The sequence below is a fragment of the Congregibacter sp. genome, from assembly GCF_045107095.1.
Classification (GTDB): domain Bacteria; phylum Pseudomonadota; class Gammaproteobacteria; order Pseudomonadales; family Halieaceae; genus Congregibacter.
This window is the reverse complement of record NZ_JBGCFU010000005.1, coordinates 1-89458: the sequence shown is the minus strand read 5'-3', so window position 1 is coordinate 89458 and position 89458 is coordinate 1. Positions and strand designations below refer to the sequence as shown.

The following is an 89458-nucleotide window of genomic DNA, read 5'->3' as shown; positions in this document are numbered from 1 at the left end:
GTATCGGCCATTCTCCTACCTGACACCCTAGCTTCCACGGCCTCCGCCGGTGTTTCGAGTCTTTCCTGGTGGGTGATTCTCGGTACGCTGTTCTTCTTACCCATGGGTTTAATCAGCGCGGAGTTAGGCTGCAGCTACCCGGAACAGGGGGGTATCTATACCTGGATTCGCAAAGCCTTTGGAGGGCGATGGGCATCTCGGGTTACCTACTGCTACTGGGTGAATATGGCCCTCTGGCTACCCGCGATGTTCATCCTGTTTGCTGGGGTATCTAACCGAATCTTTCAACTCGAAGCTTCCCTGACGACACAAATTGGTATCGCCATTGCCATCACATGGCTCACGGTAAGCGCCAATGTGGTCGCTCTCAAATTTGGCAAATGGATTCCCAACATCGGTGCAATCGCAAAGTTTCTGCTATTCGCAGCTTTGATCGCAGGCACATGGCGGTTTTTGTCTACTCACGATTTGGCAAACCCCATAACGATCACCACGCTGACTCCACGCTGGGGCGAAGGGCTGCAATTCTTACCGGTAATCATCTACGGCATGCTCGGTTTTGAGCTGGCAAGCTCTGGAGCTGCAGAAATGCGAAATCCCGAACGCGATGTTCCCAGAGCAGTTCTGTGGTCGGGACTTATCGTGCTAAGCCTTTCAGTGCTTGGCACCTTCGCGGTACTCGCTACGACGCCTACCGCCGACATTGATATCGTAGTGGGCGTGATTGATGTGCTGGAGGTCTCGCTCTATGGGATTTCGGGCGCCGGCACCCTGATAACCGCACTGGGCCTGTGCTTTTTACTGGGCATCTACTCAAGCTGTGCCGCATGGTCGATGGGGGCTAACAGAGCTGCCGCGGAGGCATCCTTGGAGAAGGAACTCCCCGCGTGGTTTGGCATAGAACTGCCCAGTAATGGTTCACCGGTTGGCGCAGCCCTGCTGACGGGGGCTGTCAGCACCCTTGCCCTAGCGAGCTATGGCTTTGTGTCGGGCAGCAACGAAGACCTGTTCTGGTCACTCTTCGCTTTCAGCTCGGTGCTCTTTATGCTGCCTTATCTCGGCATGGTCCTGGCGTTTCTGCGCCTGCGCGGCGTAGACGGTGAGCACTCCAGGCCCTTTCGAGTGCCCGGAGGGGCATGGGGCGCTCGGATCAGCGCCCTGTTATGTGGCGTGATTCTCCTAACCGCTGTCACACTGTTTATGGCGACTCCTGAGGATGGCCCTCAATGGTTGGTCATCATTGGTGTCGTTGTCGCTCTCATCTTTGGCGAGATACTGGTCAGAGCCGCGGAGCGCTCCGCTGGAAGTCACACCGACTAGTCAGATTCATCTGATCCTTTACACCCACCGTAATTAGAGTTCATGTTGTTGGTGAGGCGCACCGTGTTGAACTCCATTCTCCAAGAGAAACAAAAATTCCGTCGCAGCCGTACGGGGGTTTTTGCGTTGATGTTGCTAACCTCCTTAGCGGTGGCCGACGAGATATTGGTAAAAAAGGCCGCGGCCAGCACTCTTGAGAAAACGACAGAACAGTTCGAGCTGCAAAAAGTGGGTGAAGCGCGTCTCAAATTCCTGTTCTGGTCTGTTTATGACTCCGCTCTCTACACCCCCACTGGCCAATACAATGACGGTGTTCGCCCTCTAAAACTTGAGATTCAGTATCTTCTGGATGTAAAGGCTGACGCCCTTTTGGAGCGCACTCTCATGGAGTGGAGTGATATGGGCCGCGATCATCCTCGCAAGGATTCCTGGCGCACAGAACTCGCCACAATCTGGAAAGACATTAAATCCGGAGACGTGTTAAGCCTTGAGCTCGATGACGAGAATCGCAGTACCTTTCGTCACAATGGAGAGCTGCTGGGCCACATCGAAGACCCCGAATTTGGCCAGGAGTTTGTTGATATCTGGTTATCGGAAGACTGCACCCGCCCGAAGATCAGGCAGGCACTGCTGGGGCAAAGCGCTAGCTAGTTCAGCGTTTTCAGGTATTCGTCCAAACGCTCGCTAGAGTCACGTCCAAACAAAATACTGCTGGCTTCGGCGAGTCCCGGAGCACCGCGAATATCCTCTGCGCGGACAACCTGCTCGATTTTTGACCGGCGCCGCATAAAGTCCTCGAGACGGACGACCATCTCCCGCCGCGCCGTTAGCTCGATCTCACAACGGGTGTACTCGGCATGCTCAATGAGCAGCTCTACGCTCTCGGGTCTTTCTCTAATACGATCCAATAACTGAAAAGCTGCTTCTCCGTAGCGCCGCCAAAAACGCTCGCTTAAGGGCTCGGAGGATCCTGGATCCGTCATCTCGTCCAAGCCCAATTGGCTCGCCTGCTGCATAAACAGCGCCTTTATCGAACCGCGAGGCTCTCCATACCAAACCGCCTTTGGTTTGGGCACGGCCACACCGAGGGACTCCACCGCCGCAACAACCTCATCGCCCACATTCAGGCAATCCGTGAGCTTGCCGCCAAAAATACTGATCTGCGAAAGCTCCTGATTGGTCTCAATTTCGTGTTTTCGAGACAGCTGCACCCAATCGGTCGCTCCCTGAGATCCCGTCACCGCCAGGGGACGGACCCCTACTCGCTCTGCAATGACATCCTCCGGGCGGATGGGCTCACGAAGATCGATAAGCTGATTCACATTATCAAGAACGAATTTTCTGTCTTCATCGGTCACGCCGACAGACGGATCGCTTACCGCTGTATCAGTAGTACCGATGCAGGTTTTAGGACCCATGGGAATGAGAAAAAACAGCCGGCCATCACTGGCAAAAAAAGTCAGCACCCGGCGACTGTCCGTTACCCGATCAACGATCAGGTGAATGCCTTTGGAAAACAAATGACGGTACTGTGTTTGCACGCCGAGCATGGTGTTGAGGGAATCCACCCAAGGACCACAAGCGTTAATCACGACCTTGGCGCGCAAAGAGTAGCTCCGCTCACTTTCGCAGTCACGGAGGCGGCAATCCCAACCCCCATCCCGCGGAGTAGCCTCATCGAGGCTTACATAGTTAGCTGCAACGCAGCCTAGATCCAGGGCGCGACGAACAAAGCTGAAAACAAAGCGCGCGTCGTTGTCATAAAGATAGCAATCCGAGTACTCCAACCCACCAGCTGCCTTGCTAGTGTTAATTTCCGGCTCAAGCTTCTTGATGGCCTGAGCTGAAAGGTAACGGGGAGCCCGTGTTTTGCAGCGGCCCATGAGCCAATAGAGCACACTTCCCAAAAACACGAAGAAGGACCAAAAACGAAACCCTCGTTGAATGGTGGTGAAAAAACGAATCTCCTTGACCGTAGCGGGGTAGGCCCGCATGAGTTCGTTGCGAGAGCGGCAAAGCTTGTTGACCAGCAGGAACTCGCGGCTTTCGAGATACTTGATGCCGCCCCACGCAAGGTTGCTCGAGTTAGAGCTCACCCCGCTGGCAAAGTCGCCGCGATCAACAAGCGCTACCCGTACGCCCTTTCCCGCGAGGGCGGCAGCCGATACGGCACCGTTGATCCCGCCTCCGACAATCAGGACGTCGTATTCCTGCCCATCAAGGCTTTCAAGATTTTTATCGCGTAGCGCGGTGGACACCGCGACACCTCCTAAATATGGGACTCAAGCTTCGTCGGACGGTCAACTGGACAGTGACCGCACTAAACACCACTATAACGCACTCTTTCAGCCTCTCTCTTTACCCTCTATGGATCAACAGAATCAGGAAGTTTATCGCGGTCTGCACTACCCCTGGGGACGAGGAGTTAATCCCGAACCCGGAGACCCACAGCGCATTGCCGAAGGGGTTTACTGGGTACGGTTTCCCATGCCCATGTCTCTCGATCACATCAATCTATGGCTCCTGGAAGATGGCGACGGCTGGACGATTGTAGATACCTGTCTGAACCTGCCCGATGCCCGGGACACCTGGGAAGGCATATTTGAAGGATTCATGGGCGGCAAACCCGTCAAGCGTGTTATCTGCACCCATATGCATCCGGATCACGTGGGTCTCGCCGGCTGGATCTGCGAGCGTTTTGGCTGCGACCTATGGATGTCCCGCGCCGAATACCTCATGTGTCGCTCACTGGTAGCAGACACGGGCCGGGAAGCACCACAGGTTGCCGTGGACTTTTACCGCGGTGCGGGATACACCGAGGAACAACTCGAGAAGTACAAAAAGCGCTTTGGATTCTTTGGCAAAGCTGTGTCCAAGCTCCCTGATCACTACCGTCGCATGGTGGATCTGGAAACCATCGATATCGGCGGTCGATACTGGCAGATCATGGAAGGCAGCGGACACTCTCCGGAGCACCTCTGTCTGTACTGTCCGGCCCTTAAAATATTCATATCCGGTGATCAGGTGCTGCCGCGCATCACGCCCAACGTGTCGGTGTTTCCCACAGAGCCCGAGGGCGACCCACTGAAGTACTGGCTGCGATCTAGCGCGCGCCTTCGCGAGCGGCTCCCGGAAGACCTTTTGGTCTTACCCTCCCACGAGGCTCCTTTTAAGGGTCTTCATGTGCGGCTGACGCAAATTCTAGAAGGGCACAAGGAAGATCTGAGCGCGCTGTTCAAGCTACTTGCGGAGCCCCAAAGAGCAGTGGATTGTTTTCCTGCACTCTTCAATCGGGATATCGGTGAAGGCTCTCTTGGTTTAGCAACCGGCGAAACTCTCGCGCACCTGAACTGCCTTTTGGGTCGTCGACGCATCCGTCGGACCAAAGACGAACACGGCGTTTATTGGTACGTACAGGATCCAGACGCCGTATACCTCCACGAAGAAAAAATCCCCATGGCAACCTGAGCCAAGCCCATGCTACAGCGACTAAAGGTCAGTTTTTTCCGCAAATACTATCGGTTCAGTTCCCGACAGGCCTGGCACGCACCCGACGTCCATGCCTCTGCCGGCGCTCTCCAACTACCCACCTCAGCGGGCCCGCTCCGAGGACACCTCTACCGCGGCGCAAAGTCCGAAGAGCGTCCACTGATTGTTTATTTTCACGGCGGTGGCTGGGTAATCGGAGACCTACAGACGCACCACGCCTACTGTCAGGCACTTTGCGATGCTTCAGGTGCCTCGCTTGTCGCCGTGGACTACCGTCTAGCGCCGGAGCACAGATTTCCTGTGGCACAGGATGACTGCCTTGCTGCTACCCAAGCCATCTTCGAAAGCCTGTCAGATTTTGGACCTACTAATGGAGGCATCGTACTCGCGGGAGATAGCGCGGGCGGGCATTTGTCATTGTGCACAGCCTTAGCGGCAGACGATCGGCTAAGGCCATTGATCAAGGGCATGGTGCTTACCTACCCCGTAGTCGATCACTACAGCAGACCATCGCTGTCTTATGTTGAATGCGCCAAGGGACAGGCGCTGACAACGGACATCATGCGCTGGTTCTGGGACAGTTACTTAGGCGACACAGATCCGGAAGCGGCCGAGGCGCAAAAGGCCTTTCCCTTGCGCAGTGGCGCTTTATCAACGCTGCCGCCGGCGATTTTGTGCACCGCGGGACGCGACCCTCTTCGAGACGAAGGCATGGCTATGGCCGACGCGCTCCGAGATGCGGGTGTTGCCGTGGAGCAAGAACACTATCCGGACTCCGAACACGGCTTTGCCTGCTCTATGGGCCCCACAAATGACTACAAAGCCTGGCTAAGCCGCTGCGCTGATTGGATTGCTAAGCGCTAAAGCGGCAGCCGCCAATACTCAGGCGCTGATTTTGCCCAAAATAACCCGGGCGCCAGCGTCGTCCAGCAGCTTCGGTGCGAAGTATCCCGTGCCCTCAGCCACCGCAAGGTCCACCAGGTAGTCAAAGTCTTCTGCCTTGATTTTTTCTGATGTCGCGGGAATACCTACGGCATCTCGAAGCTGAACAACAGCATCAATAAACGCTTGCGCCTGGTCCCTCGTGCTCTGACCCTGTGCGGCGACACCAATGAGCTTGGCAAGCTCGGCTAAAGAACTCTCAGCCTCGGCAACGCAGTAGTCAAGCACATGGGGAAGCACCATGGCGTTCGCGAGACCGTGAGGAATCTGGTATTTGCCACCCAGCTGATGAGCGATGGCGTGCACCGTGCCCACGTTAACCTGGTTAATCGCGATACCTGCGTAGTAAGAAGCAAGCGCCATCGACTCCCGCGCCTCAGCGTCGTCTCCGTGATCATAGGCGCGCTTCAGGTTATCGAAAATAATGCGGATCGCCCGCTCGGCGTTTTCCTTGCGTGTGCCTCGATCCCAACGACAAATATAGGCTTCAACAGCGTGCGTTAAAGCATCCATACCCGTGGCTGCGGTAATCGCCGGGGGCATACCCATCTGCAGGTCCGGATCCAGAGCCGTCGCCCCCATACCCAGGCCAGCGCCGGAAATCACACCCTTTTCGTGAGTAACCGAATCAGAAATCACGGCCCCCATGGTCGCCTCAGAGCCCGTACCCGCTGTCGTGGGAATCGCAAACAAAGGCATTACGTCATGCTTTACCTTGGCGAAACCTACCCAGTCACGAGGGTCTTCATCGCTTGTCGCGCGGGCTGCTACCAGCTTGGCGCAATCAATCGATGACCCTCCGCCTATTGCCAGAACCACGTCACTGTTGTGTTCCTTTAGAACGGCGAGCCCTGCAGCCACTTGATCGAAGGTCGGGTCCGGCTGCACACCATCGTAAAACGCAATGTCGACCTCTGATCCCTTAAAACCTTCGAGGGCCTTATCGACGATGCCCAGGTCTCGCAGGATCGTATCTGTCACCACCAGCACTCTTTTAAAACCTGAGCGCCGAATATGCGCGCACAGTTGCGCAGAGCTGCCAGCACCCGCAAAGGCAAGGTAAGTGGCTCCCGGCGACGACGCGGTGAGGATCTTGGCTAAAATGAGGAGGAACTTGTTTTTGATTTTATTCATGCGTGAACTAGTGTCCGAAGTTTCAAAAAGGCGAGAAGCGAAGAGTAGCAACTCAGCAAGCTGACAGCGAGAGCGCTAAGCTTGCCCTTTTCGACAGCCAGTGCGATGTTGGGGCTCACTCACGCTTCCACTTCTAACAGCAGTAAAAGGAATAGCACCCATGACAGTTCTAACGCGTCGATACGTGCACGTCGATGAGGCCGACCGCGGTCTCTCCGTACAGGAAGACAGGGCTCCTGTCCCTGGCGCAGACGAAATCCTTATCGAGGTCGCGGCAGCGGGTGTGAATCGTGCGGACTTGCTGCAATGGAAAGGCCTGTACCCGCCTCCACCCGATGCATCACCCATTATTGGTCTGGAAGTGTCAGGCACGGTAGTAGCCTGTGGAGAAGCAGTGACTGATTTTGAGCTTGGGGATCGAGTGTGCGCACTGACTCACGGTGGCGGCTATGCCAGCCATGCAATCGCCCCCCAAGGCCAAACACTCGCGGTACCAAAAGCCTTCGATCTAAACGAGGCAGCTGCGTTACCGGAGGCGCTCCTCACCGTCTGGCATAACCTGTTCCAGCGGGCGGGCCTAAAAGCGGGCGAGAACGTACTCATTCATGGCGGAGCCAGTGGTATCGGCACTCTCGGCATCGGCATTTGCAAAGCTATGGGTGCCAATGTCTACACTACGGCGGGCAGTGAAGAGAAGTGCCGGCGGGTAGAGGCTCTCGGCGCGATCAAGGCCTTCAACTACAAAGAGGAAGACTTCGCAGAGGGTCTTGATTCTCTGGGACTCAAGGGCCAAATCTCGGTGATTCTGGATATGGTAGGTGGCGACTATATCGGTCGTAATTTTGAAGTAGCAGCGCCTGAAGGACGCATCGTTAACATCGCGTTTTTGCGAGGGTTTAGCGCGGAAGTGAATTTTCTGCCCATGTTGATCAAACGCCTCACTATGACCGGCTCCACACTCCGCGCGCAGTCCGAAAGCCAAAAAGCCCAAATGGTCCGGGAGATTCGCGAGCAACTGCTCACCCATCTGGATGACGGGTCGATCAAAGCTGTGATCGACAAAGAGTTCCCCCTGGAAGAGGCCCAAGCTGCATTGGAATACATGGAATCCGGCGTTCATATGGGTAAAATTCTGTTGCGCCCCTAAACACAACTCCTATGTATCAAGTCACCCGCAGTTCCAAAACGCTGGCAGCAGCTGCACTAAGCCTGCTCCTTGCTGCCTGCGGCGGTGGGGGGAGTGGAGGCTCAAGCAACACTCCGACGCCTCCCGCACCCGCCAACGCGCCGCCTATCGCAGACGCCGGCGAGATTCAAAGCGTTGATGCCGAGGCGAGCGTTGTACTCAACGGCGGCGAAAGCCGCGATAGCGACGGAGATATAGCCACCTTCGAGTGGTCTCAGAGTGAAGGCCCCACCGTCGAACTTTCGGACGCAGATCAGTCCCAAGCCACATTTACAGCCCCCAGCCTTGGGGAGGACCGGGAGCTGGTTTTCACACTGACGGTCACCGACAACGATGGCGCCTCAGCCAGTGACACGGTCACCATCACAGTGCTTGCCGCTATGGTTGCGGAACAGGTATCTATCAGCGGCAGCATTCTGCCATCGGCCAGCCAAAGCCTGGATGGAGATACCAACGATCCCTTCAACCCCCTGATAACCAATAACGACCCGGGCCAGCCGCAGTCCATCGCCAACCCGACAACCCTTGGCGGCTACGTCAATGAGCCGGGAGCCGGCGCGGAAGGTCGATCACAAATCGCTGGCGATCGCGAAGACTACTTCCTTGTAGAACTCCTGGCCGGGCAAAGCATCAACCTTCTGGTCGCCGAGTATCAGGATGCTGATGCGGACCTGTATCTCTACTCGACTGCGGGCGACCTTCTCGACTTTTCTATTGAAACAGGACCGAGCGAAACCATCGTCATCGATCAAAGTGGCAGCTATCTGGTTAACGTGTCGATCTTCGCAGGCGCCACCAATTACACGCTGGCCATTGGTTCAAGCCTTGTACCCGTGAATCGATCCCCCTACGAAGATGTGATTCCGGGGCAGATGATTGTGTCCTACTCCGAATCTCCGGTAACGCCAGCCACCAGCGTGAGCACCGCCGCGTCTTTTTCGCAAGATTATAGAATGCGTCAGCTAGGCGGCGGACCGCAAAGAGCTCGTCTCATGGCCTTGGAAAACGCAGGTCAGGACAGGCAACTGATCGTTCGCCGACTCGGTGCTCAATCTTTTCGTCGCGCACAGTTTGCCGAGCAGGAGCTAGCGAAACGCTGGAGCACGCTGATCAGCATTAAACGCTTGGCAAGATCTCCCGGTGTGGCCAGCGCCGAGCCTAACTACTGGGTTAGACCGACGGCCACTGTGAACGACGAGGCCTACCCTATCCAGTGGCACTACCCGCTTATCAGCGTTCCCGGAGCCTGGGAAACGACTGTCGGTGATCCCAGCGTTATCGTTGCCGTCATAGACACGGGTGTTCTGTCCGGACATCCGGACCTCGCCGGGCAGCTGGTACCAGGGTATGACTTCATTCGCGATGCGAGTGAAGCCGCGGACGGAGACGGTATCGACTCCAACCCCGAAGAAACCATCGGCGGCGGCGATCCTGCGGCGGTTAATTTTCATGGAACACACGTCACCGGCACCATCGCAGCTAGCGGGAACAACAGCATCGGCGGCGTCGGCGTCGCCTTCGGCGCCCGAGTCATGCCTCTCCGTGCCCTAGCGGCCAGCGGCGGCACCGGTTATGACGTCAACCAGGCGGTTCGTTTTGCCGCAGGGCTCGAGAACGATTCGGGCACCCTCCCCGATCAACCCGCACAGATCATAAACTTGAGTCTGGGCGGCGGTGGGTTCTCAGCGAGTACACAGAATTTATACGATGAACTTCGCGCTCGGGGCATCATCGTGGTTGCCGCTGCCGGCAACGAGAGCAGTACAAGCCTCAGTTATCCAGCGAGCTATGACAATGTCATTTCGGTTAGCGCCGTAGACACGCAGCAACGGATTACCAACTACTCCAATACCGGTAGCGCCATAGATCTTGCCGCGCCGGGAGGAGATGGCAGTCAGGACTTCAATGGCGATGGTTACCCTGACGGTGTTCTGAGTACCGGCGGTTCAGATGGTGAGTTTGCCTATACATTTTTAAGTGGCACATCGATGGCTTCCCCCCACGTCGCTGGTGTCCTGGCGCTAATGAAAAGCGTCAACCCGGACTTAAACGCCGACGACATCGATCGGCTGCTTGAGGAGGGCGCACTCAGCGATGACATCGGGATAGAGGGTCGAGACAATCTTTACGGCTACGGAATCATCAATGCGAGAAAAGCCATCGAAGCTGCTCTCACAGAGGCAGGCAGTAGCTCTGGAAGCGAGCCCCGACTGGGAGCGTCCAGCAGCGCCCTGAATTTCAGTTCCCAGAGAACCCGCCTGGAATTGGTACTGCGTAATAGTGGCGGCGGAGAGCTGACAAATGTGCAACTTGAGACTAGTGACCCGTGGATCCAGGTAAGTGCCATTAGCGTGGATAGCGAGGGCTTGGGGCGCTACGCCATTGAGGTCAGTCGAGAGGGCCTGGCCCCGGGTATCTATGAAGGAAGTCTCAGGGCAAGTTCCAGCGCCAACGAACTCTCCGTCCGCATTCTTCTGTCAGTAACCGACGCCACGGATGCAGAGCTGGGCATTGTGTACTTGCTGCTATTCGATCCCGCAACGGACTCGGTGGTCGCCCAGACGACAATACAAACGGGGAGCGACAATTTTGATTTTGCGTTCCCTGACGACACGCCTGCGGGCATGTATCAACTTTTTGCCGGTACTGATTTGGACAACGATTTGACAATCTGCGATGCCGGAGAGGCCTGCGGGGCCTATCTGACCATTGATCAACCGTTAACTATTAACTTCGATCGCAATCGCGATGACATAGACTTCGCCATTGAATATCTTGTAGCGCTCCCCGGTGTGGCAAGCGCCACCTCACAAAGTGATGGCACAATAGGCGCTTCTACATCCTTATCTGTATCCCTATCTACATCATTACGACGAGAAGCCACTCCACCATGATTGCCTTTGAATACAAAAAGCTAGGTATCCTGTTACTCGCCGTTGGCCTCCTGTGTGCCTGCGGAGACAGCGAATCCGTAGAAGATGCCGCTCCACAAGCTACTCCGGTTCAAGAAGAGTCCACGGCTCCCGCCACCGATACAACGGCGGCCGAGCCGGCAAGTCCCCTTGAAAGCGACCCGGTCACCGCCGTTGAAGCGCCAAAATCCGCTGACGAACCCGATGTTCCAGGAATGCGTCGCTGGACCGGTGACCTCGACGAGCTAAGGGAACGCCGAATAGTTCGTATTCTCACTGTGTACGGCCCCGGTCGATTCCATTTAGAAGACGGTCAAGGGCGCGGCATCATTGCCGAAATGGCAACAAGTTTCGAGAATCACCTCAATCAGGATCTCGAGAAAAAGCACATTCGAGTCTTCACCATTGTCATACCCGTTGCCAGAGACCAACTCATTCCAGCCTTGCTCGATGGACGAGGCGACGTGATATCCGCAGGCCTCACCATCACCCCCGAGCGCGAAGGCATCGTGGATTTCAGTATCCCCGCCAGTAAGCCCCTCAATGAAATCCTCGTCACCGGCCCGAGCGCAGAACAAATAAATACGCTTGAAGACCTGTCAGGAAAAACCGTCTACCTTCGGGAGAGCAGTAGCTACCGCGAAAGCGTTGAAGCACTTAACGAGCGTCTAGCTCAGGCAGGCGCTGCGCCCGTTGAGATCGAAACGATGCCTGGCTCTTTGGAAGACGACGACCTAATCGAAATGGTCAACGCCGGTCTTCTCCCTTGGGCGATTGTTGACGAGTACAAGCTGCAACTGTGGGATGGCGTGTTTAATGATCTGGTTGCCCGCGATGACCTGATTTTTCGCGAGGGCGGCCGCACAGCCTGGGCCATGCGTAAGGACAGTCCGCTCCTGAAAGCTTCAGTAGACGCTTTCCTCAAAAAGAATCGTGCCGGGACGCTACACGGCAACATCCTGATCAATCGCTATATTCGGGATTTTGACTGGGCGGCAAACGCCCTAAGCGATGAAGACTACCGCCGCTTCAACGAGCTACAGCATCTGTTTCAAAAGTACGGGGAACAGTATGGCATCGAGTACCTCTTCGCCGCGGCGCAAGGCTATCAGGAATCACGCCTCGATCAGAGCGTACGCAGTCACGCGGGAGCAGTGGGCGTGATGCAATTGCTGCCCGCGACGGCGTCAGACAAGAGCGTGGGTATTCCTGACATTCACGAGGTTGAGCCAAACATCCATGCAGGCATCAAATACATGGACTATCTGCGAGACCGCTACTTTTCCGATCCCGAAATCACTCCCCAGAATCAAGCGCTTCTTGCTTTAGGCGCCTACAACGCGGGCCCTGCTCGCATGATTCGTATGCGCGCGAAGGCTGCCGATAAGGGCTACGATCCCAATGTCTGGTTCGATAACGTCGAGCTGATCGCGGCCGAGGATATTGGACGGGAAACCGTGCAATACGTATCCAATATCTTCCGCTACTACCTAACCTACCGCATGGTCGCAAAACAGGAGCTCAAGCGCGTTGAGGCGCGACGAGCTGCCGGTATCAGCGATGTGCTCGACCCGTAAACACATAGAAGAGATAACCACCAAAGCAGCCCGCAAGGCATTGCAAGGCTAAACCCAGGGGCTCGCGAACGGCTGCAATGCCGTTGAGCCCTAATACGGCTTTCATGATCAGATGCAGGGCAAGAATCGCTATGGCCCCCGCAAGAACATAAAGAAAAACCCGGGCTTTAGGCAGGTATCGACTTAGACCGGCAGCGACCGGCATCGCCACGAGAAAAGCTAGTAACATCAGGGGTAGATAGCTTGTGGTCAGTCCAAGAAGATCATGCCAACTCGCATGCAGGCGATCGCGCATCGTGACAGGAATCGCCATGGCTTGAAGCTCAGCTAGTATGGTTTGAGTGGCGAAAATACTGCCTAAAATGTAAGCGCCCAGTACCGCAGGGAAAAACACTATGACCGCACGTAACATTCCCGTTCTCGCCTCACTGTCGATGCGCCATGATGCCGTGTCAGCCACCCGGACACCACCACGCAGATGGTGGGTCGCTATGCTACTGACCTGCTTACTTGCCACCATTGGACAGCTTGCGCAAGCAGAAGACTATCGGCTCGTTACGGTCGCCGACGAATTGCACTGGCCATGGTCCGTGGCAAAGCTACCCGAAGGCGGTTTCCTGATCACGGAGCGCGAGGGGCGTCTAGTCCATTTGGAAGACTCCGGAGAGCGTCATGTGCTGGAAGGAACGCCCGAGACTTTATTCGCAGGTCAGGGGGGCTACTTCGATGTTCTCTTGCACCCCGCGTTCACCGAAAACAGCCTGATCTACCTTAGTTATGCTGAAGGCCAGGAGACCGCAAACGGCACCGCGATCTTTCGTGCGGAGTTCAGAGGCGGAAAGCTTCTCAATGGCGAGCGTATTCTCCGCGTAGCTCAGGATAAGACTACACCGCAGCACTACGGCGCGAGGATGATGTTTCTTGAAGATCAAACCCTGTTAGTCACTACGGGCGATGGCTTTGAGCATCGAGAAGAAGCGCAGTCGCGCGACAGTGAACTGGGAAAAGTACTGCGTATCTATGATGACGGCAGTCCGGCTGGGTTGCTTGATGAAGAGGGTGAACCCCAGCGCATCTGGACGTTAGGACACCGCAATCCTCAAGGTTTGGCTTTCGATGCCAGCTCTGGAACTGTTTATCTCCATGAACACGGGCCTCGCGGCGGCGATGAAATTAATCGACTTGAGGGCGGTAACAACTACGGCTGGCCTGCGGTCACCCACGGCGTAGATTACAGCGGAGCCTATGTCTCCCCTTTTAAAGCTGCGCCGGGCTTCGAAGACCCTGTCTGGACCTGGGTTCCAAGTATCGCTCCGTCGGGAATGGCGTGGTACGGGGGCGGTAGCTTTCCTAGTTGGCACAACAGTCTATTCATTGGTGCTTTGGTAGATCAGGAGGTTCGTCGCCTTGAGCTTCAGGACGGCAAAGTCGTCAAAGAGGATGCGCTCTTTTCAGAACTTGAAACCCGAATCCGCGACGTTCGAGTGTTTGGCGATGAGATCTACTTGTTGACAGATTCAGAGCGAGGCGCGCTGATCCGCGTGCAGAGCGTGAGATAAAAGAACAAGAGCCACCGCCGGTAATTCAGCGGCGGTGGCTACTTAGCCTTAGGCCGCCTTTTTGCGGGCTGCTGTTTTCTTTTTGGCAGGCGCTTTCTTTTTAGCGACTGTTTTCTTGTTGGCCGGCGCCTTCTTCTTTGCAGCTGCCTTCTTTTTGGCGGGCGCTTTTTTCTTGGCCGGCGCACGTTTTGCCGCTGTTTTCTTAGCAGCAGCCTTACGTGGAGCCTTGCTCTTAGCTTTCGCTTTCGTTTTAGCCTTTGCCTTGGTCTTTGCTTTCGCCTTGGCTCGACGGGCAGCGGCCTTTTCAACCATCTCTGCGGCTTGGTTCGCGGCCTGCGCTTTGCGAGCTTCAAGAGCGAGATCTGCACGCATAGGAACAAGCTTCTCCGCGTAATCATAAGCCGCTTTGGCAATTTGGCTTACGGTATCGCTCAGCTCCTGCACCTGCTTTAAGAGAGCATCGACACGTGCTTTGTCGGCACTGTTACCCTTTTTACGCAGGGATGCCCGCGCCTTCTTGAGACGCTCGTTCGCCACCTTGTGTTTCTTTTTCACGGATGCGAGTTCTCGCTTTGCAGAGCTATGAGCTCGCTCTGTCTCCTTAAGCAGTCGCTGGCGAAGCCGTTCTACACGCTTACTCGCCTGCTCCGCCATTTTGGTAGCTTGAGCTAATTCTTTCTCTAACATACGCGGTACCTTTAGTTTTATTACGTTACCCCAACTCCAGTGTAGGTAGAAAAATTCGTTTTGTAACGCTCATTTTTCGATCAAAGGATCAGACGACGCATTGCGCAGCACCGTTAATCGCAGTAAAGGCTCACGCCACCGCAGGCAGTGCCTTTATCGCCAAGCCTCGGTTGTACTGCCTGCAAGCCCGGTACTATCCTTTGGAGTATGCTGTTACCAGTCGAGAATGGAGTTAAGCCAATGACAGAGGCTGAAAGCGGATCGAAGTCCCGCATGCCCAAAGCCGTGCGAAAACGACTACGGGAAGCCGCTGTGGCCAAAGTTCGGCAGGATATAATTCACGCCGGCCGTAGCGAAGCTGATTACGAAGACCAGGACCTGGAGTACCTGGTCGCCGAGAAAGAAAAAGAAATATGGTCAGGACTGGGCTGGAAAAGCTTTGGGGTCGTGGCTTTGCTCCTGGGCATTAACATCGGTATTTAAAAACCATGTCCATCTTTCGGATTTTAAAGTACTCGTCACTGCTGTACTTCTTGGGCAAGCATCGCAGCAAACTTGCTCGATCTGCGGCGGTACTGCTCTTCGCCTTTGTCAGCTCACTAATCTATGACGACGTTAGAATCTATCTCGCGCAGCAACATCCAGGCACACTGATCTACGCCTTGATCGCAAAGATTGTCATTGTTTATGGCTCACTGGTTTTCGTACTACTACAGTTTCGAAACAGTGTTCGCTCAAGCGATGACGGAAAAGCACGAGCAGCGCGCATAGCCGAGCGCAACGACAGTAGCCCTCCCTCTAGCGAAGCCGTTGCTAAGGGCCACTTAGATGCGCTAGCAGACCTTGAAGAGCACGACCACCTGCGCTCTCGCTACGACCGCATTTTGGCGGGAAAAAACTCCTCGGAGAAAACCCAAGCGCGGGAGTAGTGTTTCTCGGCCAGTGCTGCCGCTGAGAACCTCGCTTAAGAAGGAGAGATCGCCAGCAAACGGCCCTCTTCGTCCTGCTCTAATCGTCCCACCATCGCGACTTTGCGCCGAAGTCCCGGCTCTGGCGCCAGATAGAAGAGGTCCCCATTTTCGCCGGTTAAGGCCATTTGCGCGCCGTTTTCTCGAGCGATCTGGGCATTCGCTTTCATGTGCCGCTGCTCACCGTGGACCGGCACCGCCAAGCGCGGTCGAGACCATTGATACATTGAGGCTAACTCTTCCTGACAAGGATGCCCCGATGCGTGAACCGGCTGCACAGCGCTTTCCCCGTCAATAATGCTGATCCCCTGGTCGCGGAAACGTTTAAGCAGTCGCTCCACTGACTCTTCATTCCCAGGGATGACACGAGAGCTTAAGATCACCGTGTCACCGGGCTCGAGCTCAAGTTGGTGATGGGTTCCTGCCGCCAAGCGCTGAAGGGCCGCACCATGCTCACCCTGGCTCCCCGTTGCTACGATCAGCACTTCGTCTCGCGGAAGATATCCCAGGTGTCCGGTTTCTATAAGACGTTGAGAACGCTCCAGGAGACCAACACTCACGGCCGCCGAGTGCATCGTTTGCAAGGAGCGCCCCAGGAGCCCGAGGTAGCGCCCGGTGTTTGAAGCCACGTCAATGAGACTATGTATTCGCGCAATGTTGCTGGCAAAGCAGGCCACCACGACGCGCCCCTCGCAAGCAGCTACGGCTTTTAGCAGACCGTCCCGTACGGTGGATTCGCTAATGGAGTGTCCGGGCACGACAGCATTGGTCGAATCGCAAACCACCGCATCAAGCTCACTCGCGCCGGCAGCAGCGAACCAATCACTGTTAAAGCCGGGGCCCACTTGAGGCATCTCGTCGATTTTCCAGTCGGCGGTGTGGAGGAGGCTACCCGCAGCGCAGCGAATATGCAGCGCGCAGGTATCTGGAGTTGAATGAGTGATGGGTAGCCATCGAACATTAAAAGGCCCAATAGTCTGTTCTTCTCCCGGAATGCACTCGATGATCGGACTGGGAATTTTGCCTCCGCGTCCCGCTGCTTTGCGACGAAGAACCTCAGCCGTGAACGGCGTGGTGTACACGGGCACAGGGAACCGCTCCCACAGCAACGGAATAGCACCAATATGGTCTTCATGAGCATGGGTAAGTACGATGCCTGCCAATGCGTCTTTACGCTCAGCAATGAATTGCGGGTCCGGTGTTTGCACCCTGGGCCTGATCCTCGTGGAATCTCGTTCAAAGGTGATGCCGCAATCAACCATCAGCCAGGCGCCGTCGTGACCATAGAGATTCAGATTCATGCCGATCTCTCCACAACCCCCGAGCGGCAAAAACCAGAGATCTTTGGGTCCCGGTGTCATGATTCGGGCTGACAGCTTGGGCACCAGTAAATACGTCGACTACCAATGCTGTCCCGGCGTATTTTGTCGCCGCACTGATAGCAAGCTCGGCCATCCCGTCCAAAAACGAAGAAGCGCCGCCGCTCGAAACCCTTAACCTCCTTTTTCAAGGACGCGGCCAGTCGTGGGGGCAAGGTGATACCAGCGGTTTCGTAACTACGTTTGGGAAGCTTCAAGGTTTCTCGTGCCAACAAACCTCGCTCGCCGCGACTAAGATCTTTGGGGCGGCGCTTGGGATAAAGCCCCGCGCAAAACAGTATCTCCGATCGCAAATAATTACCGCTACCGGCGAGAAAATGCTGGTCCAGATAGAGGGCCGCCAGAGACCTTCCAGCAAAGCGCGGTGACTGAAGGCGCTCGCTTACGTCCTGCCACTCCAATCCGGCGGATAATAAGTCCGGTCCAAGAGTCGCAAGAAAAGGGTGCATGCCCAGCTCATCCCTGGACCACACACTGATATCCGATGCGCTATATAGCAAAGCACTGTGTTGCGAAGTATGCAGTGCCAGACGAAGCGAACGATTTGTAGCAGGCATTTTCCCCCGCTTGGCAATTTTCCAAACACCGTAAAGCTGATTGTGCGAGTAGATGGCGTAGTCGTTATCAAAATGCGTCAGCAATGCTTTACCTCTCGTTTCGATTTCGAGGACCCGTTGCCCGCTCAGCACAGGAGAGAATCGCTGCAGCTCGGGAAACGCGAACAACACCTCCTCAATAGGCTCATCAACCAGTACGTTGGCGATACGGTCCGCAGCGCGGCGTATTTCCGGTCCTTCGGGCATGGGGTACTACATCCTCTTCACGACAGTTCTCATTCATACGCAGACACGCGCCTTGAGGATGGGTGATACTTAAGTTCCAATGCAGCTAGATACTGATCCCGAGCATGACCGCAGCGCAAGTATGCCCCCGCTAAGCATTCGTCTCATCTATGGCGCCGGCGGTGCCGTTTATGCGGTAAAAGAAGCCGCGTACACCATGTTCATTCTGCTTTTCTACACGCAGGTGCTTGGGCTTAATGGCACGATCACCGGTCTGATCATTGCTTTAAGCCTTATTTGGGACGCGATCTCGGATCCGCTGGTAGGTACGCTCTCCGATCGATTGAGAAGTCCCCGAGGGCGACGCCACCCGTTTATGGCGTGGAGCATCATTCCGCTAGGCCTTGGGTTTATTGGTTTGTTTGCTCCCCCAAGCGCGCTGATAGGTTCCGACTCGCTATTGGCGGCTTGGCTATTGTTCTGGTCTTTGTGGGTTCGAACCTTTGTCACGACGTTTTCAATCCCACACCTGGCGCTTTCCGCTGAGATCACCAGCGACTATCACGGCCGCAGTCAGATACTTGGCGCGCGACTCGCCTACATGTTCCTTTTTAGCGTCCTCATGCCTGCGGTGGCACTCACGCTGATTTTCCAGTCCAGTGATGGTCAGGACGGCCGCTTTCTGCAAAGCAATTATCCCGTCTACGGTGCTTTTTCCTGCGCGGTCTGTTGGCTATTCGCCAGCGTCACCACCTTTGGCACCCGTCGTTACGCGCTGCCCTCAGACACCCAGCCCTTACCTCCACCGCGCAAGGTCGGCAATACCCTCACTAAAGACCTGCTTCGTACTCTTGGCAATCGCAGCTTTCGCTACCTTATTGGTTTCGAAGTGACCTTGATGGCGAGCTACGGCGCTATCTCCGCTCTAAATATGCTGGTGTGGACCTACTATTGGGAGTTTGATGCGCGACAGATATCAATAATTCTGTCCGTCCCAAGTTTACTGGCTGTGCTGTTCGTTATGCTGAGCCTCCAACCTTTGGGCCGTCGTCTGGAGAAGTATCAACTGCTTCAGTATGCAACCATCGGCCTCATACTTAACTGCCTGTGGCTTTATCCGCTCCGGATGCTGAACATCTTGCCAGCAGACAATAACCAACTGCTGTTCGGCCTGAACTTCGTGTTTATGCTGATCTTCATGTACTGCTTTTTAATGAGAGGAATTCAAACGCAGTCAATCATTGCGGACATTACCGATGAACATGAGTGGGAGCATGGCCTGAGACAGGAAGCGGGCTTCTTTGCGGCAAGTAATTTTTCACAGAAATTCGCGACGGTCTTCGGGCCACTCTACGGCGGTCTTGCACTGGATATCATCGGACTTGAGGCTGGCATGCTACCCGGGACGCTCGACGACTCCGTACTTGATGGCCTCGTTATAGCCTTCGGCCTGGGATCTCTCCCGGGCCTGTTTATCGCTTTGCTTTTCTCCACCAGAATCACGATCAGCAGAGCACGGGTTGCTGACCTTCAGCGCATGCTTCGAGAACGCGCCGCCACCGCTGACTCTTAAGACGGGGTTGTTAGGCCCGCCCGCGCGGCGCAAAATGCGCGGCTCAAAACACCACGGTCTCCATCATGACAGAACGCATCTACGATACGCGCATCCGCAAGGCCCAACCCCTGATAACACCTTGGGTGCTCGCCGACGAACAGCCTCTGTCCAAAGAGCAAGCTGCTACCGTAAGCGAAGCACGGGGACAAATCGAAGACGTGCTGGCAGGAAAGGACCCGCGTTTACTGGTGATCGTAGGACCGTGCTCAGTTCATGATCCCGCGGCGCTAGTCGAATTCGCGAGTGCACTCAAATCTCACTGCATCGATCTCAATGACGCGATTCTTCCTGTGCTTCGGGTGTATTTTGAAAAACCTCGCACAGTCGTAGGCTGGAAAGGCTTAATCAATGACCCAGATCTTGATGGCAGCTTTCACATTAACAAGGGCCTACGCCTTGCAAGAAACGTTCTGCAGGACATCGCTAACCTCGGTCTACCCGCAGCGAGCGAGTTTTTAGACACGACCTTTGGTCAGTACTACGCCGACTTTGTAAGCTTCGCGGCAATTGGTGCACGCACCGTAGAAAGCCAAATCCATCGGGAACTCGCCTCGGGCCTGTCAATGCCCGTGGGCTTTAAAAACGCCACCAACGGCGATATCGGCGTGGCCATTGATGCTATCCGCAGCGCCAATCACAGTCACTGGTTTCCATCCCTAACGCGCGAAGGTACTCCTGCGATTCTCCAATCCAGCGGGAACCCTCATAGTTACCTTATCCTTCGTGGCGGTAAAAGCAGTGGACCCAACTACGGCGCGGCAGCGGTACGAGAAGCGGCAACGGCCATGACCACCGCGGGTTTGGAGCCAGGAGTTATTGTGGACTGTAGCCACGGAAACAGTGAGAAAGATCACCAGCGTCAAACTATTGTTGCCGCAGATATCTGCGATCAGATTGAGCAGGGGCAGAAAGCTTTGCGGGGTGTGATGCTGGAAAGCCACTTAGTAGGTGGTAATCAGGCGATTGGGGCGAAGGAATCCCTGCGTTACGGACAGAGCGTTACCGACGCCTGTCTGTCCCTTGATGACACATTACCGGTTCTGGATAGCCTTGCCGCGGCAGTGCGCCGGGCAAGGCTTTAAAGAAGACTTACCAAGCGTATCCGATTCGGAGACGGTAGGTCTGATCTACCTCTTCTGTGCCCTCTACTGCACCTGTGTTGACGTCGTAAACAAATTCTGCCGCAGCCTCAATACCTAACAGCAGGGGAAAGGACAGTCCCAAGGTTGTGTTCAGAACGATGTTCGAAACTTCATCCAGGTTCCAGATACCCTTGTGATCGATGTAGAGACGAGAGTCGCCGCCAAGATAGTTACTGCTGACATGGACGTCCCAGGTACTACCAAGGTACTCCCGATCATCGGCACTGACGAAGTCTTCTGAGATGAATGCAAGGCCGGTTTCCGCTTCAAGTTCGAACACTGGCTCAGTAAAGAATCGTCGGCCGACATAAGGACCAATCGATGTTCTAAGGTCTAAGTCTGCGAACAGGTCTTGCTCTGCCGACACGCCGCCACCCCAATACCAGTTGCCGGTTTGGTTGCGATCGTAGCGCCCTCGGGCCGTCCAGTTTTCTGCGTTTTTGATGCCGTTGGCCTCGTTGACCTCACCGTAGGCTTCAACACGAAAACGATCAACGAGGCTTTCCCAGCGTGTCTCAAAGCGATAGTTGAGCTCATCAGTATCTGTGTTACCGCGTTGGCTCTCAAAGCCGAAACTTGCCAGGCCACCAAAGTTATAGCCATCGCCCAGTTCCCAGGGCTCTGGATTGATTCGAGTCAGTTGCTCGAGCGCATAACTTCGATTGGTTTGTTCAGACAGCGCCAATTGCTCATCCGTTACTTCAAGACGCGGCGTTTCCAGCACGCTACCATCGTCCATCTGCAGCACCAGACCTGACTCAACGGTCATTCCGACGATGGCCGATTGATCAATTGACAGCGTTCCGGCAAAAGCGGTGTCTATCGTCACGGTGCCTGCATCGGCATCCGTAACTGTTCCCATGACCACAGAGCCGTCTCGCAGCTCAATGCGGTCGACAGCGTTCGCCGTAACCGAAAGTAAAAGGGCGCATAGCAAAGTGCTGCTGACCGCCAAAAATCGACTAAAAAGACGAGTAAGTATGTACATAGCGATGCCTCGATAGTTTCGCGTGTTTTTGCATTGGTATAAAAAATCGCGCGCAGTGTACCAGCCTCTGCATGGAAATCAGGGCGATCATTCTTCGGCAATTTTTGTGCTTAATCCAGCAGGGTTACCGCATCACCTACGTTGAAACCATCACCCGCGCTAACAATCGCGTTCATACCAAAGTAAATCACGCCATCTCGGCGCCTGTAACTGGCGAGGACGCGGTTGATCACAGAGTCTCTCTCAGCGGTTTGCTGGTTGATCGAGGGGATAGCGCAACGCGAGCAAGGCTTTACCACTTCCAGCATTGTTGTACCGATACGTAGGCTTCGCCAATGATCTTCGGCGTAAGCCGCAGCTCCCTCAATAACCAGGTTAGGACGAAAGCGATCCATAGGGACAGGCTCTGGTAGACGAGAGTTCAGGTCATCCAGCGATGCCTGAGAAACAATCAACAGAGGGAACCCGTCAGAAAAAGCCACATGCTGTTCGCGAATGGTGTCCGGCAAGTAAGCGGCATCAACTTTTCTCTCTGCGCCCTCGGGGCAAAACACCAGCCGCAGGTCTTTACTCAGGCGTTCACTCAGCCAACTGTTAGCCGAGTCCTCGGCACAAAACGCAGGCATAGTGTGCCCCCAGACCGTTGCCTTAACCTCGTGAGAGTTATCGGGGGTACTGACCTCAATGCTGTCGCCGGCGTAGCCGAGACGAAGCCCGTTGTTCAAAGGCGTCACGTCAAGCAATGCCATCGCGGGTGCGCTCCGCTGGCTGTAAAACTGTCCTTCGCCGTCGATGAGCATCCATCTGCGATCACCGGCCAGCCCAAAGCGATCTACCATCGCCGAGTCCACGACATGGCCGCGCGCAGACTTTATCGGGTAACGATAAATTTCAGAGAGCTTCACTCTGAGGCCATCTCCGAAGGCCCCTGATCTGCTAACGCCACCAGAAAATCGTGCATACCCGTGCTAACACCCGACTCTGTAAGTCCGAGTCGCACAACAACCATTTCCCAGTCAGGAATGACGACGACAAACTGCCCTGCGTGGCCACCTGCATAAAAGAGATTGTCGGGCAGTCCTTCGAAGGCGACGCCACCGGTATTCAGCCAAAAACCCCGGCCGTACTGGCCCTGAGAATCTGAAGGCCTGGCCGACACGGAGTCGCGAAGCCAGTCTTGGGAGAGTAGCGTCGATCGTCCGTGCCATGCGTCGAGCCAAAGCTGTCCGGCCCGTAACCAATCCCGAGCGGTGAGGTACGCATAACTCGATCCGACTTGTACACCACTGGCATCGGCTTCTGCTACCAGTGAGTCCACACCGAGAGGCGTAATAAACTCGCGTGCGATCCAATCCTCATACGGCTCATCGAGACTGCGCTGCCAAAGATAGCTGGCAAAAGCGGTGTCGCCGCTGGAGTAAGAGAAATGCTCACCCGGAACATAAGCCTGATCCTTGCCCGCAGGCACCTGCCACATGGCCGGCGCGGTATATAGCATCTTGGTCACGTCACTACCGGGACCGTAGACTTCTACAAAATCCAAACCACTTTCCATCTGTAACAGATGCAGAAGCGTAAGTTCCGGATCCAGCTCTGGAGCCTCCGAATCGTCTGCCAAGAGTACGTTCAGAGTCTGTGCCGGATCCAACTCACCCTTTTGCGTCTGGATACCTACCCAGGTCGACATAAGGCTTTTGTTCATAGACCAGCCCTGCAAGCGCGTCTGCTGCGTAACAGGCGGGGCGTACTGCTCTAAAAGCAGCTCACCCTGGGTCGCCACGAGCAGTGCCAGAGTGTTTCTGGAGCCCGTCGCCGGACTGTGCTCTGCAAAAGCAGCTTCTACCGCTTCACTCAAGTCTGCGGGCACTCCCGGGCTTTGCACGTTCCCCCCAGCCAGCGCGAGCGGCGCAACGCCCGGCCCCGCAGCATTCAAGGCGCACCCTCTTCCCCTTAAGTGCACCGCTTTCGCGCCAACACCCAGAAGTGACGCCGAAACCACACCAGCTGTCCTATCCGTATTTACGCTCAGGGACCCCAGAAGAGGGCCCAGAATCGCCATATTGGGTAGCACGTCGCGATCCAGTACGAACTCTTCAGGGAGGCCGGACACAAACACAGCTGAACAAACCTGTTTAGCGCTGTAACCCACCACGACCTGCATTGCGCTTCTGGCGGCCCAGGCGACGAACAGCAAGGCAACGAACAAAACGACGCCAAGCAACTGTATCGATCTTTTCATGCAACTACTCTCAATTATTAGTGTCCGACAGAATGATTAAAAAACGCGGATAAACCCGTCGGCTAAGGCCTGCTAGAATGCCCGCCCTCAGGAGGAACAGCAATGAGTGATCTAGATTTCGACCTATTTGTCATCGGTGCAGGATCCGGTGGTGTTCGCGCAGCGCGCATGGCAGCTGGCTTCGGAGCGCGCGTCGCGATAGCCGAAGACCGCTATATGGGCGGCACCTGCGTGAACGTCGGTTGCGTGCCGAAAAAACTGTACGTCTATGCGTCCGAATTCGGCAAAGCCTTTGATGATGCCCGGGAGTTTGGTTGGGACAGCGGAGACCGTCACTTCGAGTGGAGCACTCTTCGGGACAACAAAAAGACTGAAATCGCGCGCCTCAACGCCATCTACCGAAACATGCTGGACGGTGCTAATGCCACGCTCATCGATGGTCGAGCGCGAATCATCGATGCCAACACCGTGGCGGTGGGCGACCAGCACTACACGGCCAGCAAAATACTCATCGCCACCGGCGGCTGGCCCTACAAACCGGATTTTCCCGGCAACGACCTCTCGGTCACCAGTAATGAAGTCTTTGATCTTGAAAACTTTCCGGAACGTCTTTTGATCATCGGCGGCGGATATATTGCTGTGGAGTTTGCCGGAATTTTCAACGGTCTTGGTTCGCGCGTGACGCAGCTCTACCGCGGCCCTCTATTCCTTCGCGGCTTTGATAGCGACATCCGTGCTCATGCCGCCCAGGAAATCAGAAAGACCGGTGTCGATCTCCGTTTTGAGACCAATATTGTGAGTGCAAAGCGCACCAGCGACGGTATTGAGGTGGAGCTGACCGACGGCAGTAGCATTGAAGTCGATGCAATTCTCTGTGCAGCGGGTCGCCGTCCGCATCTTGACGGTCTGGGACTCGAGAACACGGGCGTGAAACTGACCAGCCACGGCACCATCGATGTGGATGAACACTTCCAAACAGCAGAATCGAGCATCTACGCCTTAGGCGATGTTATTGGCGGCATGGAACTCACGCCCGTCGCCCTCGCTGAAGGAATGTCTTTTGCACGGCGTCAATACGGTGATCTCCAGAAGGATGTGGATTACGACTTCATACCCACCGCAGTGTTTTGTCAGCCCAACATCGGCACGGTCGGGTTCACTGAAAGCGCGGCCGAGATTGAGTTTGGCGATATCACACTCTACAAATCCACATTCCGCCCCATGAAACACACCATTAGTGGTCGGGATGAGAAAACTTTCATGAAACTCATTGTCGATGACGCGACAGACCGCGTTGTTGGTGTTCATATGATGGGGCCTGATGCCGGCGAGATTATCCAGGGCATCGGTATCGCACTCAAAGCGGGTGCAACCAAAGCGACCTTTGACAGCACCATTGGTATCCACCCCACCGCGGCAGAAGAGTTCGTCACGATGCGAGAGCCCTGGGGCGATGACTGAGACAAGGCGTTGAAGCTTGCGAAGCGGCATAAAGCGTGGGTGTAGAACTGTGGCAATTAGCGCTGTTGATGGCTGCCGGCACCGTCGCCGGAGTTCTCAATGTGATCGCCGGCGGCGGTTCGTTGATGACCGTGCCGATCATGCTGTTCCTGGGCCTTTCGGGACCGGAAGCCAACGGCACCAACCGAATCTCCATCATCGCGCAGAACATCGTAGCCGTACGCACGTTTTTCCGGCGCGGGTTTTCTGAGTTCCGGCTCAGTCTGACGCTCTCTGCAGCCGCCATTCCTGGCGCGATATTGGGTGCCATGGTCGGGGTCAATCTCGACGGTGAGTGGTTTGACCGCGTTCTTGCTGTGGTGATGCTCGCGGTGCTCGTTTTGATGCAGCTTCCCAGCAAGAAGCACGAAGATGACGGCAGCCCCTTAACTCGGAAGAAGTTGGTTCTGGGCCACATTCTCATGTTCGGTGCGGGTTGCTGGGGCGGTTTTATTCAAGTGGGTGTTGGTTTCATTCTTATGCCCATACTCCACCGCGTGATGGGTTTGGATCTTGTGCGAACCAACATGCACAAGGTTTTTATTGCACTGACCTACAATCTTTTTGCCATACTTGTTTTCGCGGCAGCCGTGTCCATTCACTGGCAGTTTGGCCTGGCTCTGGCCGCAGGTAATGCCTTGGGCGGGTACTTCGGCGCACGGTTTTCTGTACAAGGTGGAGAAGTCTGGATACGCCGCATTGTCACTGCGGTTCTATTGGTATTCATCGTTAAACTTTTGCTGCCCTGAGGATTACTCAGAACTATCCCTCTTAACCCTCTTCAAGACGACCAACGACTATGATCGACGTCAAGTCTCTTACCCGATACTTCGGTAAAACAACTGCTGTTGAAGACCTGTCCTTTTCCATTGAAGAACGTCAAATAGTAGGACTGCTCGGCCACAACGGAGCGGGCAAGACGACGGTCATGAAAATGCTCAGTGGATTTTTAGAACCCTCGGCAGGTTCGGTGCACATCGGCGGTAAAGATCTGAACCTCCATGCGCAGGAGCTTCAGCGCAGCCTTGGTTATCTTCCCGAGAACCTGCCGATCTACCCGGAGATGTCCATCGCAGACTATCTGGATTACGCAGCTCATCTCAAAGGGCTTCGGGGAGAGCATAAGCGTCACTCTATTCGCTACAGCGTAGACGCTACCGAGCTGGGTGACAGGTTCTTTGATCCCATTGGGCAACTCTCCCGGGGGTTCAAGCAGCGGGTAGGCGTTGCCCAGGCAATTCTCGGTGAGCCAGATCTGCTCATTCTGGATGAACCCGCGAATGGTCTGGATCCGCAGCAGAACGAACATATGCGGGATCTGGTGCGTGAGCTTTCCGCCCGAGCCACGGTCATCCTGTCAACGCACATCATGCAGGAAGTCGATGCGCTCTGTGAGCGCGTGCTAGTACTCTCTAATGGCACTTTGGCGCTGGACTCACCGCTTGCGGCGCTTCGCGAGAGTCGCGAGCTACTCCTCACCAGTAGCGATGATGCCCCTAACTTGGTAAGCCTGCTAACGCGCCTTCCACAAATAGCCGATGTAACCACGCTTGATGCTGCGGCCAACAAGCTGACCCTGACACTGAGTTTGCACGAGAGTGCGGTAATGGACACCGCTGCCGGGAACATAAGTCGCACGGTCATCGATAGCGGTGCAAAGCTCTACTCCCTGACGCCCCTGAGGCGTAACCTCGAGCAAGTTTTTCGTGAAGCCGTGAACGAACAGGGAGTTAATCATGAGTCCTGATCGCGTGCTAACCCGGGTTGCTCGAAAAGAGCTCCAGCTGTTTTTCTCCTCGCCCGTCGCCTGGCTCTTTCTGGCGAGCTTCTTGGCTATCTGCCTTTTCGTATTTTTTTGGGTTGAGGCGTTCTTTGCACGAAACATTGCTGATGTTCGCCCGCTGTTCGAATGGATGCCGCTACTCCTGATATTTTTGTGCGCAGCGCTGACCATGCGAAGCTGGAGCGAAGAGAGGCGCAGTGGCACCCTCGAACATGTGCTCACTTTGCCCGTGCCGCTTTGGCAGTTCGTCACGGGCAAGTTTATTGCCTGCACCGCCATTCTGGCTCTTGCACTCATCGCAACGTTCCTCCTCCCTCTAACCGTTGACCGTATTGCGACCCTTGATTGGGGTCCGGTCTTTGCCGGCTATCTCGCTACGTTGCTTCTCGGCTGCAGCTACCTGGCTGTGGGTCTCTTTGTGTCCTCAAGAACCGATAACGCGATCGTGAGCCTCATGGGTAGCGTCGCCCTGTGTGGCTTCCTTTACATGGCCGGCAGCGAACTTCTTCTGGGATTTTTTGGCGGAAATCTCGCGGAGTTTTTGCGTCTAATTGGCTCTGGATCCCGTTTCGAGAGTATTACCCGAGGAGTCTTAGACCTTCGCGACCTCTACTACTACGGCGCCGTAACCATCACCTTCCTCAGCCTGAACGTCTACGCATTGGAACGCGGCCGCTGGTCGCAGCAGACCAATGCACGGCACCGCGCCTGGCGCCTTGGCATTTCTCTAGTATTACTCAATCTGATCCTTGCCGCGCTTTGGTTGCACAAAGTTCCTGGACTGCGAACAGACGTCACCGAGGGCAAGCTCTACTCACTGTCAGAGCCCAGCGAAACGCTACTGTCACAGCTTGAGGAGCCGTTGCTGATCCGCGGTTACTTTAGTGAGCGCTCACACCCACTCCTCGCTCCGCTGGTGCCACAGCTTCGTGACCTTCTTCGTGAGTACGCTGTTGCCGGGAACGGCAAAGTCCGGGTCGAGTTTGTTGACCCGGCCCAAGATGCAGCGGCAGAGAAAGAAGCAAATGAAGAATACGGCATTCAAGCCACGCCCTTTCAGGTTGCTGATCGCTACCAGTCAGCGTTAGTTAACGCCTACTTCAATGTCCTGGTGCAGTACGGAGACGAAAAAGAGATCTTGGGCTTCGCCGATTTCATCGAGGTCAAAATGGCCCAAAGCGGGCAGCCCGATGTCCTGCTTCGCAATCCTGAATTCGACGTTACGAGGGCAATACGCGACGTACTTTACAGCTATCGCAGCAGCGGAGAGCTGTTCGACCAGATCAGCAAACCGGTGACGCTCAGGGCGTATGTATCGGCCGACAGCAAACTGCCCGAAATACTCTTGGAGTACCGCAATGCGATTCGTGCCGAAGCCGAAGCGCTGATTCCAAACTCTCAGGGCAAGTTCAATATCGATTTCATCGAGCCTGAGGCTAACAACGGAGAACAGGCCGCGGTCATAGTAGAAAAGTGGGGCTTTCAGCCCATGGTCACCGCTTTGGGTGATGAGAATCAGTTTTACTTTTATCTGACTCTGGAAGACGACCATCAAGTCATTCAGATTCCCACGGGACGTTTTGATAGTTCAAATTTTGGGGATGCGCTAGAGGCAGGTTTGCGACGCTTCGCGAGCGGGTTCACACGTACGATCGCACTGTCGCTGCCGGCGAGCAGTCAGGCACGGCAAGGTATGCCCCCCCAGGGCCATAGTTTTGGCACCTTGCAGCAAACTATCAGTCAGGATCACAGCATTCTCATGGAGAACCTCGACGATGGCAGCGTCGACTCCAGTGCCGATGTACTCATGGTCATGGCTCCAGAGGCACTTAGCGAGCAAGCTGTGTTTGCCATTGACCAGTATCTGATGCGTGGCGGCACAGTGATCGTCGCCAGCTCTCCTCGCTCCATAGAAACCCAGGGCTCGGCTTTACAGCTTCGCCAGGTTGATAGTGGATTGAGCGAGTGGTTGGCACATAACGGTATCGGTATTCAAAGCACCGTGGTACTGGACGATCGCCAGGCGGCGTTTCCTGTACCCGTGCTGCGCCGTGTGGGGGAGTATGAGTTTCGGGAAATGCAGTTTGTCGATTACCCCTATCTTCTGGATATTCGCGACGACGGTTTAAACGCCGACCACCCCATTACTCAAGGCCTACCAAATCTCACCGTAGGCTGGGCTTCACCGCTAAGCATTGAACCTAGATCAGGGCTTAGCAGCCAGGAGCTACTGAGCAGTTCCGACACGGCCTGGACCTCAGACGCAGTCAATGTCATGCCCAGTCTCGACGACAACGGGCCAAACAGCTTTTCAGGTCAGGGCAAGTCTCGAGAGCGCGCCACCATCGGTACTGTACTCAGTGGCGAGTTCACCAGCTTCTTCAATCAGGTACCCGAACCGTCGTCGACCGACGAGATGGACAGTGGGATGGCGGACGCGCCGAGCACCGCTCTTATCAGCAAGTCTCCCGCCTCTTCACGGCTCATCCTTGTGAGCTCCAACGACTTTGCCAGTGACCAGATACTCAGTGGTGTAATCGCGGCTTCCGGCACACAGTATTTTGGGCCCCTGGAATTTCTGATGAACGCCGTAGACTGGGCGCTGCAGGACAGCAGTCTAATGAGTATACGGGCCCGTGCTCACTTCAATCGTACCCTTCCTGCACTTCCTCAGGATACACAGGCCGCGATTGAGTATGCTAATTACGCCGCTGCTCTACTGTTCCTGCTGTTGATCTACGGTGTGTGGCGCCTACAACGCAGGCGCCGGCGATCACAACTCAGGGAGATTCTGACGTGATGCTTCGAATACTCTCCGCGGCGTTTCTCGTACAGCTCGTGCTGGTGACACTGCTCTATTGGCCGGCGTCTCCAAAAGAGCCCAGCCGCGATGCACTCTTTACCAGTGTGGCGGTCGACGCCGTTGAACGTATCCAGCTCTCCAACAACGATGGCGCTACCGTGGTTCTTGTACTGGACGAAGGCGGGTGGCGACTAGATTTGGGATTACCCGCTGACAGCAGTAAGGTGGAGAAACTGTTGAACGGGCTACTGCGCAGCGACCCCGGATTCCCCGTAGCAGAGACCGCCGGCGCTGCAAAACGCTTTGAAGTTGCTGACACTGAATTCAGGCGCCGAGTAACACTGATTGCTAATAGCGATGAGGCGACCGCATACCTCGGCAGCACAGCGGCCTTAGGTAGAGTTCATGCACGCATTAGCGACGAAAACGCGGTCTATGTCCTTCCCCTAAGTAGTCTGGACGCTCCCGTGGACATCGACAGCTGGCTCGACACCCGCCTCCTATCCCGGCAAACACCCACTGTGTTCTCGCTCTATGGTGTGGACTTTTCTAAGGACAATGGCGAGTGGGATCGCAACGACGGTCACTCTATGAAAGCGAGCTTAAGCGCTAACTTCGCGGATGTTCTTGGTAGCTTGCAAGTTAGTGGTTTGGTCGATGTGGCGGACGACGACGCAGCCAACGCTGATGAGGCCCTGCGGGTGTCTATTGGAAAAAACACAGACATCGACCAGCTTGTCGTGCTGCATAACCCCGAATCCGATCGGTACTATTTTCAAAGCGCGCGCTTCAATGGAATTTTCAGCACCAGTGCCTATGACGCCGAGCGCCTTATAGACGCAGCGAAGGCCTTGCTGGAAGATGGCGCCTAGAACAACGAGGAATCAACCATGACGCCCGGCCCCCAGACTCTATCCCCCACCTGGTTTCTGGACTGTGACAGTGAGGCTGTTTCTGCCTTCGCAGACCAGGCTGTCGGTAGCACGGAAGATACGATCAAAGTAGCTGAAGCACTCTTTTATGCTGTGCGGGACGGTTTTCGCTACGACCCTTATCAAGTGTCTCGCGAGCCGGCGTCCTATCGCGCGAGCGCTATCACCGCGTCGGCTAGCAACTGGTGTGTCCCCAAATCAGTTCTCCTCGCGACCAGCGCCCGCGCTCGTGGCATCCCCGCGAGACTTGGCTTTGCCGACGTACTGAATCACCTTACCAGTGCAAAACTCAGTGAAAGCATGGGCACCGATCTCTTTGCCTGGCACGGCTATGCCGAACTTTGGCTCAACGAGAAATGGGTAAAGCTCTCCACTGCGTTCAATATTGAGCTCTGTGAACGCTTTGGCGTCGCGGCTCTGGAATTTGATCCGATTGACGGGGCCCTCATGCATCCCTATGACACCAGCGGCCGGCGGCACATGGAGTATGTGCGGGAGCGCGGCAGTTATGACGACCTTCCCCTAGAAGCGATGTTCGAAACCTTCGATGAGGTGTATCCGAACGTGGAAATATCCGAGGCCGGCAATGACGCCGCGTTTCACGAGTAAGTGCTTGAAGGTTTGGGATGGATAACTTTTAGCAATGTTACTTAGACGCATAACTCAACACGTGAAGGAACAGAACTGGTTTGCGGTGCTCCTTGATTTTGGGATTGTCGTGATCGGCGTGTTCATTGGTATTCAGGTTGCAAACCTAAACGACGAGCGCGTAAACAGCGGCTTGCGTGACGAGTATCTGACGGGGCTAGTTGCCGATCTAGTGGCCGATATCGAAGAAGCCAAACGCGTGGAGAACATTGCTTGGGAACGCTTCGGAGCTATTGAAGATGTCTTTGAAGCGGCAGCTCTTGAAACGCCGCTCCTTGAATTATTTGTACTCGGTGAGGTTGCCAAAGCGCCGCATGTTCCTGACTTTAGCTATGAGTATCCGTTCGCGCATAACCACGTTCTTACCTACGTTGATCTGTTCGGAGCAACCCAAGACACCTTTGAGGCATTGGTAAGCAACGGCCATTTTCAACTCCTCGATGAACCTGAGTTAATCCGCTCGTTCCAGCGATACAATAGACTTGTCAGTGAAGTGCAGGCATTTGACGAGGCGATCACGCATGTATTCCGACGCGTATCTGAATTTCGCTCGCGCCACGGTATTTCGCTGGGAGGCCGAACTACCTTAGAGCGGTTAGCTGCTGCTGTTAAGGCAGACAAACAGCTGGCGGCGGAGTTAGACAGCTACTTCATGAACAGCGGCGTACAAGCAGCTCGAATGCTTGAGATTCAGGCTGCAGCGAAGGACTTGATCGTAAGCGTGGAATTGGCTCAGCAGCGCCGTTAAGCGCAAGCTCATAACGGCATCGCTGTACTGTAACGAATCTCTTCCATAACGAAGCTCGCACTCACATCAAGCAAATCCGCCTGTATCAGCTCTTGATACAAACGATCGTAGTCTCCCATATCAGCGACCACCGCCTTCACTAGGTAGTCGATGTCACCGGCCATACGATAGACCTCTAAAACTCCCGGTATTGATTCCACCACCGATGCAAAACCATCGGCCCAGGCTGCATTGTGTTGGCTCGTGCGAACACTAACAAACACCGTCAGTGGTAACCCCACCACCGGGCCATTGAGCAAGGTAACCCGACCTCTGATGACTTCAGACGCTTCGAGCTTTTGGAGACGTCTTCCACAGGCAGAGCGGGAAAGCTCCACACGCTCAGCGAGATCAGCAAGTGATAAGGAAGCGTCCCCTTGTAAGGCGCTGAGAATACGCCGATCGATCCGGTCTAACTGCACACGCTCTGACACTCACGAATCCTTTTCATCGCTAAGAAAAGCATTTTGTATCAGATTTATTGGATTATTGCTCTATTTGTCGCGTTATTAGCGATATTTACGACTAATTATTCGACAATGTCGCGTCGTAGAGCGACTAAATTAGCATCTCATTCAAGAGAAGCCTTAAACGCCAATGAATTCCGAGCAGCTCATCGCACGCATCCGCGAATCCGTAGTGGGCCAACACATACCGATCGACACGCCATTTGGTTCGAAACCTTTGGTTTACGCGGATTACACCGCCTCCGGTCGTGCACTGAGTTTTGTAGAGGCCCAGCTGCAGCGAACAGTGCTTTCCTACTACGCAAACACCCACAGCGAAAGCTCAATGACCGGAGCTCAGTCCACAGCGCTTAGAGAACAAGCTCGCCATATCATCGCGGGAGCACTCGGTTGTTCAAAAAACGATCGCATCATTTTTTGTGGTGCTGGCGCTACCGCGGCAATTGATCGCGTGATTCAGATACTCAATCTACGGCTTCCGCATAAGTTGGACGAGCGCTACGAATTTGCCAAGCAGATACCGGCAACGGAGCGGCCCGTTGTTTTTATAGGGCCTTATGAGCATCACTCCAATGAGCTGCCCTGGAGGGAGACCATTGCAGATGTGGTCTCTATACAGCTTGATGAGCATGGCGGCATTGATCAAAAGGAACTGGAACGAGCACTTAACCACTATGCCGACCGACCGCTGCTGATCGGCAGCTTCTCTGCAGCATCAAACGTGACTGGCATTCGAAGCGACGTCACGGGTATTACTCGTCTGCTGAAGCAAGCCGGAGCACTGGCATTTTGGGACTATGCGGCGGCGGGACCTTATGTGGACATCACAATGAATTCGCCCGGCAGCGAGATCGATGCAGTATTTCTTTCGCCGCATAAGTTTATCGGTGGCCCCGGCACGCCGGGAGTTCTTGCCATCAAGGCAGCGCTTGCTACTAACGCAATTCCGGCTGTCGTTGGCGGCGGCACGGTGGGCTTTGTATCGCCCCACAGTCACCGCTACCTCGAAGATATTGAACGCCGCGAAGAAGCCGGCACCCCGGCTATCGTGGAGTCTGTGCGCGCAGGTTTAGTGATAGGCCTTCAACAAGCGGTGGGAGCTGCAAAGATCGAAGAGCTAGAACAGCACTACGTCCGCCGTGCCATGCAACGCCTGGGGTCACATGAAAACATTGATGTCCTAGGTTCCCAGACTGCGGAACGACTGGCGATCTTCTCGCTACGATTTACTCATGAAGACCGCGAGCTGCACTACGGGTTTGTTGTTGCGCTGTTGAACGATCTCTTCGGAATACAGGCTCGAGGAGGCTGCTCCTGTGCCGGGCCTTACGGGCATCGACTCTTGGAGTTGAGTGAAGAGCAGTCAGATTCTTTAGACCAGAGAATAGTCGAGGGCCAGGTCGCTCTGCGGCCAGGTTGGGTGCGCCTAAGTTTTAACTACTTTATCAGCGAAGCAGAGTTTGAATATCTTCTAAGCGCCCTGGAACTGGTGGCCAAGTACGGACACAAACTCCTTGCGAGCTACGAATTAGATCCGACGACCGGTCTTTGGCAGCATTGCGAATCCAGTCGCGTACTTCCGGTTTGTCTGGACCCTAGTAGCACTTGTGAAGCGACCGCTTTCGAAAAATATCCGACTCCCAATTTTGGGCGGCTTCTACTAGAGGCTGAAGAGATACTTAAGGAGGGCTCAAGCAAGCGCCAAAGCAACGCTATCGCTCAGGACCTAAAGGTAGACAAGGGTTTCGACACACTAAAGTGGTTCGTCACCGCTCAAGATTTACTAGCGAACCATGAATCAGCAACCACCAAAGAGAGCGGAGTAACTCTGCAGGCTGGAAGGGCGGGAGATCGCGGGACCCTAGGGTGATGCCAGGTTGCTAGCTCCGATACCGCTCCAACACACTGGAAAAATCTCGCGTCCCATTTCCCGCTTCCTGATGCTCGCCATACAAAGCCTGGGCCAACTGCCCCATACGATTATCAACACCCGCAGTCTCGGCAACATCCATAGCAAGGCCGAGATCCTTAGCCATCAAGTCGACCATGAAACCTGGCTGGTAGTTGTTGCTTGCGGGACTCCCCTCCATGACCTCGGGCCAGGGGTTATAGACCTCGAGGGACCAGTTACGACCCGAGCTTGCCAACATAATCTCTGACAGGCGCTCAGGGTCCAGACCATGTTTCTCACCCATTGCCAACGCCTCACAGGTCCCCAGCATATGCACAGCAAGCAACATGTTGTTGCAGGCTTTGGCGACCTGACCGGCGCCGGCGGGACCCGCATGAAAGCTCGCTCGCCCCATCACATCCAATACCGCTTGCGCAGTCTCGAACACCTGCTCCTCACCGCCACACATAAACGCGAGAGTACCAGCCTCCGCCGCTGCCACACCGCCAGATACTGGCGCATCCAGAAAACCAATCCCCCGCTCCGCCGCTGCTTCGCCCACGCCCCGCGCGGTTTGCGCATCGATAGTGGAGCAATCCAGGACGGTTGTGCTTGAGTCCAGCAAAGACAGCAGACCATCGTCACCCAGATACAAGCCTGCAACATGTTTCCCGGCCGGGAGCATGCTGATCAAAAAATCTGCAGACTCTGCCGCCGCCTTTGCTGAGTCCGCAACTGTCGCTCCCTTTTCGGCTAAGGTCTTACAGGCATCTTCGGACAAATCAAAAACCGACACAGCAAAACCTGCGGCGACAAGGTTAGCTGCCATGGGGCCGCCCATATTGCCAAGACCAATGAAACCTACACGTTGTTGCATCTTCGTTGTCCTTTAACTGTTATAAATCGGCAAGGGGATTTTCAGGCCAGGGCGCGGTAAAGAACTGATCCACTAACTCGGCCGGTACAGCCCGGGATTCGGCGTAAGACCATTCGGGTTTACGGTCCTTATCAATCAATAAGGCACGAACTCCTTCTGCGAATTCCGGATGGCGCATGATATTAGTACCCAGCTGCACTTCCTGCTGGAAAACCTCCCTAAGGGAGCTGTGCCGGGTTTCGAACAGCTGTCGATCAATCCACTGCGCAGCCAGCTTCGAGCCATAAACCAAGCCATCCCGGGCCTTCGCCAGCCAGCGATCATCAGTATCGATGCCCGTTATGCGATCAATGACATCATGAATATCATCGCCATCACACAAAGCATTGATAGTCTCCAGATGAGGCTCAACCTGCGCCTTCGGTAGCTCTGCACTGCCCGGTATCTCACTAAAACTCCGTAGGGTATGTCGCGTCAGGGCGTGGTTAGTAGCGCTGTCCGATCCCCAACTCACCGCAAGCAGTGCTGCTATCACCGCGTCTTTTTGATCAGCGGAAACAAAGCGATCTGCGAGGCCGCAAAACAAGGCATCCGCCGCATTAACCGAGGCCGCCGTAAGCGCTAGGAAACGTCCGATCGCCCCTGGCATGTGGTTCAAAAACCAACTCCCACCAACATCCGGAAACAGAGCGATGTTCACTTCAGGCATCGCTATCCGGGTCGCCTCGGTAACAACACGATGAGAGCAGCCCGCCATTACACCCAGTCCACCACCCATGACGATCCCGTGGCCCCAGCAAATGATGGGCTTCGGATAGGTGTGGAGCTGGTAATTCATCCGGTATTCCCGCGCGAAAAAAGTCTCAGCGTATTCGCAGGGGCCACCGGGAGTACCAGACGAAGAGGCGTGCAAAGCATGCACGTCTCCACCAGCACAGAATGCTTTTTCGCCGCTGCCATCGATAACAATTGCAGCAATAGAGGAGTCATCCCGCCACCCATCAAGTGCAGCCTGTATGAGGTCCACCATCTCGAGGGTCAGAGAGTTTAGTGTCTCGGGACTATTGAGAGTGAGTAGACCGAGCTTGCCAGCGGCTGCGGACTCTTCCCGCACCAATACCGAGTCAGGCATTTTTCCACTCCGGCTCACGCTTCTCGAGGAACGCATTCACGCCTTCGCGTTGATCTTGCGTACTGAACAACTCTACGAAGAGGTCGCGTTCTGCCGCCAAGCCATCACCGATCGCCTTGTCTCGGGCACTGTGGATCAAGCGCTTGCAGCGCGCAACGGCACTAGGGCTTTGCTGGGCTGCCTGCGACGCGAGGGCCAGGGCGTGTTCAAGTGCGGTTCCTGTCTCGACGACTTCTTCTGCGAGACCGATACGCTCCGCAGTGGCTGCGTTAATGCGCTCATTGCAGAGAATCATGCGCTTGGCCCAACCTTCACCGACTAGTTGAGCAAGGCGCTGCGTTCCGCCTGCACATGGCAGCAATCCTACACGCGCCTCAGGTAAAGCGAGTTTTGCCTGAGACTCTACAACGCGAATATCGCAGGCAAGAGCTACTTCCAACCCGCCACCCATGGCAAAGCCATTTACCGCCGCGATGGAAACACCGCGAAAGTCCGCCAAAGCCTCAAATGCTTCGCCAAACAAACGCCCCATAGACCCCGCAGTTTCTGGGTCACCATCGGCAAATAATTTTAAGTCTGCCCCTGCGGAGAAAAACTTTTCTCCGGCGCCGGTCAGTACCAGCGCATAAATGTCGGACTGCGCATTAAGATCAGCAATCAGGTCACGCAAAGCCGGAAGGCTCTCGGTGTCCCAGGTGTTTGCCGCTGGATTATTAATGGTGACCAGCGCCGTGTTACCGCGCTGCTCTACCAGAAGCTTGGGTGAGTTACTGCTTATCATCGAATGACCTCCAAAGCGCCGTCCATCATCAGCCGTCTGGCGATGATCACGCGCATGATTTCGTTTGTACCTTCAAGAATTTGGTGGACCCTGGTGTCGCGAACATGACGCTCCATAGGGTATTCGCGAATGTATCCGTAGCCACCGAACAGCTGCAGCGCCTCGTTACACACTCGAAAGCCAAGATCCGTGGCCATACGCTTAGCCATAGCGCAGTAAGTACTGGCCTGTCCGTCTTTACTATCGAGCTTGCTCGCCGCCAGGCGCACCATCTGTCTCGCGGCGACGACCTCTGTGAGCATATCCGCGAGCTTGAACTGGGTTGCCTGAAACTCTGCGATTGCCTGCCCAAACTGCTCTCGCTCCGCGACATACCCAGCCGCTTCCTGCAGAGCCTGCTGGGCGGTGCCAACACTACAGGTCGCGATATTAATGCGCCCACCATCAAGACCTTCCATGGCAATGGCAAAGCCCTGACCCTCAGCACCCAAACGATTGCCTTGAGGCACACGCACGTTTTCGAAGCTCACCATGCGGGTAGGCTGTGCGTTCCAGCCCATTTTTTCTTCTTTCTTGCCGTAGGTAATCCCTTCCGCATCTGCGGGTATCAGCAGTGCAGAAACCCCTTTAGGACCAGCTTCACCGGTACGCAGCATAACTACCAGAACGTCGGTTTCTCCCGCTCCTGAGATAAACACTTTGCTACCGTTTACAACATAGTCATCGCCTTCTTTGTCTGCTCGAGTACGCAGAGACGCCGCATCCGAGCCGGCACCCGGCTCTGTCAGACAGTAGGAAGCCAGCGTCTTACCCATCACCAGGTCAGGGCACCACTGCTCGATGACCTCGGAAGTGCAATAACGACCGATCATGCTCGTGGCCATGTTGTGGATAGTCAGAAAGGCCGCTGTGGTCGTACAGCCCCGCGCAAGTTCCTCAACAATCAAACTGGCATCCAGACGGGATAGCGCGAGTCCTCCTGCGTCCTCCGGTGTGTACATACCCATGAAACCCAGCTCGCCCGCCGCTGCCAGGGCGTCTTTGGGAAAGATCGACTCTGCATCCCAGAGAGCGGCGTTCGGCGCCAGAACACCGTCAGAGAAGGCCCGCGCACTGTCTACGAAGGCTTGTTGCTCGTCACTCAGCGAAAAATCCATGCTCACTACCTAAAACAGTTAACGACTATTTCCAAACACCGTTAAAAAATTTCTTCAACGAAGGTTGATGCTCATATTAGGCTGCTTGCCCGCCTCGGACTCATCGTAGCGCCAGCGTGCTGTAACGGTTTTGGTTTCGGTGTAGAAGCGCACAGCCTGCTTCCCATAGGGGTGAAGATCGCCGCGGAAGGAACCACGCCAGCCCGTGAACGAAAAGAAGGGGAGGGGGACAGGAATGGGAATATTGATTCCCACCTGCCCTACCGCGACTTCGTGCTGATACTTGCGCGCCGCACCGCCAGAAGCAGTAAAAATCGAAGTTCCATTGCCCATGGGATTCGCATTGATCATCGCCAGAGCATCATCGAGAGTCTCCAGTTCCATACAGCACAATACCGGCCCGAAGATTTCTTCTTTGTAAATAGTCATGTCCGGCGTTACACCGGAAAACACCGTCGGTCCTACCCAGTTGCCATCGGGCATGCCCTCAACAACGCAATCGGATCCGTCTAGCAAACAAGTAGCCTCGGCCTTGCCTTTAGAGATCAAGTCCAGCACGCGCGCATGGGCCGGCTTGGATATAACCGGGCCGTAGGCTGCACCGGCATCATCCCAGGCTCCAGGCCGGGCTGTTGCCACACGCTCCGCAAGTTCGGGTATCCAGCTAGCCGCCTCACCCACAAACACCGCAACGGAAATCGCCATACAACGTTGGCCTGCCGCACCGACAGAGGCACCCACCAAGGCGTTAAGCGCCGCATTTTTGTCGGCGTCGGGCATGATCACCATATGGTTCTTCGCACCCATCATGCACTGCACGCGCTTACCCGCGGCAGTAGCCGCTTGATAAACATATTCGCCAACGCGGGAAGAACCTACAAAGGATACGGTCTGCGTGTCGGCATGATTGATGAGTTGATCAACTTGCTCCGCCCCACCATGAACCATATTGAGAACACCCTTGGGGGCACCCGCTTCAATAAACAACTCGATGAGCCGCACCGGCGTCATGGGCACCTGCTCAGAAGGTTTTAATACAAAGGTGTTTCCACAGGCGATTGCCATGGGGAACATCCAAAGAGGCAACATGGCAGGAAAATTGAAAGGTGTGATACCGACGCAAACGCCCATTGGTTGAATATAGCTATAGCTATCAATACCGCCGGCTACGTTCTCAACAGTCTCACCCATCATGGCGGACGCAATGTTTGCAGCTTGCTCCACCACTTCTATGCCACGCCAGACGTCGCCTTTGGCGTCTTCAAAGGTCTTCCCCGTATCCTTGGCAAGGATTTCACCCAGCTCATCATGATGCTCTTTGAGCAAGGCCTGATAGCGCAGCATCAATCGTGCGCGCTCTGAGATCGGCACCTCGCGCCAGGTTTTAAATGCTTCCTTCGCGCTCGCCACTGCAAAGTCCACTTCTTTTGCTGTAGCAAATGGGACCTCTGCAAGAACTTCCTGCGTGGCGGGGCTGATTACTGGCTGAACGTGGTCGCTGCTGCCCAGCATAAACTCGCCATTGATGAACATCGGAATATTGCGGCTCATGATGAAAACTCCTGAACTTTAATTGTATTAGTGCTCATCAATGTAGCAGGGTGCAGCGCTTACGAGTAGCGACGAAAAGAACAAAAACATGGATAATATTAAGATCATTAGTGTTGTGAACCACTGCCATGAGCCGCCCCTCTAACTGGCCCCTATCCCCCGGCGCATCCCGCCTTGTGACGCCAAAGTTCCTCCTCGACGCGCTTCAGCGTCACCCCTTGACCTGCGGCTGTTACCCCACTGCCATGGGTTACTATCCGCGCGCCCATGGACATTTTATGCATCGCGAGCGTCACGATGACAACCTGCTGCTGCTGTGCACCGAGGGCTGTGGAACGGTGACCACGCAAGGGGGACAGTTCTCGGTGAGCAGCGGCGACACAATAGTCCTGCCGCGCACTTTGACGCACAGCTACGCGGCCGACACAGGCACTCCATGGACTTTGTATTGGGTTCACTTTCAAGGCTCAGATGCAGACGAGTTTGTAAAACATCTACTGGTTGAGGGTGACTGCCGCATTCACAGTGGCGTCGAACCCTCTCTCCTGACAGGCTTTGAGCAAATGCTAACGGTGGGCAGTACCGGCTATAGCCTGGATGCGTTTATTGGCGCTGCCAATCGACTGCGCCACCTGCTGGCGGAGTTTGCTTTGTGTCGCGATCGACAGCGAAGCCAAAACATGGGCAGGATGCAGCTAACAGATCTGCAGTCTTTTATGAGGGAACGAGTGAGCAGCTCTTTGTCTCTCAAAGAACTAGCGGCCTTTACCGGACTAACACCGCAGCATTTCGCTACACGCTACAAGGCAGAGACCGGTTATTCCCCTATGCGACACTTCCTCCACATGAAAATGGAAGCCGCATGCCGTCTTCTGGATAGCACCCAGCACAGTGTAAAAGTAATTGCCGCAAAGCTTGGGTACCTTGATCCTCTTTACTTCTCAAGAATGTTCCGTCAAACGGTCGGCCTGTCACCCTCCCAATACCGCGAATCCCAGCGCGGGTAAGACGCCCGTGCATCGCATTCACCGAACACTGTTGCTACCATCGCAACGGTTCTTATCGAACACCAACAGGAATGACATGAACAAAACTATCCGGGGCTCCCTACTCTTACCTCTCTTTACTTTGCTGGCCACTCTCGTAGCCTGCAGTGGCGCCGAGATTATTCCCGGTGACACAGACCTGTTAGTGGCCAGTGGTTACACCCAATATGGCTGGCGCAGCGAACCACTCTCACCAACGGGGTACTCAAAAGACAAGCTGTATCAAGCCGACCCTGCTATACGCTCCGCGATCGAAGAGCGCATGAAAGAACTGGGTTACACACTGGTCGCAACCAGCGATGCGGAATTTCTCATCGACTACATTGCGGCCGCTGGTGTGAATGACGGTTTACTCGAAAGCACATCCTCAAACGTTACCCCTTACCCCAGCGCGACTATCGGTCGTCAAATAGACGGCGCATCGGTGGACAATGCCTACGCCCTTGGCGGCGCAAAACAAACGGGAAATCTCATGATTGTGTTTCTCGACAACAAAACCACCGATCTTCTCTGGCAGGTTCGGGTGAGTTCGTTGATTCAGGATGCCAATAAGGTCGACACAGCGGCGGTGCGCAAAGCTATCCGACAGGGTCTCTCAACGCTGCCAAGCGCACCTTAATAGGCGCACCCACCCTCACTGACGTCTTCGCCAAGTCCGAGGGGCAGCCGGCGAAGCTCATTGAGGGCTTCAAGCACTTCACTATTTGAGGCGTAGATCGACTGCGCAATACGACTGCGCAGCAGCTCCTGTTTGGGTAGGGGCTCTTCTTGGAGAAACAACAGTACATTGCCAAGCTCCGTCATCTGAGCAATGCCCACACCGCTGAAGTGCTGCCGAGCAGCATTCACGATACTGAGCAATACCTCGGGAGACTTCGGTAAGGTGTTAAGCGCTACCGCGGCGCCGGTATTCAATCGCCGCGCAAGCGTTGCGAAGAACAGCTCATCCCCCAAGGCTGCCGGTGAATCTCTATCCTCAAAGAGATCACAGAGCACGAGATCGTAGTGGCTGCGATCACGCCCAAGAAAATCGACAGCATCACCTACGTGAATTAGCTGCTCCGGCGCTAAAGCAAAATGCTCTCTCGCCACATGGAGCATTTCGCCACTGCTCTCCACAGCCGAGACCCGGGGAGCTTTCTCCCAAGATTGAACATGGCGAATAAATCCGCCTCCGCCTGCCCCAAGATCAAGCACCGTTGAAATTTTTGATGGCATAAGAGCCGCCAACATCATTGCCCGATGATTGGGAAGCACCAAAGACGTAGGAGCATCAATGCGCATGGCTGTCTGAATCGCGCGAGGCCCGCTACTTAACCAGCGGTATCCCCGCGCCTCGTACAAACGGCAACCGGCTACCTCGCAAGGATGCTCAAACTCAGGACGACTGAGCGATAAAAGTTCCGAAAAGGTGATCATGCAATCCTGAACTCAGGACTGGTAGACCTCGGGATTGACGCAGTTAGGCATCTTCTCGTTCCCGAGGGCCGCAAGCATGTTCAGCGCAGCCATATCGGCCATTTTCTCGCGGGTCGCCAACGTCGCACTACCAATGTGTGGCGTTGCCACGACGTTGGGCAGACTTAGCAGGGGATGATCGTCGGGAACGGGCTCTCTCTCAAAAACATCAAGCCCTGCGGCAGCCAAACGATCGTGACTGAGGGCCTCGGCCAACGCGACTTCATCAACGATGCCGCCCCTCGCCGTATTTACCAGCACGGCGTCACGCTTCATCAGACCCAGTCGCCTGGCATCAATAAGATTACGTGTCTCCTCACCCAAAGCGACATTGATACTCACGAAGTCGCTGTCTGCCAGCAAGTCGTCCAACTCGACCATCTCGACTCCGGGCACATTGCGGGCACTGCGATTCCAGGCAAGAACTTTCATCCCAAAGCCCGCTGCGCGCCGGGCCACAGCCTGCCCCACCTCACCAAGACCAACAATGCCCAGGGTGGCTCCCGCGACGTCTTTGCCAGTAAAAAATTCTGGAGACCAGGCGTTTTCCACACGCCAATGCCCACCCCGGACAAAGTGGTCCGCCTCTACGAGTCGTCGTGCCGCCGCCAGCAACAGTGCAAAACTTGCATCGGCGGTAGTCTCAACCAACACTCCTGGCGTATTACCTACAGCGATTCCCCGAGCGGTGGCAGCTTTAACATCAATGTGATCGACTCCCACGGACATCGACGCTATGAAGCGCAGCTGCGGATTGGCGTCAAGAAGTGCCTCATCGATTCGATCCGTCAAGAGGCAAAGCAGCCCTTCGCAGTCTGTAAGCTCATCTCGCAGACTTGAAGCCGGAAGCAAGCCAGGCCCCATCCAGACGTTCATGTCGCAGTGGTCGGGCAGCTGGTGAACCTGCTCTCCGGGAAGTTGGTGTGTCACGAGTACTTTTGGCATTTCGACACTTTAGCTCAGCCGCGCAGCAACAAAAAGGGATGCGGCCCTCGAAGGGAACACTTTGACTCATATAGCGTCCAAGTTAGATCAGAAAAAGAAGGTAGAAACATGACAGCGAGTGTTTTAAACGGCGACCTGAGTCGTCGTACCACAGTAGACAGCACTACCCTGGACTGGGAAGCGAGCCCCGGCGGAGAGGTCTTGCGCAAGCGTCTTCACCGTGTCGGTCCCGCGGAGAGCGGACAGGTAACTTCTCTGGTGCGCTATCAGCCGGGCAGCAAATTCCCGGCGCACGCGCATCCCGATGGCGAGGAGATTCTGGTGCTCGACGGTGTGTTTTCTGATGAGCATGGTGACTGGCCAGCAGGTACCTACTTGCTCAACCCCGAAGGTTTTAGCCACGCGCCTTTTTCCAGAGACGGCTGCCTGCTGTTTGTAAAGCTCCGACAGTTCCCGGGAGATACTCGCAAACACATTGCTCTGAATACCGAAGAGACCGAGTGGCGGTCCAGTGTGAGACCCGGTGTTTCATGGAAAAAACTCTACGCTCAGGAGCCGTTCACTGACCACATGCGTCTCGAGCGCTGGGCAACTCCCGGGGATATCGGCACGCTCAACTTCCCTCAAGGTGCTGAATTGTTCGTACTGCGCGGATCATTCTCCGATGAACATGGGAGCTACCCCAGTCAAAGCTGGCTGCGCCTGCCCCCCGGTAGCTCATTGAGCCCCGAGGGTAGTGGCCCCTGCGAGCTATACATCAAAGAAGGCGGATTCCCCTACCTCACGGAGGCTTAGCGCCGACCGCCTAGAGCGTAAGTCCGCCGTCTACAACAATGCATTCGCCATTGGTGTAGCTGCTGGCGTCGGAAACGAGATACAAAACTGTGCCGGCCATTTCTTCCGGTTCAGCGTGCCGTCCCATAGGGATTTTTTCCATGGCGGCCTTGTAAATATCATCGTGCTCAAAGAGAGCTCCGGCAAACTTGGTTTTGGTCAGTCCGGGCAGCAATGCATTACAGCGAATACCTAAAGGAGCGCACTCCTTTGCAAAGGACTTTGTCATGCTGACTACCGCCGCTTTGGTAATACTGTAAATGCCCTGCATGGGTCCGGGCTGCAATGCGTTGATTGAGGCTGTGTTTACTATGGCGCCACCGCCGTTTTCGCGCATAAGTTTCCCGGCTTCAACAGACATAAAAAAGTAGCCGCGAATGTTCACCTCAACAGTTTTGTTGAATGCCCCCAGATCTGTATCCAGGACGTGTCCAAAGTAAGGATTGGTCGCCGCATTGTTAACGCAGATATCCAGACGCCCATGGTTACTGCGGATGTGCTCAAAAATCGCGCTGATGTCTTCCATGCGGCCCACGTGACATGGGAACGCCTCTGCCTTACCGCCCCCATCAACAATCGCCTCTGCAACAGCCAGGCAGTCTTCGTGCTTGCGGCTCGAGACGATGACATGGGCCCCGTGTTGCGCCAGCAAGCGAGCAACAGCCTCGCCGATGCCTCGACTTGCGCCGGATACCAGCGCTATCTTGCCGTTTAAATCAAACATCGAACCAGCCATAGGCTTCTCCTCTATCTAGGGGTTAACGGTTTTATCGAATTCGGGGACGGGCCGTTTTGGCCAGCGACTGAAGGCCCAGAGCCAATAAAAGGCTACCATCGCAAGCGGCAGGGACCAGGCCAGTCGAAAGCCACCGATTGTGAGCAGCACGCCGGCCAATATGGGCCCAAGAACTCGCCCCCAGGCAGCGGCAGCACTCGCTGCCCCCATCATCCTGCCTCGCAATTCCGGTGCGCTTCGCTGACTGGCAAAGGAATTGAGCACGGGCATGCACAAGGTCGCCCCCGTAAGCGCAACGAGCACCGAGCCCACCATACTGAAAGCGCCATCAGCAAAAACGGCCATGAGCAGACCGACAAAGAAACTGCTTACGCAGGTGCGTAGAAGCCTGAGCTCACCCATGAGTTTCACAAGAGGGCCCATAAACAGTCCCTGAGTAAGCGCCATGATCGCTCCCTGGACGCCAAAAACAATGCCTACCTCGCGAGCACTCCAATCCAATAATGCGTAAACCCATAAGGGAAACAGATAGGTCGCAGCGCTGACGCTGGCGGTATGGAATACATACTGCAGCATCAGCAATCGACTCTGCGTTTGGCGCAACACGCTCCAAAGAGACAGCTTGCTTCCTGCATCTCGAGGCTGATCTTCATTTCGATGATGAGACTCAGGCAAGAAAAACCAGGCGGCAACAACGGCAAGCACTGACATGACCGCTGCCAGTAGACAGGGAACCACAAAGCTCCCATCAGGACCCGAGAGAAGACCGCCTAATACGGGCCCCAGCACCAGACCCAAGCCAAAGGATGCGCCGATCATTCCCATACCCCGGGCTCGCTCCGCAGGGGGTGTGATGTCTGCCATCATCGCCGAGGCCACCCCAAAATTTCCCGCCATCAAACCCGCAAATGCGCGAGCCACATAAATCATAGCCAGACTCTCGGCAGAGGCGAGGAGTAAGTACGCGGCGGCCGCACCGGAGGTGCAAATCATCAGTACAGGTTTACGCCCGATGTGATCAGAAAGCTTGCCCCACCAGGGGCCTGCCACGCCCGCGCATATGGCGTAGCTGGCGATAATCATCGCGATGTCAAAATCGCTTGCGCCAAGCTTCGGCGAGAGGAAGGGCAAAATCGGAATGACGATGCCAAAGCCGATCATGTCCAGCAGCACTACGGCAAACAACAAAAGTCCGTGGCGTCGAAAATCCGGCTTAGGTGAGGATGCGCTGATCGCTTAGCCCTGCCAGCGGCTAATAGATGTCTCGCTGATCCCAAAGAGATCCAGACTCCGACCAACACTCTGGGTAACCGACTCTTCGAGACTCTTCACGCCGGTGTAAAAGGCCGGGACGGGTGGCGCTATGACGGCGCCCATTTCTGAGAGAGAGGTCATGGTCCGAAGGTGGCCCGTATGTAAGGGCGTCTCCCTTACCATGAGAACCAGGCGACGACGCTCTTTAAGCACGACATCTGCTGCACGGGTAAGAAGCGTGGATGTTACGCCCGTGGCAATTTCTGACATGGTGCGAACCGAGCACGGCGCGATGAGCATGCCGTCGGTAATGAACGATCCACTGGCAATCGCTGCGCCCACGTTCTTAACCGGATAAACCACATCGGCATGAGACTTTAGCTCCTCAGCACTCATATCCAGCTCGTGGTGGAGAGTAAGCTCCGCTGACTTGCTCATTACCAGATGTGACTCCACACCCGCTTCTTTTAGCATTTGCAGTGCCCGCAAACCCAGCACGATACCCGAGGCTCCGCTGATTCCAACGATAATTCTACGCATGGCAGCTCCTAATCTGTGGGGCTGCACTCTAGCAGGACAGCAGCCCCGGGCACAGTGAGCCTGTTACACCCAGATGTAACTTAGGGGGGATCTACCGTATAGAAGAGGTCTTCGATTGCCGCCACTGAAAGGGGCTCATCCAGCATTGGGGCGTGACCGCGATCAGGAACATGTGCCACTTTTAATTCTGGCGCGATCTCCTGCATCTTCTCCACGCAATCTAATGCCAGCAGATCGCTAATCGCCCCCCTTACCACCAGCATTGGAATGGATGCCATATTGGTAAACAACGGCCAAAGATCCGGAGGCACGGCATTGGATTCTGTCTGAACTACTGCTTGCGCGATAGCGGCATCGTGCGCCAGCTGGGGCACTCCATCCACCTCTTTGTACAGCCCCCTAGTAAATCGCAGCCATTCATCATCAGTGTAAAGAGGAAAGGCTGATTCATTAATCTCGCGGGTCTGGGCGACCGCGTCATCCCAACTATCAATCTGGCGACGCTTGCCCACGTAATTTTTGATTCGATCCAGACCTACTGGATCCAGCTCAGGACCGATGTCATTCAGCACCACGGCAGCGAATCGCTCGGGCTGCATATTGGCCATCAGCATCGCCATAAGCCCGCCCATAGAGGTACCAATAACCAACATCCTCGAAAGGGCAAGCTTATCCAGCAAAGTGAACATATCGTCCACATAGGTCGGGGGCATATAGTTCGCCGGATCGCTGTCGTAATCAGACAAACCACGGCCACGCTGATCTACGCTTATCACCCTTCGTGTCTTGGAAAGATGCGCTGCAATCCAGGCAAAGTCCGCCGAGTTTCGCGTCAATCCGTGCATGCATAAAACGGGCAAGAGCGTGGACGACTCGGGTCCGGGATAGTCTCTCGCATAGAGCCTCAGACCATCGGCGCTGTCATACCAAACATCTTTGTAAGAGACACCAAAGTCATTCCCGATTTCAGGCATAGCGTTTATCTCCATACTGAATGCGCAGCTCCCGCTTGAGTATCTTGCCGTTGGGGTTGCGCGGCAACTCTTCGATTTGGAGGCAAGCAGTTAAGCGTTGCTGCTTACCCAGTCGCTGGTTAGCCCAACCCAACAGCGCTTCCATCCCCACGCTATCATCACGGGGCACTACCAAGGCGATGGGCGTTTCACCCCAGCGTTCGCTCTTTGCACCGATCACCGCTACATCCTCAACATCCGGGTGCGTCACCAGAATCGCTTCGATATCCTGAGGGTAAATGTTCTGTCCGCCCGACAGTATCATGTCCTTTTTGCGGTCTACGATAAACAGGAATCCCTGGTGATCCAGGTGACCAATATCACCGGAGCGCAGCCAAACCTGTCCATCGCCATCGACATAACGGGCGGCGGCGTTAGCATCTTCGCGCTGCCAATAGCCGGGCATCGTTATACGGCCTCTAGACACAATTTCGCCAGCCTGGCCCGGCGGACACGGCCGGTCATCATCGCCCACAATAAGTATGTCGGTCCCCAAAAGCGGCTTTCCGACGGAGGACCAACGCCCCTGCGCATCCTCAGGATCCAGCGTGGTGATGATGCCTTCGGTTAAGCCATAGAGCTCAATAATCCCGCAGGGGAATGTGTCAAAAAGTGATCGCTTTAAACCCTCATGGAGCGGCGATCCGCAGCTCATCATCGCGTGCATGCTCGATAGGTCATGGGGTGAATCGGCTTGGGCTTCGAGCACGCGCTGAAACTGAATAGGCACCATCGCGGTGTGAGTAATTGCCTCTGACTCGACAGCATCCAAAAAGGTCGATGCTTCAAAGCGCGAATGCACCACCAGGGACCCGCCGGCCAACAGAGTGCAAAGCATCGCTACCCACGAGATGTTCGAATAAAGACCGATAGTCAGAAGTGTCCGAGCGGCGCCGTGGTACCGCAGCGCTATCGACAAATCATAGGCCCAGTCTCGACGACCACCATGGGTATGCAAAATCCCTTTTGGAAGCCCCGTCGTACCGGAGCTATAAATGATGTTCAGCGGTGAGTCATGATTCAGGGGGGCACTAGGAAGCGTCTCCGGCTGATCTTTAGACAGACAGTCCATCGAATGCCACTGTGGGGACTCCCCATCGCTAATGCACAGGATTTCCGCTGGCAATCGCGGTAGCAAGGCTTCAAGGCGAGCACGGTGCTCGTCACTAACGATAAGTGCGCGAATACCCGCATCACCCAGCATAGCGACGATAGCGTCATCAGATACTGAGGTATTCAGCGGTACGGATACGGTGCCAGCAGCAAGCGTGCCAAAAAGAGCTGTTAGCATGGAATAGCTGTTGCTCATAAAGACACCGACTCGGTCGCCGGGCTTCAGCTCCACCGAAAGAAGACCGTGGGCAAACCGATGGTTGTCTGCCACAAACTCCTGCCAGGTTTTTCGGCTTTCTCCGGCCAATACGGCAAGGCGCTCAGGCCGCCACTTTGCGTGGAGTGCGAGAATTTCGGGCAACAGTGGGGACTGCGAGGGGAATTCTCTCATCACTTGTCCTCAGGTATTTCTCAGATACGTCCTCCGGAAAAAACCCTGCGCGCCCCTAACGACGCGCAGGCAACTATCTACCGGAAATACGAGAGCTACTGGAAGCGGTACTCGACCGTGACGTAACCCGTAGTTGGCGGACCAAAGAAGACCGTGGTGTTGTTCTCAAGACCTAAGGATGAGGGGCAGCCACTGGTACCAAAGCAATACCCCGCCGTTCGATATTCCTCGTCAGTCAGGTTTTTTCCGTAGAATCCGACAAGCCAGTTTTCGTCGCCGCTAGTCCAGACAATACTGGCGTTCAGCAGGCCGTAGGCGTCCTGATCGAGATCTTCCGCAGCGATCTCAAACTGCTGCACATCACCTTTGTAGGCGTAGTTGGTATTAATCAACAACGTCCCACCAGCCAGGTCTGTGTTGTAGCTCAAGCCCACAAAAGCCATCTCTTCGGGAGTGTTCTGAATGTCACGGTCGTTGGAGACATCGATGCCACCGACGAGATATTCCTTGAATGACGCATCGAGCAAGCTTGCAGAGAACTGCATGCTCCAGTGCTCGGTAAACAACAGATTACCCTCTACTTCGATACCAGAGATTTCTGATTGCCCGGCATTGGTTACCGTTCCGACAAAGCTGTCGTTGATACCGTCGCCATCGCTGTCTACAGCGACTGAACCGGGAATCTGCATATCCTGATAGTCACTGTAGAACAATGCGACGTTAGTGATTGCCCGACCGTCCCACCAGGAGGACTTCAGGCCTACTTCCCAGGAGTCGAGCTCTTCAGGATCAAAGCCTTCTTCTACTGCAGGTGTTGCAAAGTTTGCGCCCCGGGGATCAAAGCTGCCGGCCTTCCAGCCCTGGCTATAACCACCGTAAACCGTCACATCCTCGTTCACTGCATAGCTTAAATTCGCTCGAGGCGAAAAGTCGTAGTAGGTTCGTTGAGCTTCGTAGTCACTGGTTGCCGCTAGCAAGATTGCACGGTCGTTGCCGAAGAATGGAGAGCCCGTACCCAAGTACGTACCGCGGAAGATATCTGCCGTACGCTCATCTTCGGTGTAACGCCCGCCCACTGAAAGAGACCAGCGATCCGTAAGTTCGTAGGTCAAATCACCAAACACCGACCAGGATTCAGTCTCTACCACGCCACCGGTGTATGCCGTGAGGCCACCGGGCGCCAAGAGGCCAAGAACAACGTCGAAGTCGTTGGCGGCTTCAGCATCAAGATAGTAGTAACCCAGAACAAGATTCCAGCGGTCGGTATTCCATAGCAGCTGGAACTCCTGACTGAATTGTTCATTGTCATAGATGACCGGCGCATCAAAATCCGGGGTAGCAAGGCTATCGAAGTCAATCACCGACTCCGTAAGGTCTTCTCGACCTGCAGTGATTGAGCGCAACGTCATGGTGTCGCTCAGATTCCAGTCGATGGAGGCCGACCAGCCTTCAGACTCAACCTGATTGTTGCCGTTAATACCTGCAGTAGAGGGCAGAACACTCGCCCCCGCGTTGGTGTCAAAAACATCGCTCGGTGAGGGAGTGCCGCTGAATGCGCCCGGATAGGGCCGCCAGCCCGCTACGGCCGAGGATTGATCATCGGTATTGTCGTATGACAGACGCACAAGAATATCTTCCGAAGGCTCCCACTCAGCAGACAGTCGGTATCCAAAAATGTCCTTGTCATACTGCTCACCACCGGTAAACAGGTTGTCGCCAAAACCATCGCGATTAAAAGATGCCACCGTTGCGCCGACGCGGAAGCTGTCGCCCACAGGTACGGAAACTGTGCCCACCAGATCAGCCTGGTTGTAGGTGCCGTAGGAAGCGCGAAGACTTGCCTCGACCTCGTCTGACAAGCGGCGAGTAACATATTTAATCGCACCACCCACCGCGTTACGGCCGTAGAGCGTACCTTGAGGGCCCCGAAGTACCTCAATCCGCTCTACGTCGTAGATATCCAACAAAGCGCCTTGGGGCCGCGCGAGATAAACGTCATCCAGATACAGGGCTACTCCCTGCTCAAAGCCAGCGAGGGGGTCCTGCTGCCCTACACCGCGAATAAACGCGGTCAGCGTGGTATTCGTTGCCCGGGAAGGCTCAAGAGTCACACTCGGCACTGACTGCGCCAGCTCAGTAATGTCCTGAGATCCAGCAAGCCGCAGCGCATCTCCACTCAGCGAGGTCACCGCGATGGGAACATCCTGAAGGTTCTCAGCACGACGCCTCGCCGTAACCAAAACTTCTTCCAAGGCCAGAGTCGGCTCCTCGGACTGTGCTGATACCAACGGCGATGCGGCAGCGGACAACACAATGGATGCAAGGGCTGTAGCAGCAATAAGCGGTTTTCGAGTGGGAGATCTATACGACATAGCGGACACCTGTAACGTTATAAGTTATGTGGACGCCGTGTGTCGGGGCGCCTAGGTTGTTTTACGGTTGTTCTGCTTACTCAACTTCGCTTTTCAACATCCGTTGAATATTTGCCAAGCGTATTCAACAGGTGTTGAAGTGTCAAGATGTGAAAATTACGACTTAGCTACTTTGTGCTTTTATCGCCGCGAGTCACGGCAAGACCAAAAAGTCCAAAGATGAGTGAGGCGAAAATACCGTAGGTAGCCGATATAGCGGGGTTCGCAATACCGACCACCAAATTGAAGAACAGATGGAGGCCAAGCCCCAAGGCGGCGGCAATTGCAACGACCCATAGGGGAATATGACGACGCACAAGAACACCAAAAAGCACGGGCACGAGAGATGCAGCCGCGAGACCATAAACACCCTTCTGAGCGAAGAGCCCGATGAGGGGCGGCGGATTCCAGGCCAGCAACACACCTACGAGGCCCACCGCGATCAATACCCAGCGGGAGAGCACCAAGCCGTTACTGGACTCTCCTGCCAAGGGCTTGACGATATCGTTAACCACCATTGCAGAGAGCGCAACGAGAATCCCATCGAGGGTACTCATCCCTGCAGCGAGCAGAGTCAAAAAGATAAAGACCAAAACGTACTCTCCCCAGGGGGAGCTGGAAAACTCGTGCAGGAGGTATTCGCGGACCACTGTGTCCTGAGCATCAATCTCAAGACCTGCGAGCCGCGCATAAAACCCAATCATCAGCATCAATGTGAACAGAGTGCCCACCACGGCCGTAGTCGCGATGAATTTTCCTACATCACGTTCGCTACGCAGATACAGCACCTTGGTAAGAATGTGCGGTTGCAGCATCAGCGCAAAAGTTACAACAAAGCCGCTGACGAAGACTGAAAAGAAGCTGAAGTACAGAGAGCTGCCTTGATTAAACGCTTCCGCGTAATTCTCCCCTACGGCCCGAAGCGCAGCGCCGGGATCACCAGAGAAGTATTTAAAACCTTGCAGGAACAGCACTACCGTGACCGCCAACATCATGATGCCCTGCAGCGTATTGGTATAGGCGTGGGCATAGGTCCCGCCCATAAGGACGTAGGAAAAAACGAATAACAAAACGAGCACCAAGGCGGTCTTTTGCTCGATGGGGAACAGCCCCGTCATCAGCAGACTGCAGCCCACCAGGATCAACACAACAAAGGTGATGGACAGCAAGTTGATCAGTGCAAAGAACAGGCTGAAACCGCGATGGTTGTAACGGTAGTAAATCCACTGCGGAATAGTCAGCGCACCCCCAGCCTCCCCCAAGCGAAGAAAGCCTCGGGCCAGTACTAAAAATGCACTGAGTATTCCCAGGGAACCCGCCACCCCAAAATGCAAATAGGCAGACAAGCCATGCTCGTATACAAAGCCCGGGTTAATCACAAATGTCGCGGTAGACGAAATGGATGCCGCTAGCGTAATGCCCACCAGATAAGGACTCATATCCTTGTTGCCGATGGCAAAGCCTTCCACGTTGCGGGTGCGCTGCATGCCAACGTAAGACAACCAGTACACCAGACCAACGTATCCGAAGGTTAAGGCATACTTAAAAAACTCGGCAGACATTGTTGTTATTTCCCCGCGATTTCTGACAGACTATTCAACAAGCGTTGAATATACAAGCTCATCCCTTTCGGTAGAGATCAGCCAAACGGCAACCGATACAAGGAGCCGCAATGACAGAAAAGAACAGCGTGCCCAAACGAGACCGGATCCTGGATGCCGCCGAGGAGCTTTTCGCAGAGCACGGCTACGACGGTGTAACGCTGCGCCGTATCGCAACCGCCGCGGGTGTGGACGTAGCTCTTGCCAACTATCACTTTGGTAAAAAGCTGGATCTTTTTCAGGCGGTCTTTAACCGTCGTGCCGAACTGCTCAACGGTGCACGGCGTGAAGCGCTCCACGACTGTCAAAAAGCGGCAGGGACGAGAGGACCCAGCGTAGAGCAAATTATCGAAGCATTTTTAAGACCGCTGGAGCTCGCTCAGGAAACCGGAGATGAAGGATGGAGACACTATCTTGCCCTCATCGCCTACATCAACAACTCTCCTTACTGGGGTCCGCGGATGATGTCCTCGCTCTTTGATGAGTTGGTACAGGAGTTCATAAAGGCGCTGAAAAAAGCGCTGCCGAAAGCAAGCGAGGCAGACATTTACTGGTGCTATCACAACCTCTCGGGCGCCTTGACCCTCACTCTGGCCAACACCGGCCGTATCGATAAGCTATCGCAAGGGCAATGCCACAGCGCTGACTTTCAGGCAGCTTACGACCACATGATTCCCTTCACCGCAGCAGGTTTTCGTAAAATTTGCGGCAGCTGACCCACCGGACTGACAGTTATACGCTGGCTGCTTTGAATCATCACTGTCGAGGAGGCACTGAAGGCGCAGAAATGGCCAGCTCGTGCTTAAAGTCCTTCTCTATCTGCTGCTGAAGTTCATAACGGCCCGTGCCGCGCCGCTCGGTAGAATCACGCATGCGATCGCGATAGCGCTGCTTACGATTGGAAGCCACCGCCGCTGTAAAACGTTCCGGCTCCAACTCCCCCGCAATGAGCGCCTCCACCACCGCAATGTCGACTCCCAGACGGTAAGCGATACGGTTGGGGCGGATCTGATGCGCGTGGAATTTTGCCACAGCAACCAGTTGCTGATCCGCATCCAGAGTGCACTCCCGAGAGTACCCAAAGGGCGGGGATGGAGTTCGAGTGTCGTGTTCGCTACTTTGAGACATCGGCGCTTTCTAGCACCGCTTTTCCGCCTTGGCAAGGCGAAGTCCAATTCCTGGCATTTGCTAACCGTCAAAACCCGGGGAATGAGCATGATCTGACCGGAAAACGTGACTCTCTTGGTGCGCTATAAATTGGTCAAAAAATGCGCATTCCGACTATACTTACGGGCTACATCAAATAACGATTAATGGAGAGTAACCATGAACGCACCGCAAACCGCGACGAATGTTGCCGACGCCGAAATGCTCATGCAGAGCGTCCTTGAAGCGCAACGCAGTGACTACACTGCCGAAGGTGGCGTCAGCGCCGCAACCCGTCGAGATCGTCTCCAACGCGGCATTGATGTGTGTGTGAAGTATCAGGACAAAATGGTTGACGCTCTGAACACGGATTTTAGCTGTCGGTCCAGAGAAGTCAGCCTGCTAACGGATGTAGCTGCGTCAATCACGCCAATGAAGCACTGCATGAAGCATCTCGAAAAGTGGATGCGCCCAGAAAAACGTCCAACCATGTTTCCACTGAATCTTCTTGGTGGACGCTCCTCCATTGAGTATCAACCTCTGGGCGTTGTGGGCGTTATCTCGCCCTGGAATTTCCCCGTAAATCTTACTTTTGGGCCATTGGCGGGGATTTTGGCTGCGGGTAACCGCGCGATGATCAAGCCATCGGAGTTCACTCCAGCCACTTCAGAAGTTATGGCCGAAATGGTCGCTGAAGCATGGGACGAGAAAGAAGTTGCGATCTTCACCGGTGGACCAGAAGTCGGTCAGGCGTTCTCAGGCCTGCCCTTTGACCACATGATCTTTACCGGAGCGACAAGTATCGCCCGTCATATTATGGCTGCGGCGGCGCGCAACCTTGTGCCCGTCACTTTGGAGCTGGGCGGAAAGTCGCCGGTAATCATCTCCCGGGATGTAGACCTGCAGATGGCAGCGCAGCGCATCATGCTTGGTAAAACTCTTAATGCCGGCCAGATCTGTCTGGCTCCGGATTATCTGATGGTGCCAGAGGAGAGTCTTAGCGACGTTGTGGAGGCGCTCAAGTCTGTAACTGAAGAGATGTATCCCAAGCTTTTGGATAATCCTGAGTACACCTCGATTGTGAACGAGCGTCATTTTCAGCGCTTGAACAGCTATCTGGCAGATGCGGCGGAACGCGGCATCACTGCAACGCCTATCAATCCTGCCAACGAGGACTTCTCTTCGCAGGAGGGTACGCACAAGATTCCACCCACACTGCTCGTTAATCCTTCCGAGGACAGCAAAGTGATGGAAGAGGAAATCTTCGGGCCTCTACTGCCAATCCGCACCTACAAGGATTTCTCAGAGACTATCGACTACGTCAACGCTCACCCCCGTCCTCTGGGCGCTTATTACTTCGGTAAGGACAAAGCCGAAGAAGAGGCCGTGCTCAAGCGCACAACCTCAGGTGGTGTCACGGTCAATGACGTGATCATGCACATCATGCAGGAAGAGCTTCCCTTCGGGGGCGTTGGCCCCAGCGGCATGGGTTCATACCACGGCCATGATGGGTTCAAGACCTTTAGTCACGCGAAATCAATCTACCGTCAGTCGCGCTTCAATATCGGCAAATTGGGCGGCATGCTGCCTCCCTATAACTCGGCGACCGAGAAGACCATCAAAATGCAGGTCAAAAACTAGGTAGCAGGAGAAATCCAAAGGCGGATTTCCGAGGCAAGCCGTGCAACGGTCCCAAAATACCCGCGCACGGTTTAGCCGTCACCTCAAGCGTGCTTGTCTGCTCTTCGTGTTAACTCAGGGAGTCAGCGCTTTGGCCATCGAAAGACCCATCATCATCGCTCACCGCGGGGCTAGCGGTTACCTTCCGGAGCATACCTTGCCCGCGAAGGCCATGGCTCATGCGCTGAAGGCAGATTTTATCGAACAAGATGTGGTGCTGACTTCCGACGGCGTCCCCATCGTGTTGCACGACATTAACCTGGAATCGACTACCGACGTAGCCAGCGTGTTCCCGGGCAGAGCGCGGGACGACGGTCGCTTCTATGCCATCGACTTTAGCTTGGCAGAAATACGCCAGCTGCGAGCCCATGAACGACGTAAGCCCGACGGAACAGCGGTGTTCCCGGAGCGCTTCCCTGCCATTGACGGACTTTCGGGCGTTCCCACTCTCGCCGAAGAAATTGCACTCATTGAGGGACTCAACCACAGTCGTGCACACCAGGCCGGACTGTATGTTGAAATGAAAGCCAGCGCCTTTCATCGTAGCGAGGGACAGGACCTCCCCGGCGCGGTCATGACAGTGTTAAAGGACAGCGGCTGGGCGGACCGTACGGATCTCGTTTTTCTGCAGAGCTTCGAACCCGAGGCACTACGCGAACTCAAGTACGAACACAAAACGGTCTTGCCGCTAATCCAACTCATTGCCGAGAACGCCTGGGACGAAAGCGGCAGTGTCGACTTCGATGCCATGCGCAGTGATGCAGGTCTGGATGCGGTGGCCGAGTATGCCGACGGTATTGGCCCTTGGTTGATGCAGCTCTACAGCGGCCAAGACGATGAAGGCAAAGCTCAACTCACTGATCTGGCTCGCCGCGCCAAAGAAAGAGGACTTCTGATTCATCCCTACACCTTTAGGGCAGACCAGCTACCTCCCGGCATAGACAGTTTCGAAGAGCTGCATCGTCTGTTCTTTGAAGAGTTAGAGGTAGACGGCGTGTTTAGCGATTTTCCGGACCGAAGTCGGACCCTGAGCGAGCGTTTTTCAGCGCGCCCATTGCAATAGCCTTGTGGTCGCGTCGACTATCGCAGTTTCTACAGCGGCCCACGCCCGTCAGAAAACTAAAGTTTTGAACTGTTGGCGGCCTCTACCTTGAACTACGATGAAGCGCGCGCTTACCTTTTGCAACGCCCGGAGTCCTGGGAAGATTATCCTTTTGGTCCAGGTGTTGCGGTGATGAAGGTGCTGGGAAAAATGTTTGCCACGCTGGGTACAGAAGATGGCGTAGCGAGAATGAACCTCAAATGTGACCCGGACGAGGCTGTCATGCTTCGGGACATTTTCGAGGCGGTGCTGCCGGGCTATCACATGAATAAGCGACACTGGAACACGGTGGTCCTCGACGGCAGCATTCCGCGGGGAGAAATTGAGCGCATGATCGACAACTCCTACGCGCTGGTCCTTCGGGGACTACCAAGCAAGCAACGCAAAGCCTTACAAATGAGAACAGGGCAGACCATCACGTGAGTACCAAGGTAAACAGACGAACCAAAATCGTTGCGACCATTGGCCCCGCCAGCGAGAGTGCCGATGCCATAGGGCGCTTGCTAGAAGCCGGTGTCGATGTTTTTCGACTCAACTTCAGTCACGGCACTGTAGATCAGCACGCCGCTGTCGCTGAACGTATTCGCAAGCAATCAGCAGTGCATGGTCGTTATGTCGGCATCCTTGCTGACCTTCAAGGGCCTAAAATACGTATCAGTAGTTTTAGCGCAGGCAGTATCAGACTGGCAGTGGGCGATCGGTTTCGACTGGACAGTACCATTGAGGAAGACAGCGGCGATCAACGGGGAGTGAGTTTTAGTTACCTGCCCATGCTGGACAGCTTGGAACGCGGCGACATCCTGCTACTTGACGATGGCCGTATCCGCCTGCGCGTTGACGATGTTGAGAAGTCAGCAGTAGATTGCACCGTCACTGTGGGCGGGAAGCTGGGTTCTAAAAAGGGCATTAATCGACTCGGTGGCGGTATCGCTGCACCTGCACTCACCGAAAAAGACATCGACGACATTGCGGGTCTCGGCAGAATCTTGCCGGACTACGTCGCCATCTCTTTCGTATCCAGCCTGGAAGACATTGAGCATGCAAAGTCACTGCTCAAAGCTCAGGACTTATCGGTAGCCGTTATCGCAAAAATCGAGCGCGCGGAAGTGGTCGCAGACGACAGCATACTCAATGGCATTCTCGAGGCATCAGACGGCGTTATGGTGGCCAGGGGAGATTTGGGCGTAGAAGTAGGTGACGCAGAGCTCATCGGTATCCAGAAGGACCTCATCTCTCGGGCGCGTCGCATGGATCGCCTGGTGATCACCGCTACGCAAATGATGGAGTCGATGATCAGCAGCTCCATGCCCACCCGCGCCGAGGTGTTCGATGTTGCGAATGCGGTGCTGGATGGAACAGACGCCGTCATGCTCTCTGCAGAGACGGCTGTTGGCGAATACCCTGTAGACGTCGTAAGAGCGATGGCCGATGCCGCTTTGGGAGCGGAGCGACACCCCGTGGCGCGTACATCCCGCTACCGGCTCGAGCGTCAGTTTTCGAGCCCACAGGAAACTATCGCTATGTCAGCAATCTACGCGGCCAATCACTACAGCAATGTCCGAGGTATAGCCTGCCTGACTGAATCAGGAACTACCCCATTGCTTATGTCTCGCTTGAGCTCAGGACTGCCCATCTTTGCACTCTCTGATAAGCCCAGCACGCTCTCACGGCTCAGCCTTTGTAGAGGGGTGATCCCGCTGTACTTCGATGCTGACTCCTTCGAGCACGAGGACATTGAGATGAGCGCCATTGAGTATCTTCGCGACAACGACCTTCTTTCCAAGGGCGATGCACTCTTGATGACACGAGGGGAAGTTATGGGCACCTCCGGAAGCACCAACATCATGAAGATTCTTCCGGTCGCCTAAGCTACGGTAAGGTCCCCAAACGGGCTACTCAATGCGGCAAGCGCATTCCCACAGGTAGTGCTACACTTGGGGTGCTGTCTTGAACAGCAGGTTTATCCGGACATCGACACAAGAACGAAAAAGTACAAACGTTGTTGAATACGAAATCTTACGTCACGCCCTCGCAGATCCTGCGATCGTCTAATTCCTACACCATTGAAGGCAGGGGACATTGTCCGCTGCCTGCTGTTGGCTGTGCGTTTATTAGATTCGTATCGATCTCTTGTGTGGAACAGTAGGAGAGTAAGTAAGGTCTTTATCCGGAGTAAGTACTCTACAAACCGTTTAGCCAAAACTGATCTCACATAGCGTAGAACGCGACAGAGACAAATAAGGCGGCGGAGAAATCAAAGGTAAAAAAGTATGTCGACAGTAACCGGTACCGTAAAGTGGTTTAACGAATCCAAAGGCTTTGGCTTCATCGAACGTGAAGGCGGCCCAGACGTTTTCGTTCACTTCAGTGCTATCAAGGGCGATGGATTTAAAACGCTGACAGATGGTCAGAAAGTGGAATTCACTGTCACGGACGGTCAAAAAGGCCCCCAAGCAGAGGACGTGGTTGCTGTCTGACACAGTCTGACGCAGTACTACGAACACCCCATTCAGTTCGTTTGAACTGAATCAGAAGCCCCGGTAACGGGGCTTTTTTTATGGCGCAGCAAGATAAGAAAAGGACGTTATATGTCTACATCAATGGGTTCGCTTGTTAGTCAGGGAGACTGGCGGGCAGTGGAGACGCTCTTCAATGAGAAGGAGTTTGTCCGTCGTCTCGGCCTTATAGTAGACCTCACAAACCCGGAACAACCGCGCGGTGACGTGCGCAACATCGAGTCCTACCATCTTGGCGGGATAGGCCAGGAGTTTGTAAACGGCGCAGTAACCTCTGGGGTGCTTGATATTATGCTTGGCCTCACGGGCATACCCTTTGCCGATATGGGCTACTTTGCAACGCGTAACTTGCAGATTGATCTCACCCTCCCTGTGGAAAAAGACGGCTTTTACGTCACCGCTCGTGCCACTAGCCGTATTGGCAAGAACCTGTTCGCCGAGGCGACGGTTTTCAACCCTGACGGCGAGCCGAGAGTTCATGCAACGGGGGTTGTCCGCATCGGTATACGCGGAGTCTCGAAGTAGGCTTGAGGGCCAATACAGAATTAGAGCAATGAACTGTGAGATTCACCCAGCATGGCACGGTCAAACAGAACTATGAGGAAAGTATCCATGAACAAATTGATTACAGTTTCAGTCAAAACAATTCTCTTGCTTGCATTGTCGGGCACCGCACTGGCACAGGATAGCGAGCTAGGCCTTAGCGAAGGCAGCATTGAGCATGCGAAAGCGCTGCGAGACACTGCGATGCAGGGCTCCATGGCTTACAACATCGTAGAATCGCTCACCACAGAAGTAGGCCCCCGTCTTGCGGGCACCGAAGCAGAAGCGCGCGCACGAGCCTGGGCAGTTGCCAAGCTCGACGAGCTGGGCTTTGAGAACGTACGCATTGAACACTTCACCATACAGGGCTGGGAGCGCGGCTTTGAGAGCGCCGAACTCCTTGCTCCATTCCCCCAGCCCCTCTCATTCACTACTTTGGGCGGATCCGTGGCAACACCAGAGGCCGGCATAGAGGCAGATATCGTCGTCTTCCCCACCCTCGCTGACCTTGAAACCGCAGCTCCCGGAAGCCTCACGGGCAAAATTGCCTTTGTGTCCCATGCCATGCAGAAAACCCAGGATGGGTCTTCCTATGGTTTTCATGGCCGTCTCCGGCGCTCTGGTGCAAGCATCGCCGCCAGTAAAGGCGCGGTCGCGATACTTATCCGCTCCATTGGCACTGACTCCCATCGTATGCCGCACACCGGGTCCATGCGCTACGATCCGGAAATAGAAAAAATTCCCGCCGCGGCACTCTCTAACCCCGACGCGGATCAACTCGAGCGCATACATGCTCGAGGCCAGACCATGCGTGTCAGATTTAACGTTCAACCAACGTTTACCGGTGAAAGTGATACCGGTAATGTGATCGTCGATATTCGTGGTAGTGAACGCCCAGAGGAAGTTGTCATTATTGGCGGGCACTTGGACAGCTGGGATCTTGGTACCGGTGCCATCGACGATGGTGCAGGTATTGGCATCGCCACGGCAGCCGCCAAGCTAATCCTCGATAGTGGAAAGCGTCCCAAGCGAAGTATTCGCCTCATACTGTGGGGGGCTGAAGAAGTAGGTTTGTTAGGCGGTTTCGCTTATCTCGAGCGCCACAAAAAGGATTTGGATAAGCAAATCATCGGCACCGAAAGCGATTTTGGCGCGGGAAAAATCTGGCAACTTAACTCACAGGTAAGCGAAGAAGCTCAGCCCTTAGTAGATAAGATGGCTGAATTACTGGCACCTATCGGCGTAGCTCCCGGAAGCAGTGACTCACCAGGTGCTGGCCCTGACCTGACGCCCCTGGTGCGAGCAGGAATGCCCTCACTACGACTGAATCAGGATGGTAACGACTACTTCGATCTGCACCACACCGCGGATGATACGCTGGATAAAATCAATCCTCACGATCTCGATCAGAACGTCGCCGCATTCGCAGTCTTCGCCTGGTTGGCGGCAGATACCGACCTTCGTTTCAAAGCGCCTTAACTGAAGCTCAGAAACGATCGCTAAAACAAAACCCGGGGCTTTTTAGCCCCGGCAAGACGCCGCGCTGCTAAGCAGGGAGCACGGATGCCGAGCACTGATGTAGAGCACTGATGTAGAGCACTAATGTCGAGTCTACAGACACAAAAAACCCACCGCTAAGGGTGGGTTATTCAGGCAGTGCCGGGGTGTTTAGCCCTCAGCGGCCAAGCTCTTTTGCCGTGCAAGCTCTGAGCTCATGTACGCTATCCACTGGTCAGCATACTTCTTGGAACGCTCATCTCGAGCTGCGGCACGGAAAGCATCCCGCGCTTTAGCGTATTGCTTGGTGTTGAAGTAAGCCATTCCCAAAACCAGACGGGCATTGTCCGCACGCTTTACGCCGCCACGATTCAAACCCTTGTTGATCGCTTCGATCGCGTTTTCGTTCTGATCTGCATCGAGATAAATGTTGCCTAGACGGGCATAAAGGTCCCCATCATCTGACATTGACGCCGCTTTCTCCATCGCAGGAATCGCATCGTCGACTTCCTGTGCTTGCCGAAGCGCACCTGCTAACAGCTCCCAGTTCTTGGAATTGTCCTGAACAATCTCCTGCTCCAGACCTTCCTGAAGAACAACGGATGCCTTGTAAGGCACTTCAGCATTAAGGAATAGAGAAGCAATGTTGCGATACTCACCATCCTTCTCAAGCATGTTCTGTACGTAGGCAGTCTCCATTGCACCAAGCTGGAGAGCCTCCTCGTTCATCTCTGAATACATAAAACTCAGCTGAACCCAGTACTGCTTCTTGGGATAGTAAGTAACGAGCTGTTGCAAAGTCGCCACAGCTTCGTTGGTCATGTTCTTTTCAGCGTAGAGAAAGCGAGCCAGGTTGTACCACTGCTCCTTTGGAATCTTGCCCTTCGCATCGAAGTCATCGATCGCGACATTGATGTTCTGCAAGGCCTTGTCGTAATCCTTGAGCTGGTAATAACCCTGCGCCATCAACACGTAAGCGGTAGCATTAGGGGTTTCGGTCATATCAAACCACTTCTGCAGCGCATCGATACCGTCGGCCCAACGCTCTTGAACAAAGTACAGCTGCGCTACCGTAAATCGGGTATTGATCTCCATCGCCAACGGAATATCAGGCTGTTTAATCACGTTCTCGTAGGATTGCAGCGCGGAAGTGTAGTCTTCTTTCGAGTAGTGAATGAACGCGTAAAGGTTGTACACGTTCGCAAGTTCATAACTGTTGAGCTCGTTGTCTCGACGACCCGCAAGCATCGCGTCAAGGACTTTTGCGGCCGTCGCAAGATCTTTAGCTTCCGCAGCAGTCTGAGCCTCCGCAAGCTTCTCGTAAACCTTATTACGCAGAGCGGGTGTTCGTCGGGTTTCTTGTTCTTTCTTGGGCTGCGCGTCCTGCGCCTGTGCCTGAGCAATACCGCTCAGAGCGGGCCCGAGTCCGGTCTGCGAAACCACTATCTGTGCGGCCACAACCGGAAGTGCCAGAAGAAAACTTCTTACTCCAACATTCATCGCGCGCTTCGTAAAGTTCATACACATGCCTTTGGTTTGTTCTTCGTACTAAGCTCTCTGGATCTTAGGTGCTTAGGAAAGCACCTGAGATTCTAGTTGCCGCCTACTGTTCAAGCTCGTAGGTAAACTTGTTCTGTACACCCGCTACTTCGATCGCTTCGCCATCTACGACACGAGGCTTGTACTTAAACTTCTCTGCAGCCTTTACGGATGCACGCTCAAATACACCGGAAGGCGCGCAATCTACCGGAATGGGATCACGAATAGAGCCACTCTTGGTCACTGTATATTCGACGATGCAGTAACCCGTAAGTCCCCGAGTCTGCGCACGTCGTGGATAAATCGGCGCAACCTTCACGATAGGCAGGTATTCACCATCACCAGAAGACATGCCGCTGCTGCTGATCTCTACCTGTACACCGGCGTTAGGAGCAATGTTGGCGACATCCAGATCGGTATCAAAGTCCAACTCAAGAGGCTGTAGCTCAGGTGGTGGCTCTTCTGGGTCTTCCACCTTCTCAGGCTTCACTTCCTTCGTGTTCACTTCGATTTCACGTTCGGGAACGACGATGTCAGCGATCTTGCGACCCTTGGTATCAGTCTGCTCGTAGTCTTTGTCGATGAGGCTCTGCATCAAGAAGAAGAGCCCAAATGCCACAGGTATTGCTACCAGTGCACCAACAAACGCTCGTACAAATGAATTGCCCATAACGATTATGCCTCGTCATCCGTAGAGATACAGGGTGGCGACGTCAGCTGATCACGAACCGCGTCATACAGGTCCTCGACCACATAGGCCGGCGTATCCTGATCTACCTGGATCACCATGTTTGCCTGAGGAGCTTCCTTTTTGGCAATCTCCACCATCTGGGAGGCACGCTCTAAAGGCACCTTATTCTTGTTGTAGTAGATATCTCCCTTACTATCAACCGCGAAAATAATCGTTCCGCGCTCACAGGCAAGGGTTGTAGTGGCCTGAGGTTTGAAAATCTCAATACCGGGCTCTTTAACGAACGAAGAAGTCACGATAAAAAAGATCAGCATGATGAAGACGACGTCCAACATGGGCGTCAGGTCAATTTGACCGGCTTCACCGTCAGCAGCTTTTCGTTTGGCAGCGCTCTCTTGCAAGCTCATATTACTTACGCTCCCCGCTGGCCCAGTTAACCGCTCCGGCCCCTGCCTCGCGCGCCGCGTCAGCGACATCAACGACAGTATTGGCTCTCGCGCCTTTATCCACTTTGATACTCACCGCCTGCTCCGGGTCTGCGGCCAAAAGCCGCTGAATGTTAGCTCGAACAGCGCGAGCATCTACCCGGCGATTCTCCATCCAAATCTGATCATCAGACTGGATCTGCACCAGAATACTGCTGGCGTCGGAAGGATCTGAGTTAGTGTTATCGGGACGATTAATTTCGATACCCGCTTCTTTAATGAACGAAGCGACAACGATGAAGAAGATGAGCATGATGAATACCACGTCCAACATGGGCGTGAGATCAATCTCAGCTCCTTCATCTTCCTGCTTCTTAACAAGTTTGCGCATGTATTAAATACCTGTTCGTGCCTGTTACTACGGACCTACGATCCGAGAATCAGTGATCAGACGTCAGCTGGTCTTCGAGCAATTCCTGCTCGCGATCGGCGATACGCTGTATGTAGGTGTTGGCAAACAAACCGGAAAGCGCTGCCACCATTCCCGCCATCGTCGGGATAGTCGCTCTTTCAACACCACCAGCCATTGATTTGGCATCACCACCACCGGTAACCGCCATCACGTTAAACACCTCGATCATGCCCGTTACAGTACCGAGCAGACCTAGCAGTGGACAGAGCGCCACTAGCGTTGTGATGACGTTAAGGTTGGCGTGAATATCTTCACGACTGACCGAGAGCAACTGGCTTCTGATTTGTTTGGCATTCCAGGACTTGCGCTCCGGGCGCGACTCCCATGCATTGATAGTCTCAAAGACTTCTTTGCGCCAAACAAAGCTAAAGAACCACAGTCGCTCAAAGATCAAGGTCCACATAACGAAGACCAGAATCGCGATGAGCCAGAGCACATTCCCGCCTTTATCCATAAAGGCGAGAATGGTTTCTAGGAAGCCTCCCATGCTTAGCAGCCTCCCGCTTACTTGGAGCTGGCTTCGGAGTGCGTAGCAACGATACCCGTCGCCTGCTCAGTCAACACGTGGATGATGCGCTGAGCGCGACCATTAACCAGCGTGTGCAGCAGAACCGTGGGGATCGCAACCAGCAGACCGAGTACCGTGGTGATCAGTGCACCGGAAATACCGCCGGCCATAGCCTTCGGATCGCCCGCACCAAAGATGGTGATGGCCTGGAAGGTGACGATCATACCGGTCACCGTACCCAGCAGTCCCATAAGAGGCGCTACGGCTGCGATGATCTTGAGCAGTGTCAGACCTGACTCGAGTTTTGGTGTCTCCCGCATAACGGCTTCGGACATCTTCAGCTCGAGGGTCTCGAGATCCATGCTTGGGTTGTCTTCGTGGACCTTCAGGACGCGACCCAGTGGGTTGTTATCCATAGCCTTGTCAGACTTGAGCTGCTTGCTCACCTTGGCGCTCACGCCCGTGAGGACAAGTACACGAAGGATTGCAAGGAGGAAGGCAAAGATACCAACAGCGGTAATTGCGTAGCCCACGTAGCCACCCTGATGCCAGCGCTCTTCCAGGTTCGGGCTATCAATGATCGCCGCGAGGAAGGAGCCGCCGGTAGGGCCTGTGGGGTCAATACCAAACTGATGCATGCCACCCGATGCGTTAGCCAGTTCACTAGCCCAGCCAGTGTAGTTTCCAGCAGGCTGACGTGGCAGCACGGCAAGGCTCTCGTTGGCGTATGCCAGGTAGTTACCTTCCGTGTCGATAACATTGAAAGCACCGATTCGTACGACGTCACGCGGCGCGCGCTCACCCGAGGCAGTTGCTACTTCAGTCGTGAACGAAACGACTTTACCGGTCTCGGTGATCTCACGGAGCATTTCATACCAAACACGCTCGATTTCTTCGATGCTTGGCAGACGGTCCGAGGTGCTCATCTTGTCGATAAGGTCTTGGAGGAAAAGACCGCGATCCGGGTACTGAGAAGAAACCAGAGACACATCAAGGTTGGACTTGAGGTCACCAGAAGCTGCCGTCAGGTGTCCAAACAGTTCAGTCAAAGCACCAAGACGCTCACGCAACTGCTCTTGCTTGTCGGCAACGAGAAGTTCATTTGCTTCAAATGTGTCTTCGAGCTGTGCAGAGCGACGCTCTTCACGAGTACGCTCAGCTTCAGCATCTTTCAACATCTGCTCTTGATCAGCTTTAGCCGCGGCGAAGCGCGCCTCACGATCACGATTTGCCTTGGCATCGGTAACCTGGCCCTGCTTTACGAAATCAAGCAGCTGGCTCATGTTCGCTGCCGCTTCTGCGCGCAGATCAGGTGCTGGTTCGGCAGGAGCTGCCTCGTCCTGCGCAATGACGGAACTGCTCATCGCGACCAAACCGCCCAAAACCAGAGCGGAAACCATATTGTTAAGCGATTTCATTATTGCGCCTCCGGTGCTGCGATGGGCATGTTAAGAAGTTCGATAGTGGCCGTTTTCTTGGCGATACGAACACCCTTGCGGATGGCCGCCGAATAGTCGCCCGAGCTCAGGGGCTCCCAGCTGCGAGTCGTATTGTTCCAAGCGCCGGCTTCAGCACCATCAGATGTTTGGTAAACCAGGGCGATACGGCCGATACGCAGGAAGTCCACGTCGCGCGGGCCGGTGCCAAGATCGATTGTGTCGGTGTAAGTCTCAAAACCGCGTCCATACTGTAGCTCAATGTTGTAAGCCTCCAGCACCTGACGGAATTTCTCCGCAACGGTCAAATCAGATCGATCGACGTTGGTTTTAAGGAATTCGATACGCTGACGACGCTCTTCAAGGTTGAAGGGCACGTCCATCTCAACGAACTGCTCCAGACCGTCGATCATGCGAATGACCAAAGGCGTCATCTGGCGCTGAATGATCGTTACCTGGTCAATCGACTCATCGATGTCCGAAATGCGGCGCACCTGATTGTCGATCTGACGTTGGAGACGTGCGTTGTAGACGCGCAGACCGTCGATCTGCTTCATGACTGTTTTGTAGTCGTCGAGCAGATTGCGGGTTTCGTCTGCAAGACGATCTACCTTCGCCTGGGACTCGCGGGCCGCCGTTGTTTTCTGGGCGCTGACCTCGAGTATGTTGTCGAGTGTGCTTGTCTGCGCAGACGCTGCCAGACCCACTAGGGCGGACAGTGACGCTACAGCGACAAGCAGCACATTCTTCAGTCGATAGCTAGTCATGGGAATTGTGCTTCCTGTGTCGAGAGAAATGTGAACTGTTCTTTGTGATTGCAGTTGAGACCAAATGTCGGACTGGACCAACTGATATTAGTCGTAGACCGGGCCGGAGATATAAGCAGATAAAATGGCTTATTTCAAACAACTGATGTTGCCATTTTTGGGTATACCTCAATCTGTGTAGTTAAGTAACACCTTTTACCCTCCGGGTAACGCTTTCCGGAGGGTTTGCCGACAGTCAAGGGGTCCGCCGCGTGTATTCGAGAAACGTATGAGCAGGAACATCGCCTTCTGCCGCGTTCTCCTGACGAGCAACTTCCTCCCAGTCGCTCCAGTCGATCCCCTGCAGAAACGCATCGCCCTGAGGCTCAAGATGCACCCGAGTCAGATAGATGCGAGTCGCACTCGGCAAAGCAAGCGCGTAGATTTGCGCCCCTCCAATGACCATAAGCTCGTCACTTCCATCAATCAGCGCGATGTTTTCCGCAAGCTCAATCGCTTCCTCGAGACTACCTACACAACGCACGCCCTCCGCGGCGTAGCCTGCATCTCGGCTAATGACGATGTTAGTGCGGCCGGGCAAAGGCCTCCCAATAGACTCGTAGGTAAGACGACCCATAAGTATCGGTTTGCCCATGGTAGTGCGCTTGAAGTGCGCCAGATCTCCCGGCAGGTGCCAAGGCAGCGCATTGTCGCGGCCAATGACGCCGTTATCCGCTGCGGCCACTATCAGTGCAATCGGAAAATCGCTCACACGGAGACCGGCGCAGGTATGGCGGGATGGGGGTCGTAATCACTGAGCTCAAAATCTTCAAACCGGTAGTCGTAGATACTTTCGGGTTTTCGCAGCAACGTCAGCTTCGGTAGCGGCCGCGGCTCTCGGCTCAACTGTTCGCTTACCTGCTCCATATGGTTGAGGTACAGATGAGAGTCTCCCGTACTCACAATGATTTCTCCGGGCTCCAGATTGCTTTGCTGGGCCAGCATCATTACCAAAACTGCGAGACTCGCGGTATTGAAGGGCAACCCCAGAAAGGTATCACTGGAACGAATATACAACTGCGCCGATAAGCGCCCTTCGGCAACGTAGAACTGATACAACAGGTGACAAGGCGGAAGCGCCATACGTCCCGCCAGAGCATTTTCCTGAGGACTTAGGGATTCATCCGGAAGATACTCTACGTTCCAGGCATGAAACAAAATACGACGGCTGTCGGGGCGGTTTTTCAGGCAGTCCAAAACGTACTCGATCTGGTCGATCTCGCCACCATCGCGCGTGGGCCAGGCGCGCCACTGCTTCCCGTATACAGGACCCAAATCGCCCGTATCGGTCGCCCACTCATTCCAGATACTGACGCCGTGCTCCTGTAACCAGGCAACATTGGTATCCCCGTTCAGAAACCAGATCAGCTCGTTAATGATGCTCCGCAAATGTACTTTCTTGGTGGTCAGCAAGGGAAAGCCATCCGCCAGATTGTGGCGGAACTGCCGGCCAAACACGGACACCGTGCCGGTCCCGGTGCGATCTTCCTTGCGCACACCGTTGTCTAGAATATCCCTCAGCAAATCGTGATATTGCCGCATGAACGCTCCTTCAATTTTTCGATAAGCGCGCGCCGGATCGCTGGTAGGCGAACCAGAGCATGTAAAGTCCCAGTAAAATCATGGGCACGCAAAGCATTTGTCCCCTGGTCATCCAGCCAAAGGCCTGGATTCCCAAGTGCGCATCAGGTTCCCGGAAAAACTCCGCGGCGAAGCGCAGCAGGCCGTAACCTAACGCAAACACACCCGAGACCGCCCAGGTAGGTCGAGGCCGGCTACTGAACCAAAACAGAATAACGAAGAGCAGTATGCCCTCCAGCGCAAATTGATAAAGCTGCGATGGATGCCGGGCGAGCTGCAGAGGGTCCCTGGGAAACACCATAGCCCAGGGGACATCGGCGGCGCGCCCCCAAAGCTCCTGCCCGATAAAGTTACCTACGCGGCCAAGAGCGAGTCCCAAGGGTGCCAAAGGTGCTACAAAATCCAATAGGGGCCCAAAGGATATTTTCTGACGCCGGGCGTACCAGAAGGTCGCCACGATGACCCCGAGCATACCGCCGTGAAACGACATGCCTCCCTCCCACACTCGAAGCAGCCAGGTCGGATCCTGAGCCAATCGCTCTCCGCCGTAAAAAATGGCGTAGCCCATGCGGCCCCCAAGAACCACTCCCAGCGCCGCATAAAACAACAAATCATCCACCTGCTCTCGAACCAGCGGTGAATCCGCGCGCTTACTTCGCCGGGCAGCAAGGCCCCAGGCAAAGGCCAGACCCGCCAGATAAGTCAGGCCATACCAGTGAATTTGCAGTGGCCCTAGGGAGACAGCTACGGGGTCAATTTCAGGATAGGTCAGCATATTGTGGGCGCTTTTGGGGAGCTCGGGCAAGGTACGGTAACAAGGTATGGTGGCAAGGTACTATGCTCAATAAACGCGGCTCCAAGGAGCTCGCAAAAACAAGGCCACGCAGACAAACACTAACCATCGGGTCTGGCGGCAAGCCGCGAGACCGGCATTATCGGGCAGCGCCGGGTGATGTACAAATAAAGAGAGTAACTGTGTCATGTGCTTGATCGTTTTTGCCTGGCAAAAACACCCTGGATTGCCTCTGCTTCTCGCCGCTAACCGCGATGAGTTTCATGATCGCCCGGCCGCTCCGGCCGCCTATTGGAACGACACACCTCAGGTTCTGGCCGGACGGGACCTACAGGCCGGAGGCACCTGGCTCGGCATCAGTCGCAGCGGTCGCTTTGCGGCAATCACTAACGTCCGTGACCCCGCGGCTCAGGAGCGTAGCGCGCCTCGCTCAAGAGGTGAGCTCACCCATGACTTTCTTGCGGGCACCGCGGCTCCCCGCGACTACCTCCTTAGCGTAGCAGATCGCATAGACGACTATCAGGGCTTTAACCTCCTGGTTGGTGACAGAGAGAGCCTTTGGTATCTCCATGGGAACGCCGCTGAAAAGTCGGAACCAAGGGCACTGGTGCCCGGTGTCTATGGACTTAGCAACGCTGCACTGGACGTACCCTGGCCCAAAGTAAACCTCGCCCGGAAGCGACTCCATAGCGCCTTGGAGGGCGTTGCGGGAAACAATAAGGCACCAGACCATAGTGAACTTCGCCGCTGCCTTGCCGATCGGAGTCTTGCCGATCAGCAAGCGCTCGACGATCAAAATCTTCGCGGTGATATGGCTCGCCAACTATCGGCGCAGTTCATCGTAACGCCTCACTACGGTACGCGATGCTGTACAACACTGAGGACCCATCTCACGGGCGAATTGGAGTTCGAGGAACAGCGATTTAATAGTGCGGGCAGCTTAGTAGGGACCGAGGCTTTTAAGCTGGACACCAAAGGCGCAGCCTAATCGATGGGCGTCGGTACCATCTGCTGTAAATCCCGCTCATGAAAAAACGCACTTAGACGCTCCTCCACTGCCTGACCACTGTCCATCTGTCGAATCTCATCAAGCAGCAAGCGCGCGTCGCTGGCGGTAATCGATCGAACGGCATGTTTGACCCGGGGCAGACTGGTAGCGTTCATCGACAGCACGTCATAACCCATTGCAAGCAGGAGTACCGCGGCCATTGGGTTACCTGCAAGCTCGCCACAAATACTGACTTGCTTGCCCTCGGCCCGCGCACCGTCCGCGACCTGAATCAAAGCCTCAAGAAGCGCAGGGTGGAAGGCATGATAGAGATCCGAGACTCGGGCATTGTTCCGATCAACGGCTAACAGGTATTGCGTCAGGTCGTTACTTCCCACGGATAAAAAGTCGACGCGGCGGGCAAGCGCTCTTGCCTGGTAAACCGCCGAGGGCACCTCAACCATGACTCCGATGGGCGGCAAGGGCATCGCAAGGCCCTCTTCTTCAAGCTCCCGTTGACAGCGACGAATCAAGCCCAGAGCCTCTTCGAGCTCAGGAATATTGCTTATCATGGGTAACATGATGCGCAGATTACCCAGCCCTTCATTGGCCTTAAGCATGGCGCGAATCTGGGCCAGAAGTATCTCCGGGTGGTCAAGGGTAACGCGGATACCCCGCCAACCCAGGAAGGGATTTTCTTCGTCAATGGGAAAGTACGGCAGGGCCTTGTCTCCACCAACATCCAGAGTGCGCATGGTCACCGGCCTGGGTGCAAACGCCTCAAGCTGTTCCCGGTATATCTGCCGCTGCTCTTCTTCAGAAGGAAACCGCTCTCGCATAAGAAAAGGCACTTCGGTGCGATAAAGGCCCACACCTTCGGCGCCACGATCAAGCGAGCGCGCAACATCTGCCATCAAGCCGGTGTTAACCCACAACGTGAGCCGGTGTTCATCAAGGGTTACACAGGGTAGATCGCGGAGACTCTCCAGGCCTTTGTTGAGCTCTGCATCCTGATCAGCAATAAACTGAAAGCGCCTGATCCCCTCCTCCGTGGGATTCAGATGCACATTCCCGTTGTAGCCATCGACCACCACGGACATATCGCGAAGACGCTTGTAGGGCAAATCCACAGCACCCATAACGGTGGGGATGCCCATAGCGCGAGCCAGAATTGCTACGTGAGAGTTGCTGGAACCTCGCACTGAAATAAGGCCGGTCAATTGACTACGGGGTATTTCTCCAAGCATAGAGGCGGTGAGCTCTTCACTCACAAGAATCGTTTTCTCAGGAAACTCCTGATTCTCCCGTTGATCCGCTTGTAAGTATCCCAGCACCCGCTCGCCGAGATCTTTGACATCTACAGCTCTTTCGCGGAGATAGCTGTGTTCCATTGCCTCAAAATGCCGGATGTGCTCAATCATGACTTCCGCCAGAGCACCCTGTGCCCACGACCCAGCCTTAATAAGCGACGCGACTTCTCCACCGATTCTCGAGTCATCAAGAATCCCGATATACACATCAAATAGCGCCAAATCCTCGGGACTTAACTTGTCACGCAAATTTTCCGCAACCGACTCGATATCGATACGTACCTGCGACAGCGCCTGCTTGAACGCACGAAGTTCACCTCGGCGATTGTCACTGGACTGCCTTGGAACCGCATACAAGTCCGCGGCGGGTGACACAACAACCGCCGTGCCTATGCCAATACCGGGGGCTCCGGGCACTCCGCTTATCCGTGCGTAGGTGCTGTCGCGTTCAGGACTGCGCTCGTCCGGCACCTCACCCGTGACACGAGCGTGGGCAATAACCCCCGCAAGCTGCGCAGACATAGTGACGAGAAAGGCTTCTTCAGATTCGTCAAAACGTCTCCGTCGCGCCTGCTGCACCACCAGAACACCCAACACATCGCGCTGGTGGATGATCGGCACACCCAGAAAAGCGTGGAACGATTCCTCGCCAATATTCGGAAGTAGCTGAAAGTTAGGGTGAAGCTCAGCGTCTTCGAGGTTTACCGGCTCCTCACGCTCAGCAACCAATCCCACCAAACCTTCACCGGGAGCGAGCGACAAATTACCTACTTGAGATGCATTGAGTCCCTCAGTGGCACGGAACACGTAGCGGGTTTCGTTGCGACCTCGAATATAGACACTGCATACCTCCGTACCCATGGCCATACGAACTCGAGAAACAATAATTCCGAGCACCTCATCGAGAGACTCAGCGCCATTGACCTCAAGAACGATATTGCGAAGGACTTCCAGCATGCTCAGCGATCCTGCTTGCCGGCCGGCATGCTAGCCAACAACGGTACCGCAAGTTCTTTTAAAGCCCGCCGATAAACTTCCCGCTTGAAATACACCACCTGATTCAGGGGATACCAGTAGGACACCCACTGCCAGTGATCAAATTCGGGTTTTGGATTGTGCGACAGACTCACGGTGTCATCTGGGGCGAGCATACGAAGCAAATACCACTTCTGTTTCTGGCCAATACACATCGGCTGCTGCCCTTTACGCTGATATTGCTTGGGCAGGCGATAACGCAGCCAGCCCCGGGTACAACCGAGGACCTCGACATGCTCCGGTCCCAAACCGACTTCTTCCTCAAGCTCGCGATACAGCGCTTCTTCGGGCTTTTCGCCGTCATTGACGCCGCCCTGTGGGAACTGCCACGCGTTACGACCACCCACGCGACGCGCCCACAGAAGTCGTCCGTCATCGTTGGTGATGACGATACCGACATTGGGCCTAAAGCCCTGCGCATCGATCATGAATACTCTGTCCAGAGTGACAAGGGATCGTCGATTGTTCCACAAATAAGCGTTTCTGAGAATTGCTAGACTTTTGGCAGGTAGTTACCCTTGTGCTTGGAGCAGCTACTCGCCCTGCTCTTATTGCTCTCTCCACCGCAGTCCGAAGCGGTCAACAAACACAGGGCCGACCATGACTCTCGCAATCTTTGACCTCGATAACACGCTCATTGCCGGTGACAGCGATCATCTCTGGGGCGAGTATCTGTGTACTCAGAATATGGTAGACGAAACGCAGTTCCGAGCCGCCAACGAAGGCTTTTATGCGGACTATCAGCGAGGTGAATTGGATATACAGGCGTACCTGGCTTTTGCCCTGGCACCACTTGCTGGGCGCAGTCTCGAGTCGCTGAGAGAGTTACAGATTTCTTTTCTCAAGGACTGCATCGAACCGATCTTGTTGCCGGCGGCTGCGGAGCTTATCCAGAAACATCGTTCCCGGGGCGACCGTTTACTGATCATTACCGCTACCAATGAATTTGTGACCGCACCCATTGCACGACTGTTAGGAATCGAAGAGCTATTGGGCTGCGCAGTAGAGGTCGCCAACGGCGTACTGACAGGGCGGCCCACGGGCACCCTCACCTATCGCGAGGGCAAGGTAACGAGGCTAAAAGATTGGCTGACCGAGGAAGGAGAAAGCTTGGACGGCGCATGGTTTTACAGCGACTCTCACAACGATCTCCCATTATTGGAAGTGGTCGAAAACCCAGTTGCTGTGGATGCTGATCCCACGCTTTCTCAAATTGCCCAAGACCGCGGGTGGCCGCAGGTCAGCCTGCGCGCCTGACAACGAGGGAGCTTAGTCCTCGTCAGCGCAATGGGTCTGATAGGTCTCTGCATCCATAAGGAGTGTCTGCACTTCTTCAAGATCCTGAGGCTTTAATCGAAAGAACCAACCGTCGTGATAGGAGTCGCCGTTGACTGTTTCCGGGGCATCTTCCAACACACTGTTTACCGCCACTACGGTGCCGCTGATTGGCGCATAGATATCAGACGCCGCCTTCACAGATTCCACAACACCCGCTTCGTCACCGGCTGCAAGTTCGGCACCCTCGTCGGGAAGCTCCACAAACACCACGTCACCAAGAGCCTCCTGCGCGTGATCACTAATACCTACGGTCACGGTGCCGTCATCTTCCACCCGTGCCCACTCGTGACTGCGGGCATACCGCAATTCTGGAAGAACCTGACTCATCGACTTACCCCTGAATTAAAAATGCTGCTTTTGCGTTGGCTATTCTAGCCGCGGACTGTAAAAACTCAACGAAACGAGACGTCTAAAAACAATTATCAACCGACGCCCATGGCCTGACGAATGATTTGACGCTTAACTCGGGGTAATCCCGCAATCGCGCGCATTCCGGTGTTTCGTAACCACCGCAGCGGCGGTGCTTCCTGCTCAAACAAACGCTTAAAGCCATCCATGGCGGCCATCATGGCAAGATTATCCCCTTTACGACGGCGCTGATAACGCGACAGCACATCGACTCGACCCGGGCTCAAACCTCGATGCAGCGCAGTATCGAGCTCCTCTGCAAGTACCTGCACATCTGCAAGACCCAGGTTTATGCCCTGCCCCGCCAGAGGGTGGATGGTATGCGCCGCGTCGCCCACCAAGGCGACACCGGGCAATATGTAGTCCACCGCATGTCGTTGGCGCAAAGGAAAGGCCATACGAGGCGCGCAGGCGGTGACTTTGCCAAGAGCGTACTCACTGGCTTGGCCCAGAGCCTCCGCAAAAGCTTCATCGTCCATCGCCAGCAATTCGTCAGCCAAGTGCTCTTCTATTGACCAGACTATGGAGCAGGCTTTGTCTTCGGGGCTCTGCAACGGTAGTAAGGCCAATGGGCCAGACTGCAAAAACCGTTGCCACGCCGTGTCCTGATGACCTCGCTCAAACGCCACCGTCGTCACTATTGCGCGGTGACCGTACTCCCACTCCCGGGTACGCATACCCAGCAAATCACGCGTGGGAGAAAGCGCGCCGTCGGCGGCGATCAACAAACGGCACCGAAGCTTAATACCGTCTTCTAGCTCCAGTAGCGTCTCTTCGGAACCTTCCTCACTGCCGTTTGCATCGTCGTGTGACGACTCTTGCAAACCAAGACGCTGAATATCGGCAAGACGCGCGGGCGCCATAACACGCACTCCCGGGAGAGTTCTTACCTGTTGGGCAAGGGCCGCAGTGATGACGCGGTTCTCTACGATACTCCCCAAAGAGTCGGCGGATACTTCCTGTGCATCAAACTCAATGCGGCCAGTGCCCTCTGCGTCCCAGACAGTCATATGCTGATAAGGACAGGTTCGAGCCTCTTCAATGGCCGGCCAGGCTCCCAGCTGTTTCAGAAAGCCAATAGAGCGCGGAGTCAGTGCACTGACCCGCGAGTCGTAATCCTCAGGCGCAATCCCCATGCCTGGCATCTGTTGCGGTAGCTCCCGCGCTTCGAGTACTGCGACGGTGCGCCCAGAATCCGCCAGCGCCGCAGCCGCGGCAAGTCCCGCTATCCCGCCACCAACAATGGCGATATCCACGGCATCACAATTCACTTCAGCCATGTCGCGCCTCCAGTGCCGCCATACCAGCGGCCTGCTGCACAAACTCTCGCCGCAGTAACGGAAACATGTCCATACCCGACAGGGCCAAGTCACGCCCCAAGGACAACAAAGGGTCGTTAACCATAAACATAGCGGGTAAGCCGTCGCTCGCCGCGATAGTCTGGGCTTGATCACGCTGCCGATTCTCGGCGTACTGCATCAACACGGCGGTATCGCCAGCGTCCGCACCGGTGTCAGCGGCGTTTGCCAGCGCGTGACTCAGCGCTGCAGCATCGCGTAGAGCAAGATTGAATCCCTGCCCAGCGACTGGATGTAAAGCGTGAGCCGCATTCCCAAGCACCACGCATCCTCGACGAACCTGCTCTACGGCCTCGGTGAGTGCCAGAGGATAACTGTGTCGGTCTCCCACTCGCTCAACCCGGCCAAGACGGTAGCCAAAGGCATCAAGGAGAGCGCGCGAGAACGTCGCCTCTTCGGCTATTTCCATGGCTGCAGCGTCTGATGGGTCCAGCGTCCATACCAGAGCCATTCTATGGGCAGCCTGCTCCGAAGGAGGCAGAGGTAACAATGCAAGAGGTCCCGTTGCGGTAAAACGCTCGTAAGCACAGCCGCCGTGATCCTTCTCAAAAGCCAGATTCGCGATGAGTGCGCTCTGTCCGTAGCTTTTACGTTGGGTCAAAAATCCCATCTTCTCCCGCAAGGTAGATTCAGCCCCGTCAGCGATCACCAGTAGATCTGCCTCAAGCTCCTCTTCGGCCAGTCTGACCCGAACTCCTGATCCCGATGGGACCGCGTCGGTCACCCGGTCAGGACAGCGGAGCGTGACTCGGGAGCAAGCATGAACGGCTGCCAGCAAGGTTCGTCCAAGGCAGGGGTTTTCGACCACCCACCCGAGGGCATCCCACCCCTGCTCGGCGCTGGATAACAAGCTGCTCCCGAAGCGCCCCCGGCGAGAGACATGAATTTGATCGATGGGCGCAAGACCCGGTAGCAGCGATGTCCAAAGCCCCAGCTCTCGGTAGAGCGTGGCCGTGCTGTAGCTTAAGGCGGTGGATCGAGCATCAAATGAGGGGTGGTAATCGTTTTGCGGGGCTGTCGACGCGGGCAACGCGCGGCCCTCGACAACGGTGATTCGCGTCTCCGCGGGCAACTGCTCATGGAGTAGTAGAGCAAGGCTCAGGCCCACCATTCCGCCACCGGCGATGAGAATATGGCTCTCCGCCTCGCTCACTGCATCCATTCCTCTACTTCTTCACAACTTCGGGGCAAACCTTTGCTCAACAACTCATAACCTTCTTCAGTGATCACCACATCGTCTTCTATGCGAATACCAATGCCCCGCCAGGGAGCGGGCACGTCGTGATTATCTGGCGACACATAAATACCAGGCTCAACGGTGAGCGCCATTCCGGGCTCTAACTGACGCCACTCACCACCGGGTCGGTAATCACCAACATCGTGCACGTCCAAGCCCAGCCAGTGGCCGACGCGGTGCATATAAAAGTCCTGATAAGCACCCTCTTCAATCAATCGACTCACATTGCCGCGAAGCAAACCGAGGTCTACAAGCCCGCTGGTAATGACATCGACAGTAGCAGAATGTGCGGCATTCCAATCTCGACCCGGCGCCAAAGCCTCAAAAGCCGCGTTCTGGGCGGCCAATGTGAGCTCGTAAAGCGCGCGCTGACGCTTGCTAAACCGACCGCTGACGGGAAAGGTGCGGGTAACGTCTGCGGCATAGCCGCGATATTCGCAGCCAGCATCGATGAGTACTAGATCGCCGCGTTTCAAGCGCTCTTGGTTGCTGATGTAGTGCATCGTGCAGGCATTTGAGCCGCCAGCGACAATACTGGGGTAGGCAGCATGACGGGCTCCATGGCGGGCAAACTCATGCAGAAGCTCCGCCTCCAGTTCAAACTCCGCCATACCGGGCCGACACTGTCGCATCGCTCGTCGGTGGGCTAAGGCTGTTATCGCGGCAGCCTGACGCATCTGGCGAATCTCTGCCGCCGATTTAAACAATCGCTGCTCATGGAGTAGGTGATCTAAATCCGTAAATTCCCCGGGAGGAACTGCCCCGGCAGCCACTTTGCTGCGGATACTGTTAACCCAAGCCATAACACGAGTATCGAACTCGCGACTGCGGCCCATAGAGTAATAAACGCGATCTCGACCCTCGATCAAGCCAGGAAGAATGTCATCGATATCTGACAGCGGGAAAGCATCATCGGCATCAAAACGCTCACAAGCCGCCTCCGCTCCTACGCGCTCGCCATTCCACAGTTCCTCTACCGGGTCTTTCTCATGGCAGAAAAGCACGTACTCACCATGCTCACGACCCGGAAGGAATACCGCGACGGCGTCGGGCTCGGGGAAACCGGTTAGGTAGTGAAAATCACTGTCCTGGCGAAAGGGGAATTCTGTATCGCGACTGCGGGTAGCCAGTGCGCCAGCCGTAACAATGGCAATACTGTTGTGCTCGAGCATCCCCAGCAGGGAGTGCCGACGACGACGAAAGTCGCTGCGGGGAATATTGGCTACGCGCTCCGATAGCTCGGGCTCTGAAAACGACTGAGCCTCAGTCATTCTTCCGTCGATCGGCCGTGATCAGAAACGGGGGCGGACTCGTCACCGCCGACGCCGGCATCCAACATGACATTCATAGCCGCAACTGTGAGGTACTCAAGCAGCTCGTAGTAGGCTTCTTCAGCTGCATTGCTGTCCTCGTCTTCCTCATCCGAAGCCGCTTGAGCGATAGCGGCAAAATCCCGCAGCGCTTCGGCACTGTCGGGGAGCACCGCTTGGCCCTGGCCTTCGGACTTCACTCGGGCCTGCGCATAGCCACTTAGAAAACCTCGACACCATTGCGCCATAGCCTCAATACGCTGTGGAAGCTCAAGCTCGTCATCCGGAAGCAAAGGCTGAAAGTCAAAAGAACCTTCGCCGATGCTCTCGATAGCCCTGCTGCGCAGAGTTCCAATGGCATCCGCCAAAGAACCGTGGAGCGAAATATCCAAGGCCTGCTCCAGCTCGGCCAGCAAGGCCTCTTCGCCGCCGCGAAGCCCGCCACCGAGCAATCCACAGAGGCAGCCATGGAGTTCTGCTGGCGACAGCATTTCTCCCTGTTCAAGCAAGGAATTCGCGAGCTCATCAAAAAATCCCGCAATCGAATCGGTCGGATGCGGATCAAAAATAGACAATGTAATTCCTAGAGCGCGTATGCGCCGTTGACCTGCCTGAATACGGCCCCTATAGTGCCGACAACCCTCGGCGTCGCGCAAGTCATGTCTGCATGTCTGATGATGTTTTGAAAACTCTGGAAGACAAGATCGATCAACTGATTGGTCTGTGCGCCCAGCTCAACCTTGAAAATCAGGCTCTCAAGCGTGAGAACCTTGGTTTTCAGCAGGAGCGCAGAGACCTGATCGCCAAAAATGACCTGGCCCGTGCCCGCGTAGAGGCAACCTTGCAACGTCTTCGTAGCATGGAAGCGGCATCATGAGCGGTAGCGCCAGCACCTTTTCAGTCACGATTTTAGAAAAAGAGTATCAAGTCGCCTGCCCGGAAGATCAGCAGGCCGAGCTCTTACTGTCGGCACGACATCTGGACGAGCAAATGCGCGCGATCCGCTCCACTGGCAAAGTTATCGGACTTGAACGCATTGCTGTTATGGCGGCACTGAATATCAGTCACGAGCTTCTTCAGGCCCGCAATGGCGTCACGAGCAGCGACACTTCCGGTAGCAATACAGGCGAAAAGAAGAGCGGGAAGACGGGTGGCGCAAAAGCTGAGACTGCCACTAATGCAATTGATCCGGCAGATGCTGCAAGCCTGTCAGGCCTCAACGCCAAGCTCGACGAAGCTCTGCACCAATTACGTCAGCTCGAAATAGGCTGATCAAAAGCACCATCCATCCGTAAAGCGTTCGTCAGATACGCTATACTTACTCCCGGTCCCTGGTGCATGCGCCAGACATTCAGTCCTCGAGCCGATAAAGTGTTAACCGGGGGTGACCGATGACGTTGGTGTGCAAGTCCGGCATGACCGGGAAGCCTGATACGTCACGGGAGCCACCACCTTGAACCTATCGGGTTCAAGGGCCGTACCGTCAGCGGTGCTCCGGGTACCGATTTTTATGCCAGCGATTTCAAAGCCGACACGCGAACAGACTCGCAAGCAAATGCAAGAAGACACACGCAAGGAGCGGCGCAGAGAGCGGCGCCTGCACTTGCGGGAACGTCGCCGAGCCATTACTACCCCCCTTGCGCAACAAGCCGCCAAACAAGTGGCTTATCATCTATGCGCAGATGATCTTTGGGCCGCCAACCATCTCGCTCTGTACCTTGTTAATGATGGCGAACTTGATCCTTCGGATATCGCCCAGGCCGCATGGCGCGCGGGCAAACACGTTTACCTTCCGGTCATAACACCCTCGGGAATGCAGTTTTGCGAATGGCGAGCGACCGATACCCTCCGTCTCAATCGCTACGGCATTGGCGAACCCCAAGGACAGCCCTGCGAAGCCAAGCGCCTGGAAGTCATTTTTCTACCCACCGTCGGATGGACAACCGCGGGCTTTCGCCTGGGAATGGGCGGCGGTTACTACGATCGATTTCTGGGGAGTGAGGAGGTAGAGACCGCAAAGCGTATAGGGCTCGCCTACGACTGCCAACGCGATACCTCGCTGGAGAACTTAAGGGAGAGCTGGGATCAACCGCTGGATGCGGTACTTACAGAGACTGGCTTAAGGCGCTTCGACGTTCGCGCAGGTGATTAGCGACAGACGGCTACCGGTTTCCCACTGTGCCGGGACTTCCCACGACACCAGCCTGAAGAGGCGACGGAGGCGCTGCTACCGACGGACTTGTGAGTGAACCTGCAGACGAATTTGCAGACGAATTTGCAGACATAGGGAGCATCAAGGTGATCACCACACCTAGTCCAAAGACTGCGGTTAGCACTAACAACATGTCAGGTCGTTGTTTCACAGTATTTCCCGTTCTCATAAGTACATCACTGCCGTCTAGTTCTTGGTAAAACTATCCTTTACCGGTCGTTTAACGATCAGACAGAAGCGCTAAGGGCATGGAGTAAAGGCGACGCAGATGTAATTTTTTGTTACTAAGTCGCGAATATGTCATGGAATACTTGACAGAGCAAGACGTCTGCAAAGGCGGGACCTGGGAAATTAGCGTCCGCTATCAGGGGGCCCAAGGTACAAACGGTAGGCCGCGTTGTCCGTTTCATCCCAATATCGATAGCCAATTGCATCCAGGCAGGCCCGTGCCTCGGAGCGCTCTTTTGGCCCAACCTGCATTCCCACGAGAATTCTTCCGTAAGCTGCACCATGGTTACGATAGTGGAAAAGAGAGATGTTCCAGCGCTGCCCCAAGCCAGAGAGAAACTTTAGCAATGCTCCCGGCCGCTCCGGAAACTCCACCCGGTAAACACGCTCAGGACCTACCGCCTCTGGCGCCAGTCCACCGACCATATAGCGAATATGCAGCTTGGCCATTTCGTTATCGGTAAGATCTTCGCAGTCGTAACCCTGGTCGACCAGCTGACCCAAAAGCGCATTGAGATCGTCACCGCCGGGTTCGACGGACATCCCCACAAACACTCGCGCATCCTGAGCGCTGCTGTAGCGATAGTTAAACTCGGTGATATTGCGGCGCCCCAGGCTGCCACAAAACTTGCGGAAGGCCCCGGGCTTCTCAGGAATAGTAACGCTGATGACTGCTTCGCGTTTCTCGCCAATTTCAGTCCGCTCAGAGATGTAACGCAGGCGATCAAAATTGGTGTTGGCGCCGCTGAGCACCGCCAGTAGCTGCTGCCCCTCAACGCCCTCTCGTTCCACATACTTTTTGAGACCCGCTAGAGCCAGAGCGCCGGCGGGCTCTGCGATACCTCGGGTGTCTTCAAAAATATCTTTGATGGCGGCGCACATTTCATCCGTACTTGCGGTGATGACCTCGTCGACGGTGTCGCGAATAATCCGAAACGTTTCTTTACCGACTTGAGCCACCGCGCAGCCGTCAGCGAATAGCCCTACCTCGGGCAGCGTTACCCGCCGACCTCTTTCTAAAGCGACCTTGAGGCACGCCGCATCTTCAGGCTCGACGCCAATAATCTTCGTGGTCGGCCACACATAACGGATGTAGGCCGCCATACCCGCAAGCAGGCCGCCGCCACCAACGGGGATAAACACCGCATCCAGAGGCTCCTGATGCTGCCGTACGATCTCCATAGCCACGGTCCCCTGACCAGCAATAACGTCCGGGTCATCAAAGGGGTGCACATAGGTGAGATCTTTGTCCTTCACGAGCTTCTGCGCGTGAACAGAAGCTTCATCAAAATTATCGCCGTGAAGCACGACATGAGCACCGCGACTTCGCACCGCGTCGACTTTGATACTCGGCGTTGTTTTCGGCATAACGATCGTGGCGGAAACATCCATGCGTTGTGCCGCCATCGCCAGACCCTGGGCATGATTCCCGGCAGAAGCTGCGATCACGCCACGCTCCCGCTGATCCGGGGTCAGCTGATGCATTTTGTTGTAAGCGCCGCGAAGCTTGAAGGAATACACGGGCTGCAAATCTTCACGTTTTAACCAGACTGAATTGCTGAATCGCTTGGACAACAGCAGCGCCTGATCCACGGGCGTCTCCCGCGCTACGTCATAGACACGCGCGTCGAGGATTCGCTTTATGTAGGACTCAGGCATAGCAAACAACAAAGAATAAGACGCGCATAGTAATCCAGCAGCAACCGGCTTGCAGCCAACGTTTTTGGGAGTTCTCCACCTTTGGGCCAAAGTTTGCGTGGCTCGGACTCCCGACATAGATCCTGCGCAGGTACACTGGCGACAGAACAAGCGAGCAAAGCAAGGGAAACTGATGGATCAGGACAACCTCAAGCTCAGCGTTGCCCAGGCTGCGCTGGATGTCATTCAGCCACAACTCGAATCCAACACCATCGTAGGAATCGGGACCGGCTCGACGGCAAACATGTTTATTGATTTGCTGGCAAACGCTGCACACCTTTTCGACGGGGCCGTCGCCAGCTCAGAAGCCAGTGCCGAGCGACTGCGGAGCCACAACATTCCCGTTTATGACCTGAACGCGGTTAATCGTGTGTCGGTTTATGTTGACGGCGCCGATGAATGTAACGAAGCGCTAGAACTCATCAAGGGCGGCGGCGCGGCCCTCACACGAGAAAAAATTGTCGCCGCAGTAGCCACGGAATTTATTTGTATTGCGGATGAAAGTAAGTGGGTGCCAGTACTGGGAAACTTCCCCTTGCCAGTGGAGGTGATTCCTATGGCACGGAGCCATGTCGCGCGAGAAATTGTAAAACTTGGCGGTGATCCGGTGCTCCGCGAAGGCGTTGTCACCGACAACGGCAACGCAATCCTGGACGTCTATAACTTCCCCATTGCCCAACCCCTGGCAACAGAAGCCAAAATCAACGGGATTGTCGGCGTGGTTTGCAATGGTCTTTTTGCGCTGAGACCCGCAGACCGGTTGCTCCTGGGAACGACCGAAGGGGTGCGCGATATCAAGCGTCCAAAATCTTTCCTGGATTCATAATTCCTGCGGGATCAAAGACACGTTTAAGCTGGGCCATGAGCTTAATCTCAGCGTCTGAACGGCTGTAGCCCAGATAAGGTTTTTTCAACAACCCAACGCCATGTTCTGCGGAAATACTGCCACCGTGGCGAGCGACCGATTCGAACACCCCCTGGCTTACCGAACCACAGCGGGTCTGAAATTCTTCCATGGGCATGGCATCTGGCTTGAGGATATTGAGGTGCACATTGCCATCACCGATGTGACCAAACCAGATAATCTCAAAGTCGGGATAGTTATCGCTTACTAACCCTTCAACCTCTGCTAATAGTGAAGGCACCCGAGACACTGTCGTCGATATATCGTTCTTGTAGGGGGTCCAACGCGAGATGGTTTCTGAGATATCTTCCCGCAACCGCCAAAGTGCCGTAGCCTGAGCCAGGCTTTGGCTGATGACTCCGTCTTCCACCCAGCCCGCTTCCAGGCAGTGCTCAAAACACTCCATGGCCGCGGCTTCCGCCACATCGTCAGGCTTCTCAAATTCCAGTAGCGCGTAGTAATGACTAGCGGTGACGAACGGCCGAGTCAGGCCCTGATGCTCGATGACTTTTGCGAGCGCCTCTTCTGAGAAAAACTCAAAAGCCTCCAATCGAACTCGATCCCGGAAGGCTCTCAAGACCTCCATAATCGACGCCATATCCGGGGTGCCAAGGACCATGACAGCGCGCTCGGTGGGCTGCGCTTCGAGACGCATTGTCGCCTCAACGATGATGCCCAAGGTTCCTTCCGAACCGATCATCAAATGCCTCAAGTCATAACCCGCATTGTTTTTGATCAGGCCTCGGTTGAGGTCCAGTAGCTCTCCCGTTCCGGTAACAACCTTGAGCCCAGCGACCCAGTCACGGGTCATGCCGTAACGAATCACCTTAATACCCCCTGCATTGGTCGCGATGTTGCCACCAATCTGGCTCGAGCCACTGGAGGCAAAGTCGACGGGATAGAACAGTCCCTCGGCCTGAGCAAACTCCTGCAGCTGAGCAGTAACCACACCGGCACCACAGCGCACCGTGCGGTCCGTAGCATCAAAGTCAGAAATCTCATTCAGGCGATCCAGAGCCAAAACAAGCTCTCCATTGGCGGCGACCGCTCCCGCGGACAAACCACTACGGCCTCCCGAGGGTACGAGCGCGACCTGTTCTGCACAGGCCCAGCGCACAATGGCCTGCACCTCTTCAACGGACTTTGGCAGAACTACCGCGGCGGGATTTGGCTGATGGACGCGAGTCCAGTCCCGGCCATAGTTAAGGCAGGACTCTTGGTCAGTACGCAGGGCCTTTTCATCCACCAGCGTTGCCAGTGATTCGAGTTGCTTCGGGCTTAACACGGAGTCTCCGGGAGCTTTTACAAAGAAATAACGAACGACAATTCTAGGGGGTTTGCGAACTCAAAACCCCGCGGCGGCGTATGCTACCATGCGCCGCCGCGCCGCTCAGGCAGCATCAATACCGCAACAAATTACCTCGCAGAGTTTACCGAACATGGCCCAGCAGTCCCTCGAAAAAAGCAAAATTCGCATCCTGTTGTTGGAGGGAGTGCACCCTTCAGCTATCGAGGTGCTCAATCGCGCGGGTTACTTCAACATCGAGCATCACAGTAAGTCACTGCCTAACGAAGAGCTCAAGGCATCGATCGCTAGTGCGCATTTTGTTGGCATACGCTCAAGAACTCAGCTTAGCGAGGAAATACTCGCCGCCGCCCCCAAACTGATCGCCATCGGCTGCTTTTGCATCGGCACTAACCAGGTGGATCTTGAGGCGGCCACACGTCGAGGCATTGTTGTCTTCAATGCACCGTTTTCAAACACGCGCAGCGTTGCGGAGCTGGTCATCGCCGAGGCGATTCTTCTTTTACGTGGCTTGCCAGCGAAAAATGCCGCAGCCCATCGCGGTGAATGGCAGAAAACTGCCGCAAATTCTTATGAAATTCGTGGCAAGCGCTTAGGTATTGTGGGTTACGGCAATATCGGTATGCAGTTGGGCGTAATTGCGGAGGGCCTGGGAATGCGAGTTCAGTTTCATGACGTTATCAACCGTCTTCCCCTGGGCAACGCGCAGCAGGTGGTCGGCCTCGATTCCCTGTTAGCGAACTCCGATGTGGTCAGCCTACACGTCCCCGAAACCAGCTCCACCGCCAAGATGATTGGCGCACGAGAACTGGCTTTGATGCCAAAGGGAAGTATTCTGATTAACGCGTCGCGAGGAACCGTCGTTGATATTGACGCACTGGCGTCGGCATTGGACAGCGGGCACGTCAGCGGCACGGCAATCGACGTGTTTCCTGTGGAGCCTCGCTCTAACGACGACGAGTTCGTCTCACCCCTCAGGGAATTTGACAACGCCTTCCTGACACCCCACGTCGGTGGCAGCACAATGGAGGCACAGGCGAACATCGGCGGAGAGGTTGCCGAGAAACTGTCGCGCTATTCTGACAACGGTACGACCACAAGTTCGGTTAATATGCCTGAAGTGGCTTTGCCAGAGCATGACGGCTGCCACCGCTTACTTCACATCCATAGGAACGTACCGGGCGTGATGGGAGCAATTAACAACATTTTTTCAGAAATTGGCGTCAACATCGCAGCGCAGTACTTACAGACCAACGAACATGTGGGCTACGTGGTGATTGACATCGATGCGGAATATTCAGAAGTCGCCCTCGAGAAGTTGACGGCGTTGGAAGCTACATTGCGGTGTCGGGTATTGTTTTAGACAGACAAAGAAACAGCGACCTTCGATCGGGTCTGCTTGCTATTGTCCTGAGCGCGGCCGCGCCCTTCGCTAACGCGCAATTTGTTGATGGTGACGGCACCGAGTGCTGCTCTTCGATCACACCCCAACACTCGGCACCAACCTACTATGGCGCCAGCATGTTTCGCGAGGACGACCCGCGGGCCGCCGCGAAATTTCTTATTGCCGAACCCCTGGACCCACCGGCGACCTCCAAGGTGCTACTGGAAACTTTAGAGCAGCAGGAGCTGGATAACGGCCCCATGTCGCCGTTGCTGGCTCCTACACTGGAAAACCTGGGCGCTGCCTATCTTGCAGAGGGTCGCGACCGCGAGGCCATCAAAGCATTCAGTCGAGGCATTCACCTTTCCAGGGTTAATGGAGGCCTATACACCCCGTCTCAAACCAGCATGCTGGAGCAGCTCATCGCAACTCATGTGCGAAACGGAAATTACGCTGCAGCGGACGATCAGCAAGCTTACCTCTACCGCCTAAAACGCTTCGGGCAACAACACTCAGGTAACGAAGATCTTCGCGCGGCCACGCTGCGCTACGCTGACTGGATGCGTGGCGTTTATCTCGGAGATATTGACTACCAGCGCTTTCCGCGACTCGTGGGAATCAGTGATTTATACGATGAGGCTATCGACGACATCGCTAGCAACCAGAGTGAAACCAGTCCGGAATTACTTGATTATCTAAAAGGTAAGGTCGCCCTCGCCTATCTGATTTCGGTGTATCCAGGCGAGCGCGAAACAGGGTTTCGTGCCTCGACGACACAAATGGCTGGCTTTGACGTCGCGAGTGAAGCGCAGCTGCGTTTTTGGCGGCTCAGGGATCACAATTTCCGTTATGGACTGCAATCTCTCCAGCACAAGGAGAGAGTAATATCGGCAATGCCAGAGAGCAGCGCTGAAGACCGAGCCAATGCTCATCTCGCCATTGCTGATTGGTATCAGTGGCACCGACGCTATGCACCGGCAATACGGATCTACAAAGAAGCCTGGGCTATCATGGAGTCAGAGCCGGGCAGTGAGAGCTGGTACAGCAAAACCTTTGGAGAGCCTTTGGAGCTTCCCGAGGAAACAGTCTTCAATCCCGGCGCTGTGCCCGTAGGCACGACCAAGCTCGCGCAGGTGGTGATTGATTTCGCTGTGTCTCGACATGGAGAAGCCGTAGACATCGACATAACAACCGATGCGACGGGGGAAGACGCGAAGTCCGCCACCAATCGTGCCTATAAATATCTGCGGAGTGTCCGGTTTCGGCCAAAGCTTCAGCAGGGAAAAGTCGTGGTAGCGGAAAATATGCACCGAACCTACAAGATAAGGTACTAGACCATGGTGGCCCCTGACTTAAAGCAGGTCATTATTGCATCCCAGGAGATGGTTCGTCGGGGCGACGCCAATGGTGCCCTCGCCTATCTGCAAAGCAACGCGGCTCAACTCAGTGGGCATGTCGACTTTCATATGAACGTCGCCATTGCCCACCGCAACCTCGGCAATGCCCCCCTCGCGATCAAAGCTCTCAATGCGGCACTCGCTATTGACCCCTACGCTTTCATGCCGATGCTATCGAAAGGCTCAATACTCGAGCAGATGGGCGACATGCGAACCGCAGCCCAGGTTTACAAAGACGTTTTGCGCATTGCTCCTGAGGAATCACAGCTTCACGCCTCGCTGCGCCCTCTGTTAAAGCGCGCCCAAGAAGTGGTAGATGAGCAAGCAAAGGCAATGGCTTCCCACTTTCGTGACGCGTTGGGCCCGTTAATGCAGGAGCATCGCGGTGAATCACTGACGCGCTTTGAAGAATGCATGGATGTTGTCGCAGGCGTAAAACAAATTTATAACGCCGAGCCCGTGCAGGTGCATTACCCCCGCCTACCTGCAATACCCTTCTTTGATCGGAGTTACTTTCCCTGGTTCGAGACCTTGGAGGCTGCTACCGAAACGATTCAAGGCGAACTGGAAACACTCATGCAGGAGGGCCTTCCCGGGTTCAAACCCTACGTGCAATACGCACCTGGCACTCCAGAGAACCAGTTCAAGCCTCTGAATCACTCAGACAACTGGAGCTCGCTTTGGTTGTGGAAGGATGGCCAGCCGCAGCGTGAGGCCATGGCCCGCTGCCCCAAAACCACGGCCGTGCTTGAAGAGCTGCCTCTTGCGGACCAGCCGGACTTTGCACCTACCGCACTGTTCTCGGCACTTGCACCCCATACAAAAATACCGCCGCACACAGGGTCTACGAATACTCGCTTGCTAGTTCACTTACCGCTGGTGCTTCCCGGGCCTGCAGGGTTCCGTGTCGGCAACGAAACCCGGGAGTGGCGTATCGGTGAAGCCTGGGCCTTTGATGACACCATTGAGCACGAAGCCTGGAACGATGCCGATCAAACGCGTGTGATCATGATCTTTGATATCTGGAACCCGCTACTGAG

The 89458-nt window shown here is 55.1% G+C and carries 85 protein-coding genes and 1 other RNA gene; 41 read left to right on the top strand and 45 right to left on the bottom strand.

Going from position 1 to position 89458, the window contains the following annotated elements; translation table 11 throughout:
• Both AB8B76_RS01655 and AB8B76_RS01650 read left to right on the top strand, forming a co-directional pair.
• Positions 1–1320: APC family permease (locus AB8B76_RS01655; RefSeq protein WP_405269333.1), on the top strand; the 1320-nt coding region annotated here is incomplete at its 5' end.
• A 66-nt stretch (positions 1321–1386) separates the two neighbouring features.
• Positions 1387–1971, top strand: coding sequence for a chalcone isomerase family protein (locus AB8B76_RS01650; protein ID WP_405269330.1), 585 nt, complete (start codon positions 1387–1389; stop codon positions 1969–1971).
• Here AB8B76_RS01650 and AB8B76_RS01645 read toward each other — a convergent pair.
• Positions 1968–3578, bottom strand: coding sequence for an FAD-dependent oxidoreductase (locus AB8B76_RS01645; RefSeq protein ID WP_405269327.1), 1611 nt, complete (start codon positions 3576–3578; stop codon positions 1968–1970). The genes AB8B76_RS01650 and AB8B76_RS01645 overlap by 4 nt on opposite strands.
• 109 nt (positions 3579–3687) lie before the next feature.
• Between AB8B76_RS01645 and AB8B76_RS01640 the strand changes: the two genes are divergently transcribed.
• Positions 3688–4788 carry an MBL fold metallo-hydrolase gene (locus AB8B76_RS01640; protein ID WP_405269324.1) on the top strand — a complete coding sequence of 367 codons (1101 nt, stop codon included), beginning with the start codon at positions 3688–3690 and terminating at the stop codon, positions 4786–4788.
• Positions 4789–4797: 9 nt separating this feature from the next.
• Entirely contained in the window at positions 4798–5673 is an 876-nt protein-coding gene (locus tag AB8B76_RS01635) for an alpha/beta hydrolase (protein ID WP_405269321.1), read from the top strand.
• Between the two features lie 18 nt (positions 5674–5691).
• On the opposite strand, the gene AB8B76_RS01630 is transcribed toward AB8B76_RS01635, so the two are convergent.
• Positions 5692–6885 carry an iron-containing alcohol dehydrogenase gene (locus tag AB8B76_RS01630; protein ID WP_405269318.1) on the bottom strand — a complete coding sequence of 398 codons (1194 nt, stop codon included), beginning with the start codon at positions 6883–6885 and terminating at the stop codon, positions 5692–5694.
• 160 nt (positions 6886–7045) lie between these two features.
• Here AB8B76_RS01630 and AB8B76_RS01625 point away from each other — a divergent pair, with 160 nt between their 5' ends.
• From AB8B76_RS01625 to AB8B76_RS01615, 3 genes are read left to right on the top strand one after another with little or no spacing between them, the layout of a single operon-like run.
• A complete protein-coding gene (locus tag AB8B76_RS01625; protein WP_405269315.1) occupies positions 7046–8032 on the top strand; it encodes an NAD(P)H-quinone oxidoreductase in 987 nt (328 codons plus the stop codon).
• Positions 8033–8043: 11 nt separating this feature from the next.
• Positions 8044–10965: a S8 family serine peptidase gene (locus AB8B76_RS01620; RefSeq protein ID WP_405269312.1), complete on the top strand. Its 2922-nt coding sequence runs from the start codon at positions 8044–8046 to the stop codon at positions 10963–10965.
• Entirely contained in the window at positions 10962–12560 is a 1599-nt protein-coding gene (locus tag AB8B76_RS01615) for a transglycosylase SLT domain-containing protein (protein ID WP_405269309.1), read from the top strand. Before AB8B76_RS01620 ends, AB8B76_RS01615 begins: the two co-directional genes overlap by 4 nt.
• Here AB8B76_RS01615 and AB8B76_RS01610 read toward each other — a convergent pair.
• The gene (locus tag AB8B76_RS01610) at positions 12538–12972 is read right to left on the bottom strand and encodes a hypothetical protein (RefSeq protein ID WP_405269306.1); all 435 of its coding nucleotides are present in this window, start codon (positions 12970–12972) and stop codon (positions 12538–12540) included. The two genes, AB8B76_RS01615 and AB8B76_RS01610, sit on opposite strands and share 23 nt — an antisense overlap.
• Between AB8B76_RS01610 and AB8B76_RS01605 the strand changes: the two genes are divergently transcribed.
• Complete coding sequence (locus AB8B76_RS01605; protein WP_405269304.1) at positions 12956–14119, top strand: PQQ-dependent sugar dehydrogenase; 1164 nt, start codon at positions 12956–12958, stop codon at positions 14117–14119. The genes AB8B76_RS01610 and AB8B76_RS01605 overlap by 17 nt on opposite strands.
• A gap of 48 nt (positions 14120–14167) precedes the next feature.
• On the opposite strand, the gene AB8B76_RS01600 is transcribed toward AB8B76_RS01605, so the two are convergent.
• Positions 14168–14806 carry a hypothetical protein gene (locus AB8B76_RS01600; RefSeq protein ID WP_405269301.1) on the bottom strand — a complete coding sequence of 213 codons (639 nt, stop codon included), beginning with the start codon at positions 14804–14806 and terminating at the stop codon, positions 14168–14170.
• 240 nt (positions 14807–15046) lie between these two features.
• Here AB8B76_RS01600 and AB8B76_RS01595 point away from each other — a divergent pair, with 240 nt between their 5' ends.
• Both AB8B76_RS01595 and AB8B76_RS01590 read left to right on the top strand, forming a co-directional pair.
• A complete protein-coding gene (locus AB8B76_RS01595) occupies positions 15047–15289 on the top strand; it encodes a hypothetical protein (protein ID WP_405269298.1) in 243 nt (80 codons plus the stop codon).
• Between the two features lie 5 nt (positions 15290–15294).
• On the top strand, positions 15295–15735 hold the full coding sequence (locus AB8B76_RS01590; protein WP_405269295.1) for a hypothetical protein: 441 nt from the start codon (positions 15295–15297) through the stop codon (positions 15733–15735).
• Positions 15736–15770: 35 nt separating this feature from the next.
• Here the strand turns inward: AB8B76_RS01590 and AB8B76_RS01585 are convergent, their stop codons facing one another.
• On the bottom strand, positions 15771–17075 hold the full coding sequence (locus AB8B76_RS01585) for a ribonuclease J (RefSeq protein WP_405269292.1): 1305 nt from the start codon (positions 17073–17075) through the stop codon (positions 15771–15773).
• A 56-nt stretch (positions 17076–17131) separates the two neighbouring features.
• A complete protein-coding gene (gene nei, locus AB8B76_RS01580) occupies positions 17132–17956 on the bottom strand; it encodes an endonuclease VIII (RefSeq protein WP_405269289.1) in 825 nt (274 codons plus the stop codon).
• Positions 17957–18035: 79 nt separating this feature from the next.
• Between nei and AB8B76_RS01575 the strand changes: the two genes are divergently transcribed.
• Both AB8B76_RS01575 and AB8B76_RS01570 read left to right on the top strand, forming a co-directional pair.
• Positions 18036–19508, top strand: a complete 1473-nt coding sequence (locus tag AB8B76_RS01575; RefSeq protein ID WP_405269286.1) for an MFS transporter — start codon at positions 18036–18038, stop codon at positions 19506–19508.
• A gap of 65 nt (positions 19509–19573) precedes the next feature.
• Positions 19574–20632 carry a 3-deoxy-7-phosphoheptulonate synthase gene (locus AB8B76_RS01570; RefSeq protein WP_405269283.1) on the top strand — a complete coding sequence of 353 codons (1059 nt, stop codon included), beginning with the start codon at positions 19574–19576 and terminating at the stop codon, positions 20630–20632.
• 7 nt (positions 20633–20639) lie between these two features.
• Here the strand turns inward: AB8B76_RS01570 and AB8B76_RS01565 are convergent, their stop codons facing one another.
• The 3 genes from AB8B76_RS01565 to AB8B76_RS01555 form a co-directional block, all read right to left on the bottom strand.
• Positions 20640–21680, bottom strand: a complete 1041-nt coding sequence (locus AB8B76_RS01565; RefSeq protein WP_405269280.1) for a YdiY family protein — start codon at positions 21678–21680, stop codon at positions 20640–20642.
• 110 nt (positions 21681–21790) lie between these two features.
• Positions 21791–22585 (bottom strand): MOSC domain-containing protein, encoded by a 795-nt coding sequence (locus AB8B76_RS01560; RefSeq protein WP_405269277.1) that lies wholly within the window; start codon positions 22583–22585, stop codon positions 21791–21793.
• Positions 22582–23919 carry a serine hydrolase domain-containing protein gene (locus AB8B76_RS01555; RefSeq protein ID WP_405269275.1) on the bottom strand — a complete coding sequence of 446 codons (1338 nt, stop codon included), beginning with the start codon at positions 23917–23919 and terminating at the stop codon, positions 22582–22584. Before AB8B76_RS01555 ends, AB8B76_RS01560 begins: the two co-directional genes overlap by 4 nt.
• Before the next feature lie 102 nt (positions 23920–24021).
• Here AB8B76_RS01555 and gor point away from each other — a divergent pair, with 102 nt between their 5' ends.
• The 7 genes from gor (at position 24022) to AB8B76_RS01520 (ending at position 32333) form a co-directional block, all read left to right on the top strand.
• A complete protein-coding gene (gene gor, locus AB8B76_RS01550; protein WP_405269272.1) occupies positions 24022–25380 on the top strand; it encodes a glutathione-disulfide reductase in 1359 nt (452 codons plus the stop codon).
• Positions 25381–25415: 35 nt separating this feature from the next.
• Positions 25416–26168 carry a sulfite exporter TauE/SafE family protein gene (locus AB8B76_RS01545; protein WP_405269269.1) on the top strand — a complete coding sequence of 251 codons (753 nt, stop codon included), beginning with the start codon at positions 25416–25418 and terminating at the stop codon, positions 26166–26168.
• A 50-nt stretch (positions 26169–26218) separates the two neighbouring features.
• Complete coding sequence (locus tag AB8B76_RS01540) at positions 26219–27166, top strand: ABC transporter ATP-binding protein (RefSeq protein ID WP_405269266.1); 948 nt, start codon at positions 26219–26221, stop codon at positions 27164–27166.
• Positions 27156–30002, top strand: a complete 2847-nt coding sequence (locus tag AB8B76_RS01535) for a Gldg family protein (RefSeq protein ID WP_405269263.1) — start codon at positions 27156–27158, stop codon at positions 30000–30002. The genes AB8B76_RS01540 and AB8B76_RS01535 overlap by 11 nt, the downstream gene beginning before the upstream one ends.
• Positions 30002–30877: a DUF4340 domain-containing protein gene (locus AB8B76_RS01530; protein ID WP_405269337.1), complete on the top strand. Its 876-nt coding sequence runs from the start codon at positions 30002–30004 to the stop codon at positions 30875–30877. The genes AB8B76_RS01535 and AB8B76_RS01530 overlap by 1 nt, the downstream gene beginning before the upstream one ends.
• An 18-nt stretch (positions 30878–30895) precedes the next feature.
• Positions 30896–31546 (top strand): transglutaminase family protein, encoded by a 651-nt coding sequence (locus AB8B76_RS01525; protein WP_405269260.1) that lies wholly within the window; start codon positions 30896–30898, stop codon positions 31544–31546.
• Between the two features lie 61 nt (positions 31547–31607).
• The gene (locus AB8B76_RS01520; RefSeq protein ID WP_405269257.1) at positions 31608–32333 is read left to right on the top strand and encodes a hypothetical protein; all 726 of its coding nucleotides are present in this window, start codon (positions 31608–31610) and stop codon (positions 32331–32333) included.
• A gap of 8 nt (positions 32334–32341) precedes the next feature.
• On the opposite strand, the gene AB8B76_RS01515 is transcribed toward AB8B76_RS01520, so the two are convergent.
• On the bottom strand, positions 32342–32806 hold the full coding sequence (locus AB8B76_RS01515) for an Lrp/AsnC family transcriptional regulator (RefSeq protein ID WP_405269254.1): 465 nt from the start codon (positions 32804–32806) through the stop codon (positions 32342–32344).
• A 163-nt stretch (positions 32807–32969) separates the two neighbouring features.
• Between AB8B76_RS01515 and AB8B76_RS01510 the strand changes: the two genes are divergently transcribed.
• Entirely contained in the window at positions 32970–34709 is a 1740-nt protein-coding gene (locus tag AB8B76_RS01510) for an aminotransferase class V-fold PLP-dependent enzyme (protein WP_405269252.1), read from the top strand.
• A 10-nt stretch (positions 34710–34719) separates the two neighbouring features.
• On the opposite strand, the gene mmsB is transcribed toward AB8B76_RS01510, so the two are convergent.
• From mmsB to AB8B76_RS01485, 5 genes are read right to left on the bottom strand one after another with little or no spacing between them, the layout of a single operon-like run.
• Entirely contained in the window at positions 34720–35607 is an 888-nt protein-coding gene (mmsB, locus tag AB8B76_RS01505; protein ID WP_405269249.1) for a 3-hydroxyisobutyrate dehydrogenase, read from the bottom strand.
• Between the two features lie 19 nt (positions 35608–35626).
• On the bottom strand, positions 35627–36739 hold the full coding sequence (locus AB8B76_RS01500; RefSeq protein WP_405269246.1) for an enoyl-CoA hydratase/isomerase family protein: 1113 nt from the start codon (positions 36737–36739) through the stop codon (positions 35627–35629).
• Positions 36732–37520, bottom strand: a complete 789-nt coding sequence (locus tag AB8B76_RS01495) for an enoyl-CoA hydratase (RefSeq protein WP_405269244.1) — start codon at positions 37518–37520, stop codon at positions 36732–36734. The genes AB8B76_RS01500 and AB8B76_RS01495 overlap by 8 nt, the downstream gene beginning before the upstream one ends.
• Positions 37517–38677, bottom strand: a complete 1161-nt coding sequence (locus tag AB8B76_RS01490; RefSeq protein WP_405269241.1) for an acyl-CoA dehydrogenase family protein — start codon at positions 38675–38677, stop codon at positions 37517–37519. Before AB8B76_RS01490 ends, AB8B76_RS01495 begins: the two co-directional genes overlap by 4 nt.
• A 54-nt stretch (positions 38678–38731) precedes the next feature.
• The gene (locus AB8B76_RS01485; protein ID WP_405269238.1) at positions 38732–40228 is read right to left on the bottom strand and encodes a CoA-acylating methylmalonate-semialdehyde dehydrogenase; all 1497 of its coding nucleotides are present in this window, start codon (positions 40226–40228) and stop codon (positions 38732–38734) included.
• A gap of 128 nt (positions 40229–40356) precedes the next feature.
• Here AB8B76_RS01485 and AB8B76_RS01480 point away from each other — a divergent pair, with 128 nt between their 5' ends.
• Positions 40357–41235 (top strand): helix-turn-helix domain-containing protein, encoded by an 879-nt coding sequence (locus AB8B76_RS01480; RefSeq protein ID WP_405269235.1) that lies wholly within the window; start codon positions 40357–40359, stop codon positions 41233–41235.
• 76 nt (positions 41236–41311) lie between these two features.
• Positions 41312–41893: a DUF4136 domain-containing protein gene (locus AB8B76_RS01475; RefSeq protein ID WP_405269232.1), complete on the top strand. Its 582-nt coding sequence runs from the start codon at positions 41312–41314 to the stop codon at positions 41891–41893.
• On the opposite strand, the gene AB8B76_RS01470 is transcribed toward AB8B76_RS01475, so the two are convergent.
• Both AB8B76_RS01470 and AB8B76_RS01465 read right to left on the bottom strand, forming a co-directional pair.
• A complete protein-coding gene (locus AB8B76_RS01470) occupies positions 41890–42693 on the bottom strand; it encodes a spermidine synthase (RefSeq protein ID WP_405269229.1) in 804 nt (267 codons plus the stop codon). The genes AB8B76_RS01475 and AB8B76_RS01470 overlap by 4 nt on opposite strands.
• A gap of 12 nt (positions 42694–42705) precedes the next feature.
• On the bottom strand, positions 42706–43677 hold the full coding sequence (locus AB8B76_RS01465) for a 2-hydroxyacid dehydrogenase (RefSeq protein WP_405269226.1): 972 nt from the start codon (positions 43675–43677) through the stop codon (positions 42706–42708).
• A gap of 108 nt (positions 43678–43785) precedes the next feature.
• On the opposite strand from AB8B76_RS01465, the gene AB8B76_RS01460 reads away from it, so the two are divergent.
• Positions 43786–44472, top strand: coding sequence for a cupin domain-containing protein (locus AB8B76_RS01460; protein ID WP_405269224.1), 687 nt, complete (start codon positions 43786–43788; stop codon positions 44470–44472).
• A 10-nt stretch (positions 44473–44482) separates the two neighbouring features.
• Here the strand turns inward: AB8B76_RS01460 and AB8B76_RS01455 are convergent, their stop codons facing one another.
• The 7 genes from AB8B76_RS01455 to AB8B76_RS01425 form a co-directional block, all read right to left on the bottom strand.
• Positions 44483–45247, bottom strand: coding sequence for an SDR family oxidoreductase (locus tag AB8B76_RS01455; RefSeq protein WP_405269221.1), 765 nt, complete (start codon positions 45245–45247; stop codon positions 44483–44485).
• Positions 45248–45262: 15 nt separating this feature from the next.
• A complete protein-coding gene (locus tag AB8B76_RS01450; RefSeq protein WP_405269218.1) occupies positions 45263–46432 on the bottom strand; it encodes an MFS transporter in 1170 nt (389 codons plus the stop codon).
• A gap of 51 nt (positions 46433–46483) precedes the next feature.
• A complete protein-coding gene (locus tag AB8B76_RS01445; RefSeq protein ID WP_405269215.1) occupies positions 46484–47041 on the bottom strand; it encodes a UbiX family flavin prenyltransferase in 558 nt (185 codons plus the stop codon).
• An 80-nt stretch (positions 47042–47121) separates the two neighbouring features.
• Positions 47122–48015 (bottom strand): alpha/beta fold hydrolase, encoded by an 894-nt coding sequence (locus AB8B76_RS01440; protein ID WP_405269212.1) that lies wholly within the window; start codon positions 48013–48015, stop codon positions 47122–47124.
• Positions 48008–49558 (bottom strand): class I adenylate-forming enzyme family protein, encoded by a 1551-nt coding sequence (locus AB8B76_RS01435; protein WP_405269209.1) that lies wholly within the window; start codon positions 49556–49558, stop codon positions 48008–48010. The genes AB8B76_RS01440 and AB8B76_RS01435 overlap by 8 nt, the downstream gene beginning before the upstream one ends.
• 95 nt (positions 49559–49653) lie before the next feature.
• On the bottom strand, positions 49654–51930 hold the full coding sequence (locus AB8B76_RS01430) for a TonB-dependent receptor (protein ID WP_405269206.1): 2277 nt from the start codon (positions 51928–51930) through the stop codon (positions 49654–49656).
• A gap of 167 nt (positions 51931–52097) precedes the next feature.
• On the bottom strand, positions 52098–53531 hold the full coding sequence (locus AB8B76_RS01425) for a sodium:solute symporter family transporter (RefSeq protein WP_405269203.1): 1434 nt from the start codon (positions 53529–53531) through the stop codon (positions 52098–52100).
• Positions 53532–53641: 110 nt separating this feature from the next.
• Between AB8B76_RS01425 and AB8B76_RS01420 the strand changes: the two genes are divergently transcribed.
• Positions 53642–54286: a TetR/AcrR family transcriptional regulator gene (locus AB8B76_RS01420; protein ID WP_405269200.1), complete on the top strand. Its 645-nt coding sequence runs from the start codon at positions 53642–53644 to the stop codon at positions 54284–54286.
• A gap of 40 nt (positions 54287–54326) precedes the next feature.
• Here the strand turns inward: AB8B76_RS01420 and AB8B76_RS01415 are convergent, their stop codons facing one another.
• Positions 54327–54698, bottom strand: a complete 372-nt coding sequence (locus AB8B76_RS01415; RefSeq protein ID WP_405269197.1) for a hypothetical protein — start codon at positions 54696–54698, stop codon at positions 54327–54329.
• A 198-nt stretch (positions 54699–54896) separates the two neighbouring features.
• Here AB8B76_RS01415 and AB8B76_RS01410 point away from each other — a divergent pair, with 198 nt between their 5' ends.
• From AB8B76_RS01410 to AB8B76_RS01380, 7 genes are all read left to right on the top strand, one after another.
• A complete protein-coding gene (locus tag AB8B76_RS01410) occupies positions 54897–56357 on the top strand; it encodes a coniferyl aldehyde dehydrogenase (RefSeq protein ID WP_405269194.1) in 1461 nt (486 codons plus the stop codon).
• A 40-nt stretch (positions 56358–56397) separates the two neighbouring features.
• Positions 56398–57459 (top strand): glycerophosphodiester phosphodiesterase, encoded by a 1062-nt coding sequence (gene glpQ, locus AB8B76_RS01405; RefSeq protein WP_405269191.1) that lies wholly within the window; start codon positions 56398–56400, stop codon positions 57457–57459.
• Between the two features lie 87 nt (positions 57460–57546).
• A complete protein-coding gene (locus AB8B76_RS01400; protein ID WP_405269188.1) occupies positions 57547–57921 on the top strand; it encodes an MmcQ/YjbR family DNA-binding protein in 375 nt (124 codons plus the stop codon).
• Entirely contained in the window at positions 57918–59366 is a 1449-nt protein-coding gene (pyk, locus tag AB8B76_RS01395; RefSeq protein WP_405269186.1) for a pyruvate kinase, read from the top strand. Before AB8B76_RS01400 ends, pyk begins: the two co-directional genes overlap by 4 nt.
• A gap of 402 nt (positions 59367–59768) precedes the next feature.
• Entirely contained in the window at positions 59769–59975 is a 207-nt protein-coding gene (locus tag AB8B76_RS01390; protein WP_008293511.1) for a cold-shock protein, read from the top strand.
• Positions 59976–60086: 111 nt separating this feature from the next.
• Positions 60087–60539 carry a PaaI family thioesterase gene (locus AB8B76_RS01385; RefSeq protein WP_405269182.1) on the top strand — a complete coding sequence of 151 codons (453 nt, stop codon included), beginning with the start codon at positions 60087–60089 and terminating at the stop codon, positions 60537–60539.
• A gap of 87 nt (positions 60540–60626) precedes the next feature.
• Entirely contained in the window at positions 60627–62036 is a 1410-nt protein-coding gene (locus AB8B76_RS01380; protein WP_405269179.1) for a M20/M25/M40 family metallo-hydrolase, read from the top strand.
• A 189-nt stretch (positions 62037–62225) separates the two neighbouring features.
• Here AB8B76_RS01380 and AB8B76_RS01375 read toward each other — a convergent pair whose 3' ends face one another.
• The 10 genes from AB8B76_RS01375 to lgt form a co-directional block, all read right to left on the bottom strand.
• Complete coding sequence (locus tag AB8B76_RS01375) at positions 62226–63575, bottom strand: tetratricopeptide repeat protein (RefSeq protein WP_405269176.1); 1350 nt, start codon at positions 63573–63575, stop codon at positions 62226–62228.
• 82 nt (positions 63576–63657) lie between these two features.
• Complete coding sequence (locus AB8B76_RS01370) at positions 63658–64263, bottom strand: energy transducer TonB (RefSeq protein ID WP_405269174.1); 606 nt, start codon at positions 64261–64263, stop codon at positions 63658–63660.
• Between the two features lie 5 nt (positions 64264–64268).
• The gene (locus tag AB8B76_RS01365) at positions 64269–64691 is read right to left on the bottom strand and encodes an ExbD/TolR family protein (protein WP_405269171.1); all 423 of its coding nucleotides are present in this window, start codon (positions 64689–64691) and stop codon (positions 64269–64271) included.
• Between the two features lies 1 nt (position 64692).
• The gene (locus AB8B76_RS01360) at positions 64693–65100 is read right to left on the bottom strand and encodes an ExbD/TolR family protein (RefSeq protein ID WP_405269168.1); all 408 of its coding nucleotides are present in this window, start codon (positions 65098–65100) and stop codon (positions 64693–64695) included.
• Positions 65101–65149: 49 nt separating this feature from the next.
• Positions 65150–65668: a MotA/TolQ/ExbB proton channel family protein gene (locus AB8B76_RS01355; RefSeq protein WP_405269165.1), complete on the bottom strand. Its 519-nt coding sequence runs from the start codon at positions 65666–65668 to the stop codon at positions 65150–65152.
• Between the two features lie 17 nt (positions 65669–65685).
• Positions 65686–67107, bottom strand: coding sequence for a MotA/TolQ/ExbB proton channel family protein (locus AB8B76_RS01350; RefSeq protein WP_405269162.1), 1422 nt, complete (start codon positions 67105–67107; stop codon positions 65686–65688).
• On the bottom strand, positions 67107–67892 hold the full coding sequence (locus AB8B76_RS01345; protein ID WP_405269159.1) for a DUF3450 domain-containing protein: 786 nt from the start codon (positions 67890–67892) through the stop codon (positions 67107–67109). The genes AB8B76_RS01350 and AB8B76_RS01345 overlap by 1 nt, the downstream gene beginning before the upstream one ends.
• Positions 67893–68127: 235 nt before the next feature.
• Positions 68128–68643 carry a dihydrofolate reductase gene (locus tag AB8B76_RS01340; RefSeq protein ID WP_405269156.1) on the bottom strand — a complete coding sequence of 172 codons (516 nt, stop codon included), beginning with the start codon at positions 68641–68643 and terminating at the stop codon, positions 68128–68130.
• Positions 68640–69473, bottom strand: coding sequence for a thymidylate synthase (locus AB8B76_RS01335; RefSeq protein ID WP_405269153.1), 834 nt, complete (start codon positions 69471–69473; stop codon positions 68640–68642). The genes AB8B76_RS01340 and AB8B76_RS01335 overlap by 4 nt, the downstream gene beginning before the upstream one ends.
• Before the next feature lie 10 nt (positions 69474–69483).
• Positions 69484–70287, bottom strand: coding sequence for a prolipoprotein diacylglyceryl transferase (lgt, locus tag AB8B76_RS01330; RefSeq protein ID WP_405269150.1), 804 nt, complete (start codon positions 70285–70287; stop codon positions 69484–69486).
• Between the two features lie 205 nt (positions 70288–70492).
• On the opposite strand from lgt, the gene AB8B76_RS01325 reads away from it, so the two are divergent.
• On the top strand, positions 70493–71293 hold the full coding sequence (locus tag AB8B76_RS01325) for an NRDE family protein (protein WP_405269148.1): 801 nt from the start codon (positions 70493–70495) through the stop codon (positions 71291–71293).
• Here AB8B76_RS01325 and ptsP read toward each other — a convergent pair.
• Both ptsP and AB8B76_RS01315 read right to left on the bottom strand, forming a co-directional pair.
• The gene (ptsP, locus tag AB8B76_RS01320) at positions 71290–73560 is read right to left on the bottom strand and encodes a phosphoenolpyruvate--protein phosphotransferase (protein ID WP_405269145.1); all 2271 of its coding nucleotides are present in this window, start codon (positions 73558–73560) and stop codon (positions 71290–71292) included. The genes AB8B76_RS01325 and ptsP overlap by 4 nt on opposite strands.
• Positions 73561–73562: 2 nt before the next feature.
• A complete protein-coding gene (locus AB8B76_RS01315) occupies positions 73563–74066 on the bottom strand; it encodes an RNA pyrophosphohydrolase (protein WP_405269142.1) in 504 nt (167 codons plus the stop codon).
• Between the two features lie 172 nt (positions 74067–74238).
• Here AB8B76_RS01315 and AB8B76_RS01310 point away from each other — a divergent pair, with 172 nt between their 5' ends.
• Positions 74239–74895: an HAD family hydrolase gene (locus tag AB8B76_RS01310; protein ID WP_405269139.1), complete on the top strand. Its 657-nt coding sequence runs from the start codon at positions 74239–74241 to the stop codon at positions 74893–74895.
• A 12-nt stretch (positions 74896–74907) separates the two neighbouring features.
• Here the strand turns inward: AB8B76_RS01310 and gcvH are convergent, their stop codons facing one another.
• From gcvH to AB8B76_RS01285, 5 genes are all read right to left on the bottom strand, one after another.
• Entirely contained in the window at positions 74908–75303 is a 396-nt protein-coding gene (gene gcvH / locus AB8B76_RS01305) for a glycine cleavage system protein GcvH (RefSeq protein WP_405269136.1), read from the bottom strand.
• 95 nt (positions 75304–75398) lie between these two features.
• Complete coding sequence (locus tag AB8B76_RS01300; RefSeq protein ID WP_405269133.1) at positions 75399–76664, bottom strand: UbiH/UbiF/VisC/COQ6 family ubiquinone biosynthesis hydroxylase; 1266 nt, start codon at positions 76662–76664, stop codon at positions 75399–75401.
• Positions 76657–77904 (bottom strand): 2-octaprenyl-6-methoxyphenyl hydroxylase, encoded by a 1248-nt coding sequence (gene ubiH, locus AB8B76_RS01295; RefSeq protein WP_405269130.1) that lies wholly within the window; start codon positions 77902–77904, stop codon positions 76657–76659. Before ubiH ends, AB8B76_RS01300 begins: the two co-directional genes overlap by 8 nt.
• Positions 77892–79250: a Xaa-Pro aminopeptidase gene (gene pepP / locus AB8B76_RS01290; protein ID WP_405269128.1), complete on the bottom strand. Its 1359-nt coding sequence runs from the start codon at positions 79248–79250 to the stop codon at positions 77892–77894. The genes ubiH and pepP overlap by 13 nt, the downstream gene beginning before the upstream one ends.
• Positions 79247–79864 (bottom strand): UPF0149 family protein, encoded by a 618-nt coding sequence (locus AB8B76_RS01285; RefSeq protein WP_405269125.1) that lies wholly within the window; start codon positions 79862–79864, stop codon positions 79247–79249. The genes pepP and AB8B76_RS01285 overlap by 4 nt, the downstream gene beginning before the upstream one ends.
• A gap of 92 nt (positions 79865–79956) precedes the next feature.
• Here AB8B76_RS01285 and zapB point away from each other — a divergent pair, with 92 nt between their 5' ends.
• From zapB to AB8B76_RS01265, 4 genes are all read left to right on the top strand, one after another.
• Positions 79957–80166, top strand: coding sequence for a cell division protein ZapB (zapB, locus tag AB8B76_RS01280; RefSeq protein WP_405269122.1), 210 nt, complete (start codon positions 79957–79959; stop codon positions 80164–80166).
• Complete coding sequence (locus tag AB8B76_RS01275; protein WP_405269119.1) at positions 80163–80561, top strand: cell division protein ZapA; 399 nt, start codon at positions 80163–80165, stop codon at positions 80559–80561. The genes zapB and AB8B76_RS01275 overlap by 4 nt, the downstream gene beginning before the upstream one ends.
• Positions 80562–80614: 53 nt before the next feature.
• Positions 80615–80794: non-coding RNA, 6S RNA (ssrS, locus tag AB8B76_RS01270), on the top strand.
• Positions 80795–80844: 50 nt separating this feature from the next.
• Complete coding sequence (locus tag AB8B76_RS01265; protein WP_405269116.1) at positions 80845–81441, top strand: 5-formyltetrahydrofolate cyclo-ligase; 597 nt, start codon at positions 80845–80847, stop codon at positions 81439–81441.
• Between the two features lie 10 nt (positions 81442–81451).
• Here AB8B76_RS01265 and AB8B76_RS01260 read toward each other — a convergent pair whose 3' ends face one another.
• Both AB8B76_RS01260 and ilvA read right to left on the bottom strand, forming a co-directional pair.
• Complete coding sequence (locus AB8B76_RS01260; RefSeq protein ID WP_405269113.1) at positions 81452–81652, bottom strand: hypothetical protein; 201 nt, start codon at positions 81650–81652, stop codon at positions 81452–81454.
• A gap of 200 nt (positions 81653–81852) precedes the next feature.
• Complete coding sequence (gene ilvA / locus AB8B76_RS01255; RefSeq protein ID WP_405269110.1) at positions 81853–83388, bottom strand: threonine ammonia-lyase, biosynthetic; 1536 nt, start codon at positions 83386–83388, stop codon at positions 81853–81855.
• Between the two features lie 172 nt (positions 83389–83560).
• On the opposite strand from ilvA, the gene rpiA reads away from it, so the two are divergent.
• Complete coding sequence (gene rpiA, locus AB8B76_RS01250) at positions 83561–84253, top strand: ribose-5-phosphate isomerase RpiA (RefSeq protein ID WP_405269107.1); 693 nt, start codon at positions 83561–83563, stop codon at positions 84251–84253.
• Here the strand turns inward: rpiA and AB8B76_RS01245 are convergent.
• Entirely contained in the window at positions 84222–85616 is a 1395-nt protein-coding gene (locus AB8B76_RS01245; protein ID WP_405269104.1) for an FAD-binding oxidoreductase, read from the bottom strand. The genes rpiA and AB8B76_RS01245 overlap by 32 nt on opposite strands.
• Before the next feature lie 154 nt (positions 85617–85770).
• Between AB8B76_RS01245 and serA the strand changes: the two genes are divergently transcribed.
• From serA to AB8B76_RS01230, 3 genes are all read left to right on the top strand, one after another.
• Positions 85771–87000, top strand: a complete 1230-nt coding sequence (gene serA, locus AB8B76_RS01240) for a phosphoglycerate dehydrogenase (RefSeq protein WP_405269101.1) — start codon at positions 85771–85773, stop codon at positions 86998–87000.
• On the top strand, positions 86982–88355 hold the full coding sequence (locus tag AB8B76_RS01235; RefSeq protein ID WP_405269098.1) for a hypothetical protein: 1374 nt from the start codon (positions 86982–86984) through the stop codon (positions 88353–88355). Before serA ends, AB8B76_RS01235 begins: the two co-directional genes overlap by 19 nt.
• A gap of 3 nt (positions 88356–88358) precedes the next feature.
• Positions 88359–89458, top strand: a 1100-nt coding sequence (locus AB8B76_RS01230; RefSeq protein WP_405269095.1) for an aspartyl/asparaginyl beta-hydroxylase domain-containing protein, incomplete at its 3' end; no start/stop codon positions are given.

What these genes read in the sequence shown, in the direction of transcription:
- AB8B76_RS01360 (WP_405269168.1), bottom strand. Translation starts at nt 65,100, where the DNA reads ATGCGCAAACTTGTTAAGAAGCAGGAAGATGAAGGAGCTGAGATTGAT.
- AB8B76_RS01590 (WP_405269295.1), top strand. Translation starts at nt 15,295, where the DNA reads ATGTCCATCTTTCGGATTTTAAAGTACTCGTCACTGCTGTACTTCTTG.
- AB8B76_RS01385 (WP_405269182.1), top strand. Translation starts at nt 60,087, where the DNA reads ATGTCTACATCAATGGGTTCGCTTGTTAGTCAGGGAGACTGGCGGGCA.
- AB8B76_RS01625 (WP_405269315.1), top strand. Translation starts at nt 7,046, where the DNA reads ATGACAGTTCTAACGCGTCGATACGTGCACGTCGATGAGGCCGACCGC.
- rpiA (WP_405269107.1), top strand. Translation starts at nt 83,561, where the DNA reads ATGGATCAGGACAACCTCAAGCTCAGCGTTGCCCAGGCTGCGCTGGAT.
- AB8B76_RS01530 (WP_405269337.1), top strand. Translation starts at nt 30,002, where the DNA reads ATGCTTCGAATACTCTCCGCGGCGTTTCTCGTACAGCTCGTGCTGGTG.
- AB8B76_RS01275 (WP_405269119.1), top strand. Translation starts at nt 80,163, where the DNA reads ATGAGCGGTAGCGCCAGCACCTTTTCAGTCACGATTTTAGAAAAAGAG.
- AB8B76_RS01370 (WP_405269174.1), bottom strand. Translation starts at nt 64,263, where the DNA reads ATGGGCAATTCATTTGTACGAGCGTTTGTTGGTGCACTGGTAGCAATA.
- AB8B76_RS01575 (WP_405269286.1), top strand. Translation starts at nt 18,036, where the DNA reads ATGCAGCTAGATACTGATCCCGAGCATGACCGCAGCGCAAGTATGCCC.
- AB8B76_RS01345 (WP_405269159.1), bottom strand. Translation starts at nt 67,892, where the DNA reads ATGACTAGCTATCGACTGAAGAATGTGCTGCTTGTCGCTGTAGCGTCA.
- AB8B76_RS01470 (WP_405269229.1), bottom strand. Translation starts at nt 42,693, where the DNA reads ATGATCACCTTTTCGGAACTTTTATCGCTCAGTCGTCCTGAGTTTGAG.
- AB8B76_RS01325 (WP_405269148.1), top strand. Translation starts at nt 70,493, where the DNA reads ATGTGCTTGATCGTTTTTGCCTGGCAAAAACACCCTGGATTGCCTCTG.
- pepP (WP_405269128.1), bottom strand. Translation starts at nt 79,250, where the DNA reads ATGACTGAGGCTCAGTCGTTTTCAGAGCCCGAGCTATCGGAGCGCGTA.
- AB8B76_RS01350 (WP_405269162.1), bottom strand. Translation starts at nt 67,107, where the DNA reads ATGAAATCGCTTAACAATATGGTTTCCGCTCTGGTTTTGGGCGGTTTG.
- AB8B76_RS01425 (WP_405269203.1), bottom strand. Translation starts at nt 53,531, where the DNA reads ATGTCTGCCGAGTTTTTTAAGTATGCCTTAACCTTCGGATACGTTGGT.
- AB8B76_RS01445 (WP_405269215.1), bottom strand. Translation starts at nt 47,041, where the DNA reads ATGCGTAGAATTATCGTTGGAATCAGCGGAGCCTCGGGTATCGTGCTG.
- AB8B76_RS01600 (WP_405269301.1), bottom strand. Translation starts at nt 14,806, where the DNA reads ATGTTAGAGAAAGAATTAGCTCAAGCTACCAAAATGGCGGAGCAGGCG.
- AB8B76_RS01615 (WP_405269309.1), top strand. Translation starts at nt 10,962, where the DNA reads ATGATTGCCTTTGAATACAAAAAGCTAGGTATCCTGTTACTCGCCGTT.
- AB8B76_RS01460 (WP_405269224.1), top strand. Translation starts at nt 43,786, where the DNA reads ATGACAGCGAGTGTTTTAAACGGCGACCTGAGTCGTCGTACCACAGTA.
- AB8B76_RS01375 (WP_405269176.1), bottom strand. Translation starts at nt 63,575, where the DNA reads ATGAACTTTACGAAGCGCGCGATGAATGTTGGAGTAAGAAGTTTTCTT.
- AB8B76_RS01420 (WP_405269200.1), top strand. Translation starts at nt 53,642, where the DNA reads ATGACAGAAAAGAACAGCGTGCCCAAACGAGACCGGATCCTGGATGCC.
- AB8B76_RS01435 (WP_405269209.1), bottom strand. Translation starts at nt 49,558, where the DNA reads ATGAGAGAATTCCCCTCGCAGTCCCCACTGTTGCCCGAAATTCTCGCA.
- lgt (WP_405269150.1), bottom strand. Translation starts at nt 70,287, where the DNA reads ATGCTGACCTATCCTGAAATTGACCCCGTAGCTGTCTCCCTAGGGCCA.
- AB8B76_RS01390 (WP_008293511.1), top strand. Translation starts at nt 59,769, where the DNA reads ATGTCGACAGTAACCGGTACCGTAAAGTGGTTTAACGAATCCAAAGGC.
- AB8B76_RS01365 (WP_405269171.1), bottom strand. Translation starts at nt 64,691, where the DNA reads ATGAGCTTGCAAGAGAGCGCTGCCAAACGAAAAGCTGCTGACGGTGAA.
- AB8B76_RS01595 (WP_405269298.1), top strand. Translation starts at nt 15,047, where the DNA reads ATGACAGAGGCTGAAAGCGGATCGAAGTCCCGCATGCCCAAAGCCGTG.
- AB8B76_RS01555 (WP_405269275.1), bottom strand. Translation starts at nt 23,919, where the DNA reads ATGAAAAGATCGATACAGTTGCTTGGCGTCGTTTTGTTCGTTGCCTTG.
- AB8B76_RS01605 (WP_405269304.1), top strand. Translation starts at nt 12,956, where the DNA reads ATGACCGCACGTAACATTCCCGTTCTCGCCTCACTGTCGATGCGCCAT.
- AB8B76_RS01510 (WP_405269252.1), top strand. Translation starts at nt 32,970, where the DNA reads ATGAATTCCGAGCAGCTCATCGCACGCATCCGCGAATCCGTAGTGGGC.
- AB8B76_RS01355 (WP_405269165.1), bottom strand. Translation starts at nt 65,668, where the DNA reads ATGGGAGGCTTCCTAGAAACCATTCTCGCCTTTATGGATAAAGGCGGG.
- gor (WP_405269272.1), top strand. Translation starts at nt 24,022, where the DNA reads ATGAGTGATCTAGATTTCGACCTATTTGTCATCGGTGCAGGATCCGGT.
- AB8B76_RS01475 (WP_405269232.1), top strand. Translation starts at nt 41,312, where the DNA reads ATGAACAAAACTATCCGGGGCTCCCTACTCTTACCTCTCTTTACTTTG.
- nei (WP_405269289.1), bottom strand. Translation starts at nt 17,956, where the DNA reads ATGCCCGAAGGACCGGAAATACGCCGCGCTGCGGACCGTATCGCCAAC.
- AB8B76_RS01415 (WP_405269197.1), bottom strand. Translation starts at nt 54,698, where the DNA reads ATGTCTCAAAGTAGCGAACACGACACTCGAACTCCATCCCCGCCCTTT.
- ilvA (WP_405269110.1), bottom strand. Translation starts at nt 83,388, where the DNA reads ATGCCTGAGTCCTACATAAAGCGAATCCTCGACGCGCGTGTCTATGAC.
- AB8B76_RS01490 (WP_405269241.1), bottom strand. Translation starts at nt 38,677, where the DNA reads ATGGATTTTTCGCTGAGTGACGAGCAACAAGCCTTCGTAGACAGTGCG.
- AB8B76_RS01495 (WP_405269244.1), bottom strand. Translation starts at nt 37,520, where the DNA reads ATGATAAGCAGTAACTCACCCAAGCTTCTGGTAGAGCAGCGCGGTAAC.
- AB8B76_RS01640 (WP_405269324.1), top strand. Translation starts at nt 3,688, where the DNA reads ATGGATCAACAGAATCAGGAAGTTTATCGCGGTCTGCACTACCCCTGG.
- zapB (WP_405269122.1), top strand. Translation starts at nt 79,957, where the DNA reads ATGTCTGATGATGTTTTGAAAACTCTGGAAGACAAGATCGATCAACTG.
- ptsP (WP_405269145.1), bottom strand. Translation starts at nt 73,560, where the DNA reads ATGCTGGAAGTCCTTCGCAATATCGTTCTTGAGGTCAATGGCGCTGAG.
- AB8B76_RS01610 (WP_405269306.1), bottom strand. Translation starts at nt 12,972, where the DNA reads ATGTTACGTGCGGTCATAGTGTTTTTCCCTGCGGTACTGGGCGCTTAC.
- AB8B76_RS01585 (WP_405269292.1), bottom strand. Translation starts at nt 17,075, where the DNA reads ATGAATCTGAATCTCTATGGTCACGACGGCGCCTGGCTGATGGTTGAT.
- ubiH (WP_405269130.1), bottom strand. Translation starts at nt 77,904, where the DNA reads ATGGATGCAGTGAGCGAGGCGGAGAGCCATATTCTCATCGCCGGTGGC.
- AB8B76_RS01310 (WP_405269139.1), top strand. Translation starts at nt 74,239, where the DNA reads ATGACTCTCGCAATCTTTGACCTCGATAACACGCTCATTGCCGGTGAC.
- AB8B76_RS01335 (WP_405269153.1), bottom strand. Translation starts at nt 69,473, where the DNA reads ATGCGGCAATATCACGATTTGCTGAGGGATATTCTAGACAACGGTGTG.
- AB8B76_RS01300 (WP_405269133.1), bottom strand. Translation starts at nt 76,664, where the DNA reads ATGGCTGAAGTGAATTGTGATGCCGTGGATATCGCCATTGTTGGTGGC.
- AB8B76_RS01540 (WP_405269266.1), top strand. Translation starts at nt 26,219, where the DNA reads ATGATCGACGTCAAGTCTCTTACCCGATACTTCGGTAAAACAACTGCT.
- AB8B76_RS01265 (WP_405269116.1), top strand. Translation starts at nt 80,845, where the DNA reads ATGCAAGAAGACACACGCAAGGAGCGGCGCAGAGAGCGGCGCCTGCAC.
- AB8B76_RS01410 (WP_405269194.1), top strand. Translation starts at nt 54,897, where the DNA reads ATGAACGCACCGCAAACCGCGACGAATGTTGCCGACGCCGAAATGCTC.
- AB8B76_RS01380 (WP_405269179.1), top strand. Translation starts at nt 60,627, where the DNA reads ATGAACAAATTGATTACAGTTTCAGTCAAAACAATTCTCTTGCTTGCA.
- AB8B76_RS01455 (WP_405269221.1), bottom strand. Translation starts at nt 45,247, where the DNA reads ATGGCTGGTTCGATGTTTGATTTAAACGGCAAGATAGCGCTGGTATCC.
- AB8B76_RS01565 (WP_405269280.1), bottom strand. Translation starts at nt 21,680, where the DNA reads ATGTACATACTTACTCGTCTTTTTAGTCGATTTTTGGCGGTCAGCAGC.
- AB8B76_RS01440 (WP_405269212.1), bottom strand. Translation starts at nt 48,015, where the DNA reads ATGCCTGAAATCGGGAATGACTTTGGTGTCTCTTACAAAGATGTTTGG.
- AB8B76_RS01430 (WP_405269206.1), bottom strand. Translation starts at nt 51,930, where the DNA reads ATGTCGTATAGATCTCCCACTCGAAAACCGCTTATTGCTGCTACAGCC.
- AB8B76_RS01630 (WP_405269318.1), bottom strand. Translation starts at nt 6,885, where the DNA reads ATGAATAAAATCAAAAACAAGTTCCTCCTCATTTTAGCCAAGATCCTC.
- AB8B76_RS01620 (WP_405269312.1), top strand. Translation starts at nt 8,044, where the DNA reads ATGTATCAAGTCACCCGCAGTTCCAAAACGCTGGCAGCAGCTGCACTA.
- AB8B76_RS01315 (WP_405269142.1), bottom strand. Translation starts at nt 74,066, where the DNA reads ATGATCGATGCGCAGGGCTTTAGGCCCAATGTCGGTATCGTCATCACC.
- AB8B76_RS01500 (WP_405269246.1), bottom strand. Translation starts at nt 36,739, where the DNA reads ATGCCTGACTCGGTATTGGTGCGGGAAGAGTCCGCAGCCGCTGGCAAG.
- AB8B76_RS01570 (WP_405269283.1), top strand. Translation starts at nt 19,574, where the DNA reads ATGACAGAACGCATCTACGATACGCGCATCCGCAAGGCCCAACCCCTG.
- AB8B76_RS01525 (WP_405269260.1), top strand. Translation starts at nt 30,896, where the DNA reads ATGACGCCCGGCCCCCAGACTCTATCCCCCACCTGGTTTCTGGACTGT.
- AB8B76_RS01465 (WP_405269226.1), bottom strand. Translation starts at nt 43,677, where the DNA reads ATGCCAAAAGTACTCGTGACACACCAACTTCCCGGAGAGCAGGTTCAC.
- AB8B76_RS01535 (WP_405269263.1), top strand. Translation starts at nt 27,156, where the DNA reads ATGAGTCCTGATCGCGTGCTAACCCGGGTTGCTCGAAAAGAGCTCCAG.
- serA (WP_405269101.1), top strand. Translation starts at nt 85,771, where the DNA reads ATGGCCCAGCAGTCCCTCGAAAAAAGCAAAATTCGCATCCTGTTGTTG.
- AB8B76_RS01480 (WP_405269235.1), top strand. Translation starts at nt 40,357, where the DNA reads ATGAGCCGCCCCTCTAACTGGCCCCTATCCCCCGGCGCATCCCGCCTT.
- gcvH (WP_405269136.1), bottom strand. Translation starts at nt 75,303, where the DNA reads ATGAGTCAGGTTCTTCCAGAATTGCGGTATGCCCGCAGTCACGAGTGG.
- mmsB (WP_405269249.1), bottom strand. Translation starts at nt 35,607, where the DNA reads ATGCAACAACGTGTAGGTTTCATTGGTCTTGGCAATATGGGCGGCCCC.
- AB8B76_RS01635 (WP_405269321.1), top strand. Translation starts at nt 4,798, where the DNA reads ATGCTACAGCGACTAAAGGTCAGTTTTTTCCGCAAATACTATCGGTTC.
- AB8B76_RS01485 (WP_405269238.1), bottom strand. Translation starts at nt 40,228, where the DNA reads ATGAGCCGCAATATTCCGATGTTCATCAATGGCGAGTTTATGCTGGGC.